Origin of the sequence: Chryseobacterium culicis, assembly GCF_900108365.1 — a bacterium.
Lineage (GTDB): Bacteria > Bacteroidota > Bacteroidia > Flavobacteriales > Weeksellaceae > Chryseobacterium > Chryseobacterium culicis.
In genome coordinates this window covers 519,043-634,385 of the sequence record NZ_FNWQ01000002.1, presented here as the reverse complement: position 1 = coordinate 634,385, position 115,343 = coordinate 519,043, and the positions used below count along the sequence as shown (strand labels likewise).

The following is a 115,343-nucleotide window of genomic DNA, read 5'->3' as shown; positions in this document are numbered from 1 at the left end:
ATTAACTGATCCGAGAAGAAATGTTTGTGAAGAAGGTTCGGAACTTTAGCATAAGCAATGGAAGAAGCATTTACACCTCCGTCTACATCAGCAACTGCCGATTGAAGGTTTGATTTTACGGCCCAATATCTTTGGTTCAGTGCATAATCCGTTAACGATGAAGGTTCAGTTTCATGAAGATTTTCAAACTCTCTGTACAGAATATGGATTAATCTTCTTTCTTTAACGAGCCCTGTTTTACCTATGGAAGAAATCAGTGCACTCAGGTTACTTACCAGAAGATGGTGAGAAATAATGTCCAGTAGACGCTCGTCCCTGATGAAAAGGTCTTCGATTTCAGGATAGTCTTTGATCAGAGACTCGTATTTTCCTCTGAAGCTTTCTTTGATCAGGTACCCTTGCCCGTCTCTTACATAAATAGACTCAGGAAGAAGCTGGTTATCCAATTGAACAAGAAGATTCTGCTGATGCACTTCAGGTGCCATCCCTAATTGACTGTACAATCTGTTTAAAGGAGAAAGCAAAAGATTTACATATTTTTCAAACCAGATGATAGCTGCTTTTTCAGCATCTACACCCAATTGATTCGCAACATTTTTAAAGAAATGCGTCGTAAAATTGAACCCATCTGTAGATTCATCCTGGCAAAGCCTTGCTAATAAAATAACTTTATCTTCATTGGTAAATGGGTTTTCACGCAGCAGTATATTCAGACTGTCCCTATTTTTCCCTTGATAACTGACACTTACTGTGGAAGGTTCCAGCAGTAATTTAAAATTCGGAAAATTCTGTTCAAATGAAGCTTTTTGATGCTGCCACCAAATAGCCGAAGCGTATCCTCTGTTGAGATCTTTTAAGCTGTTTGTTCTTACAGAGCCTGTCATTAAAACATGCAGAGAAAATTTCAACATCCAGCTGAAGTGAGGATTGTAGACCGTCCTTATAGAAGATGTAGCATAAAAATCCTCTCCTAAAGGTCCGATGTGAATGATCTTACCGGATCCCAGCATTTCAGGATATTCTGCTGTTGATAAAAGATATTGTGCCTCCCATGGATGGCATGGAACGATGTAAAAATCATTTGTGTTTTCAAAATCGTAGCTTTCCGGTAAAGAAGTCCATTTTTCGAAGATCTCTTTTGCAGAAATTCCCGGAAGAGACTTTTCTGTGATGCAGTCTTTATGAATCAGGAAATAATCCAGCTGAAATCCCTTTCCGGATTCGGGACTGTATAAAAACTGTTCTTCCTCAGAGAATCCCATTCTTGATTTGGTGAAAGGATGCAAATTGTGTCCTGCCGGAAGCATTTGTTCAGATTCAAGGAAAGAATACGTCAACAGCTGATCATCCTTAAGGCAGGCTTCTGTTGTGAATTCAAGATTCTTTAAGCTGCTCTCAATTCTTTCCACAAATTGCCGGAAGCCCTTTTCGTTGGTCGTCTCAGAAAACTCTTTGTACACTAATTCAGTCAGTTTTTGAGCATTCACTTCAAAAAACTCCTGATTTTGATGATCAACCGCCCATAAAACCGGACCGTATTCATGAAAAAGGGTTTCGGAACGATAAGAAACGGGGGCAAATAAAAACAATCCGCTTTTTATCATTTCAAACCTCATAAACAATGAATAATCACTGTTTTGAAGCGCTTTTGCCGTGAGAAGATCATATTTTGGAACGCCCTGATAGAATTTTCCGTTTCCCAGTTCTCTCAGCATTCCGTTCAACAGAATTCTGAAAGTAATTTCCCGGGCTTTCTCTCCCGTTTTATTTTTCTGAATTAAAGTTTTTTCCATGATTTTTGATTGTGGTGAGAATTTGATGAATGTCTTCTGTAGTCGTAATCGGGTTCAGGAAGGTGAACTTCAGATAGAAGTTACCCTCCACTTTGGTACTCGCTACAAGGATCTCTCCGCTGTAGAATAATTTCATCTTGATGTATTGATTCAGCGCATTCAGATCACTGGTTTCCGGATTTACATATCTGAAAACAAGAACACTCAGATCTGAATCTGAAAGAAGCTCAAATTCCCCATCTTCCCTAATCATGGTTGCAGCATCTTTGGTAAGATCAATCACCGTATCTGTGTATTCTGCCAATTGTTCTTTCCCCATCATTCTTAGGGTAAACCAAAGTTTTAATGCATCAAATCTTCGGGTACTTTGTGTAATGGATTTGTTGATCTGTGCCGGAATCTCTTCTTCGTCCATTTCTTTCGGATTCAGATAATCGGCGTGGTGCTTAAGAATTAACAGCTCTTTTTTGTTTTTAACAATGAAAGCACTGCTGCTGATCGGCTGAAAAAATGATTTGTGATAATCAATCGTTACAGAATCTGCTCTTTCAATACCATTAATCAGGTCTCGGTACTTTTCACTTAATAATAAAGCACAACCGTAAGCGGCATCTACGTGCATCCAGATATTATATTGTTCTGCAATATTGGCGATATCATCCAGCGGATCAATATTTCCGAAGTCTGTAGTTCCCGCTGTTGCTACAATACCAATAGGAATGTTTCCCAGCTGCTCTTCTCTCTTGATGTATTTTTTCAAAAGAGAAATATCCATACGGAAACGGTCATCGGTAGGCACTTTAACAATGCTTTTCTCACCCAGTCCCATAATGGAAGCGTTTTTCAGGTTGCTGAAGTGAGATTTATCGGAAACAAATATTCTAAAGCGGCTTGCCTCCTGTGGCAGTCCATTCATTTTAATATTGTGGTTGTATCTTTTCTGAGAAAAACAGTCGCGCATCATAACCAATCCCATTAAATTGCTCTGGGAGCCCCCGGCTGTGAAAACGCCATCGCTTTCATTCGTATTGTATCCAATCTGACCCGCAGTCCAGTCGATCAGCTTTCTTTCCATAAAAGTTCCTCCTGCGCTCTGATCATAAGTATCCTGTGAAGAATTGATGGCACTTACAAGGATTTCTCCTGCCAATGCCGGAATGACTACCGGGCAGTTAAGATGGGCTACATATTGCGGAAGGTGAAAAGCAGTGGCATGCTGTACATAAATTTCATCTACTTCTGCCAGAAGCTCATTATAATTGGAAAGTTTTTGATTAAGGTCTATCTGTTGTACCATTCCTTTCATTGTTTTGGCTTCTATGCCACTGAAAGGCCTGTTGTTTCTGTAAAGAAATTCCTGAACCAGGTCTAAAGTACTGCTGACAGCATTACGATAATGATCATAATTGTCAGGATGAAAAATATTCCCAAAATTCCCCGAAATGCGAGGTGAAGCAGTAGTTGAAGACTCTTCAAGGGATATTAAATTGTTGTTCATAAATGTTTTGTAATGTGATTTTTTAAATCTTTAAGTTGTTGTGGTTTTTTCGATATACGATTACATATATCTGATAGTCAGGTTTTTAAATTTTGCATTTTTTATTATATTTTATTTGGTGGTTGCGTAATTATCACTAAATTTGACTCGGCTATTGTTATTTAGAATAATTAAAAACAAAGATAAAAATTATTACTTAACACCAAATTTTTTTTAATGAATTCTACAGAAATTTTAGATAAAGACTGTTCAACAGCGGTAAAACTGCTTCCTACGGTCATAGAAGTCACCTCTCAGGAAAGAAGAATGATCAAAGATGCTGCACTGCATCTTCAGAAAAAGTATGACACTTATGAAAACCGCGATTTTATAAAGCATGTTCATCAGCTGGCATCGTATTTTTTACCAGAGAGAATTTTAAATATAGCGGCTGATTTTGCGAGTGACTTTTCAAAAAATCAGTATGGAGCACTGATTTTTACCGGATTAATGGATATCGATCAGGAGAATATAGGCTCTACCCCTCCCAACTGGCAGGCAGCTGATTATTCAAAATTTAATGTATATGGTTTTGCATGTGCGCTTATCCACGGAGCACTTCCATCAAAGCCGGTACAGTATTATTCGCAGCGTAAAGGAGGCGGACTGATTCATGCGATTATTCCTGACGAAAAAATGAAGGAAACACAGACAGGATCAGGGTCTTCAACAGATTTGTATGTACATACCGAAGATGCTTTTCTGAAACATCAGGCCGATTTTTTAAGCTTTATGTATGTAAGAAATGAGGAGCAGGTTCCTTCTACGCTTTATTCAATACGTTCTCACGATTCTATCGGGGAAAATTACCGTGCTCTTTTTGAACCCATTTATAAGATTCCTAAAGATGCCAACCTGGAAACAGGAAATAGTGAAGAAGAAACTTTAGATTCCGTGCTGTACGGGAATTACAGCCTTCCGTTTATGCGTTTTGATGCTGCAGAACAGCTTTTTAATTCCAGCATCAGACAGTCGGATAAGGCGCAGAATACGCTGCATGAGTTCTGGGAAGAAGCGAGGCATTTGATCTATTCAGGATTTACCCCTCAGGCAGGAGATGTTATTCTCGTCAACAATCACTTATGCGCTCACGGAAGATCTGCTTTCCGTGCGGGGGTAAGAAATATTAACGGAACAGAACACCCATGCGAGAGAAGAATCATGCTTCGTATGATGAGTAAAGTGAGCCTTATTGATATGAGAGCCCACACTCTTACAGAGGATCCTTTCTTTGTGATAGAGGAACATTTGGGGAAAAACTTTCAACATTTTTAGTATGCTGACTTGTTAGCATTTCTGAATATTCAATCAATCAAAACCTTTTTGGGCATGCTCAAAAAGGTTTTTTTTATTTGATTTTAAGTTTTGGCTAAAGCCATCGGAATTTATATTTATTTATTAAAACGGGCTAAAGCCCGTTCCTATTGAATATTTAAAACATTCAGTGTTTTATGATCCTATTATTTCAAAAATTTCAGACTGGTTTTATATCAATAGAAGCGGGCTTTAGCCCGCTTGTTTTATTGTATTTGATTATTAGGCTTTAGCCAAAACCTAAAAATTACCTTTAGCTATTTTACTGTTTAAAAAACCTGTCAAACAAAGAAAGTTGTTCGGACAGCGATCTACTCCAATATTCAGGAGTATGTCCTCCCAACGATTCTGTGTAGAGATGCTGAATCTTTGATTCTGTCAGTTTTTTATGAAAATTTCTGTTCATATTGATCATTTGGGTATCTTCTGTACCGCAATCGAAAATATACTGCTGTCCTGCGCCTGCCATCAGTTTTATTTTACTGTCTGTAAGGAAATTGGGATTGATCGAATCCAGCGGCCCAAGTACTTTATTCACCATATATTTTTGATAACCTTCTCCGAAAGAGTTGAAATCTAATGCTCCACAGGAACTCCCTACGATGCCAAATGTTGTATTATAAGTAACTCCGATATTGGTAGCGCCGTAACCTCCCATACTCCAACCCAAAATTCCACGGAATTTTTTCTCTGCCTTCACAGGATAATTTTTACCGATGAATTCTACCAGTTCTTTTCCAATAAAGGTTTGATATTGTGAATCTTTCACCATAGGGCTGTCAACGTACCAGGAACTGTAATTTCCGTCCGGAAGCACATAAATTGTTTTAAATTGCTGTGCTTTTTTTACCAGATCCGGTATATCCTGCTTAATGATTCTGTCCGGATTGCCGCTAAAACCGTGAAGAATATAGACGGAAGGATAAGTTGTATTACGCTGGAGATTAGGGGTAATGATTACTGTTTTGATCTTTTTATTCATTTTCGGACTGAAAATTTCCTGATGAATAATTTTTTGTGCTGATAACTGAACACATGCAGTTAGGACAAATACAATGTTGATAAGCTTCTTCATGCTGAAAAATGTTAATAATGATAATCAAAGGTTTCTTAAGGCAAAACATATAATGTACCAATGATCTTTTGCAGAACAAAATTGCAGCAGAAAAAGAGAAAAAGCCTCAACAAATGTTGAAGCTTTATAATTTATTTATTCCTAAAGTTCAGAAATGTCAGTGGATTTCCTTTTTTATCCGGCTTAGCTGTGTAGGTGTTATTCCAAGATAGGAAGCGATGTGATGCTGCTTTAGTCTATGATAGAGGGATCCATTTTCAAGCAATTGCAGATATCTCTTTTTTGCTGTTTCGTATTTGAGGGAAACTTCCAGCGGCTCTTTTTTTACCACCCAGTTTTTCTCCAGGTAATGCAGATGAAAAAGAGCCAGGTCATGATGTTTTCTTAGTAATTCACGGTAGGCTTTTGCGGAATATTGTATTACGGAGCAGTCTTCCAGTGCCATGATATTGAAATCGCTGGGTTCATTTTTAATAATGGCTGCTGTAGACGCTACAAAACTGTTTTCTTCGAAAAATATTTTATAAATATTGTTTCCCAGCTCATCCACAGTGTAATACCCTATCAGTCCGGATTTTATAAAATAATAATACCTTGCCATAGAACCGGATTCAAGCAAAAGGTCATTTTTGATGTAATATTCTTCTGTACAGATATCCAGTAAATCTTTAACCGTTTCGTCGGATAAAGGATAATACTGATTAATATGCGTTACAAATTCTGAATGGTTCATTTTAGTATGTAGAAATTATAAAGAATTGCGTTATATAAAATCTGTGAAAATCTGCGTCATTTGTGGTTAAGAAAGTTTAATCCAGCATTTTCTTCATCATCAGATCTGTCTGCTCTTCTTCCCCAAGTCTGAAAATATGCTTATCAAACTCAAAAAATCCGTTTTTTCTGTAAAACTGTAAAGCCCTCAGATTTTCTTCCCACACCCCAAGCCACAAATATGATTTCCCGAGTTGCTTTGCCGTTTCCAACGCCTGATCATAAAGAAGCTGCCCAACTTTTTTTCCGTGATGGCTTTTCTTTACATAGATTCTTTCAATTTCCAGACTGGTTTCATCCTGAAGTTCTGTCTGTGCTTTTCCGGAATTAACTTTCAGGTAACCAACCGGATTGTCCTCTTCCCATGCAATATAGAAAATAGAATCGGGATTGGTGAGCTCAGATTTTATCTTTTCAGTATTAAAGCTTTCTTCGAGATATTGTTTCATAGCCTCTTCCGTATTATCTTCTGCAAAAGTTTCTGTAAAGGTCTGTATACCTATATTCTGAAGAATCTCAAGATCTTTTTCTCCGGATTTACTGATGATTATTGATGACATACTGTATATTTATTGTTCTAATTTATAAATAAGATTTTTTATTTCAGGTAGGGTTAGTTCTGTTTTTGTTTCTGATGCTATTATATTTTTTAAAATTTTGATGTGAGCAGTCTTTAAAGCATCTTCGCTTTTCACTTCCTGATCGGGGCTCACTCCTATATGTTCCCAGTTCTTTTGAGTGTTTAAAGCGGTTATTTTTCCTGCCGGAACAAGCAGTAAATATTGATTTTGAACCATAAAATGATTTACAGGATTGGCTGCACCCCCTGTTTTTTCACCTATTACTTCGGCAAGTTTATATTGCTGCAAAAAATAGGCTACAGCTTCTCCGGCCGAAAAAGTCTTTTTACTGGTAAGAATATAGATCTTTTTATGAAGATATTTCTGTCCGGAAACTTTGGGTTGAGTACTGTCTACAATCGTTTTCTGATTATGCCTGAAATATGTGGTATAAAGATCTTTTTTCTGATCAAAAAAATAGCTTAAAAATAAAAGAAGCATCCCGTTTTCCCCACCTCCGTTTTCTCTCAGATCAATAATCAGAGAATGGGTATTGGCCACAAAGTTCATGGCAGCCGCTAATGTTTTTTCACTGGCTTGAGGGGATGCAAAACCTTTGAAATTTATATATCCGATATTACCTGCTAACCTTTGAACACTATCAAATCCAAAATTTTCAAGACTGTTATGAAAATTATTTTCTTCCTCTCGTTTGTGTTCGTTAATGGACTTTTCGGGAGTGTAGTTTTCGAGATATTTAACAAAAAAATGTTGATCCTTTATCGTTATTCTCAGTTTTTGCGTCAGAAACTCCGCAAATTCTTTTGGATTGAGACCATCAAAGGATCCTTTTCCGGATTCGCTCTGAAATAAAGAATCTACTTTTTTATAAGCCTCTTTGTCAATATAATATGTTTTCACTTTTTCTGTAATATCAGAAAGTACAGCCGTTTTGTTATCCATTTGAGCGTAAGAAAGCAAAAAAGGAAAAAGAAAGGCTCCTGTCAATATTTTTTTCATTGAAATTAGGATTTACTATTTCAACAAATGTATCTCAAGGAAAATCATCTAAATTGTAAAAATGGAAACTCAGATAAATAGCCAGATATTATTTTTCTCAGTATCTACATGCTCAAAGAATTTTCCTGGACTTATTCGGGTCAGTTCTTTAAAATCTTTAATAAGATGAGACTGATCATAAAACAGATTTTCATAGGATAATTCCGTTAGATTTCTGGATTTTTTATTGGATATCAATACATTTCGAAACCGCTGGATTTTTCTGAATTCTGAGGCCGGTTTACCCAAATACCGCCGGCTGATTTTGTTTACATACTGTCGGGTGATGGTATTTTTTGCCGCAATTGCTTCAATGCTCAGTTCAGTTTCAAAATCTTCCAACAGGGTGTAAGCCAGCGCTAAATCCTTCTTTTGGAATTTTGACAGCCAGTAATTTTCAAGTATTTCAATCTGTATTGCCCTGTCTGACTCTTTTAAAACAGTATTCATAATATCTGTAAAGTCTGAAAGATGGATTTCCTGCTCCAGATCCTGACTTTTATCCGCACTAAAAAAATGATAAACTCCTAATGGTTTAAAGTACATTGTAATTTCACGGACCGATTGCCGATAAAAAATTTCAGTAGGAACAGAGCATCGGAACACAAAATCAACCGTAATATTTTCAGATTGGGATCGGGTAATTTCTACCCAGCCCTTATCCTGCTTAACACAGACATTTTCACATGCTGAAACAATAAAATAATTATCCGGAAATGTAAGGTATTTTATGGGTTTCTGACTGTCATCTTTTTCTATAAAATAATATCCTTCTATATATTCTTTCAGGACAGGATGTGCCGGTTGATAAAAAGTAACTTTCATATCGGTGTTGGTTGAGGGTAAAAATACGGATAGAAAACAAAATCCTGAAACTTTGTTCAGGATTATATCGTTGATGAAAATAATATTTTCTTAAATGCTTCAGAAGCCAGATGTACCTGCACACTCCAGTCGTCTGCAGCATCACTTCCTGCATCATCGGAGATGTATTTCAGGCATAGAAAAGGGATATTTTCCTTTTGGGCAATCAGTGCCAGCGGATAGGCTTCCATATCGACAATATTGTAATCGGTTTCAGAGTGATTCATTTCAAAACTGTCGCCGCTTCCGCAAATGCCTTCTTTCAGGGTTTCCATTTTAAGGCCGTATTCCAGCACTGGCGGTACTCCTGATAACGGAGTTTCATACAATTGAAATCCTAATCCTCTTACATCCATATCTCTCTGGATGAATTTTGTACAGCATACCACTTCGCCTTTGTGAAATCCTTTACTTCCTGCAGATCCTAAGTTCACAATCAGTTTAGGTTTTCTTGTATGGATTTCTTTGGTTAATTCGATGGCTGCATTTACTTTTCCGATACCGGTAATTAATTTGTTTTTATCATCAAAAACGGTCCCCGCTTCGGAATCCAATGCAAAAACAAAAAGAGTTTCATCAATTGAATAATGCGTTTCGGTGTTAATTTTTATCATGGAGAAATCAGATTTATACAGAAATTAAGACTGTACTACAAAGATAAGAGACTCTCTTCAATTAAAAACCCCAAAATACAACTATTTTGGGGTTGAATATCTTAAATGCTGCATCCGTCTGCATCACAGGAAGCTTCGTTTTCACCGGAAAGATCCTTAAACGGACTTGCTGTTTCTTTATACGTCTGCTGAAGGGCATTTTCAAAAACGGCTGCAGGCTGAGCGCCGGAAACGGCATATTTACCGTTCAGAACAAAGAAGGGAACTCCGGAAATACCATTATTTCTTGCCTCCTGAATGTCCTGGTTCACTTCACCATCCAATTGATCTGTTGTAATAGCCTGTCTTGCTTCTTCTTTATCAATTCCTAAGTTTTCGGCAAGAGCAACCAGCACTTCTGTATCTCCCACATTTTTACCGTCAATAAAATGAGCAATAAATAAAGCTTCCTCCATTGCGTTGGATTTGTTGTATCTTTTAGCCAAATGGAGCAGTTTATGGGCACTGAAGGTGTTGGTGATTAAGGTTTTTCCGAAATTAAAATCAATTCCTGCGCCTTTTCCCATTTCAGTCACCTGTCCAAGCATTTGGGTCGCCTGAGCTTCAGCAACTCCTTTTTTTTCTCTGAAATATTGAAGAGTATCCTGAGTTTTGTTTGGGTCTAAAGTTGGATCCAGCTGAAAACTCTTCCACTCTATCTCTACTTCATCTTTGAAAGGAAGCTGATTCAAAGCCTGTTCAAAATTATTTTTTCCGATATAGCAAAACGGACACATCACGTCCGACCAGATTTCTATTTTCATTCTCTTTAATTTTAATCAAATTAACAGTACAAAGATAGTGTATTTATTTAATGTAACAAAAATTATTACAGTTTAATTCTCGCAGGTAGAAACCACCCGGCTCCGTTTCTCTGACATTTCTTTTAAGGCCATCATCAGAAATGCAAGAAGCCCAAAAACAAAGCCTATCCACGGCGTATATTCTACTCCTTTTGTAACAATTACCCATCCTCCGATAGTTGTACCCAGTGTTACTCCCAGATTTCCGAACGAAGTGGCAAGACTATTGGCGAATTCCAGTGAGTCCGGAGCAGAAGAAATCATATAAGTGGATGCATTCAAAAAACTTGGGGAGTAAAGGGACCCCCAGATTCCTATAACAGTAATTGTTGCCCAGATATTTCCATCAGAAACATAGAGAAGAAGGGGTATTATAAGGGTCCCGGAAAGAAAAACCGCGGTTGTGCCTGCCACGTTCCTGTTGAGCATTTTTCCGGCAGCGCCGTTGGCAAATACTCCAATAATTCCGAAAAGGAGGAGCATGTAGCTTACCATTGAAGGATCCATTCCTTTGGCCTTGTTCAGATAATCTGCAAAATAGCTGTAGGTAGAAAACCATGCTGTAATCATGAAGAAATTAGTAAGGGTACTGAAAACAAATGGTGTCTGTTTCAAAATCCTGATCTGGTTTCCGTAGGATTTCTTCTCTTTTACAGGCATTGAAGGAAGAAGAAAGTAAATGACAATTAGAGCAGCCAAACTGACCAAAGTCTGTATCATAAATGAATATTCCCATGACCAAAGTCCTGCAGCCCATGTGGCAAAAGGAACTGTGGTAACCATAGCAATGGCAACTCCGTTAAAAACAATTCCCATCAGTTCATTTTTTTGCCCGTGGTCTGCCTCAGACACGGCTACTGATAGTGCTGTAGCGATATAGACGGGCTGGAGAAATGCAGGTAAAATTCTGACCAGCATCAACAGCCAGAAAGGAGGTGAAAATGAAGATACAAATCCCGTAATCAGAAACATGAAAATAGCCGTAAGCATTATTTTTTTACGGTCAAAACCTGATGTGAGTAAGGTCATAAATGGTCCGGTAAGCGCAATGATTAATGCGAAAGCGCTCAAAAGATATCCTGCCTTGTCTATACTGATATTATAATGCTCAGCAACCTGCGGAAGAATTCCGATGACCCCGAATTCTGTTGTAATAACCGCTATGAATCCCAGGCAGCCAATATATGCGTATCTCTTCATGATGCTTTTATTGGTAAGATTTTAAGTTTTGACGGGCAAAGTCAGCCATTTCATTCACTGCCAATGATACTTCTTCCAACAGTTCCCCCATATGCATAAAACCGTGAACCATATCCTTGTAAAGACTTGTAGTAATTTCAACTCCTGCATTTTTCATATTTTCAGCTAGCTGTTTTCCGTCATCCAGCAAGGGATCATGTTCTGCCAGGATGATTAAGGTAGAAGGAGTTTCCTCAAAATTTTTGATCAAAACAGGAATGGCAAGAGGATTATCTTTCTCTTCTTCCGGAAGATACCATGCCCAGGCTTCTATCCCACCCTGCTTATTAAGAACCGGGCCATTTTCGTACGTTTTCCAGGATTTTGAGTTCAGCTGATTATCTGCCGCAGGATAAATCAATACCTGAAATTTCAGCTTTTTACCTAATTGAGTAGAAACTGCGGCAGATAATGCACCTCCGGCACTGTCTCCAATAATTCCTACTTTATCAGGATCAATTCCCAGAGATTGCGCATTTTCGAAAACCCATTGTACAGCATCCATACAATCATTCAGACCTGCCGGAAAAGGGTGTTCCGGAGCCAGACGGTAATCTACAAAAATGACAGCAGATCCTGTTTTATTAGCCAGTTTACGGACTACAGCATCATGAGTCTCGTAACCGCCGGCGATAAACCATCCTCCATGAATATAAACAATAGCAGATGACTGCTCAGTTTCTTTTCCGGCAGGCCGATAAACCCGAATGGGAATCCGGTGGTTTTCCTGCTGAATATACAGCTCTTCAATCATTGTAACGGATTCTTTCCTACCACTAAGCTGAAGCGTCATTGTTTCAAGAAATTTACGTGCACCGTCTAAGGAATTCTGAGGATTAAAAGGTTGTATGGTTTCTAAATGATTTACAATCTGTGTTATCTTAGGTGTTAATTGCATTGTATTTTGATTTAAATTTCAATTGTTTCTGCGGAGAACTTTAGCGCTATTGTCCTTCTATTGCAGTTTATTTCTTGTTTCGGTCAGTAAAATTAAATCTCAAACCTTACATTTGCATTGTATACAGCTAAATGTATGGTACAAACAAATTTGTAAGTAATGGGTAAGATAAAGGAAAATTCAACGAATAATATCAACAGGCAATATATACAGGAATGCGATTTAAGCTATGCAGTATGTAAAATCGGTGGACGATGGAAGCTGATCATCCTAAACAAATTAAAGGACGGAAAATTACGTTTCAGTGAAATTAGAAACTCTATTTCAGGAATAACAGAAAGAATGCTTACTCTTCAGCTGAGAGAGCTGGAAAAAGAAAGTCTGGTAAAGAGAACGGTTCATGCAGAAGTTCCGCCAAGGGTAGATTATGAACTGACAGCTATCGCAAGAGAACTGATCCCGATCTGGAAGCAGCTTGATGAATGGGGCGGCAAACACAGAGAACTGATGCAGGCACAGGAAGACACAAACGGATTGTCATAAAAAGTCTGAGGGGATTTTATCTGCGATAAAATCCCCTCAGACCCTCATTAAGTGAGCCTAAAATAAATATGTTTACACCTTATTTACTTTTTTACAAAACAGAATGTGCGCTATTAGTGCCAATGCTCCGAATACTGCGCCTATAAAGCACACTCCGGTCCATTGAGCTTTCTGCCAGGCCACAGAAGCCAGCCAAGTACCCAGCGATCCGCCAATGAAATAAGATACCATATAAACGGTATTCAGCCTGTTGACCGCGTTTGATTTAATCAAAAAATAATTGGTCTGGTTCATAATATGGCTGGACTGTACTCCCAGATCAACTAGAATAACCCCTACAATCAGTCCCCAATACGTTTCTCCCGCAAAATAGGTAAATCCCCAGCTCCCTATAACAATTAATAGAGCATACAGGATAATCCGGTTAATATCCAGATACTTCTGAAGCTTACCAACCTTAGCCGCCGCCAATGCTCCTACAGCTCCTGCTAATCCAAAGCTGCCCACTACAGAAGATCCTGCATTAAAAGGTGGTTTCTCCATATGAAAAACCAACGTGGTAAACAAGGCACACATAGATCCGAATGCCATAGCACCCCGAAATGATGCCAACTGAAGAACCGGCTGTGTTTTTGCCAGCTGCGCCACAGAACGCATCAGTTCTTTGTAGGTCCCTTTAAAATTAGGAGACATTTCAGGAAGCATTTTATAAACCGCTAACCAAACCAGAATCATCAGCCCTGCAGCAATACCAAACATCGCTCTCCAGCCCCATACTTCGCCAACAATTCCACCTACAAAACGAGAAAGGAGAATTCCGAGCAATAACCCTGACATTACCAGTCCGATATTGGAAGACTTTTCTTTATCTGATGAGAGCTCAGCAGCAATCGGAACAAATAACTGTGGAATAACCGACGTAGCTCCAATCAGTAAACTGGCTGCATACAGCATCCACAGCTGAGTAGCAAACGTCATCCATAATAGTGATCCGAAAACCAGAAACAGATCAATTAAAATTAACTTCTTGCGGAAGAATTTATCTCCCAACGGAACAATAAGCAGCAGGCCCAGTGCGTAGCCTATCTGGGTAAGGACAGATATTTTACTTGCGGCACTTTCAGAAACCTGAAGCTCTTCAGAAATAAGGGCAAGTAAAGGCTGATTATAATAATTGTTAGCGACTACAAGTCCGGAAATAATGGCCATTAGCCAGATAACAGTCCGGGAAATACCATGGGAAGAATTCTCCTGCATTGTTTATAAGTTTTTATTTGAATTGAAAACTGTCTGAAGGCTGATAACCATGCATACCCTCAGATTTTTGCGAGATCAAAGATAATCATTAAAAAAGGAAAAGGTCCGCTTTCTTCTTTTACATCTTCGTGACTGGCTCATCATTCTTAGGTAAGTGAAATGATTTCAGCATTCTGGCTCTATGATTGTTTTTATTGATGATCTATATTGACGAAAAACTTTTTGAATATCAGAAATATTGAGGAAATTTGCGTCATGAAAATCATTCCACTTAAAGAAGGCAATTTTTCGGCGGGCAAAACCAAAGACTTTACTCTTTTAACAGAAGAAAATGCTGATCATATCGGAGGAATCAAAATGTCTGTTCAGCCGTTTCTCATTATTACTGAAAATGATTATATCCTTTTGGATGCCGGAATTGGCTGGAAAAGTGAGTCCGGAAAAACTGTTATTTCAGAAATTCTGGAGAAAGAAAACATCCGCCCAGACCAAATTACAAAATTATTATTGTCTCATCTTCATAAAGATCATATTGAAGGAGCTGTGAAGATCACTGAAAATGGTTTTGAGGCTGCTTTTCCCAATGCACTGATCTATATACAGAAACGTGAGCTGGATTTTGCTATGGAAAAGAGAGGAAACCCTTCTTTTGATTTTGATATGCTGGAAAAACTGATCCAGCTTCCCAATATTATCTGGATGAACGATGACAACGGAGAGATCACAGAGGAAATTTCCTATCAGGTGGCAGGCGGCCACACTCCTTTCATGCAGGTTTTCTGGATCAGGGAAAATGGAGAAACAGTTTTTTACGGCGCTGACGATTTGCCGCAGGCTTCTTATTTACAATATCATTTAGCCTATAAAAGTGACTTCGATGGCAGAAAAGCAATGGAACTGAGACTTAAGTGGGAAAAAGAAGCAAGAGAAAACAACTGGAAAATCCTTTTGTATCATGATCTTGATAAAGCGGTAATAACCATTTAAAAGCAAAAAAAATGGTTTAAAATTCATTAAACCATTTATAGATATCAAATTCAGAAGGAATATTCAGTTTTTTTCTGATTCTGTTCTTCCTGTTTTGTATTGCCTTTGGGGTTACATAGATGCACGTGGCGATCTCTTTAGTTGTCATATTGAGCTTAAGATAAATACAAAAGATCAGTTCAGAATTTTTAAGGGAAGGCTGTATATCAGATAACTTTTTAAAAAAATCAGGATAAACAAGCCTGAATTTATTAAGCAGACGAGGAGAATTAGACTTGGCTAATGCCATTATTTCGTCCTGCACAAGAATTTTTTGAGTCAAATCCTCTAAGTTAGTTTCAGATTTTCTATTTTTCATAATACTTTTTCATCTCTTATTTCAGGATAACACATCTTTTGTGCACCTGTTACAAAGTCTTTTTTTTTACGGCTCAATTTGTGTTTTGCTGATTCAATACCGGGAACAATTAATTTTTTATGTATTCAAAATTTTATTGGTTTTAATTAATATTATGTAACAATTCATGGTATATAACTTGTATTTATTGAATGATTCCGTTAAAAAATCACGCATATGAATTTCTCTCTGTTTTTGTACTGGCAAAGAAAGAAAAAATGATTAAAATTTTGTTAAATATGTATACCACATAGATACCACGTTATATTTTGGGCTCAAATATCCCAACTGCTAGTATCAGACGGTTTCACATTATTTCCGCTTCTGTTTTAATAGGAGGTAAATGTAGCAGGTTATTGTGCTTACTTTTTATGATTTCAATCAATGTTTTGTATCTGTGCGTGGAAAAAAAATGAATATATGTGGTATACAAATGGTACCACATCCCAAGGAAAATAAATAAAATCCCTGTTCCTTTATTCTATAAAATTGATACAATAAAAAAAGTAAAAAAATTAAAGAATGAAAAAGTTTACTGCAGGATTATAAGGTGCAGATAAACGTACACTATTCAATTGTAAACCTATCATACCCATGATTACCGAAAGTTTATTAATTTCATCCGGAGCAGAGAAAAGAACTTATCAGGAGGGTGATATTATCTTCCGTGAAGAAGAAACTCCTGCTTATTATTATCAGATTGAAAAAGGGAGAGTTAAACTTAATAATTACACTGAGAATGGAAAAGAATTTATTCAGAACATTTTTTCGGACGGCGAAAGCTTTGGCGAATCTCTTTTATTTGTAGACAGACCTTATCCTATGAATGCCATAGCCATAGAAGATTCTGTAATTATAAGGATATCCAGACAGCGTTTTTTGGATCTCATCCGGAATAGTCCCGAGATTTCACTGGCCGTTTACAAATGTATGTCGGAAAGAATGTATTATAAATATATCATGTTATACAACCTTTCATACCAGAACCCTGTTTCCAAACTGAAAATACTGATGGATTATCTGAAAAGCTATCATGACCATACAAAGCCGTATTCCTTTCAGATTCCGCTGACCAGGCAGCAACTCGCCTCACTTACCGGATTACGTGTAGAAACAGTTATCCGGACTATAAAGCAAATGGAAAAAGATAGGATGGTAAAGATAGAACACCGGAAAATTTATTATTAAACAGTAAAAGCCGGATTTATTCCGGCTTTTGACAGATAATTATTTTAATCCAGGTCAAGCTGTCTCTGAAATTCCTTCAGATATTGGGCAATATGAATTCCATCCGCCAGCCCGTGATGCGCTTCAATGGAAACCGGAAGATATTTTCTCCCATCTTTAAGGTTGAATCGTCCAAAAGCAATCTTAGGGACTGATTCTGCTGTATTAAAATCTGTAGGGTGCACAATAGCACTGAACGAATTCCACGGAATAGTGGTATGTCTTACATGGTCCTTCCCCAGCCTTTCATTGCTTAATCTCAGTCCTGTAGTAGCGTGAACTCCTTTGATCTCTTCCTGCAGTCCGGCATTGAACGTCTCAAAATCTTCGGAAAAGTGTGTGAATGAAAAGCCGAAAGTACCATCCGGTCTTCCGATCGTGCTGCCGGCATGAACGGTGTCAAACTGTATTACCTGTCCGTCAATGATTCTGAGTTTTAATTCTTCCACGGTATTGATGGCCACCATAGACTTGTGATAGTAATAAGCAAAAAAAGAATAGCCTTTCTTTTTTGCCATGTCATATGCTTGGGTGCAGTCTACCTCCGTTGTCAATCCAAAATAAGGGCTGGCCATTTGAGAAAAAAATTCAAAATGTTCTTTTCTGTTCCAGCGATCTATATCTACAATCTTCATTTCTTCTTATTTGCCGCAAATTTCTGAAAGATTCTCCGGTTTTAAAAACTTATGGACAAAAATATAATTAAAACTTAATGTTGTAAACTTGCCATTTGGTCGATATTTTGCAGCATAAGAGCTGTATTCTCTACAGTCATTTATTCAACTTTATACAACTCCCTTTCATTGAGGAGATTGACTGTACAATGTAATTATTAACAAAAAGATAAAATGATAATGGAAAAAATCGGATTCATCGGATTAGGAAATATGGGGCACCCTATGGCAAAGAATATTGAAAAAGCAGGATTCCCACTGTCAGTTTACAACAGATCACCGGAAAAAACCAGAGATTTTGAAGAAAAATCCACCGTCTGTACCCAAATCAAGGAACTTGTTCAAAACAGTGACATCATATTCACCATGCTTACCAATGATAACGCGGTAAAAGCGGTATATGAAGAAATTATTCCTTTAAATGTTCAGGGCAAGCTTTTTGTGGATATGAGTACAATTTCGCAGGAAACTTCTACAAAAACAGCAGTAGCGCTGAAAATAAAAGAAGCCTCCTTTATTGATGCTCCCGTAGCAGGCAGTACAATGCCCGCACAGGAAGGAACTCTGCTCATTATGGCAGGAGGGGAAGAAAAAGATCTCGAACGCGCAATGCCCTATCTTTTAACAATGGGGAAATCTGTAAAACACTTGGGTGAAAACGGAAAAGGAATTGCCGGAAAGCTGTCTGTCAATTACTTTTTGTCTGCTATTTACCAGGGACTTGCGGAAACGGTACTGTTTTCCGGGAAATTAGGAATCGAAAGATCTGATATGCTGGAAATAATCAATGAAAGTGCCAGCGGAAGCGGTGCGACAAAAGTAAAAACACCCCTATTGGTTGCCGACCAGTATGCACCGGCATTTGCACTTGATCTGATGCTGAAAGATATTCTTCTCGCTAAAAACGCTGGCGCAGACTATCCGCTTTCAGAAGCGCTGATCACAACCTATCAAAATGCGCATGATAAAGGTTTTGGTGACAGTGACGTTATAGGAATTATCAACTACTTACAAACACTAAAATAATATGGAACCCACAAATTATAAAGGAAATCACTGGTCTGCAAGAAAAGTGGATCATATTTATATCGTAAGTCTGGATAATCATTCTAATATTGTGGAAGGTTTAACAGACTTTATTCAAAACCAAAATATCCGGGCAGGAGAAGTAACCGGAATAGGAGCTGTGAGTGAAGCAGCGCTTCGTTTCTTCAATCCGTCAACCAAAAAGTATGCAGATAAAACTTTTAAAGAACAGATGGAGGTGACCAACATTTCAGGAAACGTTTCTGAAATAGAAGGAAAGCCTGCTCTTCACCTTCATATTACGCTGGGAAGGGAAAATTATACTGCTTTGGCAGGACATCTTTTAGAAGCGAAAATTCAGGGAGCCGCAGAATTTATTTTTTACCCTTTGAATACCAGAGTGGTAAAAATTAAAAATGAAGAAACAGGAATCAACCTGTATGATTTTGAAAAATAAGCTTTCAGCTCGTGTGGAAAGTAGTATTTTTGACAAAATATATATTTAATGTTTGAAGTGCTGCTTTCCCATATTGAAAATAAGGTAGATATCACAGACGAACAGAAGAAGCAGGTTCAGTCTTTCTTTACCCTTAAAAAACTTCGTAAAAAACAATATCTGCTTCAGGAAGGAGATCTCTGCAAATCCCTGTCTTTTGTAAGCAAAGGTCTGCTTAAATCGTATTTTCTGGATGAAAAAGGAAATGAGCATATCAATATGTTTGCCTTTGAAGGCTGGTGGATATCAGACTTTAACAGTTTTATCAATCAGGACCAATCTGTGCTGAATATTGATGCTCTTGAAGACACCGAAGTGCTGATGATCACTTTAGAAAACTACGAAAAAATGATGCTGGAAATTCCTGTCATGGATCGCTATTTCAGAATTTTATACCAGAACAGCCTCGTCACCAAAGATTATAGGCTGATTGTTTCCAATAGCTATACCGCAGAAGAAAAATATCTTCAGCTGGCACGAAAGAATCCCGAAATGATCAAAAGGGTACCTCACAATCTTATCGCCTCTTATCTGGGGCTCGCACCTGAAACCGTAAGCAGAATCCGTAAAAAGAATCTGCTGAATAATACTTGATCCAGATCAATTCAGATGCATGATCCAAATCAAGGGTGAAAGCTTGATCATGCCATAATTTTGTATAAGAATTTTACAATACTTATGGAAAATATTGCATTGGTAGTTGGTGCTACCGGAATTACAGGAAGCAATCTTGCAGAAGAACTGATTGCACAGGGCTTTACAACGTACGGCTTATCCAGAAACCCGAATACCACTATAGCTGGACTGATCCCTATTAAGGCAGATCTTATGAACCCGGATAACCTGGAAGAAGCTCTGAAAGTGATCTCTCCTACTCACGTTTACTTTACCACATGGATGCGGAATGAGACTGAAGAAGAAAATATCCGTGTCAACAGCATGCTGGTGAGAAACCTGTTAAATGTGTTATCATCTAAAAAATCCGTTCAGCATGTTGCTTTGGTAACGGGATTGAAACATTATCTGGGGCCTTTTGAAGCTTATGCTAAAGAAGGGGTTCTGCCTGAAACTCCCGTCAGGGAAGAACATCCAAGACTTCCCCTTCCCAATTTCTATTATGCACAGGAAGATGAAGTGTACAAAGCTTCTGAAAAAGACGGTTTTACCTGGAGCGTTCACAGACCGCATACGGTGGTAGGTTATGCGGTAGGAAATCTTATGAATATAGCAGCAACATTGGCTGTATACGCCAGCATCTGTAAGGAAACAGGAAGAAAATTTATATGGCCGGGCTCCGAAGCGCAGTGGAATGGCATTTCTGATGTAACAGATGCTAAAATACTGGCTAAACAATTGGTTTGGGCATCCACTACGGAATCGGCAAAAAATCAGGCCTATAATATTGCTAACGGAGATGTATTCAGATGGAAATGGCTCTGGAAAAGAATTGCAGACTGGTTTGGTATAGAAGCTGAAGGTTTTAACGGTACGGTAAGGCCTCTTGAAAAAGAACTGGAAAATGATCATGAAATATGGAAGTCCATCGCCGGGAAATATCATCTTAAGGAAAGTAGTCTTGACCGCCTAGCATCAGCGTGGCATACAGATCTTGACCTGGGAAGACCTCTGGAAGTGATGTGTGATATGTCTAAAAGCAGAAAACTAGGATTCACAGCATATACAAATACTGAAGATTCTTTTACAGAGGTATTTCAAAGACTGAGATCAGAACATATAATCCCTTAATTTTCAGCTAATGGGAAAATGCAGAAACAAAGGAAATAGCCAAATTCTAAACCTTCCTTATGTTTTGCATTTTTCCAATAGTTAAGTTATTGTATAATTTGTGTTTTACATGGTCAGGAGCTATACTTCTGTGGTTGTTACTCCAAATTTCTTTTTGAAAGAAGAATAGAAATGGGATAAATTCTCGAAGCCCAGATCAAGATAAATGTCTGAAGGCTTTCTATCTTTATTTTTAATCAGATAATATGCTTCCTGTAATCTTTTTTCTTTCAGCCATTGTTTGGGAGTCATTTCAAATGTTTTGTAGAAATCCCTCTTAAATCCGGAAAGACTGCGGCCCGTGAGCCTGGCAAAGGCATCTACTGAGACATTAAACATAAAGTTTTTATTCATAAATTCTCTAAGATCAATCTTATGAGGTTCGGAAAAATCAAACAGAACATTTCCGAGGTCAGGATTGCTTAATAAAAGTAATTCTATAGCTTCCTGCACCTTTACTGCAGCCAGCCTGGGAGGGATCTCCTTTGTCTTGTTAATATAAGGCATGAGAGATGCGAAATAGCTTTTAAAAAAATCATCAGGTTCAAAAAACAATTTTTGATCTGCCGGGAGATGAGCATTTACCAATATCCTGTTTTCTGCAGCATACTGTCTCAGAGTTTCATCATCCAGTGTAATGGATACAAACTGGTAATTTTCATGGTCTGAAGGATATTTGATCGTTCTGATCAGCTGATTTTTTCTGACCAGAACGACTGTATTTTCCTTAATTACCGTTTTACCGTGTTCATGAAAAGCATGGGTTTCGCCTGAGATCTGAAACCCCAGAAAATGATCGGGAATAAACTCCTCATGCCCTCTGTAAGATTCAAAAGCGCATGAATAGACCAGTTGATCAAATATGATTTCAGAAGTGTTCTCCATGATACAAAGAACTGAAATTTATGCAATAGCATAAGCGCCCGCTTCAGCAATTTCTTTATCCTGCTCAGGCGTTCCTCCCGAAGAGCCTATGGCACCTACAATTTGGCCTTCCTTGTCTTTCAGGATAACACCTCCTGCAATGGTCAGAGTTCCGTTATTTGCATTGATCATTCCATATCCATGCATTCCGGTTTCTGAAATAATGCTTCCCATTACATCACTGTTTACACCAAACATTACGGCTGTTTTTGCCTTTTTTAGAGCAAAATCAATGACCCCGTATACACTGTCAAGTCTTGCCAATGCTACAAGATGCCCTCCCGCGTCTACAACTGCAATAGTCACGGGAATATTCAGAGACAATGCTTTTTCCTTTGCAGCATGCAGCACCTTGTCCGCTATTTTATAACTCATTTCCATACTCTAGCTTTTTGTGGTCCAGGCATCTGTCTGGAGCTGTTTTACAAACTCCTCAGTTTCTTTTGGATGGACGTTTCTGAAATAGCTGTTATCATCAAGCGCTACATTCACAATTACTTCAGCCATAGATTGAGGATCCAATTGATGCGCCAGAGATTCTGCAGTACCATCAAAAGCCGATTCCGGAGTGAAATTGATTTTCGGATCATACCAATGGAAAATAGAATCTACTCCCCTGTCATTGAATCCCGTTCCAAATACCCCCGGATTACAGGTTGCAATCTTGATATTGAATGGAGCCAGCTCAGTTCTCAATCCTTCCGCTATAGATTCAAGTGCATGTTTTGATGCGCAGTATGCCGCAACGTAAGGAACTGTCCACAGACCTCCCATTGAAGAAGTGAAAACAATTTTACCCTTCTTCTTTTCTACAAACTTTTTAATGTAACCCTGTGCAAGATTTAATGCGCCAAATACATTTACTTCAAACATTGAACGGATAATATCAACAGGCTGCTCTGCAATAGGGCCGCCTTCCATAATTCCGGCATTGCTGATGAGAATATCTATATCATTATACTTTTTTAGGGTATATTCTACATCCCTTTGGCTTGTCACATCCAGTTTATCTACCGTAATATCAATTCCCTGTTCCTTTGCATCGCGGATTAAATCACTCATCTGAGGATAGACCTGTGTAGTCGCAATGACTTTATGCCCTTTTTTAGCAAGATCAAAAGCGGCAATCTTTCCAAATCCGCTTGCTGCACCTGTAATTAAAATTGTTTTACTCATTGTATTCTTTTTTAATGATGGTACAAAGTTCAAAGATTTTAAAACGGTCAATATTGGCGTGGAGTTCATTTTTATAGTGCTGAAAAGTTCAAAAAAATCATTAAAATCAATATCCGTATGAATAAATATTTTGTTTCAATCATAAAAAGTTAGATTTATCGTTAGTTTTGTATTCCTTAAAAACTAAAAACCAACATATGCTCAAGATTAAAACACTTCTTTTAATTTCTACTCTGTCTTCTTATTTTGGCTTTGCGCAAAACTGCAATTGTGAAAGTAATTATCAGTGGGTGAAAAAGACTTTCGAGGAAAATGATGCCGGATATCAGTATGTCATTGATAAAAAAGGAGTTTCAGCTTACCAGGCCCATAACAGTGACTTTTTGAAAAGGATCAACAATGCGAAATCCGATACAGAATGTTATCAGACAATTTATGAATGGCTCAAATTTTTCAGATCCGGTCATTTTTCAATCTCAAAAATAGAAAATAAAACTCCGGAAGCCCTGCCGGCAGTTAATGAAAATATCAAAACAGAATTAGTAAAAATAGATATTGAAAAATTCAAAAAAGAAGCAGCGTCTAAAAAAGACTCAGATATTGAAGGAATATGGGCCGTTGAACCTTATACCATAGGAATTAAAAAGATTGGAGAGGTTTACAAAGGTTTCATTATCGAGTCCGGAGCAGAAAACTGGAAACCTAATGAATTGAAATTGACTTTCAATGCTGATCAAACCAAAGGAACATATTATCTGAGAAATAAGACCGGTCAGGAAATTCATGATATGAGACTGGTAGGAAAAAACCATCTAGAAATCAATGATTTCACGCTGAAAAGAGTTTCTCCGAAATTTGAAAGAGAAGAAGGAATTGAAACGTACTATGAAGCTATTATGGCTCAAAAACCTTTCCTGAAAGAACTTAATAAAACTACACTTCTTTTGAGAATACCATCGTTCAATGGTGCCTTGAAAAAAGATATAGACAGTGTTATCACAGCCAACAAATCCAAAATTGAAAGCACCGAAAACCTTATTATTGATATCAGATATAATGGCGGCGGCAGTGATGGCAGTTTTGCTAAAATTATTCCGTACCTCTATACAAACCCGATCAGAAGCGTCAGAACACAGCTTTATTCTACAAAGCTGAATAACCAGAGAATGCTCGATTTTTATGACAACTACCAGAAATATGGAATGCAGGCAGACGAAAGAGAATATCTGAAGAAAGCTTATGATAAGCTCAGCAAAAACCTGGGTAAGTTTGTAAGCCTGCAGGATGATGGAAAAACTGTAGGCATTACCAAAATGGATAAAATCTTACCCTATCCAAAAAATGTTGGAATTATCATTAACAACGGAAACGGAAGTACTGCAGAAGAATTCTTACTGGCCGCTAAACAAAGTAAAAAAGTTAAGCTTTTCGGAACTACCACTGCAGGAGTTCTCGATATTTCCAATATGTACTTCGTAAATTCCCCTTGTAACGAGTTTAAGATGGGATATGCTCTTTCTAAAAGCTTCCGTATCCCGGATATGGCTATTGACGAGAAAGGCATTCAGCCGGATTATTTCATTGATAAAACCATCCCGGATTATCAATGGATTGACTTCGTAAACGACGTACTCAATGAAAAATAAACGATACAGGCTGTTTCAATTTGGAACAGCTTTTTTGTTATGAGTAGAAATGGATAAAAATCCTGAGCGTAGACTAAGAAAACCCATTTATTCCTACCATAAAAAATGAAAAAATAAAGAGTTTGTTGTAAATTGGTTAAGTTTTTGAAGCTTATTTTCTAAACCAGTCACACCATTGAAATTAATCACATTTACAAAAAAAGGAATTTACTGTCCACAGGGGAAATTTTATATTGATCCCTGGAGGCCTGTTGATATGGCAATTATTACCCACGGCCATGCTGATCATGCCCGCTGGGGAATGAAAAAATACCTTTGTCATCATTTTACAAAACCTATCCTGCACCAAAGAATCGGAACAGATATCGAATGCCAGAGCGTGGAATATGGAGAAACTGTAACCATTAACGGAGTAAAGCTTTCCCTTCATCCCGCTGGCCATATCATTGGTTCTGCGCAGATCCGCCTTGAGTACAAAGGATATGTAGCTGTAATTTCAGGTGATTATAAAGTGCAGGAAGACGGGCTGAGCACTCCTTTTGAATTGGTAAAATGCAATGAATTTGTCACAGAAAGTACCTTTGGACTCCCTATTTACAACTGGCTTGAAGTTCCTGATTTAAATAAAAAGCTCCAAAACTGGGTACTGAAAAATAAAGAAAATAACAAAACCTCTGTTTTTATAGGCTACTCTCTGGGAAAAGCCCAACGCATTATGAAAGCAGTGGAAGAATTGGGGAAAATATACGTCCACTATTCTATCGGAAAACTGAATGAAGCCTTTGAGACAGTAGGCATTGAACTTCCGGACTACACTATTGCAGATTTCAGGGAACGTCCGAAAGAAGTTGAACATGAAATTGTTATTGTGCCGCCTGCATTGCTGGACAGCAATATTATCAAAAAAATTCCAGATCCCGCCACAGCCATATGTTCCGGCTGGATGCAGGTGCGCGGGGCCAGAAGATGGCGGAGCGCAGATGCAGGATTTGCCATGAGTGATCATGCAGACTGGAAAGGATTATTACAGACTGTAAAAGCAACGGAAGCAGAACTTGTGCATGTTACTCACGGACAGACCGAAGTGTTTTCCAAATATCTGAATGAAATAGGAATAAAAGCAGATGTTGTAGAAACATTATTTGGTGATGATGAAGAAGAATCTGAAAAAGAAAACCCTGAAAATACCGGATCATGAGACATTTTGCAGAACTGATCAATGCATTGGAAACCACCAATAAAACCAATGCTAAAATTGATGCCATTATTGATTATCTGGAACGTGCTCCTGATGAAGATAAAGTATGGTTTATTGCTTTATTTACCGGAAAAAGGCCCAAAAGAAACGTTAATACCAACTACATGAAAGAATGGGCGCTGGAAATCACACAGCTTCCGTACTGGCTGTTTCAGGAATCCTATTCTTCCGTGGGAGATCTTGGGGAAACACTTTCTTTAATACTTCCCCCTCCACAGGAAAAGATAGAACGTACTTTATCTGAATGGATGCATGATATTGCCGGTTTAAAAGGTAAATCAGATGCAGAAAAGAAAGATTTTGTACTTCGTACGTGGAATGGGCTTGACTACACGGAACGCTTGATTTTTAATAAATTAATTGGCGGGAGCTTCAGAATTGGTGTATCAGATAAAACACTGATCAATGCCCTTACTAAATTTTCCGGACAGGAATCCAGCGCTTTGATGCACAGTCTGATGGGAAAATGGCTGCCGGAAGAAGTATCATTCAAAGAGCTTATTGATGCGGAAAACGTCAATCCGGATAATTCGAAACCCTATCCGTTCTGCCTTGCCTATCCTTTGGAAAAAGAGACTGAAGAATTGGGAAACCCTGATGAATGGCTGGTAGAATACAAATGGGACGGAATACGCGGCCAGATCATCCGGAGAAACGATGAAGTCTTCATATGGTCAAGAGGTGAAGAGCTCGTAACAGAGCAATTTCCGGAAATTGCAGAAGCTGTGCAGGCAATGAAAGGCAGCTTTGTCATAGACGGAGAAATACTTGCCGTAAAAGATGGTAAGGTTTTAAATTTCAATGAACTGCAGAAAAGACTGAACAGAAAAACTTTAACTAAAAAAATGCTGTCAGAAATTCCCATAGAAGTCTTCGTTTATGACTTGCTGGAACTTGAAGATCATGACCTGCGGGAAAAACCAATCTCCGCCAGAAGAGCGTTGCTTGAAGAATTACTGCTGAATCAAAATCCTGAACGAATGAGTATTTCAAAAAGTCTGGATTTTGAAAAATGGGAAGAACTGAATGTACTCCGCGAAAATTCAAGAGACATCAACAGTGAAGGCCTCATGCTAAAGCAAAAAAACTCTCCTTACCATTCCGGAAGAAAAAAAGGCGACTGGTGGAAATGGAAAATCAATCCTCTTACCATTGATGCAGTCCTCATCTACGCCCAGAAAGGAAGCGGCAGACGAAGCGCCTATTATACCGATTATACATTCGCTGTCAAAAACGGAGAAAGTCTAGTAACCATTGCCAAAGCGTATTCGGGATTGACAGATAAAGAAATCATGGAAGTGAGCCGGTTTGTCACTAAAAACGCTATTGAGAAATTTGGACCTGTACGAACCGTAAAAGCCGAATTGGTCTTTGAAATTGCATTTGAAGGCATTGGTTTCAGCAACCGTCATAAAAGTGGTGTAGCCCTGCGCTTTCCAAGAATTGTACGATGGCGGAAAGACAAAACCGTAGACGAAATTGATGATTTGGAAGAGATTAAAAAATTAATACAATGACAGTAACACAATGACGCAAGGATTTTGACTGACCGGTCCTATTTTTTCGTCCGCAAAAACACTCCGTTCAGCGATAATATGACAGTAAATTTGATGCGTTAAACGTCTTCACGACCGGAAAGTAAACAATATCATATAAAATCTTAGCCCCTTTTGCGTTAAAAATTTAAATCAAATATAAATTGGCAGCTTTTGAACATACAGACGGATTAAAGATCATTCAGCAATGGATGGCAGATAAAGGTATTGCGCCCTTTAAGTTTCAGCTGGAAACCTGGAAGAAATTTGGAAACGGATACAGCGGAATGGTGGTTGCTCCCACCGGGTTCGGAAAAACCTTTTCCGTTTTTCTCGCAGTTATTTCGGATTTCCTGAATCGTCCTGAACATTACAAAAAAGGCTTAAAGATGATCTGGATTACCCCCTTACGGTCCCTTTCCAAAGATATTGCAAAAGCGATGCAGGAAGCCATTGACGAGATCGGTCTCGATTGGGCCGTGGGCGTAAGAAATGGAGATACAGATCCCAAAATAAGACAGCAGCAGGTAAAGAAGATGCCAGAAATACTTGTCGTAACACCGGAAAGTCTCCATCTGTTGCTGGCTCAGAAAAATAACGAAAGGTTTTTCAGTGAGATGAAATGTGTAGCTGTTGACGAATGGCATGAATTGCTGGGCTCAAAGCGCGGTGTTATGGTAGAGCTCGGAATTTCTCAGCTCAAAAAATATGTTCCGAAGCTCAAAATATGGGGAATCACCGCTACCATCGGAAATCTGGATGAAGCAATGGAAGTCCTTATTCCTTACGACATTAAAAAGACAAAAATTACAGCCAAAGAACACAAGAAGATAGATATTCTGCCGGTTTTTCCGAATGAAATTGAAATATTGCCCTGGGCCGGACACCTTGGAAACAAGCTTGCAGACAAAGTGGTCCCCATTATTCTGGAGTCAAAATCCACCATAGTATTTACCAACACCAGAAGCCAGAGTGAGATGTGGTACCAGCTTTTACTGGATGCTTATCCTGATTTTGCAGGGCAGATTGCGATCCATCACAGCTCCATTGATGCCCATTTAAGAATCTGGATTGAAGAAAATTTGAGCTCCGGAAAACTAAAAGCTGTTGTTTCCACATCGTCGCTTGATCTTGGAATAGATTTTAAGCCAGTGGACACTGTTATCCAGGTAGGATCGGCTAAAGGAGTCGCACGTTTTCTTCAGAGAGCCGGGCGCAGCGGGCACTCCCCTTTCGAAACATCAAAAATTTACTGTGTTCCTACCCACTCGCTGGAACTGATTGAAGTATCAGCCTTAAAAGAAGCTGTAAAACAAAAAGTTGTTGAACCCAGAGAACCGCAGGTTTTATGCTTTGATGTGCTGGTTCAGTTTATGATGACATTGGCGGTAGGAGATGGATTTTATCCTGATGAACTGTACGAGAGAATCAAAAAGGTATACGCCTTCCAGGAAATGCTGGATGAAGAATGGAAAAGCATTCTGGAATTTCTTACCATTGGCGGAAGCGTGCTGAAAAGCTATGAAGAATTTCATAAAATCGCCGTCATGGAGGACGGGCTGTATAAAGTAACATCAAGGAAGATTGCCATGCTTCACAGGATGAATATGGGGGTGATTGTGAGTGATGCCATGCTGAAAGTGAAATTTATTTCTGGAGGCTACATCGGAATGATTGAAGAATATTTTATTTCAAAACTCAAAAAAGAGGAAAAATTTATTCTGGCGGGCCGTACTCTTGAAGTGGTGATCATTAAAGATATGACGGTCTACGTAAGAGCCGCTAAGGGAAAAGCATTGGTTCCGAGTTATCTTGGAGGAAGACTTCCTTTGAGTTCCAATCTGGGACATTTTCTGAGAGAAAAGCTTTCGCACGCATTAAATCCGAAAGCTTCAGAAAAAGAACTTAAATTTCTCCATCCGCTCCTGACTAACCAGGAGAAAAATTCACACATTCCAAAAGAAGATGAATTTCTGGTGGAACTGATCAAAAACCGCGAAGGATATCATTTGTTCATGTATCCTTTTGAAGGACGTCTCGTACACGAAGTGATGGCAGCCCTTATTGCTTACCGTATTTCAAAACTGGCTCCTATTTCCTTTTCAATGGCGATGAATGATTATGGTTTTGAGCTGTTCAGTGACAAAGAAATCCCATTGAATGAAGACAATCTGCAGCAGATTCTAACCAGAGACAATTTGATGAACGATGTCATTGCCAGTATCAATTCAGCGGAAATGGCCAGAAGAAAATTCAGAGATATTGCAGTAATTTCAGGAATGGTTATTCAGAATTACGCGGGCCAGCAGCGTTCCAACAAATCATTGCAAAGCTCTGCGGGACTCATTTTTAAGGTGCTGGAAGATCATGACGCCAATCACTTTTTAATCAAACAGGCTTACACGGAAGTATTCAATATGCAGCTACAGGAACAAAGACTGGTAGAAGCATTTAAAAGGATTGAAAAATCTGAAATTATTTTAAAGCATTCCCGTTCCTTTACGCCGCTCAGTTTCCCGATCAAAGTAGACAGCTTGAGACAGACGCTTTCCAGTGAAGGGCTGGATGCAAGGATTAAAAGAATGCTGAAACTGTCTGATATCAGTGACCTTATCTGATCGAATTCAGTTTTTGAAAATACATTGTATTCTATTTAAATCTTATTCTCAGCCTAATATTATGAATGCTTTTTCTTGATCAGCTTAAATAATCATCGTAAATTAGAGTATATCTTCTCTGAAGTATAATAAAATTTAAATAATGGAAAAATTATTCTTGGTCCGTCACGGACAGTCACTCTGGAATCTGGAAAACAGATTTACAGGGTGGAAAGATATTGATATCACTGAAGCCGGCATTGAAGAAGCAAAAAAAGCAGGCCTTGCGTTAAAAGGAGAAAGAATAGACATCGCCTTTACATCTGCATTAATCAGAGCACAGCATACCTTATCCGTCATCCTCAATGAAATAGGAAATCCCAATATCCCAATTGTAAAAGACAAAGCATTAAATGAACGTTCTTACGGTACTCTTGAAGGATTGAATAAAGCAGAAACGGCTCTGAAATACGGAGATGAGCAGGTTCATACCTGGCGCAGATCTTTTGATGTGGTTCCTCCCGGCGGAGAAAGCCTTAAAGATACCTACAACAGAGTCATTCCTTATTTTGAAAACCAGATAAGACCACTGTTAAAACAGGGCGAAAATGTATTGGTTGTGGCCCATGGAAACAGCCTTCGTGCACTCATTATGTATCTGGAACATCTTTCTCCCGAAGAAATTCTGGAAAGAGAAATTGCTACCGGTTATCCTCTGACATATATTTTTGATGAAAAATTTCATGTAAGCCGCAAGGTTAGCTAATCCGGACAAAATAGCTTAACTTTAAAGATTTAATTTCAATTTATCAGGTGTGTTGATAGCAACTAAAAATATTTCCCTACAAAACGAAACTTTCATTCTTACCAATCAGCGTGCAGCATTCTGGCCAAAAGAAAAAGCATTGATCCTTTCTGATCTTCATATCGGCAAAACGGCGCATTTCCGTAAAAACGGTATCGCACTGTCCAATCATATTATGAAAAGTGATCTTGAAAGGTTATCAGCTCTGATTGAATATTTCCAGCCTGAAAAATTCATTGTAGTTGGAGATCTGCTTCATGCCGGAGACAATTCTGACGTAGATGAATTCTGCGCCTGGAAAAACCAGTATTCCGATATTGAGTTTTATCTTATTGAAGGTAATCATGACCGGATTTCGAAAACCCTGGAGAAAAAACTGTGCTTTAACCACAGGATTGAATCGCTTGAAGCGTCAGGGATTACCTTTATTCACGACTTTGATTCCGAAAGATCGGGTTTTCAGATTACAGGACATATCCACCCCGGAATTGTACTCAGTTCTGCAGTAAAGAATATCAGGCTCCCCTGCTTTGCACTCAGCAGCAATCAATTACTGCTGCCGGCCTTTAGTGAATTTACAGGACTTGATACTAAAAATCTGCCTAAGAAAAGTACATTCTTTGTGTTTACAGATGCTGAGATTTATGAAATCTGACAGCCTCATGGATTCTACCGAGAATTTATATACAAAAAATAAGGTCGTTCCATAAAAAAAATATTTTTTAAATAAGAATCCCTGTCAAACATCTTGGCAGGGATTTATCATAGAAAAACGATCCGTAAATGTTATCTTTGCTTGCTTAAACGGATACTGTAAGCCGTTATTATAACGGTAACCAACAGGAATAAAGCGCCTATCCAAGGTGTACTTCCTAATCCTAAAGAAGAGGTGACAATCATTCCTCCTGCATAAGAACCAATGGCAATACCCACATTAAACGCGGCAATATTGATCCCTGATGCAACATCTTCAGTTCCTGGAAGCTCTTTTTCAGCAATCTGTACAACCAGTAACTGCAGTCCGGGTACAGAAGCAAATGATAAAGCTCCCAAAAAGAAAAGCGTAATGATGCTTGCAGCCGGGCTGCTCACCGTAAAATAAAATGCAAGCAGCACCAGTCCCTGCGCTGCAAACATCCATAAAAGCGCTTTCAGAGGATTTTTGTTTGCTGCTTTCCCTCCAATCAAGTTGCCTAAGGCGATGGCAATTCCATAAATTAAAAGAATAAAAGTGACGGTAGATTCCTGAAATCCTGTAATTTTCTGTAAAATGGGTGACAGATACGTAAATACCACAAATGTACCTCCATACCCCATGGCAGTCATTAAAAAGGCAAAAATAAGACGCTTGTTCCCGAGTACTTTAAACTGGCTTTTTACAGAAGCTGTTTTCCCGTTTTTCAGATGGTTCGGAACCAATAATAAACTGGCAGCCAATCCGATAATTCCAAGGATTGAAACTCCTATAAAAGTTGCTCTCCAACCGAAATGCTGTCCGATAAATGTTCCCAGCGGAACCCCTGTTACAATCGCAAGGGTAAGTCCTGAAAACATGATGGAAATTGCGGTCGCTCTTTTCTCTTCAGCAACCAGTGAAGCTGCTATGGTAGAACCTATGGAGAAATAAACACCATGGGCAAATCCCGTAAGTATTCTGGCAAGTATCAAAGTTATAAATCCGGGGGCTATAGAAGCCAAAACGTTTCCGATAACAAATAAAAGCATAATGGATACCAGTAAAGTTTTTCGCGGAATTTTTCCTGTTAAAGCTGTTAATATTGGCGCTCCTATCGCCACTCCAATTGCATAGAGACTTACCAGAAGCCCGGCTGAAGGAATTGTGATTCCGAGATCAGAAGCAACTGTAGGAAGAAGTCCTACGATGACAAATTCAGTAGTTCCTATTCCGAAGGCGCTTATCGTTAATGCCCATAAAGCTGCGGGCAGGCCTTTTTTAGCGGTCTGTGATGCAGCATTGACCTGTATTTCTTTTTGAAAATTCATTGTCTTATAATGTATTGAGATTGACAACACAAATTTCCGGCGAATAATTGTATTATAAAAATTATTTAAATTGTAGCAAACCATCAGAATACTGATAGTTTTATTTTCAGTTTAAAATTTGTTCCTTTGTATTATAATCAGCATTTTTAAATGAAAAAATCAGAAGCAACCCGTCTTACGATTCTCCAGAAAGCGTTCGAACTGATCTATGTGAAAGGTTTTCAGACTACCAGCATTGATGATATTATCGCAACTACCCAGGTGACGAAAGGTGCTTTTTATTACCATTTTAAAACCAAGGATGAAATGGGACTGGCCATCATCACCGATCTGATGAAGCCTAATTTCAGGAAAATGTTCATTGATTCTCTTCAAAGCAGCCAGAATCCATTAGACAGTATTTATGATATTATGTATCATCTTCTGATGGAAAATGACTTTTTAAAAGTTGAATATGGCTGTCCTACTTCTAATTTTGTGCAACAAATGGCACCTTGGCATCACGATTTTACACAAGCTTTGCATGAGCTTTCAAAAGAATGGGAGGTGGCTCTTGCTGAAAGTATTGAAAAAGGAAAAGAAATTGGGTTAATAAAAAATGAAGTAAGCGCAAAAGAAGTGAGTGTTTTTGTGATCTCGGGTTATTGGGGAGTAAGAAATATGGGTAAACTGGAAAACTCCAAAGAAGTCTATCTTGTTTATTTAAAAGGACTTAAGTCTTATTTTAGAACGCTGCAGTAATTTTTTTTCTAAAAAACATACTAAATAGTATGTTTTTAGTTTGCCTTTGCTGTAACAAAGTAATAAACAATGTATCAAACTCTTACTTTCTTACATTCTCTCACCCGGTGGCTGGTCTTAATAAGTCTGATGTACACTGTTTACCGCTCTTTCAAAGGATATTTTTCAAACAGAAAATTTACAGGAACTGATAATGCAGTACGACACTGGACCGCAACTATTGCCCATATTCAGCTGATTATAGGAATGATATTCTATCTTAAGAGCCCGGTGATTCAATACTTCTGGAAGAACTTCAATGCAGCAAAGGAATCCTTTGAACATATATTTTTCGGACTTATCCATATTATACTCATGGTTACTGCTATTAGTATGATTACGATCGGTTCCGCTTTAGCCAAAAGAAAATTTCCGGACAGGGAAAAATTTAAAACAATGGGCATCTGGTTTTGCATTGCGCTTATTATCATATTGATTGCCATTCCATGGCCTTTTTCTCCTTTTGCCAACAGACCTTATTTCAGATAATTATGATAGATTTATTTAAAACCAAGATCGGCCGGCTGAGAATTCTGGCTATTTTAGAGGGAATTTCATTGTTGACCCTGATAGGCATTGCAGTTCCCGTAAAATACTGGATAGGGAATCCTCTTCTGGTAAGACTTATTGGTCCTGTTCACGGGACTTTATTCCTGCTTTTTCTGTTCAATACATTGAGTGTGGGCGTAGAACAGAACTGGAAGTTTAAAGAAATTACGTGGAAGGTTATTCTGGCATGCTTTATTCCGTTTGGCACTTTTTATATTGACAAAAAAATACTGAGCAAGCTATGAAATATGTACTGACATTCTGTGCCATAATTCTTATTATTTATGCCGCATACAGAGTATACCGTTTCCAGACTATAGATAACGGACTGCCGGAACTGCTCAAAAAAGGGGCTGTCATTCTTGATGTAAGAACTGAAAAAGAATATGAAACGGGACATATAGAAGGTTCTGTGAATATTTCATTAGGAACAATAAGAGAACGTTATGCAGAATTAGATCCTGCGAAGACGTACATCACGGTATGCTCCCACGGACTCCGAAGTGTAAAAGCTGAAAATATTCTTAAAGAAAAAGGGTTCAGGGATGTTCATAATGGCGGCGCCTGGACGGATCTTCAGAAAACGATGACTCCATAAGAAATCAATCTCTCCCATAAATGATATGCAGGAGAGATTTTTATTTTAAACAGTTTTACCGTTGAGCCAGACTACTTTTTGTTCTGACACATGTTCTTTTCCAATAATTTCGCTGTATAATTCGGGTCTGCGGGCTTTCATATACCGATATCCTCCGGCTTGGGTAAGCTTTTCGGAGGTAACAACGGCAGTTTCAAAACTGTCTTCCCAAGAACGGCATTCTGCAATCACATCCCCGAAAGGGTCTACAATCATGGAACATCCGTTTTTCAGCTGGTCATCATCCATACCCACAGGATTTGAAAAAACGATATAAGCCCCGTTGTCATAAGCCCTGGCCGGAAGCCACTTCATCAGCCAGTCCCTGCCTTTCATTCCTTCAAACTCCAGCCGTAACGATGTTGGATCCTCTCTCCTGTTTTCCCAAAGCTTTGGGTCTACAAAACCTGCGCCCGGTCTTGTGGACGGTGTACACATCGTAACATGAGGCATAAAAATAATATCTGCGCCCAGAAGCTTGGTAGCTCTTACATTTTCAATGATGTTGTTATCATAGCAGATAAGAATCCCGCATTTCCAGCCCATTATATCAAATACACAGTATTCATTACCCGGTGTAAGATTCGGATTAATAAAGGGATGCAGTTTTCTGTACTTAGCCTTAAGTCCGGTTTTATCAACACAAACATATGCTTTGAAAAGGTGGTCATAAGCATCTTTTTCAAAAAGTCCAGCCAATATGGTGATATGATGCTTAGCCGCAATCTCCTGTAATTTTTTTATGCTGTCACCATCCGGAATACGCTCTGCAATATCGAGAAGCTGTTCTCTGGAAAGTTTTCGAGCAAATGTATACCCTGTAACGGAACATTCATGGAAAGCAATCACATGGGATCCTTTAGATGCAGCCTCACCAGCTAACTTTTCTATAACGGATAAGTTATACGCTTTATCCCCGCTTTTATTTTCAAACTGTGCAGTCGAGATTTTAATATTCATTGTTTTTTTGAGCAAAACTAGCCAGTATACCTTGAGAATAATTGTATAAAACCGACACTGCTGGTTAAAGCTCAATGAAATTAACAGCCATTTTGTTTTCCTTATTCAGATATTGCTTGGGAGTAAGACCGGTAGTATTTTTAAAGTCTCTGATAAGATGTGACTGGTCAGAATATCCTGCCTGATACGAGAGCATGGTCATATTTTTGTCATCAACCCTATTATTTATAAGGCTTAGGAAGTAATGCATGCGTATAATATTTGCGTATTTTTTAGGTGACATTCCCATATGATATTCAAATTTTCTTTCCAGCTGACGTTCTGAATATCCTGTAAAATGCTGTAAATCTTTAGAAGATACAGAACCTTTATTGAGGAGAAGATATTGTTGTGCAGCGGATATAAGATGATGATCTGTGCCCACTCCTCCCGATAAAAATTGGGTGAAAAAGGTATTCAGACCATTAATAATACTTAAAGGGTCTGTTTTATTAAATAGCTTTTCCTGAAATATTTCCAGTTTATTTGTCAAAATATCCTCTACCGGAATTGTTTTATTACTAAGCGCTTTGGCGGATATTCCCGAAAGGATATGCAGAAAATAAGGCTGAAAAACTACGGCAATCAGAGAAAATTTTTCTTTTGAAAAGAAATCTTTATAACTGCTTACCATACCATAAAAAAAGGAAAGCGGCATACGTTCCTTTGCTGTGCCTGAATACAGTTTCATATCTCCTGAGAGAATAAGCCCGCAGCTTCCGTCCGTAAAAAGCCTTAAACTCATGATATTCTTCCCGGAATTTTCCAAAAAGATATAATGTCTTATAAAAGGAGCAAGATGGTTAGGAGGCGAAATCTGCATTCATCAAATTTACGTAAAACTTTATTGAGCAAAGAAATATTTCAATGTAATACAGGGCAATAACATTATAAAATTCAATCCAATAGGTGCTGTCTTCAACAGATGCAGATCTGTTTTTGAAGGGAAAATCAAATCAGGTACCACATTTCTCTTCATTTTGGTCAGGTATTTGAATGAATGAGACCATATTATTCATCATAAAAGTTGAATACATATCCTAACCAATACAATCACTAAAATATTATATTATGTCAACAGAAAATCTTACCCATCTTGAAGCGATCAAAAAAATCAAAGAACTTTCAGAAAAAGCCAGAATATGCATGTTCTGTACTGAGTTGGAAACAACTCCCATCAATTCAAGACCTATGACGCTGCAGGAAACGGATGACAGCGGAAACCTGTGGTTTATCAGCAGCGGAACCAGCAACAAAAATTTTGAAATAAAAGATGACCGCAGAGTACAGCTTTTTTTCATGAATAACAGTGACTCCCAATATCTTTCTGTATATGGGGAAGCTTCTGTTTATAAGGATAAAGCTACGATAGAAGAAAAATGGTCTCCCCTTGCCAACGCATGGTTTGACGGAAAAGATGATCCCAATGTTACCATCATCCGGGTAGAACCTAAAGAAACCTATTACTGGGACACCAAAGCAGGCAAGCTGGTGAGTCTTTTCAGTTTTGTAGCCTCTGCGATTACAGGAAACAAAACCGATAACTCTGACGGTGTAGAAGGAAATGCAGTCATTTAAAGATCATTATAAGCTGAACCTAATCAGAACTATAATTTTGCGGTTTAGCATTTCCAACAATAAAAAACGGCTCAAATTTTTGAGCCGTTTATACAAAATTAATGATGCTAACCCTTCACTTCTTCCAGAGACGCTCCAAAATTAATGTGAAGAACATTTCCGTTAGGAGTTACTAAAGCAGGCACAGATTGTACACCCGCCTTTTCAGCTTCTTCTATTCTGCCTTTATCATTACCCAAATGGATAATTTCAACATTTTCCAAACCGATTAGGTTAATGATATCATGTTCTGCGCTGATACATACAGGACAGCCTGCATGATAAAAAATGGACTTTTTCATAGGACTGTATTAATTAGTAAGGGTTTTAATAATCGTGTTTAATTCCTCGGTTTCTTTTTCATGCAAAGGTTTCAAAGGGCTTCTCAAATTTCCTCCGTTTTCCCCCAGAATATTGAGTCCGGACTTTACCGCTCTTGGCAATCCTTTGCTCACAATAAATTTCAGCAGATCAAACTGCCGGTAGAAAATGGTTTTTGCTTTTTCAAGATCACCTTCCTCAATGGCATTATACAGACCTAAATTTAATTCAGGGATTAAATTAGGTGCTGCTGTACACCATCCTCTTGCTCCTGCGGAAAATGCAGCCAGCGCCAAAGGGTTTGACCCATTATAGAATGCTACTTCTTCCCCCAGTTCTCTTCTCAGATAATGCATCCTCTGGATGTCTCCCGTACTTTCTTTAATCATCGTTACATTGGGAATTTCAAGCAGTCTTTTTAACAGAGCCGGAGACATGTCTACCCCGCTTGTTGCAGGATTATTGTAGGCCATAATCGGGATGGAAATCTTACGTGCCACAGCGTCGTAATGTGCTGCAATTTCGTCATCGGTAAGCTTCCAGTAGCTCATGGGAATAATCATAACGGCGTCAGCGCCTGCTTTTTCCGCAAACCGGGCATGATGAATGGTTTTCTCTGTCGTAAGATTCGAAACCCCTACGAGCGTTGGAATTCTGCCTTTTACCTGCTGTAAAGTAGCTTCTGTAATTTCTTCTTTTTCTTCATCAGACAGATAAGGCATTACTCCTGTACTTCCCAATGGAGCAATACCATGACTTCCGGAAGTAATCAGCCTTTCTACCAAGTGTTTGAAAAGAGGAATATCTATTTTTTCATTTTCATCAAAAGGGGTTATGGGATAAGCTATAATCCCTTTAAATGGTACATTTTTCATATGTTGCTGTTTTAAAGTTTAAGATTATTTTTAAAACTATTAAGGAGAGTACATTCTTAAGAATATTTTGGTAAAAAATCATATCCGGTATCAATATCATGAGAACAACCCGCCTTAATGGTTTAAACGGCTCATATTAAAGGTCTCTGCCTTCTTCCTCTCTCAAGGCAACTCCTAAATTCTGGAGCTGTGGAGCATTTTCGCAGGCAATATATTTGGCAGGCTCCGTATCGCTCAGATTCTGGTGTTTATGCCATGCCCATGAAGGAATGTATACTGCATCTCCGGCTTCCCAGTATACTTTTTCATCCTCCACTTCTGTCCAGCCTTTTCCCTCAATGACAAATAATACGGTTTCATACGTATGACGGTGTCTGTTGGTTTGCTGCCCGGGAGTAAGCCCTCCAATCGTCATGCTGACATTTTTACTGGGAAGATCTACAAAGAAAACGGGATGCTTTCTTTCTGTGGAAAACTGATTGTGCTCTCCTGCATTTTCTACATTTTTATGAATAAGATGACTTGGCTTTACGTACTTTGGTCTTGCAAAAGTTTCGTGAAAATCTTTAGAACTGAATTGTTTCTTGTCCATGATTGTTAAAATTATAATGGTTTTGTGCTTTATTGCATGACAAAATTATTCTATATTTGGACTGTTTAAATGATTCAGTTTTTACATAAATAAGTAGTCCAGATGTTGCGTCCTTGGAAATTAGAATTAGAAATTGATAAAAAGCTCAGTAAAGCCGTGTATCTGCAGATAGCAGACACTATTATCACGGATATCCGCTCAGGAAGGTTAAAAGCCGGTGATGCACTTCCCGGAAGCCGTAATCTTGCACAGAGTTTGAAAATTAACAGAAATACCGTTGTAGAAGCCTATCAGGTGCTGATCAATGAAGAATGGGTAATTTCGAAAGAACGAAAAGGTATTTTTGTTTCTGAGCATCTTCCATCGCTGCATGAAAAAAGGAGGCATGCACTTCATGATTCAAGCCATCCATTGACCGTGCCCGGTAGCATTGTAATTAATTTTGATGATGGTCATCCGGATAGTAAAATTGCACCTGTAACAGAGCTGGCAAGGGCCTACCGGCAGATTTTCGGCATCAAAGCAAAATGGCAGATGATGGGTTATGGAGACGAGCACGGAGATCTGGAATTCAGAAAAATGATTTCTCAGATGCTTAATCATCAGCGTGGAATGCACATTCATGAAAATGAAATTTCCATTACCCGGGGAAGCCAGATGGGAATGTTTCTGACGGCTCAAAGTCTTCTTACAGCAGGAGATCATGTGATTGTTGAAAATCCGGGATATCAGCCTGCGTGGAAAGCTTTTCAATATGCAGGAGCAAAGCTTTTGCATGTGCCTGTAGATCAGGAAGGAATCAGTATTGAAGCGGTTGAAAAGCTTCTTAAAGAACATCAGACTGTCAAAGCTCTGTATATTACTCCCCACAGGCAATATCCTACTACCGTTACTTTAAGCCTTTCAAGAAGATTAAGGCTCATCGAGCTGTCCAATCAGTACAATATAACCATCATTGAGGATGATTATGATAATGAATTTCATTTCGGGTATCGCCCCATCCTGCCTGTTTCCAGTTTTCCTGAGCTTCACCATTATGTATATATCGGAACATTAAGCAAGGTGGTAGCTCCTGCTTTGAGGATCGGCTATCTCGCTACTAAAAATCAGGAACTGCTGAAAAAAATCGGCGAGCTGAGAAAGATAATTGATGTGCATGGTGATGTGATTATGGAGCAGGCTGTCCTTCAGCTGATCAGAGAAGGTGCTGTAAAAAAGCATATCAGAAAAGCAACGGTTCATTATAAGAACAAAAGAGATTTTGTTTTTGGGTTGCTGAACAGGCATATGAAGGATATTGCAGACTTTACGCTGCCAGAAGGCGGCCTCGCCTTCTGGATTGTCCCTAAAGTACAACTGGACTGGGATATCGTAACCGCTTTGTTATTGGAAAAAAATATTAAAATTATTCATCCTGAACAATACAGCCCCAATCCTATAAATGGGTTCAGATTAAGTTATGGAGCGCTTTCCGAAGAGCTTCTGGAACAGAGTATTCCTTTGATTGCTGAGGTTCTTTCTACATTTTTCTAATTTTTATCCAAAGGTCTCAGATCTGCACAGGTATTGGGTTAAAGCCGATATCTGTCTTTCTGTCTGAGTACATCTGAGACCTGTATTTTAAATAAAAAATCTGAAGCTTACTCCACTTCAAAAACGGCCTGAATTTCTACTGAAGAACCTACAGGAACAGAGGCCGCTCCAAAAGTAGCTCTGGCATGTTTTCCTTTTTCCCCGAAAACTTCTACAGTAAGATCAGAAGCCACGTTCATCAGATCTGCATGTTGGGTATAATCATCTTTGGTGTTGAAAATTCCCGTCAGCTGAACACATTGTTTTACTTTGCTTAAATCTCCTCCTACAGCCTCATTAAGTACAGAAAGAACATTCAGCATGGTTACTTTTACAGCTTCTTTTACCTGCTTCTCATTCACTTCCACCCCTAATTTTCCGGGATTGAAAATTTTACCGTCCTTAAGGGCTACCTGATTGATGAATACCAGATTTCCGGCGCGGACAAACGGCTGATAATTGCCTGCAGGCTTGGGAACCTGTGGTAGGATAATGTTTTTCTGCTTTACTATTTCATTGAAATTCTGGTGAATTTCATCGGCAGCTATCGTCTTTTTCGGGTGTGTATCTTTTAATGCCAGTGCTATTTTCGCGAAGTTTTTCCCCTGAAGTTCTGCAATATTTCTTTCTCCTTTGGTAGGTCTCTCCACATCTTTCAGAGAAGCCATGGTCGTAACTCCCAAAACTGTATTTCCCTGTGGAATTGCTTTGTTCAGTTCTTCAGTTCCCCGAATTCCATTGGGAACCAATACCATCCCGTGTACAGCAAGGCTGTTCCAGAATGCCTGAAGGGCCAGCTCTTTTCCTGCACCGCTGCCGGCAGACATGAAAACCGTAGCTGGGATTCCTTCCAAAGCATGATGGGTCCACAGCTGAACGGTTTTAGATAAAAACTCGCTCATTCCGGTACTTATATTCCCGAAATAAACGGGTGAACCCCATGCAATCCCGTCATAATTTACCAGCTCATCCACCGTTGCTACCGGAAGATTTTTCAGGTGGGGATTTTGGGATGGTCTGACTAATTTTATGGTGGAAACTGCATTGCTCTCACTTTCAATTCCTTTCGCGATTTCCTTAGCCAACTCGTAGGTTCCTCCATCGTCTGAATGGATAAGGACCAATATTTTCGCTTTATTCTGTGCCATAATGTTTGTGCTATTAGATAATAAAATTAAAACAAAAAAAAGAACTAGTTTTTTCATTCTGAATAAGATATTTAGTATTATTTGTAGTGATTACATTAATTACACAAAATTACTAATGGCGTTTTTATTAAATTTGCCAAAATATACATACAAAACGACAGCATGAAATGTGGACTTACTGAAAAAACCGAAAGCCACTTTGTAGATTCTATTAAAAAAGAGGCTTATGTGTGGTGCGAAAAAAACTGGAAACATGATGAGTATGAGCACAGACACAGCCGTGCCCAGCTTACTTTTGTAGAAGAAGGTTATCAGTATTTCCATATTGACAGAAAAATTTATCTTGTCCCTCAGCATCATGTGATCTGGATTCCGTCTGGAAGAGCGCACAAAATAACTTCTGAAGCGCAAACCGTGAATCTGATGGTCTTTCTCTTCAAAACTGTTTTTGAAGAGGAGTTTTATCAGAATGTACAGGTATTTGCTGTTCCGCCTGTATTAAAGGAAATGCTTTTGTATGCCTCAAAATGGAACCAGTCTCTGGACGAGAATGAAGAACAGGACATTTTTTTCAAGGCAATCTTAAAAAGTCTTCCCAACTTCTGCAGGGAAAGCAGCGGTCTGGAAATTCCTGTACCTGCAGATCCCAGACTCATCCCTGTTTGCCGTGAGATTAATGCTCATTTTAAATACAGCCTGGATATTGATTCTTTGGCAGAAAAAGCACAAATGTCAGTAAGAAGCCTCCAGAGGATTTTTAAAAATGAAACCGGAATTACCCTGCAAAAGTACCTGCAGCTGACCAGGATTTTAAAAAGTATTGAGCTGATAGATACTAAACAATACACTTTGAGTGAAGTGGCTTATAAAGTAGGCTACCAAAGTCTTTCAGCATTTACGTCTTCGTACTTTGCCATCATGCAGACAAAGCCCAGAGTGAATAAACATCAGGGAGTTTCATCGTGAGGCATATCAACCGGTTTTGATTCCGGAGAGCCTTTTTCGCGAAGCCATATGGACAACAGAACAAGGGAGGCTACAGCCAGGAATTCACTCTGCCAGTTCTGAAAGGACTCAAACCAGAATCTTGATTCAGAAATATACTGCACAGCGCTTACAGCGGATTTATTTTTCAATAGCTGCTCATCATTAAAGTCCGTAAGACTGCCATAGAAATGCAATATAAAACTTGCCAGAAACAGTATTGCAAAAGCCAGGGATAAAGAATGCTTATAAATTTTCAGCCATATTCCTCCTTTTCTGACGGGCCACGGTGCGTTGGGATGTACTTCTGGCTCTCTGTCTACCTCTTCCTCACCTGTCATAGACTTGGATTCGCTGGAACCTTTTTGTCTGAGAGAAATTGTTAATACAACGTAGAGCATCATCTGGAGAAATTCGCTCTCCCAGTTTTCAAAAGTAGCCTGGATAAAATGTCCGCTGTGAATATATTCACTGATTTTTAAGGCAGCATGTCCGTTTTCAACCAATTCTTTGTTTTCAGTTTTCCAACCGGTAAAAAACTGTCCTGTAAGAAAGATGATCATCAGAGTAATCAGAACAATACTTAAGCTGTTGCGATAAAAGAAACTTGAACGTGACATATTCTTGATTTATTTTTTTATGTTGGGTATTGATGTTAAAGGGTTTATCAATCTCTTTTTTGATAAGGAAATACTTTTTGCAGATTTTTCGTCGTTGGGCCGGTCAGGATTTTTCCGTTTACATTGAATCTGGAACCGTGACATGGGCAGTCCCAGCTGAGCTCTGCACTATTCCACCTTACTTCACAGCCTGCATGGGGACAGGTGCTTCTTAGCAAATGCAGTGTTCCGTCAATCTCTTTGTACAGTGCATATGATTCAGATTCATAGCGGATCACTTTTGCTTCTCCTTCTCCAACTTCCGAGAAAGATGCAATTTTATCTCTGAAAATTTTATCTTTCACAAAATCAAATGCTGCCGTTGCGGCTTCCTTCACAAAATCTGAAAACCCGGCAACAGGTTTGATTCTTGACGGATTAAATAAGTCTCCATATTTACTTTTTCCGGTCAGAATAAGGTCATGTAATATTTGTGATGACAGTGTCCCGAATATCATTCCGTTTCCTCTGAAGCCAGTAGCCACGAAAATTCTTTCCTGAGTTCCCGGCAATTTTCCAATGTACGGAAGTCCGTCCACAGGTTCATAGTACTGGCTGGACCAGCTATAAAAAACGGTTTCCACGTCAAAGTATTTTCTCACATAGTTTTCAAGCTTTGAAAAACATACTCCGGTATCGTCGGCATGTCCTGTTTTGTGGTCTTCACCGCCTGCAATCAACAGGTTTTCACCATCAATATTCTGAATACGGTAATAATGATATGGTTCACAAAGATCATACCCCAACTCCCATGGATATTGGTCATTTTTTAAAGTAAAAGCCATCGCATAGCTTCTGTATGGTGCATTTGTAAAATGAAGCAGATTAACCCCGGGTGGAATATGAGTGGCATAAACCACATTGCCTGTCTTTATTTCTCCTTTTGACGTTTTTAAAATCACATGGTCTTCATATTCATCATGACTTTCGCAAAGACAGTTTTCCTGAATAGATCCCCCCAGCCTGATAAAGGCTTCACAGAGTCCTTTGATATACTTAATGGGATGGAATTGCCCCTGCGCGGGAATAAGTACCGCTTCTTTAAAGGGAATGGGAAAAGGAATTTCATTCACATAGCTCATCTCATGGCCGACATTCGCAGCGCCTTCTACAATGCTTTTCAGCTGTTCTTCCTGCTTTTCGTCCAGAGCAAACAGGTATGCAGACTTTCTTGTAAAATCACAGCTGATTCTGTAGCGCTCAATATGATCTTCAATGATTCTGATGGCATCACCCCCGGATTCCGCATAGCGTTTAGCATTATCCAGGCCGAAATCCCGGATAGCCTGGGTAAAGGTTGTATCAAAAAAATCATTTAAATGCGCTGTTGTACCTCCTGTAGTTCCAAACCCTACATTGGCTGCTTCCAGAATGATACATTTCTTTCCGGATTCCTGCAGTTTCAGTGCTGTTGAAACTCCGGTAATTCCGCCGCCTACGATGACAACATCAAAAAATGAATTGAGATCAGCATCGTCAGAAAATTTCCTGATCTCTTCCTGCCATATACTTTTTCTTGCACCGTCTCTGTACATAACCAGAATATTTTGTTGTTACACTTATTGGATACTCAATGTATCACTTTCGGGTACACCGGTCCTGTTCACGCCTGCCGGGCTGTTCTTTTGATCTCTTTTTCTGTTTTCATCCTCATCAATATTGCATCGGCATGCAGAAAATGCAAATACGCTCAGGACTCCTAAAATAATTGCTGTTGTTTTCATAATCTAATTTTGATAGTTCTTTATTTTTATCCGTTTATAATCAGTCCTCCATTGGGATGCAGTACCTGTCCTGTGATCTGCGAGGCATCTGTACCGGCCAGAAACAGAAAGCTGAAGGCAATTTCCTCCGGCGTAGCGTTTCTCTCGAGAGGAGGCTTATTGGGGTTTTCTTCTTTTTCATCAAATGTTTCTTTGGTAAGAGGGGTAGCAACAGGACCCGGAGCAACGGCATTCACACGGATTCCTTTTGGTTTGGCCTGCAGTGCGAGTGAACGGGTAAAAGAAACAATTGCTCCTTTGGTTGCCGAATAATCAAGCAGTTCAGCGTGTCCCTGGTAAGCAGAAACTGATGTGGTATTGGTAATGCTTCCTCCTTCTTTGAGATGGGGAAATACGGCTTTCGTCAATAAGATCATTCCCACAATGTTAGAATCAAAGGTTTGTCTGATATTTTTTTCTTCAAGCTGCTCAATACTTTCTGCAGGAAACTGAACACCGGCATTATTGATGAGTATATCAATCTTTCCGAATGTTGAAATGACGTTTTTCACAGTCTCTTCACAAAATTCATAGTCATTGATATCCCCCTGAAAGATGACACATTTCCTGTTCAGGTTTTCAATCTCTTTTTTTGTTTTTTCAGCATCTTCATTGCTTGAATGATAAATAATGGAAATATCTGCCCCTTCCAGGGCAAAAAGAAGCGCGACAGCCTTTCCGATTCCGCTGTCGGCTCCAGTAATCAGTACCGATTTATTATCTAATTTTCCCATTTTCACTTCTTTATTCTTTCTCTGAGGGTTTCTGCATTTCTGCCATTCTATGTGCAGCCATACTATCACTTGAAATATTGGCCATGGCTACCGATAGCTTATTTTTGAGGGCTGAAATTATTTTGTCTTCATTATTCATAAGAGCATTGTAGCCGTCAATGGCTACTTCTTCAGGAGATGCCAGACTTTCTTTATCCTCAAGGATTTTACTGCGGTTCATATCGGCTTTATTAAAGAAATCCGTGTCTGTAGGTCCTGGCAGCAGTGCCGTGACTGTAATTCCTGAATCTTTCAGTTCTTCACGAATGGCTTCAGACCATGACAAAACAAATGCTTTGCTCGCATGGTATACCGAATGCCACGGTCCGGGAGCTTTGCTGGCTACGGAAGCCAGATTCAGGATTTTTCCGGATCCTTTTGGAAGCCTGTCTTTAATAAACAGCTTTGTAAGGATAAGCACGGAAATAATATTTAAGTGAACAATGTCTATTTCCCTGTGAATGTCCGTTTCCTGAAATTTTCCGTACACGCCCTGCCCCGCATCATTTACTAATATTTCGGGGCTTATGGCATTCATTTTCAACTCAGAATAAAGAGAATAGGCTTCTTCCTGTAAGAATAAATTTTTGGATATGCTGATGACATTCACGCCATAATTTTTAAATTCATCGGCTCTTCTTACCAGTTCTTCATGATCTCTTGCAACAATAATAAGATCGTAGCCGTTTTTGGCGAACTGCTTTGCAAGCTCGTAGCCTATTCCATTGGTAGCTCCTGTAATCAGGGCATATTTATTTTTGCGTTCCATATCTTTATTTTAAGATTAAAAGTCTGTTAAGCTCGCTTTTAAAGCAGCCCAGAATGAACTCTGTATAATACATCTGTGCATTCAGGGCTTGTGTTTTGGGATGGAGCTCCAGTTTTTTGGTCAGCACAATCTCTCCTTTATAAGAAAATGAGAAATAAGCAAAAATTTTATATCCTGAATTCCGGGTGGGTGTACAGTACCCTGTAGTGGCGATAGACCAGTCGGATTCATATAATTTTGCCACATTCAATGCCATTGTTTCTGCGATATTTTCTGAAACGCAGTCGCATTCTTCCGCTTCCTGTCTGCTGACCTTTAACAGCCTGACTTTTTCAGATAAAGAATAGGCTGTCATTCCGCCTTTGTAAAACATTGAAGCATTCGGCATCTGTGAGAAAGCCAGCTGCAGGCATCCTGAGGTAACACTTTCTGCAACAGAAATAGTTTCATCAATGGTCATGAGTGACTGGCTTATATATTCAAGAAGACTTTTCTGAAAATCCATAATACTATATTTTGAATGGTTGGTTGGTGATTTATTTTACAAGCCGGGCAGCTTCCACGGGTCAAGAACGACCTTTACACATCCATCTTCTTTTTTATCGAAGATTTCATATCCTTTACTTACTTCTTCAAGGGATAAACGATGGGTAATAATATCATCAAGGGTTACTTTTCCGGTTACGACATAATCCATGAGCCTATCTATAATCGGGTGGACATTACACTGTCCTGCTTTGATGGTTATTCCTTTATCAAAGATCTGTCCAAGTCTGAAATTATCGTAATTGACAGGATAGACGCCTAAAACGGATACAATTCCGCCCCGTCTTACAGCACTCATACATGCTTCAAGAACCTTTACAGATCCTTTTTCGAAGTTGATCACTGCTTTTGCACGGTCTATAAAACTTCTTTCAGGCTCAAAACCTACGGCTTCGATACAAAGGTCAGCACCTCTTCCGTCTGTCATGTCCCTGATCTGCGCTATAGCGCTTTCCGCATCTTCCCACAAAACGGTTTCGCATCCTGTGAGCATTTTAACACGATCCAGCCTGTACTGAAGGGTATCAATAACAATAACCTTTCCGGCGTTATGCAGGATAGCACTTTTGGCCGCCATTGTTCCTACAGGACCTGCTCCGAAAACGGCAACCGTTTCCCCTCCTTTCAGCTCGCCCCACATTACTCCGGTATAACCTGTGGGAAAAATATCGGTAAGAAATAAAACCTGTTCATCAGTAAGGTTTTCCGGAACTTTTCTCGGACCGAATTGTGCATATGGAACCCTTACGTATTGTGCCTGTCCGCCATTATAACCTCCATAAAGGTCTGTGTATCCGAATAAAGCACCTCCTTTTTCTGTAAGAATTCCGCCTTCAGGACCGTAATGATCCGGATTGCTGTGCTCACAGGCTGTAGGAAGCTCATGCTGGCAGAAAAAACAGCTGCCACAAGCTATAGGAAAAGGAACTACTACTCTGTCACCTACTTTTAAATGACTGATGTTTTTTCCTTTTTCTTCTACAATACCCATGAATTCATGCCCCATAACCATGGGTCTGGCCTGGGGAATACCTCCGGAGTACATGTGCAGGTCGCTGCCACAAATAGCTGTGGAGGTTACTTTCAGAATAATATCGCGTTCATCAAGAATTCTGGGATCTTCTATGGTATCACAGGTAATATTACCCGGTGAATGAAAAACTGCTGCTTTCATAATTTAAATATTTAAAGTGATTGGTGTGGTGTGAAGGATGTTTATGATTTAAGCGTTTCTCTCCATTTCAAGATCCCAGACTCTGTGCTTGGCTATAGCGTTGATAAATTTATCTGTCTGTTTACCGTCTTCCCACGTAATAATTCCCGGATCATCATGCTGTTTTGCTGAGACATTGGAATGATGGTAAAGAGCCTGCGTGTCTGCCCCGAAATAAATGGCTTTGCAGTGTTTGTAAGCTTCGTTGATAAAATGCAGAACCAGATTTTTATTTTCAGCAATCATCAGCTCTTTTACGGAATCTGCACCGGAACAGATATAAAGCGCGTCAAAACATACACTGGCTGTATTGCTCAAGGAATGTTTCGGGGTAAGTTCTGCTCCGTCATTGGTTCTTACCTGAGCAAGGCTTGGAGCGATCAGTTCCACTTTAGCTCCTTCTGCTTCCAGCTTTGTTTTGAGATCATTGAGAGCGCCTCCATCAGCTCCATTGGCGAGAATAAAACCTATTTTACGGGTTTTAATGGTGTCTTTTACGGTATGTCTCATGCTTAAAGCATCGGATATTTTTGTTTTAGGTTCTCTTTCCTCACTTTGAAGTTCCACCATATTACTGTCTGCCGGTAAGCTCTGATTAGGCCAGTCCAGCTTCTTAACCTCAACGCCAACTTTTTCTGCAACCCTCCATGCGAGGAACGTGTCCACATATGCCAACTGCCCAACCATTCTTTCTCTGATTTCAGGACGGGTCACTTTAGACAATTCAAATATCAGCGCATTCTGAAGGTGTAATTTTTCGGGTGTGGACTGGCTGTTATAGAATAATTTAGCCTGTGAATAATGGTCTACAAAGCTTTTACTTCGTTCTCTAACTTTTTCTCCGGAAACTCTTTCCTGCTGGGAAGCAAATCCTCCATCAGCCATCATGGCCTGGAAAGGACATCCGCCTCCTATAGAATTGGGTTCGTAACTTGTTTTACCTTTAACAATCTGCTGTCTCATATGGCCGTCCCTTTGATTATTGTGAACGGTATTAATGGATCTGTTAATCGGGATTTCATGAAAATTGGGAGATCCCAGTCTTGAAAGCTGAGTATCTGTATATGAAAATAATCTTCCCTGCAGCAGCGGATCATTGGTGAAATCAATCCCCGGAATGATATGTCCCGGATGAAAAGCAACCTGTTCGGTTTCTGCAAAGAAATTATCAGGATTTCTGTTGAGTGTCAATGTACCTACAATTTCCACGGGAACTTCTTCTTCCGGAACGATCTTGGTAGGATCAAGCAGGTCAAAATCAAATTTATGTTCATCTTCTTCAGGGATGAGCTGTACCCCGAAATCCCATTCCGGGTAATCCCCGTTTTCAATAGCTTCCCACAGGTCTCTTTTGTGAAAATCAGAATCTACTCCTGAAATAATCTGGGCTTCATTCCATGCTACGGAATGTATTCCCAATTTGGGTTTGAAATGGAATTTTACAAAATGAACTTTTCCTTCCTCATTGATGAATTTGAAAGAGTGTACTCCAAAACCTTCCATCATTCTGAGGCTTCTTGGTATGGCTCTGTCACTCATGAGCCACATAATCATGTGGGTGCTTTCTGGCATCAGTGAAATGAAGTCCCAAAAGGTATCGTGCGCAGATGCGGCCTGTGGAATTTCATTATCCGGTTCAGGTTTTACGGCATGTATGAGGTCCGGAAACTTGATGGCATCCTGAATAAAAAATACAGGCATATTGTTGGCTACCAGGTCATAATTTCCTTCGTCTGTATAAAATTTGACAGCAAAACCTCTAACATCTCTCGCCAGATCTGTACTTCCTTTACTTCCGGCAACAGTGGAAAATCTTACAAAGACCGGAGTTTCTTTTCCCAGCTCTGTTAAAAATCTGGCTTTGGTATACCCGGCAAGACTTTTGTTAAGTTTAAAAACTCCATGAGCACCGGAGCCTCGTGCATGAACTACTCTTTCAGGAATTCTTTCATGATCAAAATGGGTAATCTTTTCTCTCAGAATAAAATCTTCCAGCAGAGACGGCCCGCGCTCTCCTGCTTTCAAAGAATCCTGATTGTTATTGATTTTCAGCCCCTGATTAGTAGTAAGCTTTTCATTTTCATTAGAAGTACTGTGTACATCCAGCTGTTCTGTTTTTTTGTTAGGTTCGTTAGTTTTCATATTCATAATCTTTTTGTGGTTGGTGTCTTTTCAAAAACAGTTCAATAGGTGGCAGTGCGGAATTAATCTGTTTTATTCTCAAGGATTTCCAGAAGCCGGCTGATGTATTCTTCTTCCTTCAGAACTTTATAATAAGCCGTTTTAGCATACAGGCTGAAAGCAGGAGATTCAAATCTCACTTCGTCATCCCTGTCGTTTATTTCCGTGGTATTCTGGGTATGAAACTCGCGGATATTAAGGATGTATTCATCCATATAAGTATCGATTACTCCTTTAAGAACTTCACAGGTAGCATTGTTTTTAATCTTTTCCAGTGACTTGATCAGAAAAGCTGTTACTCCGTAAGAATTGATAATGGGTGGAAACAGGGACTCATTTTCCAGTGCGTTATTCTTATCATTCAGCCCGGAATTTTGCAGGGTGTCGTTCTCAAATATCATATCAAAAAATGGTATTAGTTATTGGAAGTTGTTAAATACTGTTCAAAATAATGGAGGTCATTCTTATCTTTTATTGAGAGATAAAACATGATCTGTTCCGGTTCTTTTAGCCCGATACTTCCGAAGCTGTCGAAATGGGCAATTAAAGCCTGTACATTTTCAATATCAATATCTTTAAGAATGATAAATAGGAGAAAGATGTTTTCTTTAATCTCCTTGGCATAGACCGCTGCTGCATTTTCAAAACATTTTCCTGTATGGGATACTTTTACAAAATCTTTGTTTTTAAGTGTTTTTATGATTTTCTGACAGTCCATATATTTTGATTTCATAATTTAAAATAAGCCCTGCAGAACAATCATCTATAGGGCTTATGATGTACTTTAGTCTTCCTGTTCTGCATCAAAGTTGATGGATGTTTCGGCAATATCTGTAAGATGAGAATCGGTATCTTCTTCCTCCTGAAGTGTTCTTTCCAGAAGGTCTGCTGCCTTATCATGCCCCATGGTAATAGCAAGCTGGGTAAGGCCTCCATAGGTGGCCATCTCGTAGTGCTCTACTTTTTGGGCAGCAATAATAAGTGCGGCATCTCTGGTTGCGGAACCGTCTTCGGTGGATTTGATAACTTCCTCACCCTCTTCTATGATTCCTTTTATAGCCTTGCATTCTTTTTGTTCCGGCTTTTCGTCAATAAGCTGGAATACTTTCTCCAGACGCTTAACATGTTTCTGAGTCTGAAGATGATGATCTTCAAAAGCATCTTTCAGTTCTTCAGCTGTAGCGGCTTCCTGCATTTTCTCCAATGCTTCCAGAATGGCATTTTCTGCATAGTAAATATCCTTAAGGGCACTTACAAAGAACTTGTGAAGCGGCGAGTTTTTCATTTCATCTTTATCAATGGTTGACTTGTCTGCCGCACCTTTTTTGGTGGCAGAAACTGCACGGTCTGTTTCTAAAATTTTATTTGGCATGATGTGAATGGTGTTTTGGTTTAAAAAGGATTACCTCTTTATATGTGACTAAAGAGGCAATCCGGGAAAAAGAATTATGAATTACGTCTGCCCCCGAATCCGGAACGACCTGAAGATCTTCCGCCTCCGTGGGATGCCTGTCCCCCCATTCTGGCAATTCTTGTACGGTCTGCCTTGCTCATTGCTGCAAAACCTCTGCTTGAAGTGCCTGAACCTGAATTGGAACTACGGCCCGAACTACTACTGTTACTGTTATTTCCTGATCCTGAATAAGAACCTCCTCTTCCTGAGTTAGAACCTGAATCCGAAGATTCTCCACCGCTATGAGAAACCTGACCTCCCATTCTGGCGATTCGTGTTCTTTCGGCCTTACTCATAGATGCAAAGCCTCTTCCTGAGGTACCGTCTGCGGACGAAGATCTGGAATTTGAACGCCCGCGAGAACTACCGCCGGAATTTCCTCCACGTGAGCCTCCTCTCCCTGAAGTAAATCTTCCCTGCCCGTCTCTCTGACTGTTTCCGTTACTCCCTCTGGAATCTCTGCTGTTACGCCCTCTCTGGCTGTAACCTTCATCATCATTGTTTTCTTTATCAAAATAATTTTCATATTCTGAAAAATCATCGTCATAGACTTCGTCTTCCGCGGCATCACTGAAACCATGATCATATCCTAATTGATAAATCGCTTCAAGGTTTTCCGGAGAATATGACTGTCCATCTGAGCTGCGCCTTCGTGAGTTTCTATTGTTCATAACTCGTTTTTTATATTAATATTTAGTGATAGGTATCGCTGTCCGTGACTAGTATTAGACGGCAGCAATTGTGTGTCGGTAATTTTAAAATGATTAATAAATAAAAGCAAAATGCTTTTTGCGTGCCTTTTACTAAGGTCTTAAGAGGTGTACAGAAGAATTATCTCAAATTTACATCATAATAAATCACTTTTTTATGACCTCAATCATGTTAATGCATATTAGTATAAAATTTTACGATCTTTTAAAGTAAGCATACCTTCTTTCTCCATTTTCTTTAATGCCCGGATAACCGTTTCTACACGCAGGCCTGTAAGATTGGCGATCTGCTGCCTTGTAAATGCAATATGAAAACACTGATGGCAGTCTTCGTCATGATAGCTTTTAAGATAATCTAATAAACCCTGCAGCCTCTGCATCGGATTTTGAGAAGCCAGACTCTGCATCATTTTTAATTTATAAAAAATTTCCTGTGAGAGACAGGCATTCATTTCCAGAGAAAGATGCGGATACTGAGTGATCATTTCAAAGAAATTATTCTTGGGAAGTCTTATAATTTTAGACTTTTCAAGACATACAGCGTTGATCGGATAACGCTGATTGAGGAAAAGCATTGCTTCACCGAAGCTCTGCTTTTTACCCAGAATATTATGAATGAATTCTTTTCCGTTTTCATTATAATTATTAAGTTTTACTTTTCCTTCTGTAATCTGAAAATAATAGAGTGCGTGATCTTCTTCTTTGAAAACTGATTCGCGTTTTTTGTATTCTCTTTCTTCTGCGCCAAAAGAATACAGAAGACTTTCGTCAATATTCATGCAGCTTATTGTTTTCATAACTTTCAATAGATTTTAAACAAAAATCGCAAATAATATACCTAAAATGAAATTTAATATAAAATTTTACGATTTTCAATTCTTACTATTTTATTTCTTTCCATATGTTTGATGGTCCTTATCGCAGTCTCTACACAGAGACCGGTAAGGCTGGCCATCTGCTGCCTCGTCAATGGAATCAGAAAAGAGTAAGGACTCAGGTCCTTTTGAAAACTTTTTAGATAATCCATTAAACCTTTAAGCCGTATGGAAGGATTTTGAGATGAAAGGTTCTGCATCATAATGAACTTATAGTAAAGGCGTTCCGAAAGAAAGCTGTTGACCTCGACATATAATTCCGGAGATTGGTTCAGCATATTGAAAAAAATGGATTTATGAAGTCTTAGAATGCTGCACGCTGTAATCGCTTCAGCATTCATAGGATAGGGCTTATCTATGAAAAGAATAGATTCTCCGCAGCTTTCACCATCGGATAAAATGTTTTGAATGAATTCTTTTCCTTCCTCATTATAATTATTGAGTTTCACCTGTCCTGTAATAATCTGGTAATAATAATTCGGAATGTCTCCCTCAGAAAATATTGTTTCTGATGGGGTATAATGTCTCGTTTCTGCTCCCGCTGAAATCAAAATGTTTTCGTCGATAACCATAATACTTTGTTTTTGGTGTTGTTTTCTTCTTCTTTTCTTCTTAGTCTTAGTAAAAATATTATTGGGAACTGACTTGTTATATGCATGCAAAAACCACACCTTACTCATTATATTAAAAGTTAAAATAAGTTAAAATGATTGATATATTTAAGTATATACTTATTTATTAATGATATTTTAGCAGTATAATCATCAATAAATTGATTTTTTAATACCACATTTGTAAGGTCACAGTCATAATAATTTGCATGCAAATAAGAAAATAAAACCCGTTTTACTTGTCGAAAACGGGTTTTCCATAAAAATAACAGAAAAGACTGCTATTTTTGTATTGTTTTATTTTTAGGGCTATTTACAGTATCCATATTGTTTTTCGAGGAAACTGTATCTGTACGTAATGTATCGGAAGGAAGCGGCGTAACAGAGGAAACGGTATCTGCTGCCATAGTATCAGCTGTAATGCTGTCCGTAGCTAAAGGCTCTTCTGTTTTGGGTTCTTTTTTGCAACTCAGAACAATAATTCCTATTAGCAAAGTTGGGATGATGAATTTCATAATCATAAATTTTTGTGGTGATGTTTCAAAAGTAGACTATTATGCGACCCTTTTCTTATGACTTAAATCATAACGATTTATTTTTAATTATTTCGCAAATCTCTTCGTTCCTGCCACGCACAAAATGACCCCTACCGTTACCCCCACCATTCCAACGCTTACCTGCTCATGAAGAAGCCAGGCCGCCAATGCGAGACCAAAAAATGGCTGAAGCAGCTGCAGCTGTCCTACGGTAGCAATACCTCCCTGCGCTAGTCCCTTATACCAAAATATAAAGCCAATAAACATGCTGAAAAGAGAAATATATGCCAGCCCAAACCATCCCTGAAAGCTAACATTTTCAATATTTTCAGGAAAGTAGATAAAAAATAAAGGAATCATAATCGGTAATGCCAGCACCAGAGCCCACGAAATCACCTGCCAGCCTCCTAATGTTTTTGACAGCTTTGCCCCTTCTGCATACCCCATCCCACACAAAATAACAGCAAGAAGCATCAGGATATCGCCAATAGGAGATGCTGATATTCCCTGTGAAACAGCATAACCGATTACAAGCAGACTTCCCACTATAGAAAAAATCCAAAATACAGGATGGGGTCTCTCTCCTCCACGGAAAACACCAAAAATAGCTGTAGCCAAAGGAAGCATTCCCAGAAATACAATAGAATGAGCCGAAGTAAGATATTGCAGCGCTAATGCAGAAAGAAGCGGAAAACCAACCACACAGCCGAGAGAAACCAATAGTAATGGTATCAGATCTTTTTTTACAGGACGTTTTTCTTTACCCAGCCACAATACGATCAGGGCCAATAGTCCTGCAACCGCTGCACGAACTATTGTTACAAAAGTGGGGCTCATTTCCATTACGGCTAATTTTGTTGCCGGCAATCCGCCACTGAACAGAACTACGCCAATAAAACCATTGATCCATCCGCTTATATTTTCATCTTTTGTTATTTCTTTTGTCATCATTTATTCAAGCTTTTTAATTAATGGTTCAAAATTAGAAAGGATATTTAGATAAACACAGTATCAGTTTTGTATATTTGCATGAGCACAGTTTAAAGATATGAGCAAAGAATTTTTATATACAGAAATTGCAGACGGAATCGCAGGACAGATCAGAAATGGCATTCTGAAGGCTGGAGACAGGCTTCCTTCAGTTCGAATGCTCTGCCATGAACATCAGGTGAGCATGAATACAGCCAAACGGGTTTTTCTTGAACTGGAATCCCAGTCTTTAATAGAGTCTAAACCGCAGTCCGGTTATTTTGTGAGCCAGCTGCTGTCTGCAAAGCTTCCCCTGCCTGAAGTAAGCCGTCCGTCACTTATTGCCAATAATGATGAACCGGATGAGCTTATCAGTAAAGTATATGAAAATATGGGTAAAAAGGATCTCACCTTTTTCTCAATAGGTATTCCGTCGGGAGATCTCTTACCGCAGGCTAAACTGAAAAAAGAAATTGTAAATGCTATAAGGGAATTAAAAGAAGGAGGGACAGAATATGAGGAACTTCAGGGGAATCTCAAGCTCAGAAGAATGATTGCCATACGTTCTCTGCAATGGGGAGGCAACCTGAGTGAAAATGATCTGATAACTACCAACGGCGGCATGAATGCACTTTCTTTCTGTTTAATGGCCTTAGGAAAGCCGGGAGATACCATAGCGATTGAAAGTCCCTGCTACCCGGGCATTCTGCAGCTTGCGAACGGATTAGGCTTAAAAGTACTGGAACTTCCTACCCACCCTACGACAGGAATTGAAATTGAAGCGCTAAAAAAAGTTATTCCGAAAATCAATATCTGTCTGCTCATTCCCAACTTCAATTCGCCTTTAGGAAGCTGTATGCCTGATGAAAATAAAAAAGAAATTGTAAAAATACTTTCTGAGAATAATATTCCGCTTATCGAAGATGACGTCTACGGAGATCTTTATTTTGGCTCTAGCCGTCCAAAATGCTGTAAATCTTTCGATAAAGACGGAAGCGTTCTCTATTGCAGCTCTATTTCAAAAACACTGGCTCCCGGGTATCGTGTAGGCTGGATTGCACCTGGAAAATATAAAGAAAAAATCCTCAAGCTAAAACTTCTGCATTCCACTTCCTCCATTTCGATTGTTAACGAAGCTGTTGCCAACTTTCTGAAGTCAGGGAAATACGAAAAACATCTTCAGCAGCTCCGCAGAACTTTACAGTTCAATTATCAGAATTATGTTCAGACCATCGCAGAATCTTTTCCTGAAGGAACAAAAACCAGCAGGCCGCAGGGAGGTCTTTCCTTATGGGTAGAATTTGACAGAAAAATAAGAACTACAGAATTATATGATCTTGCCATCAAACAAAATATAAGCATTGCTCCCGGAAGAATGTTTACTTTTCAGGAGCAGTTTGAAAACTGCATGAGACTTTGTATAGGACTTCCGTGGAACGAAAATACTCAGGCAAAGCTGAGACAGATTGGGCAGCTTGCCAAAAAGATTTATTTAATGTAAAGAAGAAGGAGGCTGGAAGATGGAAGTTATTATAGTCTTCAGACTAATCTTTGTCAATCTGTTCATAAGACCTCACACTTCCCTCTTCCAGCCTTTTATTTATTGTCCGGAACGAAATTTTTTCTCGCCAGCTCTTTTCTTACGCGGCTTAAGCTTTCAGGCGTAATTCCCAGATAGGAAGCGATCATCCACTGGGGAACCCTTAGAAGCAGATCCGGATACATTTTAATGAATTTCATGTACCTCTCTTCTGCGGTTTCTCCCAGTAAAGAATTGATTCTGTTCTGAAGGCTTCTGATATGTTTCTGAAGGAGAAAATCACTTCTTTCAATACTGTTCGGGAACTGCTCTACCAGCTTATTAAAGAAATCCGGATGCAGAAACAGAACTTCTGAATCTTCCACTGCTTCTATATAATAAATGGATTTTTCATTAAAATAAAGACTGCTTCGGTCGGAAATCAGCCAGCTTTCAGGCGCGAACTGTATAATATGCTCTTTCCCGTTTTTATCAATAGAATACATCTTTATCAGTCCTTTCTCTACGAAGAAAATATGCCGGCATATTTCCCCATATTGAAGGAGAAACTGGTTTTTAGGAATTTTCTTTACTTCATAATGGAGACTGCAGGTGTTCACATTTTGAAGCGGAACATTCAAGACCTTGGCTAAATAATTATTTATATTCTTCATGATACAATCTGGCTTAAAGAAATATCCTGATGCGAAGCATTGTTGACAGGCTTTCCGTTTTCTATTACAATAAGCTGCGGACTTTCGTGCCTGATCTCAAAATCTGCCGCTATTTTATTAGAAACAGGCCTGTGGGCTAATAGATCAAGATAGTACACATGCACTTCCTGATCAGAATTTTCAACTTCTTTTTCAAAGTTCTTCAGGACTGTTCTGCTGATAAAACAGCTTGTTGAATGCTTGAATATTGCTATTTTATTCTGAAAAGAATCCTCTATTGCCTGGGCAAGATCTTCTTCAGATTCTATCTTTTTCCAGAACGTTTTCTGTTCCGGGGTTTCGTTTTTTCCACCGAATATTTTATCAAAAAAACTCATACATTAAATTGTTTTAGATGATGATCAAGATGTTTATATTCTAAAAATGTCCAGTCTTTTTCAGTCATTTTACCGAATAACCTGTGACGGTCCGGAAATTTATTGTTTTCACAAGCTTCCCGGAATTCCTCCAGCGTTTTCAGCAGATTGGTTTTTGAAACATCAAAATCACACTCAAAATTAATGATTAGTTTTTGAAAAGTAGGCATATTTCTGGGAATTCCATTATTGAAAATATACATTTCTATTTTAGTTAAAATTCCAATAGCCTCAAACATGACATTAATAGCGGGAAGCTCAAGCTTTCCCAAAGCCACCTGAAGAACTAGGTCACAATGCTTTAGCATTTGACATACGTTCATTTTCCCCCATTTTGCCACTGAATTTTCAGATAAAAGGGAAATCCTTTCAATAATTTCCTGGTAATATATAGGATTATGAAGACTTTTCCTTACCAACCTTTTACAATCTTCAGATTTTCAATATGAGCAAAATGATGATTACAATGCCAAACGTATAAGGCAAGACTTTCTCTTAAATTATAGTTCTTATTGTGTTCAGGATGATGGAACGTTCTTTCAAACTGCTTATTGGTAAGGCTTTTAAGAAGTACTACCCATCTTTGGTGTGTACCTTTCAGAATTCTCATTGCGGGTTTTACCGGCATATGAAAACTGTCCTGAAGCTCAGCCCACCTGGCTTCATCGTAAGGCTTTATAGTAGGATTATCTTCTGTAAGAGCAAGCTTGAATTGGATAAAACTGTTCATGTGACTGTCAGAAAGGTGGTTTACAAGCTGTCTCACCGTCCATCCCCCTTCTCTGTAAGGCGTATCCAGCTGATCGTCCGTAAAATGTTCAATGAGATTTTTTAGTCTGCCGGGAAAATCTCTGATTACTTTGATATAGCTATCCAACGTGGTATCACAAATGTTTTCCGGAGTTTCAAACGGGCCTATCGGAAACTTTTTTTTATCTAATTCACTCATTATTCAAAGGTTTTAATTTTTAATTGCTGCCGATTTGTCCGGTCCTGATCTATCAGAATAATTGACGATATCAGCGTGTGCGAATTTACCAAAAATTCAAGAATCTTAGGTGAATAAAGCATTAATTATACCGATAATAATTTCTGTGGTACCGTTTATTCATTAAAAAAGGTTTCAATGCTATAAAACTGAAACCTTTTATTATTGATAATCAGATACTAATAACCATGTAAATCAATACCCTCTGTTCTTTGCAAAGTCACTTTTCTGCCCATTTTCTTTTGAATTACGCGGAAATGCTGCAATTCGTCATCTGTCAGAATACTGATTGCTGTCCCTTTTTCATGAGCACGTCCTGTTCTCCCGATACGGTGGATATAGTCCAGCGGGGAACGCGGTAATTCATAATTGATTACACATGGCAGGGACTCTATATGAATTCCCCGGCCGATTAAGTCGGTAGCCACCAGAATCTGGGCACCGTTCACTTTAAATTCTTCGAGATTATTCCTTCTCGCTCCCTGCGACTTTTGACTGTGAATAGCTACAGCCTTTATTTTATTCTTTTTAAGCTTCTCGACCAGGTTATCCGCAGATCTTGTAGAGGAAACAAAAACCAGTGCTTTCTCAACCTTCTTTTCTTTAATCAGATATCTTAAAAAAGGTCCTTTATTTTCCGGGGAAACGTGGTAGGCCAGCTGTTCAATATGATCAATTTCAACTTCTTCTTTCTTAATTTCAATCACTGTAGGATTAATGGAAAGCCGTTCTTTCATTTCATCAACTTTTTCATTAAGAGTCGCTGAAAACAAGATCGTCTGTTTGGCAGCAGGCATCATAGCAAAAAGCTTATTCATTTCTTCACCAAATCCGAGCTGGAACATTTTATCGGCTTCATCAATCACCAGATGTTTAATTCCTGAAATGCTTAATGCGTTGTGGTCAATTAAGTCCAGCAAACGTCCAGGTGTTGCAATCAAAACTTCAACGCCAAACATGCCTTTCATCTGTGGATTGATAGAAACTCCACCATATACGGCCATTGTACGCACTTCTCTTTTCAGATTTCCTGTGAAAGCCCTGCAAACTTCATCAATCTGAATCGCAAGCTCACGCGTAGGAACCAATATTAAAACCTGAACATTACGGTCTTTCTTAACTTCTGCATTCTGCAGTTTTTCTAAAATCGGCATCACAAAACAAGCCGTTTTCCCGGAACCTGTCTGTGCAATTCCCATCAGATCTTTCCCCTGTAAAATAACGGGAACAGCCTGCTCCTGGATGGGAAAAGGCTTTAAATAACCCAACTTATTAACAGAACGAATAATATTGTGTGATAATCCTAAAGACTCAAATGACATAAAATACTTATTTGCTGCAAAGATACGTTATTGATATTTGGTTTATACTTCACAACACCATATGATTCGGGCAAAATCCAATAATTTTAAATTGTAGTCTACTTATTTTTACAAGGATCAGAAAATTACATTGCCTATTTGTCCGATAATTCGGTTTTGGACAAATTTTTGCCAATTAGTTTTGTAAATTTATCAAAAATTCGAGAATTCAAAATATGAAAAAAGCGTTAATAATAGTCGATGTACAGAATGATTTTTGTGAAGGCGGAGCACTTGCAGTCCCTGGAGCCAGCGAAATTATTCCCTACATCAACCTTTTGATGGAAGAAAATGAATATGATCAGATTGTTCTTACACAAGACTGGCACCCGGCGGGCCATAAGAGCTTTGCAAGCAGTAATGGCAGAAAGGTAGGAGAAAGTATTATTTTAAATGGTGTTCCTCAGTTTATGTGGCCGGACCACTGTATTCAGGGAACTTTCGGGGCCGAATTTCACAAGGATCTGAACAGAGACAAAGTAACCCATATTGTACAAAAAGGTAAAAATATCGAAATAGACAGCTATAGCGGCTTTCAGGATAACAATCACTTTATGAAAACAGGGCTGGACGATTTCCTGAAGTACCATGATATTCAATTGGTTGAAATTGTAGGTTTAGCATTAGACTATTGTGTGAAATTTACGGCGCAGGACGCTGTGGCAAGCGGATATGTAACGTGTCTTCATTTCAATGGAACACGCGCTGTTAATGTAAAACCCGACAACGCCAGAGATGCAATCTACGACATGATTGAAAAAGGAGTAACCGTGTTGGGCTAGTTCTTTTTATGATGGGCTATGAAGCTTAAGTTCATTCCTTACGACAATAGAAAAGCGCAGAATATATTTCTGCGCTTTTTGTTCTTTATCCTGAATAATACTTTTTGAAAGAATAATGTAAGCTCTAATTCTGAATATGTCATTCACAATTTTTGCCCATCACTGTTCTAAAGCATTTTAAGGTTGTTTACTTCCAGTTCGGTAAGGATTCTCCAATGCCCTCTCTTGATATTCTTCTTCGTTAACCCGGCAAACATTACCCTGTCTAAAGCTTCTACTTCATATCCTAATCTTTGGAAAATTCTTCTGATAACACGGTTCCATCCGATGTGGATTTCAATTCCGATTTCGTTTTTAGGCTTTCCTTCAATGTAAGAAATCTGATCTACAACGGCTAAACCTTCATCAAGACGAATTCCCTCAGCAATAAGACGCAGATCTTCACCAGTAAGCTTTTTATCAAGTGTTACATGATAAATCTTCTTGGCATCAAAAGATGGATGTGTCAGTTTTTTTGTCATGTGACCGTCATTGGTCAATAAAATAACTCCTGTTGTAGAACGATCCAGTCTTCCAACCGGGAAAAGTCTGTAAGGAGAAGCATTCGCTACAAGGTCCATTACAGTTTTTCTTGCTTTATCGTCTTTTGTCGTAGAAATATAACCTTTGGGCTTATTCAAAAGTACATATACAGGTTTTTCCGGAGTAATGCTTTGTCCGTCAAAGACTACCCTGTCCGTTTTCTGTACCTGATATCCCATTTCGTTAACTACTTTTCCGTTCACTTCTACCAGTCCCTGCGTGATAAGGTCATCTGCTTCTCTCCTGCTGCAGATTCCTGAATTGGCAATATACTTATTAAGACGGATCGTGTCTTTATGGACATCTTTGTCAATTTTATTTAACCTTCTTTTCTGTACAAAAGATTTTGCTCTGTCGTCTCTTTCATCTCCGCCAGAAGGTCTTCTTCCGTATTTAAGGCTGCCTCTTTCATACTTATCTCTTGTATCGAAATTTTTTCCGCCTCTCTTAGGTTTTCCGAAAGATTTTTTCTCATAGCTCTCACTCTTGTTCGTGATGTATGGCTTTTTTTCAGATTTTGACCCGAAATCGTCACTGGAATTTTCGAAGCTGTCTGTATTTCTTTTGAAAGGTTTCTTTTCAAATCTTGAGTTGGATCCCTGATGTTCTGCCCCTTTTCTTCCTCCGTCTTTAGCAAACGGTTTCTTAAAAGGCTTTGATCCTGAAGAATTTCCAGATCTGGAAGCACGAGAATCATCAGAACTTTTCTTGGTTGAAATTCTTGGTCTCTTTGGTCTGTCTGAATTATTATTATCTCTGCTCATTCTAAAAATTTCTGCAAAGATAGTAATTTAGTTACGAGTTAAAAATTAAGAATCATAACTTTGCAATATAGTTTACATTTTAACTTTACATACAATAGAAGATGATAACAATATTAAACGATAATTTTTCTCAACTCAATACGTTTCTTCACGGAAAAAATTTCAGCAAAATCTTCATCCTTGTAGATGAAAATACACATGAATACTGTCTGCCTGTTCTTTTAGGCAACATGGAAACAGATCTTGGCTTTGAAATTTTAGAGATTGAAGCCGGGGAAGAAATGAAAAATATCCAGACAGCCAATCAGCTTTGGGAAATTCTTACGGAAATGCAGGCAGACAGAAAAGCACTGGTTATCAATCTTGGCGGCGGTGTAATTACTGATATGGGAGGATTTGTAGCATCTACCTACAAAAGAGGAATACAGTTTATCAACATTCCTACTACCCTTTTGTCCATGTGTGATGCATCTATAGGAGGAAAAACAGGTATTGACCTTATGCATTATAAAAATATGGTGGGAACTTTTGCCTTTCCGGAACAGATTTTTATTTTCCCGAAATTCTTAGAAACACTCCCTTTTAAAGAATTAAGAAGCGGCTTTGCAGAAATGCTGAAACATGGTTTAATTGCGGATAAAAATCATTGGGATCAGCTGATCCAGATCCGTAAGCTGGAGGTGGAAACCGTTATTCCGCATATACAGACTTCGATGAATATTAAGCAGCTTGTTGTAGATCAGGATTTTCATGAGCAGAACATCAGAAAAACACTGAATTTCGGGCATACCATTGGCCACGCCGTAGAAAGCTTATGCCTGCAGCAGGAAAATCCTATTCTTCACGGGGAAGCTGTTGCCATGGGAATGATTACAGAAGCTCATCTGGCTTATCTTGAAAATCTTATTTCTGAAGAAGATGCAAAAACTATCGTTGAAAATATTCAGAGATACTATCCTTATCTTGATATCAGTGATTTTAAAGATGAAGATATCACAGCATTATTATTAAATGATAAAAAGAATACAGACAGCAAAATCAACTTCTCTCTGCTTTCCGGAATCGGTTCCTGTACTTATGACCATCAGTGCAGTCAGGAAAATATCCTTGAATCATTAGCTTTTTACAGAAAATTGAATGATGCTAAATAATTTTCAGAAAGATAAATCTGCTTTACATAGAGTTTTTAACAAAATTGTCAATTTAGACCCTATCTAAACAAATGTTTATTTAAAACCACAACAATTTAATAATCAGTATATTATTTAAAAAATCACTTAAACACTAAGTGATTTTTTATTGATTTTACTCATAAAAAATATTTTTGGCAAGCAATTTGAAAGATACTCTGCGTTCAACTGAAAATGCTGAACAGTAGTAAAATTTAAAATTAGAAAGAGTAAAATTAAAAAATTAAAGTTATGAAAAAGTTAATTTTAGGATTAGCGTTAACTGCAGGAACATTCGCATTCGCTCAACAAACAGGAAGCACACCTACTAATCCGGTAACGTTCGGGGTAAAAGGTGGAATGAACGTATCTTCATTATCTAATGGTGCCGATTTAAGTGATTCTAAGTCAAAAATCGGTTTTAACGCAGGAGTTTTTGCTAATATTCCTTTGGCAAGTTCTTTCAGTGTACAGCCTGAGGTTATTTATAACGACTTAGGTTCAAAAGTAACCAGAGAATATACCGTTCTTGGAAACAATTATAAAAGTGAATATTCAAGAAATCTAGGTTACGTTGCAGTACCTGTAATGTTCCAGTATAATGCAACTCCAGAGTTTTTCCTTGAAGCAGGTCCGGAGTTTGGATTCCTTGTAAGCGCTAATGATAAACTGAAAAGCTCAACTAACAACAGCAACAGCACACAGATTTCAAGTCTTAATAAGGACGATTTCCAGACGTTTAACTTTGGTATCGGTATTGGTGCAGGATATTATTTTACGCCTAGCTTAGGACTTACTGCAAGATATACTGCAGGTCTTACTGATATTTACAAAAACAATTCTGGTGACGCTGTAAGAAACAATGTATTCCAGGTAGGTTTAGCTTTTAAATTCAGATAAGCTGACACATTCACTAACAAATTTTATATTCAATAGAAAAGATCAGGCAATTTTTTGTCTGATCTTTTTTTTATGTTAAAAAAATTAACATCCAAAAAGAGGTGAAATATAAAGGGTTAGCAAAGGTTTTAAATTTTGGCATACATTTTGTTACGTAATGAAATGTTAAATAAAACTTAAAAACTATTAAAATAAAAACTTATGAAAAAGTTAATTTTAGGTCTTGCTTTAGTAGCAGGTACTTTCACTTTCGCTCAGAAGACTTCTACTGCTTCATCTTCTCCAGTTAGATTTGGATTGAAAGCAGGTCTTAATATCTCAAATATTTCTAACAGTGACTTGAATTCAAAAGCTGGATTTTATGGTGGTGTTTTTGCCAACATTCCAGTAGCACAGGATTTCTCTGTACAACCGGAAGTATTATACAGCGGAATGGGTGCAAAATTTAAGGCTAATAGTGATACGAAGGTCAATCTGGATTATATTTCAATCCCTTTTATGCTTCAATATAATGCTTTGCCAAACCTATACTTGGAAGCAGGACCACAGTTTAGTTTTCTCGTAAATTCAAAATTCAAGAACAACTCAAATTCGGCAGATGCTAAAGACATTTTCAAAACTTTTGACTTTGGAATTGGTCTAGGTGCAGGATACTACTTCACTCAGAATATTGGAATTACGGCAAGATACGTTGCAGGTTTAACAGATGTTGCCAAAAATAGACCCGATTTATCTGAAGATAAAGCTAAAAACGGAGTATTCCAGTTAGGTTTAGCTTACAAATTCTAAGAACAAAGGAGCTTTTGAAGAGCCCTTTTCTAAGCAATACGAAGCCGGATTAAATATAATCCGGCTTTTTTTATTGTATAAATCTTTTTGGCAAGAAATTTGCGTACAGTGTAATGATTGTACTTTACTACGGAAATTTCCAGTTTATGGTTTCTGTTTTTACAATGAAATTGGTATCAATTCAGATGAAAGCTCATCTAAATTTCAATACTGAACATCTAACTATTACCATTTTAAACTTTTAACGGGAACTGCATTAAGTTGTGTGACATTGTAAAGTGCAAAGCAAATACGTAAAGTTTTGCTCCATAATTAGATACATTTTGATTTCAATAGAAGAAGTCAGGTTTATTAGTTTAAGCCTGACTTTTTCGCTTTCAGTATGATTGTTATCACTTCTTACCTTTGTGGCAGATGTTTTGCTGCAAAAAAGAAAATTTTAAACTTTAACCATGAAAAACATTGTTCTAGGATTGGCATTAGCCGGATCACTTTTTATGAATGCTCAGAAAAAAGAGCAGAATACCGCTTCAAAATCTCCTGTTACATTTGGGGTAAAAGCAGGATTCAATGCATCAACTTTCAGCAATAGCAACAGCGATTACGGTGACAATAATGAAAAAATAAAACTGGGTTCTCATGTTGGGGTATTTGTTACTATTCCCGTTGCAGAAAAATTCAGTATACAGCCTGAGCTTCTTTTTAGCCAGATGGGATCCAAAACAGAACAACAATATACCTACGCTTCTCTGTCAGACGGTTATCTGGTAAAGCGGGAATTCAGTTATAAAACCAATCTGAATTATCTTGTTCTTCCTGTAATGGTTCAGTATAATATTCTTCCTAAGCTTTATGTGGAAGCGGGTCCTGAATTTGGATATTTACTGGGCGGAAAATCGGAAGGAGATCTAAAAACCGAAGATACATTCGGCGGTTCTGTAACCATTCGTAACGAAAGCTTTTCGAATAAAATTCCCATGGAGCTTTACAACAGGTTTAATGTAGGGATTGGTATTGGAGCAGGATATTATTTTACTCAGAATTTTGGAGTGACCGCAAGATTCAGCGCAGGGATCACGGATCTTTTTAAGGACAATCTTTACGAAAATAAAATAAGAAATAATGCCCTTCAAATTGGAGTGGCTTATCAATTTAAATAGAGATATTTATTATTTTCACAGGGATGCCGGGCTTTAAAAAGTCCGGCATTTTTTATTGAGTTGCCTATAAAAGCTCAGAACAGTCTCTTTTTTGGTTAAAATTGGTTTATTTTTTTCTTTTTTTAGCATTTCAATGATTCGTAATGATATTTTTTTAGTATTGAATTTTTTGTATAAAATATAGAGTATGGCACTTTATTTATTCATCAAAACGGGAAAAACATCAAAAATAACCATCAGGAAAACCATCTGCAAAGCCTTTTAAATAAGCGTTTTTCGACTTTGGCAAGCAATTTGCAAAATAATTGGAGTCTGACAGAGAAATTATCCGACACACAAATAGTAAAATTAAAAAATAAAATTATGAAGAAGTTATTTTTAGGATTAGCATTAACTGCTGGTACGTTAGCTTTCGCTCAGGAAACAGAAACAAAGACAGAGACAAAAACAGTAAATGCATCACCTCTAAAAAAAGATGTTCAACCCGTTAGATTCGGGATTAAGGCAGGGGGAAACTCAGCTTATTTCAGTGAGCAGAAGTTTGGTATCAACAGCCAGCAATTAGGTTTCCATGCAGGTGCATTTGTTAATATTCCACTTTCAAAACAGTTCAGCTTACAACCTGAGGTATTATACAACCAGATGGGTGCTAAAGATGTAATCTCTTCTACAGAGACTGATAATGGAGTAACAAATGTAAAGACCAAAGTAGAAGGCAGAGTGAAAATGAATTACATTTCAGTTCCGTTAATGGTTCAGATGAGACCTGTTGATAATTTTTATATCGAAGCAGGACCTGAATTCAGTTATTTCATCAATGGAAAAACTAAAGGAGAAACGAGTGTAGCCACTACTACGGGAGGAGTTACTACAACTACTACCAGTTCAAATACTGAAGATATCGACAAAGATCAGATCAACAGATTCAACTTTGGATTAGGTCTTGGTTTAGGATATGATATTACTTCGAACATTGGGATCAGCGCAAGATATGTAAACAGTTTGACAAAAATTGACAAAAGCAGACCTGCGGCTGAAAACAACAACCGAGTATTTCAGTTAGGACTGAATTATAAATTCTAATCAGAAGAACCAATTTTTTAACCGAAGTGCATTAACCTTGCACGCATAAAATAGCCGGAAGAATTTCTTCCGGTTATTTATTTAAGTCCTATCATACGGTTATTCAAATATTCTCGGATCATCGCTGATCACACCATCTATTCCCATCTGTTTTAGTTCTTGAAGCCTTTCTTTGGTATTTACAGTCCAGGGGATTACTTTCATGCCTAACGCGTGGCATTCTTTTACTAACCCAGGTGTCACGAGATTATGTTCAGGACTGTAAATGGTTGGGATAAAACTTAGAAATTTCATGTCTCCTGCCACACCATTCAGATGATTGGGATACATTCTGAATTTTTCTGCAGGAATGTTTTTAAAATAAGCCTGCTGCTGAGCCATTTTTTTATCATCTACTTTTTCTACCAGTAAGGCTGTCATGATTTTAGGGTACTCTCTGTGAAGGATTTCCAGAGTTCTCGGATCAAAGGACTGGATAATCACTCTGTCCTGAATCTTTTTTTCCACAATAATTGTCATCATCAGGTCTACAAACTCTTTAGGTTCCGGATGGAATATGTTGTCAGAGAAAGGGCGGGTTTTGGTTTCTATGTTGTAAAAAGGCAAAGGTCTTTTCAATTCGCGGGCGTAAGCTTCACATGCATCTATCACATCTGAAAAGAGGGGTTTCTGGACCTTTATTTTCTTTTGATCAGGATAGTTATTTAATTTTTTTATCCCTACATCAAAGGTTTTAATCTTTGTGTAAGGCATCTCGTAGATTTTATAATAAAAACCTGAGTCTTTGGGAATATAGGTTCCGTCCGGCTTTGTAACGAGTTCCGGTGAAAGAAAGGCATTATGGGAAAGAATAACTTTTTTGTCTTTCGTTACAGCAAGATCCATTTCCAGGGTGGTAACGTTCATTTTCAGCGCATTTTTCATGGCCGGGATGGTATTTTCAGGATAAAGAGATTTTCCTCCCCTGTGCGCCTCGTTATCGAAAGCCTGTGAAGAATAAAGCTGGGCGAAAACCATCAATATACCTGTAAAAAATACGTGTCTCATATCCTGAAGTTTTAATTCAGCGAAATTACCACTCAATTATATATTATATAATACAGGAATATTAAGCTTTTGCTACATTTAAAAACAAAAGAGCCGGATTATAAACCCGGCTCATTATTCCATTATTTCAATAAGAGATTAGTTGAATAAATCCACCTCCTCTCCTTTTCCAACTGGATATTCTTCGGTAAAGCAACCAAAACAGTGGTTAGCTGATCCTAAGATGTCTTTCAGATTGTCTATGCTTAAAAACTCTAAGGAATCTACCCCAAGATAGTTTTTAAGTTCTTCTGTAGTCATATTGGCAGAGATCAGATCATCTTTGGACGGAGTATCAATTCCCAGATAACATGGTGCAATAATAGGTGGAGAAACACTTCTGAAGTGGATTTCTTTCACTCCTGCATCTTTCAGAATTTTAACCAGTCTTTTAGAAGTGGTTCCACGAACGATAGAATCGTCAATAATGACTACTCTCTTATCTTTCATTTCAGAGATGATCGGGTTCAGCTTAAGGTTCACTACCCTTTCTCTCATTTCCTGAGTAGGAACGATGAAGCTTCTTCCGATATATCTGTTTTTGATCAAAACAGGACGGAAAGGTATTCCTGAAGCTTTTGAGAAACCAATAGCAGCGGGAACTCCGGAATCCGGAACACCGATCACCAGATCAGCTTCTACAGGCGCCTGTTCCCAGATTTTCTCACCAGACTTTTCTCTGATTTCATATACGTTGATATTTTCCAGCGTAGAGTCTGGTCTTGCAAAATAAATATATTCAAAAGAACAGATTCTCTGTTTCCCCTTCGCTTCATCCATCATATAAGAATGAAGTTTTCCAGGTTCGTTTTCGTTGGTATAAATGATCTCACCAGGAAGGATATCTCGTACATACTGAGCTCCTACAGCATCCAGTGCTACAGACTCAGAAGCTACCACATACGATCTTTCGTCGATAGCTCCCAATACCAGCGGACGGATTCCGTTGAAATCTCTGAATGCAAAGAATTTATTTCTGGTCATCCCTACAACAGAATAAGCACCTTCAATTTTTTCCATGGTGGCTTTGATAGCACCACGAAGACCCAAATCAAGGTTTTTCTGGATCAGTCTCAGGATTACTTCAGAATCGGAAGTGGCTCTGAAAACCACGCCTTCAGCCTCTAATTCTGCTTTTAATTCTTTTGCATTGGTAAGGTTACCGTTGTGTGCTATAGAAAGTATAATCTGGTCATATTCGTTTTTGGCGAAAAATGGCTGGAAATTATATTTCTTTTTATCTCCTGCAGTGGTATAACGGGTATGCCCGATTGCAGAATTTCCCATAAAAGTTTCAGGTTCCTGAATTTCTTTATAAACATCCAAAACCAGTCCTTCATCTTTCATGTTGGTGATTCTTCCCTCTTTTAAAACGGAAATACCACAAGCCTCCTGACCTCTGTGCTGTAAAGCAAAAAGACCGAACTGTGAAAGCGAGAAAGTATCCAGATCACTGTCCGAATACAATCCGAAGATCCCACACTCTTCATTGGGAGCATCCAGTCTTTCCTCTTCCTGAGTTCTGAACAGATTCCTTCCGTAAGTCTGGGTTTTAAACTGTTTTAAATATTCACTTTTATGAATGTCTAAACTTTTCATTTCTATTTTTTCTAATTGTAGATCTTGGAAGTCAGATTTCAGATCTCAGATTAAAGCCAACTTCAAATTTTAATTTTGTTTGAATCAAGACAATATTTTCAGTGCCAACATCTGAAATCTGTTACCTGAAATCTTATTTCTGTAAAAGATTCTTAAGACGGTTATAGATTTCCACATAAGCCTCAGTAACTTCTCCTAAGTCTCTTCTGAATCTGTCTTTATCTAATTTCTTCATGGTATCTTTATCCCAAAGTCTGCAGGTATCAGGCGAGATTTCATCTGCTAAGATGATTTCACCGTCTGAAGTTTTACCTAATTCAATTTTGAAATCTACCAGAATGATGTTGATTTTGTCAAACAGGTCGATCAGGATTTCGTTGATATCTGAAGTAAGCTCATACATTTCGTCAAGTTCTTCATACGTAGCTGCGCCTAAGAAAACAGCATGGTGATCGTTGATAAGCGGATCTCCCAATTCGTCTTTTTTGTAGCAGATATCGAAGATGGTTACCGGAGATTTGATTCCTTCTTCCACTCCTAATCTTTGCGCCATGCTTCCTGCGGAGTAGTTTCTCACTACCATTTCCAAAGGAATGATAGACACTTTTCTTACCAGCTGCTCTCTTTCGTCCAGCTGCTTGATGAAATGAGTTTTGATTCCTTTTTCATTTAAGTATTCAAAAATAAGGGTTGTGATGGCATTGTTCATTTCCCCTTTAAGGTCTACCTGGCCTTTCTTTTGAGCGTTAAATGCTGTAGCATCGTCTTTGAAACGTACTACTACTTCATCAGGATTATCGGTAGCAAATACTTGTTTCGCTTTCCCCTCGTACAACATTTCTTTCTTTTGACTCATAATTTTACTTTCTAAATTGTAGTTAGATTTATTGATTTATTTTATTATAATTCCTGTTAAGACAGCCAGTCCAAAACTCAGCAGAGTACCAATTAATACATATTCTGTAAGTTTTCTCTGTTTTGCCTGTGCAAGGTCACTGAATCTGAAAACAGATTTGGCAGCTACCATGAAACCTACGCCTTCCCAGTGATTCACCATGATAAAAGTGAATACCATCAGACGTTCTAAAATTCCGATATATTTTCCGGCACTTGATAAAGATTCGGTTTGGATTGTGTTGGGGCCATCAGGAGCGGGTGTCCATGATGACAGTAAGATTTTGATAAAGATAGAAGCTGGTGTTGTCAGGAACAACGCTGCCATAATGATCTTTAAAAATTCCTGATTCTGTAAAAACCCAAAGCTGAATTCCTGAAAATAAAAAGAAACTCCTCCGATTACCAGAACATGCAGCACCTGATCTATGAAAAACCATCTTTTCTTTGTCTTTACATTCTGAAAGATAAGCTTGGCAGCATCAATCATAAAGTGAGTAATTCCCACCAAAACGGCAACCCACCAAAGTTGAAGATCCCAAAGGAAAATAAAACTTAAAATGGTGTGAATCAGAACATGAATGTATAAAAACTTACTTTTCAGTTTATAGTTTTCCTTGTCTGCAACCCATGAATTTGGCTGAAGTATAAAATCTCCGAGTAAATGTGCCAATATGAGTTTGATGAAGATCATGCCTATAGTTCTGAGATTTTCTTTCTGAAATACTGATTGGTTTCCACGATGAGCTCATAGTTGGCTCGCTTCAGCCTCTGGCTTACAGAAGACTGTGAAATAGCAAATCTTTTAGCAAGATCCTCCTGCGTGATATCCTGATTCATGATCATCTCATGAATAATCTCTGATGTAGCCATGGTCCAGTTATCAAAATCCTTAGACGACCATTTCAACAGGATATTTAAATCCCTGTCTACCGCATCACTTGAAGTTTTGATGGCAACGGTATGTCCGTCATTTTTAAGATCATTCAGGAGTCTTCCGGAGTGTACGTATGCCGTACCGTTCGATTCAGTGATTTTCTCTGAAGAGAAACTTTCCTCACCAATACCTATAGCCATCCTGACATCTAAATTTTCCTGACTTTTAATAAGAGATTTTATGGCTAGAAACCGCCAGAAAACGTCATCAATTTTGCATTTGAACTGGAACTCGTCACCTCTGTAGATTTCCCATGTGCCGGGAGCGCTTCCCCATTTTTCGAGAAGATGTTTCAGCCTGGTAATCCAGACTTCCGTGTCCGCATGCTGTGAATTTATAATATCACCGGTAATGACCGCTATCATACTGCAAATATAAGCATAATTACTTATATATAAAAGATATAAGCAGAAACACTTATAGATATTGATTATTAGGGATTCTGCTTATATCAATGATGCAGTAAACATAAGGTTTTTAAGGCTTTATATTACATTCTACAATCAGAAAAAATCAACATTCAGTTTAAAATTTTATTATAAGACGGAGTTTAACTCCAAATTTTTACATTATTTTTAAGGAAGAAGCTATTCCTGCTATCCGCACACAAACCCCGGCTCCCTCCTTTTCCGGCGGCCTGCTGTGGGGCAACTGCTGCTATCAGGGTTATAACATTCATTGCGGGCAAAGCAATCTTATCAAACTTTAAGAAATAAACCTCACAGGTTGTTAAAAACTGTGAGGTTTGGTTGGTCATTGAAATGACAGTACGTCTTAGGATGATCTATTTTTTAATAAACTGATGCGCTTTTTCATCAAGTTTTAAGAAATAAACTCCTGCCGGAATTCCTTGTACGGAAATGCTCTTTTTATTTTTGAAAGGATTTTTCTCGGTATAGATTACTTTTCCGGAAAGATCTATGATCTGTGCTGTTTTTACCAGCGCTGTTTCTCCGTTTACGTAAATATTGTCATATACCGGATTCGGATATATTGCAAACTCGTTATTGTCAGCAATCAGCTCTGCTGAAGATAACGTTCCACCCAGATTCTGACAGTAGTTAGACGGATAAGAATCCCACTCGCTGATAGTAAATGTATCTGTAGGTTTATTGATGCTGCTTTTCCTGTACAAAGATACATTACCGTTAGTATTGGTTGTGTATTTTACTCCGATTGCATCTACGGTAACCGTTTTATTATAGGCAAGCTCCACATAATTTCCTCCTGTAAAAGTGAGCGGATCAGAAGCTGTCACAAATTTTGCCTGGGCATTGGTATAACAGGACAATGTAGATTTTGGATTCAAAATAACAAACGTTTCGTTATCTGCCACTTTGCCTTCCAGTTCGTAAGTATCTCCACTGTAAATAGCTCCTGAGGCGTTATTCTTGAACTGAATATTAATTCTGTAATTATTTAAATTCACCTCATGCCCCGTTTTATTAACAATTTCCAGCGCATTATTTTTAATAGTATTAGCTGTATTATTCGTTCCCGATATGTATTTTGTGATCATAAGATCCGGGGCGTAAGAGTCCATGGCAATGGTGGAGGCCGTGACTGTATTGCTGAACCCAGACTCCAGGTATCCCTTATCAAAAGCTTTTACTGTAAAAGTATAAGTGGTGGAAGGTGTTAAATGATCGATGCTTACAGAAGTGCCCCTGGTGACAGCAACAGGCGTTGTAGAACCGTTCATATAGACTCTATATCCCAAAATATCAGCATCAGGAGAAGCGGTCCAGTTAAGGTTAACAAAATAAGCATTCTGCTGTGTGGAAACCAGTGATCCGGGAGCTGTAGGAGCTGTATTATCCGGCGTTTCAGACCAGATCATATCAATCCATTCAGGATGATCAATAAAAGGATTTCTGTTTTTTTGAATAGCATAGACAGCGTTGTTTCTGTCAATTTCCCGTTGTGAAACAGGGTCTGCGGTACTCCACTGCTTCAGCATGGCAATATAAGGAAGATCAATGGCTCTCTCTTCCGTTCCGTCAAGCGGACACTGATCGGTAGCGGGTGTAATGTTCGCAGAGGTGCTGTAAGCGGTATTAAACGATCCCAGTTTTCCTTCATATCTTACTGCAAAATACAGCAAAGTTCTTGCAACATCTCCTTTAAACTCATTAATAGGCTCATATACTCTTCCGGTATAAGGATAGTTTGGAATCGCAGCGTTAGCCATTCTGGAGCCGTTGGTAAAATTATAGAAATTCGTATTTCCGCCTACTCCATAAGGGTAATTATTTCTCCTCTGATTAATATATGCATCTACAGGAATAATAAAGTTCAGATCCGAGTACATAGGATAATCACTGATGGAAGAACTAGTACTGAATGTACTCTGAGGCATCATATGCTCCCTGTTATACCCAAGACCCTCTGCTCCTGCAGTACTGATTAAATTATCCACTTTATATTCATATGAGTCAGGTGCAGCAGGTATTTCAGAATAGATATCCAGCAAATATTCAGTATTTGAAGCACCGTGGTCATAATATTTATCAAGATCAGTCTGACTGTAAAGCGCAGGAAGATCATCATAATGCCAGTTAATCATTTTATCCGAAATAATATCGTGAATTTTTGATTTCAGGGCATACCCTGTCAGTCCGGCTGTTCCGTTATAATAACCGGCAGGAGCCTGCGCAGAAATATAAGAAGATATTAGAACGATAGGAAGTAGAATTTTTTTCATGCATTAAAAATTGGGGGACTAAAATAGTGAAATAAAAAATGTAAAAGGCTTAATGTTTTATTAAGAAAGTATTAATTTCCAAAATATAAAAAATTGAATATTAAACGTATTGACCCTTAAATCCTGCGAATGAAATAATTTGTTTTAGCATTCCATCAATTTGGTTATCTTTGGGAACTAACTATTATTATATGAATACAGAGACTATTGACAACATCAAAATGATAGCGGAGACGGCTAGAGAATTTGCAGAAAAGAACATCAGACCAAACATCATGGAATGGGATGAAAGCCAGACTTTTCCAAAAGACTTATTCCACCAGTTAGGTGAGATGGGTTTTATGGGGATTGTTGTTCCTGAACAGTATGGAGGTTCCGGCTTAGGTTATCATGAGTATGTTACGATCCTGGATGAAATTTCTCAGGTTGACCCATCTATTGGTCTTTCTGTAGCAGCACACAACTCTCTTTGTACGAACCATATCTATGAATTCGGAAATGAAGAACAGAGACACAAATGGCTTCCTCAGCTGGCCTCCGGAAAAGTGATCGGAGCCTGGGGGCTTACAGAGCACAATACAGGTTCAGATTCAGGAGGAATGTCTACTACTGCTGTAAAAGATGGTGACGAATGGATCATCAACGGAGCTAAAAACTTTATTACTCATGCCATTTCCGGAGATATTGCCGTAGTAATGACAAGAACAGGAGAAGTGGGTGCTAAAAACAATTCTACAGCATTTGTTTTAGAAAAAGGAATGCCTGGATTCAGTTCAGGAAAAAAAGAAAATAAACTGGGAATGCGTGCTTCCGAGACCGCAGAACTAATCTTTGATAATGTGCGTGTACCGGATTCACACCGTTTAGGAGAAGTGGGTGAAGGTTTCAAGCAGGCTATGAAAGTATTGGATGGAGGTAGAATTTCTATTGCTGCCTTAAGTTTAGGTACTGCAAGAGGAGCTTACAAAGCTGCCTTGAAATATGCAAAAGAAAGACATCAGTTCGGAAAACCGATTGCTGATTTCCAGGCGATCAACTTCATGTTAGCAGATATGGCAACAGAAATTGATGCCGCTGAACTTCTTATTCAAAGAGCTTCTACCCTGAAAAATGCAAAACAGAAAATGACAAAAGAAGGAGCTATGGCTAAATTGTATGCTTCTGAAGCTTGTGTGAGAATTTCAAACAATGCCGTTCAGATCTTCGGAGGATACGGATATACAAAAGACTTCCCGGCTGAGAAATTCTACAGAGACTCTAAGCTTTGTACTATTGGTGAAGGTACCTCTGAGATCCAAAGACTGGTAATCGGAAGAGATATTACAAAATAATAGAAATGTAAAAACACATACAAATGATTAAACAAGCCCTATTAGGTGAATTTCTGCATGAAGCAGAAAACACCAGAAAACTTTTAAAAGCTATTCCCGACAGCGCTCTCAATTGGAAACCGTCTGAGAAAAACTGGACGACAGGCCAGCTGGCTTCTCATATTGCAGAAGTTTATAACTGGTATGAATCCACATTCAATCAGGATGTTTTTGATATGGGCACCTATCAGTATGATAAAGGAGATATTTCCAAGGCAGAAAATATTGTTGCCAAGTTTGAAGAAAATGTAGCAAAAGCTCAGAAAGTCATTGAGAATTCAGATGAGAACGCTTATTTTAACGAATGGAAAATGGAGATGAACGGCAATGTACTTTTCCCTCCTATGCCAAAAGTTCAGGTTGTAAGAGCTTTTCTTTATAATCACCTGTACCATCATAGAGGTGAACTGGTTGTTTATTTACGGTCAACCGGCAATAAAGTTCCCGGGCTCTACGGACCGACTGCTGATGACAACAGGTCATAAATACTTATTATATCAAACCAAAAAAAATGACATATACTTCGGTATGTGTCATTTTTCTTTAGTACAAGGCGTTTTCAATTATAATTAATGCATTGCATAATATATTGAATAAACAATCTAAATTTTTCATAAAAAATTTTGTTTTCCGTAACATAATTTTTATTAGATTTGATATTCCACAATCAAATTTAATATTTAATATGAAAAAACAATTAACGCTGATTGGAATGCTCCTTATTTCGGGTATTTCTTTCGCACAGACTGACCGTCTTTGGTCCGAAGGTTCCAGAAAAACTTCATCAGAGATCTTTGAAAACAAAACCGGCATCAGCAATCCAAAGGTATACCACCTTGACATCAACGGATTGAAAAACGTTCTGGCAAAAGCTCCCAAAAGACTGGCCGCAGGCGAAAAATCTGAAATCATTATTTCTTTTCCGAATTCTGAAGGCAGAATGGAAAACTTTAAAGTGAGAGAAAATTCCAATTTTGCTCCCGAGCTGGCAGCAAAATATCCGGACATCAAATCCTATGTAGGACAAGGCCTGGATGATCCTAATTCCACAGTCTATTTCAGTGTCTCTCCACTAGGACTGTCATCCATGGAAATTTACGGTGATAAATCTGCAGTTTTCATAGAACCCTACACTAAAGATCTTTCTTCTTATGTAGTATACAGAAAATCTGACAAAAAAGATGATCTTAACAAGTTTGAATGTACAGTAGTAGATGCTGCACAGAAAGGAGTTTCCAATTCTGCTCTTGCTGCAAGACCTAACGCTGATGATGCCAAACTAAGAACATTCAGACTGGCATTGTCATGTACCGGAGAATATACCGCTTATTTCGGAGGGACAAAAGCTCAGGCTTTAGCCGCAATGAATACTACGATGACCCGTGTAAATGGCGTTTTTGAAAAAGATTTCGCCGCCAGAATGGTGCTGATTGCCAACAATGACGCCGTTATCTACACCAATGCATCCACAGATCCTTACTCCGCAGCTTCAGGAATGAGCAGCTGGAATTCACAGTTACAAAGCACTTTAACTTCGGTAATCGGTGAGGCTAATTATGACATCGGACATTTGTTCGGAGCTTCAGGAGGTGGTGGAAACGCAGGATGTATCGGCTGTATCTGTACAAACGGGTCAAAAGGAAGCGGATACACCTCTCCCGCAGACGCTATCCCGTCCGGAGATAATTTCGACATTGACTATGTAGCTCACGAGATGGGCCATCAATTCGGAGGAAACCACACCTTCTCCATGAATAATGAAGGAACCGGCGTTAATATGGAGCCAGGATCAGGATCCACAATCATGGGTTATGCAGGAATTACCAGCCAGGATATCCAGCCGCACTCTGACGCTTTCTTCCACGCGATAAGCATTCAGCAGATCACTAATAATATTAAAGCTAAAACCTGCTCCGTAAACACCAATACAGGAAATTCAATTCCTACCGCGAATGCAGGCTTAGACTATACGATCCCAAAAGGAACTCCATTTGTACTTACAGGTACAGGAACAGATGCTGACGGAGATTCTCTAACCTACATCTGGGAACAAATGGACAATGCTTCTTCATCTCAGACAGGAGCAAGCTCCGCAGCAAGTGCTACAAAAGCTTCAGGACCTAACTTCAGATCATGGACACCCACCACTGCTCCTGTAAGATATTTCCCAAGGATGGCTTCTGTTTTAGCAGGCGCAACCACTACAGCAGGTTCTGAAATCACAGTAGAAGCACTTTCTTCCGTGGCAAGAACATTAAACTTCAGATTTACCGTTCGTGACAATAAAGCAGGGGGCTCAGGAAATAATTCTGACGATGCGGTAATTACTGTTAACGGTACTGCCGGACCCTTTACTATAACTTCACAGAATTCAGCAACTACCTATGCAGGAGGAAGTTCTCAAACCGTTACATGGAATGTGGCCGGAACTACCGCCAACGGTGTAAACGCTGCCAACGTAGACATTCTATGGTCAACAGACAACGGAAATACATGGACCACTCTACTGGCAGGAACTCCAAACGACGGCTCGCAGGCTGTAACAATTCCGAATTCTACAACAACTACAGGAAGACTCATGGTAAAAGGATCGAATCATATTTTCTTTGATGTGAACAATGCCAACATCTCTGTAAATGCAGGTTCAGGCACTCCGGACACCGTAGCTCCTACAGCACCTACCCTTGCTGCTTCGGGAACTACTGCTACCACAACCAATCTTTCATGGTCAGGCGCTACAGACAATGTTGGAGTTACGGGATATGACGTTTATCAAGGAGCTGCATTAATCGGATCCACAGCTTCCACTACCTACACTGTAACAGGACTTTCTCCGGCAACTGCATATTCTTTCTCTGTTAAAGCGAAAGATGCAGCAGGAAATGCTTCTGCTTCCAGCAATACCGTAAGCGTTACTACGCTTTCAGGAGGAACTGTTTCCTACTGTTCTTCTTCAGCATCCAACACTGCTGATGAAAGAATAGGAAATGTAACATTCGGATCTATTAATAACACATCTACAGGAACTGCAGGATACGAAAACTTCACTTCTATTTCCACCAATGTTACAAGAGGAAATACTTATACGATTTCTATCACTCCAACCTGGACTTCTACAAAATACAGCGAAGCATACGCTGTGTATATCGACTATAACGGAGATGGAGACTTTACTGACAGCGGGGAATTAGCATGGACAAAAGCAGGTTCTACAACAAGCCCGGTTACAGGCTCTATTACCATTCCATCTACAGCAACTGTTGGTTCTACAAGAATGAGAGTGATGATGAAGTACAGCTCAATTCCTACTTCTTCATGTGAAGCATTCACTTACGGACAGGTTGAAGATTATACCCTTACTATTGTTTCTTCAGGAAAAGGAGATCTTCAGAACACAAAAGACTTGATCACGGATGTTAAAGTTTATCCAAACCCTGTGAGAGATCAGCTTTATATATCAAATACAGCTTCAGAAGATTATAAAATCTTCGATATGGGTGGAAAACTAATCGATTCAGGAAAACTTCAGAGAGGCTCCGTGAATGTAAGCAGTCTCGTAAAAGGCGCTTATATGATTCAGATCGGAGAATCTACCAAGAGGTTTATTAAAAATTAATGAATAATAGACTTTTTAAAATTAAACGATGTGAAAACCTGTTCTGTTTAGAACAGGTTTTCTTTTTTATTAGATTTTATATAATATTTTTCACAATCTCCCCTTGTTCCAATAGCGGTACTGACAAAAAACATGAAATTAAAAATGCTTTCAGGGTATTTTTTTCATTATTTTTGCCAAAATACATTGACGTGAAAAAACAATTATTGATAACGGGAATGCTCGCATTATCGGGTATTTCTTTTGCACAGACTGATCACTTATGGACCTCCAGCGCCTCACGGGGATCTTCCCAGATTCTGGAAAACATGTCACGCGTTGAAAATCCCAGGCTTTATCATTTGAATTTAAACGGATTAAAAAATGTATTAGCAAAAGCCCCAAAAAGATCAACACAAAAATCTGAAATCGTGGTCTCTTTTCCCAATTCGCAAGGTAAAATGGAAAACTTCAGGGTAAAAGAAAATTCTAACTTTGAACCTGAGCTGGCTGTCAGATATCCGGACATCAAATCTTATGTAGGTGAAGGTATAAGAGACCCTGCTTCAAAGGTTTATTTCAGCATCTCTTCTTTAGGCCTGTCATCTATGGAAATCCACCATGATAAATCTGCTGTTTTTATCCAGCCTTATACCAAAGACCTTTCCACCTATATCATTTATAAAAAGAGTGACAGCAAAGACAATTTAAATAAGCTTGAATGCAGAGTTTTAGATGTCGCTCAAAAAGGAAGCCCCAATATCATAAGCCATAAAAATGCAGATGATGGGATGCTGAGAACATTCAGGCTCGCCCTTTCATGCACAGGAGAATATGCCTCTTATTTTGGCGGAACGAAAGCCCAGGCTTTAGCAGCGATGAACAATACAATGACCCGCGTTAATGGTATTTTTGAAAATGATTTTGCAGCAAGAATGTTGCTGATCGCTAATAATGATACACTTATCTACACGGATGCTGCCACAGACCCCTATTCTCCTTCGTCAGAGATGAATAAATGGAATCTGGAACTTATGAATAATCTGAGTTCTTCCATTGGCAATGATAATTTTGACATAGGACACCTTTTCGGAAGAGACGGCGGCGGCGGTAATGCAGGATGCATCGGATGTATTTGTGATAATGACATGTCAACCTATGAAGATCAGGGCACCACCTATCCCAGCAGTTATAAAGGAAGCGGATATACATCACCTGCCAACGGTAATCCTTCGGGGGATACTTTTGATATTGATTTTGTAGCCCATGAAATGGGACATCAGTTCGGTGGCAACCACACCTGGTCCTATGAGCCTCAACCCGGATTGCAGCCTGTAGAACCAGGTTCAGGATCAACCATTATGGGATATGCAGGTATTACGAACTATGATGTTCAGAACAATTCTGATCCCTTTTTTCATGCTTTGAGCATTGAACAAATTACCAATAATCTCAAAACAAAAACCTGTTCCGTAAATACACCTACCGGAAATGCCTTGCCTACAGCAGACGCAGGATCTGATTACACGATTCCTAAAAGCACTCCTTTTATGCTAACCGGGTCCGGAAGTGATGCAGATGGCGATCCGCTTACTTACATATGGGAACAAATGGATAAAGGAACTTCCTCTGAAACGGGCGCTGACTCAGCAGCAAAAGATACAAAAATGGCAGGCCCGATATTCAGATCATGGAAACCCTCAGATTCTCCGGTACGATATTTCCCCATAATGTCTTCTGTTTTAGCAGGTTCTCTCAAAACAGCAGGCGCAGAAATAGACGTTGAAGCTCTTCCATCTGTAGCCAGAACTTTAAATTTCAGATTCACTGTTCGTGATAACAAGACCGGAGGAAGTGGAAATAACTCTGATGATACTAAAATAACGGTTAACCCTGCTGCCGGACCGTTTACGATCACCTCACAAAACATTGCCGTCTCGTATGTTCAGGGAAGCTCACAAACCATCACATGGGATGTGGCAGGAACCACAGCAAATGGTATCAATACAGCTCATGTAGACATTCTGTGGTCAGCAGATAACGGCAATACCTGGACAGCATTAGTGGCCGGAGTTCCTAATAATGGCTCACATACTGTCACAATCCCTGATACATTAACAGATTCCGGAAGAATTATGGTAAAAGGAAGCAATCATATTTTCTTTGACATCAATAATGCCAATATTTCTGTAAAAACTTCTGATGATACTCTTACAGACGGAAATTCATCATCTACAGAAATCAAGCTGTATCCTAATCCCGTAAAAAGCATTCTAACTCTCACCCATACCAGCAATGAGGAATATAAAATCTACGACATGTCCGGAAGACTGGTAAGCACAGGAAATCTGCAAACAGGAACCGTGAATGTCAACAAACTGACCAATGGAACCTACGTTATCCAAATTGGAGGATTTACAAAACAATTTATTAAAAAATAAATACAACATAATAAATAAGAAAGCTGTTCATTTGGACAGCTTTTTTTATTAGAAAACGAAAAATGTAAACAAAAAAAAAGGCCTCAATAAATACAAATAATCACATCATAATGTTTTATTGAAATAAAATATTTAATAATTGAGTTTTTTAATTTAAATTTATCGCATAACAATATTGTATTGTACCGTTTATTCAGATTGTATGAAAGGGAGCTTCAGACCATTTTTTTAACGTCTGATGCAGCTGCTTCTTTTGAATCTATTTCGTATAAATAGTTATTTCAATCATATACTGTAAGAAAAGTGTACTAATACACCCTGCCCTGCCTTGGGCATTTCTGATTTTGATTGAAAACGTCAATACTGCTCCAATCAGTATTTCACCCAGGATTTTATAATAATGTTTCAAAAAGGTAATCCCTTTGATCTCACAATAATTTTAAAATAATTTAAAATTTTTTATATGAAACATTTATTTAAGTACATTTTCTTTTTAACCGTTACCTCCTTTTCGGTGGCCTGTAGCTCGGACAATGATGATGTGATGGATGTCAACCCTGAAGTTACCACTGTATTTTATAAAAACGCAGATGAGCTGGCAGCCACGTATGACAACAATAATTCAGTAAGCCAGGCTGTAAGAAACCAGGCGTTCGATTTGTACAAAAGAGGAAAATGGAGTGAATTGGAATCACTTTTTAAGGCTAATGGATTAAACGGCGGATGGCCGCCGGCCAACGGAGGCTACAATATCGTTGATGATGTTTCCTTACAGGTTGGGCAGAAGTTTGACAGGTACAGCGGTGCTGTCGGTACTTACAACGGCACAGGAGTTCCTACTTTAGGCGGAAGCTTTACCAGTCCGATCATCAATGGATACGTATACACTTTTACCCAAAGAGCTCTAAATCAGGCTGAAGACAAATACGATTTCTATTACGAAATTGATGTACTGAATAACTCCATGCAGTTTAAAACCCAGACAGCAGACATTATTCCATGGTTTAATCAGGCAGGAAAAGGAAAACAGACGATGTGGAAAATCCCTGTGGACATCAATACAGGATATCAGAAAACATGGAATAAACTGGCAGAGGAAGGTTACGTGAAAATTACCATTAAGAGAAGTCCAAGCGGAAAATATCCTAACTTAGCAGGCACGGTCATTCAGCCATAAATCCATTCAAATGTATTCACTATCAGAAAAAATAAACATTAAAGAAAAAGCTCCTGTTGAGAAAAGCACTTTCATCAATGATGAAGCTCTTCCCTCAGCGAAAACAACTTTTAGCTGCTGTAATTGCGGGCACCAAAACATACTTCAGATAGCTCCTTACGAATCAGGCTTTCCCATCGTTCAGCTATACCATGAAAATAAGGTATTATCTAAAGATGAATTATTGCAACACGGAATCGCCAACGGAACTTCTCAGAGCATGTTTCATTTCGGTGAGCTGACCGTTAATAACATGCCCACTTTGTATTTTGGTACAGACTGCTCTTCCTGTCATTCAAAATACCTATGTGTATTCAGCTACGGTGAAAAACAACCGGGATTAATGATATTAAATATCTCCGGCGTCTGGAAATATGAAAAATTAAAATAATTCAGTAGAAAATACCTTCAAATTACAACCACAATTTTCACAGTTGTGGTTTTTTGATTAAACTTTGCCACTGGTCTGACAGATATTTTTTGCTAAAGATATGCTGTATTCAATTTTATTCAAACCTTTTTATCCGGCGTTTATCCATAGATTTTCTGGTGTACATTTCACATTTTAGAAATCCTTTTCTATCTTTGTGGGAAATAAAAAAATTCATGGATAAAATTGATAGTCTGAACCAAGTAGCAGAATTCCATACTACTTTCAAAGCCCCTATTTTAGATACCCCACAAATTCCTTCTCCGGAAAGATGCAATCTGAGAGTAGAACTTTTACAGGAAGAATTAAACGAACTGAAGCAGGCCATTGCAGATAACAATATTGTGGAAATTGCTGATGCTTTGTGTGATCTTCAGTATGTTTTAAGTGGTGCTGTGCTTGAATTCGGACTTGGCAGCAAATTTGTAGAGCTATTCAACGAAGTTCAGCGCTCCAATATGTCGAAAGCATGCGATAATGAAGAACAGGCAAAAGAAACTGTTGAATTTTATAAAGAAAAGGAAGTAGACTCTTTCTATGAAAAGTCTGGAGAAAAATTCAATGTGTACAGACAGGCAGATCATAAAGTATTGAAAAACAAATACTACTCACCTGCTGATTTAAAAACAATTATTGAAAAATAGAATATGAAAAAATTTATTACCAATATCGTTGTCTTTTCAAGCTTATTTTTAGCGGCACAACAGCTTAGTGCGCAAAAAGTAGTGGTTAACCGTGAGGTTGATACCCAGAAAGATGGCAAAATGCTTTTAGGAAACCAATTAAAAGAACAGTTTCTGAAAGCTCCTTATGCAGATTGGTATGTAAAAGAGCATGACGAGTATGTTCTTGACAAACAAGCAGTAAGTGAGCTGAAAAAAGGAAAAATCGGGAGTTATGATATCATTGTTTTTATGGGAACTTGGTGTGAAGACAGCCACAGAGATTTTCCCAGATTAATGAAAATACTGGAAGACGTTAATTATCCTGAAAGCAAACTCACCATCATTGCTGTAAACCGCAAGAAAGAATCTCCTGCAGGTGATGAAAGTCTTTACAATATTCAAAAAGTTCCTACCATTATCCTGAAAAGATATGGAAAAGAAGTTGGGAGAATTATAGAAATGCCTACCACCGGATATATTGAAAGAGATTTAGTTCAGATTTTGAAAAAGAACGATACATCTGTCATTAAAGAAATTTTTAAATAGATTTTGAGAAATTACAAAACCATATTATCCTTTATTGCTGGTGCCGGCGCAATGGTACTGGTATTTTTTGGTCTTAAATCCTGTCTGAATTCCGGAAATAAAACTGAAAAGTCGGATTATTATATCCTCACCAATCAGATTTCCAAGATGAACAAGATGGTGGTTATGGAACAGAATACTTCCAGTATGCAAAAGACCAAAATGGGTTATGAAGTTTTTGGGAAAGAAATTTCCAGCAACAGCATTATTACTTATACCAAGACCAATGCTCAGGTTTCTTATGATCTTAACAAAATGAAGATCGAAGTAGATTCCATCAACAAAAAACTCATTATTACCGAACTTCCCGATGCTGAAATAAGAATTACTCCGAGCGTTGAAATTCAATCTCTGGATGATTCTTTCATTAACAGAATTTCGGAAAAAGACATCAAAAGTGTCACTCAGAAAGCTAAGGAAACAGCAGAAAAATCAATTGATCAGAATCAGTTGAGAACGGAAGGCCGTAAGCAGCTGATGGAAAACCTGAATAATGTTTTCGTTTTAGCCAAAGCTTTAAATTACGAAATAGAGGATAAAACCGGGAAAATTGGTATTTTGGGTCTTTAAGAAGAATAAAACTTTATCAGTTCGCGATTTTGGCAAACACTTTGAATGATATTATCATATTAACACATAATATTGAAAATTCAAAGTCATGGATAAAAAAGGAAACACTACCAAGAAAGAATCTGCCAATGCTGCAGAAACCCAAAAGCAAAATCAGGATTTCCAGGATATTCCTGCCTCTTCGAAAAAGACCAATCCGCCCGATATTGATAAAGAAGATGTGCAGAAATCTTCTAAAAATAAATCAGGAAAAACGGATAATACAAAATAGTGAAAGCTGTGAGGGCTCAATATAATTTTAAAAGAAAACGAAAAATTCCGTCTCATATGAGGCGGAACTTTTCTTTCTAACTATCTAAATGAACTTTTTTTATACAATGGTTGATTTTCCGATCTTGATATTTTCAAAATTATAATAAGACTTCTCGGAATATCTGATATGGTCTGCAATAAAGCTTCCCACTTCACTTGTTGAGTAATATTGTTTGGTGTTAAGATCAACCGTTACATACTTGTTTTCAATAGCGTGTTCTACAGATTGTCTCAATTTATCTGCTGCAGCTTTGAGATTAAGATGATCCAGCATCATAGCGACACTTAAAATAGACGCTACAGGATTTGCAATTCCTTTTCCCTTTGCCTGCGGATAGGATCCATGAATAGGCTCAAACAAAGCATTTTTCTCTCCTACTGAAGCAGATGGGAGCAACCCGATAGAACCCCCTATTACGCTGGCTTCATCTGAAATAATGTCACCAAACATATTTTCAGTCAAAATAACGTCAAAATGCTTCGGATTAAGAATCAGCTGCATGGCAGCATTATCTACAAACATGTAATCCAGCTGTACGTCAGGATATTCCGGTGCAATTTCCTGGCATATCTTTCTCCACAATCTTGAAGTATCCAAAACATTGGCTTTATCAATAAGCGTAAGCTTTTTCTTTCTTTTCTGAGCTTCCTGAAATGCCATATGCGCAATCGGAATAATATCTTCACGGCTGTATTTGCAGATATCATAGGCATAAGCACCTTCAGGATCTGTAAATTTTTCACCAAAATAGATTCCACTCACCAGCTCTCTGAAAATCTGAATATCAGCCCCTTCAATAATTTCTCTTTTCAAAGGACTTTTATCAATCAGAGATGCGTACGTTTTTAATGGACGGATATTAGCAAACAAACCTAATTCCTTGCGAAGTTTCAGTAATCCCTGTTCAGGTCTCACTTTCGCTTCGGGATTGTTATCAAAAGACGGATCACCAATAGCGCCGAAAAGCACCGCATCAGATTCTTTACAAATTTTCAATGTCTCATCAGGCAGTGGATTTCCTGTTTTAAAAATAGCATCTGCACCTATTAACCCATACTCAAAGTGAAATTTGCATTGAAAAGCTTCTGCAATAACATCTAATATTTTAATGCTTTCACTGATGATTTCCGGGCCTATCCCATCTCCGGGAAGAACCGCGATTTTAAAATAATTGTCGCTCATTTGCTTTTTGTGTTTTTAATTCAAATTCTTTGATCGTCTGCTTTCTGCTGATTAAAAAATCAATATCGTCATAACCGTTTAGCAGGCATATTTTTTTATAAGAATCAATTTCAAAGGTTTCAGTGGTGTCTTTAAAGCTGATGGACTGCAGCTCTACATCAATGGAGATTTCATTATCCGGATTTTCATTAATCCCTTCCAAGATTTCTTTTAAAAATTCTTCGGAGACTTTTACGGGAAGAAGTCCGTTATTCAGGGCATTTCCTTTGAAGATATCTGCGAAATAGCTGGAAACAATTACTTTAAACCCATAATCTGTCAAAGACCAGGCTGCGTGTTCACGGCTGCTTCCACAGCCGAAGTTATTTCCTGCAACCAGAATCTCACCGCCGAACTTTGGATTGTTTAAAACAAAATCAGGATTGGGCTCTCCTGTATGGATATTGAACCTCCAGTCTCTGAACAGGTTTTCTCCAAAACCTTTTCTGTCTATACTTTTCAGGAATCTCGCCGGAATAATCTGGTCTGTATCTATATTTTCTGCCGGCAGTGGAACTGCGCGGGATTTTAAAACAACTAATTTTTGCATGTACTTTTAATCTGTTAGTTTACACTTTCAAAAGCTGAGATTTTACCTTCTATGGCTGCTTTTGCTGCAGTAAGCGGACTGGCAAGAATTGTTCTTGAACCCTGTCCCTGTCTGCCTTCAAAGTTTCTGTTGGAGGTGGAAACACAATATTCTCCTTCCGGAATTTTATCATCATTCATTGCGAGACATGCTGAACATCCCGGCTGACGGATCTGAAATCCTGCCTCACTGAATATTTTGTCCAAACCTTCCTCGTAAATTTGTTTTACAACCTGTTGGGATCCCGGAACGATGAGCGCTTTTACAGCTTCTGATTTGCTTTTTCCTTTAATATACTGAGCTGCAGAACGGAAGTCTTCTATTCTTGCATTAGTACAGCTTCCGATGAAAACATAGTTAACTTTGATGCTGTTAACTGCCTGACCGGCTTCCAGACCCATATACTGTAATGCTTTCTCTTCAGATTCGTTCTGAGGAGCAGGAATAACTTCACGGATGGAAATCCCCATTCCAGGATTAGTTCCGTAGGTAATCATGGGATAGATGTCTGATGCATCAAAGCTCAGCTCCTTATCAAAAACAGCTCCTTCGTCTGTTTTCAATGTTTTCCAATAGGCTAATTTTTCATTCCAGTCTTCTCCCTGTGGTGCAAATTTTCTTCCCTGTACGTATTCAAAAGTGGTTTCATCCGGAGCAATCATTCCTCCTCTGGCTCCCATTTCAATACTCATATTACATACCGTCATTCTTCCTTCCATCGACATTTCTTCAAACACATTCCCTGCATATTCACAGAAATATCCTGTTCCCCCGTCTGTCCCTATTTTTGAAATGATATAAAGAATAACATCTTTAGGCTGAACGTTTTCATTGAGTTTTCCGGTAACAGTAATTCTCATTGATTTTGGCTTGTTCAGTAACAAACACTGGCTCGCAAAAACCTGGGCTACCTGGCTGGTCCCGATTCCGAACGCAATAGATCCAAATGCTCCATGTGTAGAAGTATGGCTGTCACCGCAGACAATGCTCATTCCCGGCTGGGTGATTCCCAGTTCCGGAGCAATGATATGAACAATTCCCTGGTACTGATGTCCCAGTCCGAAAAGTTCAATATTATTTTTCTTACAGTTTTCTGTAAGCTGTTCTACCTGATTTCTTGAAAGCTCATCTCTGATGGGCTGCTCCTGATGCAATGTAGGAACATTATGATCTGCAGTGGCTACAATCTGTTCCGGTCTGAAGAGTTCCAGATTTCTGGATTCAAGCTCTGCAAAGGCCTGAGGGCTGGTTACCTCATGAATCAGATGTTTGTCTATGTAGATGATCTGAGGGCCGTCAGGAATGGTTTCTACCACGTGAGCGTCCCAAACTTTATCAAAAAGTGTCTTTTTATTGCTGTTCATTGTTTACTTTATCTTGATTTTATATCAAACCTATCCTATTTTTCTGCTGAAAGAATCCATCATCATACTCAGATCATCATTGCCAATTTCTTTTTTAAGGTCAGCAATTTTCAGGAATTCCTGATACAGATAATCAAGTTCATTTTTAGTAACTTCATATCCGATATGCTTAAAACGGTAGGCTAAGGCTGAGCGTCCGCTTCTGGCTGTAAGAACAATTGAAGAGGCATTTACTCCTACTTCTGCAGGATCAATGATTTCGTAAGTTTCTCTGTTTTTAATCACTCCATCCTGGTGAATCCCTGAACTGTGCGCGAAGGCATTTGCTCCTACAATAGCTTTGTTAGGCTGTACAGACATTCCCATGAGATCAGATACCATTGCACTCATTTCATTCAGCATCCTTGAATTGACATTGGTATGCAGATTCAGGTCTTTATGCTGCTTCAAAATCATAACCACTTCTTCTAAGGCTGTATTACCTGCCCTTTCTCCTAATCCGTTGATGGTACATTCAATCTGACGCGCTCCGTTGATCGCTCCAGCGATAGAATTAGCAGTAGCCAGCCCGAGATCATTGTGGCAGTGGCATGAAAGCACTGCTTTTTCAATCCCTTTTACATTTTCTTTCAGGTATTTTATTTTCTGACCATACTCTTCCGGAAGGCAATATCCTGTGGTATCGGGAATGTTCAGAACCGTTGCGCCTGCTTTAATAACCGCCTCACAAACTCTTGCAAGATATTCGTTATCCGTTCTTCCTGCATCTTCAGCATAAAATTCTACGTCTTCCACATAGGTTTTTGCGTATCTTACGGCATCTGCCGCTCTTTCGATAATATCTTCTCTGGTTGAGTTGAATTTGTATTTGATATGAGAATCCGAAGTCCCGATTCCCGTGTGGATTCTTGGTTTTCTTGCCAACTTCAGGGCTTCTGCTGCAACATCAATATCTTTTTTGTTCGCCCTTGTGAGTCCGCACACCTTTGCATTTTTCACCAGTTTTGAAATTTCCGAAACCGATTCAAAATCTCCAGGACTGGAAATTGGAAATCCGGCTTCGATAACATCAATTCCCAGAGCATCCAGCCTTTCCGCAATAATGAGCTTCTGTTCCGTATTCAGTTTACAACCCGGAACCTGCTCCCCATCTCTCAGTGTGGTATCAAAAATTTCAATTTTCTCAGAACTCATAAATGAAGTTTTTTATTTAATTTTGGTTCAAAACTACAGCTTGCAATATTTTTCCATTTTCGCTTTTTTTGAAAATTACAATATTCAACAGTTGAAAAAATGACCATATTAATCTATTAATCAATGTTTTAATTTTTAAAAATTTACAATGGCAGAATTGCAGAAAGATTTTTTGTTTGTATTGGTAAAGTCATTGACCACCTCTGAAAAACGACAATTTAAGTTGTATGTAAACCGTCTCGGGATTAACGTAGATGCTAAATTTCTATTGCTGTTTTCCGAAATGGACAAGATGAAGGAATATGATGAAAGCATTATTATTGAGAAAAAAATTTCTACCAAACAGCAGCTTTCTAACCTTAAGGCTCATCTTTATAAGCAGATTCTGGTAAGTCTGCGCATGAACCCGAGTCATCAAAATTACAGGATCCAGCTTCGTGAACAGTTGGATTTCGCGAATATTCTTTATCAGAAAGGGCTTTATAAGCAAGCTTTAAAAATACTGGACAAGACCAAGCAAACTGCACTGGAACTGGATGAAAAAAGTATTGCTTCTGAAATTATAGATCTCGAGAAAGTAATTGAATCACAATTCATTACCCGAAGTATTGAAGGCCGTGCGGAAGAACTTATCAAACAGTCTCAGGAGATCAGCAAACAGAACCGTTACACCACGAAATTATCCAATCTTTCGCTGAAATTATACAGTGAAATGCTTACCCACGGTTATGTAAAGAATGATGCAGACCGACAGGAGGTTCTCGATTTTTTTAATGCCCAGATTAAAAACATCAACCCTGAAAAGCTGAACTTCACAGAAAAGCTTTGGTACTATAAAGCTCATGTATGGAAAAACCAGCTTTTACAGGACTACAAATACACCTTGAAATATGCTTATCAGTGGGTAGATCTTTTTCATAAAAAACCGGAAATGATCTACAGCCATCCGGTTTGGTACATTAAAGGGAATACCTATCTGTTAAAAATTCTTTTTCTGTACGGGAATATTGATATTCTGGAAGAGCATTTTGAGAATTTCAATAAAATGGTACATGCCGAGAATTTTGTACAGAACGAGAACCTTCAATCTTTAATTTTCCTTACCCAGTATAATACATTGATGAATATTCACTTTGTAAAAGGAGAATTCTTTACAGGAACCAAGCTTATTCCGGAAGTAGAGCTAAAAATGGAAAGACTCCGGGAACGAATTGATGAGCACCACTTTATGATTCTCTATCTTAAAATGGCCGCTATGTTTTTCGGCAGTAAGATGTTTGAAAAATCTATCGAGTATTCTATGAGAGTCATTGAGTCCAAAGGAAATGTTCAGGAAGACCTGCTTTTTCATACCAGAATTCTGATCTTAATGGCAAAATACGAGTCTGGAAATGATGAAGATTATGATGAATTTGTTACTTCAACTTTGAAATTTGCGAAGAAAATGAAAAAACCGGAAGAGTTCCACTTTGAGAGCATTCAGTTTTTTAAGGAACTTAATAATCAGGTATTGGATCAAAGACAGAAAGCATTTGAAAGCTTTGACAAAAAACTTGAAGAGTTTTCTCAAAACGAATATTACAGAAGGTCACTATTCTATATTGATATCCATGGCTGGATTAAATCTCAAGTCCAGAATGTGGATGTGATTGAGATTATCAAGCAGAAAGTGAAGTATAAAAGAAAGCATTAAATAAAATCACATAAACATTTATTTTATAGCATTTTATCATATTTTATTTCATGTAAAATAAAACATACAAATCTATTTTCTTTTAAATATAGTTTTACAGATTTAGTATTAACAGGTCGCTCCTCCGGAGCTCTAATTTTTTAAAAAATATGTCCCATTAACAATTAGGTCCTATTGGAGCTGGATTTGATCTCATCGGGATCTGCTGTTAGTAGAAAAATGAAGTGTCTTTAAAAGAAAGCTCCGGAGGAGCGACCTGTTAATTATGCTTTGATTTAATAAAACAAAAACAATTTATTTATATAGATTTTCTATAAAATTCAGTACATTTTTATGACTGATTTTCTCCATTAAATCTGATGAAAAACGCTTTTCAATTTCCTTATTGAGCGGCGGATATACAGATGCATTGGCATGTTCAGGAAAGAAAAAAGGATGACGCGAGGTGTCGGGATGATCTTTCCAGTAAAAATAATCTGCTCCATAGGCTAAACTATCTTCTCCGCCAAGATCCAATCCGTACTGAATGTGTTCATAGATTCTTTCGGGATTACTGTCATCAACATAATCCTTGATGAAATTAAGACCAATCAAACCTTTTCTGTTGATCACTTCCTTTGCCAGTTCATCAGGGAGATTTCTATTGTTTTTATAAACAGATCTGTAGTTAGAATGGCTTGCCAGAACAGGAATTGTGTAGTTTCTCTGGTCAATGTAATTGAAAATATCATAGGCCAGCTGATCACTTGTGTGTGCTAAATCAATGGCAATTTTCCGGCCTGCAATATAATCTATCAGTACTTTTCCGTCATCTTTTAAACCTGCTGTTGCATTATTTCCGCCTCCAAAACGGTTTTCAAGATGATGCGTAATACCGATATAGAAGACTTTTTCTACATTCTCAATAATTGTTTCCAGATTTTTGAATCCGGAATCCAGACTTTGACTTTCGTTACAGAATGCAGATGCATTCTCTATAGAAGCAAGAACTCCTATGCGGTTTTTATTGTCGGCAGCTTCATAATTGTCCTGATTAAAAAGAAAAAAGTTTTCATTTTTAATCAGATTTGAGAATAATTCACTTTGCTTTACACCATATACAGTGCTATCGGCTCCTGTTCCCGCATACATAGCCATAATCTGAAGCTTTACATTTCCGTCTTGCAGATAGGGCAGCGAGCAGCCAATTTCCCTGTCATCAAGTGTTGCATCAGATCTCAGCAAATAATATAACAAATCGCAGTGCAGATCAATATTTATAACATTCATTGTATTGTAATATTGGAATTTTTATTTTTTTATTTTATCAAGTTCATTATCAATAAATGACACTGAACTGTTTTCAAAGACCTGAAGCAGTTTGGGGATGAACTCTCCAAATGTTTTATATTTTTTTCTGTCAGAGTTATATTCTTTTATTTTTTCCTCCAAGAGTGGAAGAAAAATAAAATTATTTTTCAAATGATAGTCCTTAAGCCTTTCCAGCCTTTGATCATCTTTTTGAATTCTGGCAGTTTCAATCTCGCCCAGTCGTACCAAATGCTCAGCAACACAGGTCAGATAATCTCCGTATCCTCCGGTTTTGATCATCGTTTCCTTTAATTTTGACTTTTCAAATAAATCTTTAAACTTTGTAAGCTTATCTTTATGACGATTGACTTCTTTATTAACAAATGAATGTCCAAATTCATGAACACTCAGAAACCGTGCCTGAAACTGATGATCATAGCCGAATTCTCCAGGTTTCTGTACCCTTACAAAAGGACTTGCAATCTCATAAATATTCTGTTGTCCGGAGGGTAATATAACATGGGTGCCAATTCCTCTTCCTTCATTATCTTCAATGGGCCACATCATCATTGGGGAAATAATGATCGTATAGGAATTAAAACGTTCACCATAAAACTGTTCCATGGCTTTCGTAAATCCTTCAGGGATCTGTCTGCTGTATTCCGCTATTCCTCCTTTGTAGAAATTTTCATTATCTTTAAAAAACCGCCCGAGATCCTCCTTAATGTAGAATTTTGCAAGTTCTGAAAGATAATTTTTAATTAAATCTGTTGCTTCTCTATTTTGTTCTTTTGTAAGATGAGTGTTTTCAAAATGATAATCATTCATCCATTTCAGATCCGGAAATTCTTTATGATACATCAGAGGTTTCATGAGCACATCATTTCCGGATCCGTATTTTTCCATCAAAAGATCATTGAGTTTTGCTGTTTCAACAGCAATTTCAGAATTTTTCAAGTAGCTGTATTTCTCCAGTGCGTTCTTTACAACAGGCTGATATGCCGAACATTCTTTGATCTTATAAAGCTCAAAATCTTTATTATTTTTTCTGTGCTCTGCAGATAGGATTTCCGCCAGAAAATAAGTCTCGATATTTTTATTGTAAGTAACAGAAAATGTGGAAGAACCTGTTTGCGAAAAACCAAATGCTGTATTCAGTAAGGCAAAAACCACGACTAACTTTTTCATTTTAATATTAATTCTCATTCTAAATATAGGCTAATATAGTATTTTATCTAAAAATTCCGTATTTTTGCATCTTAAAATTTCTTAGTAAACAATGATAAAAATTACACTTCCAGACAATAGTGTCAAAGAATTCGAAGGAGCAGTGACTCCGCTAGATGTGGCAAAATCTATAAGCGAGGGATTGGCTAGAAACACCATTTCCGCAATTGTTAATGACAAACAAGTAGAAACAACCACACCTATAACCACGGATTCAACGGTACAGCTTTTGACCTGGAATGATGATCTCGGAAAGAAGGCTTTCTGGCACTCTTCTGCCCACCTTTTGGCGCAGGCAATCCTTGAGTTTTATCCTAATGCTAAGTTGACGATTGGTCCTGCCATTGAAAGCGGGTTCTACTATGATGTAGATTTCGGGGATGAAAGCTTATCTGAAAAAGATTTCGAAAAGATTGAAAAAAAGATCTTAGAAAACGCAAAGAAAGGTTCCACCTTCTCTCTTTACCCGGTTTCTAAAGAAGATGCTTTAAAAACATATGCAGACAACCCTTACAAAGTGGAACTGATCTCTAATCTTAATGATGGGGAAATCACTTTTGTAACACATGATAACTTTACAGATTTATGCCGCGGCGGTCACATTCCGAATACCGGAATCGTAAAGGCGGTTAAAATATTAAATGCAGCAGGAGCTTACTGGAGAGGAAATGAAAAAAATCCTCAGTTAACAAGAGTATACGGTATTTCTTTCCCTAAACAGAAAGACCTAACTGAATATCTTGAAAGGTTAGAAGAAGCTAAAAGAAGAGACCACAGAAAATTAGGTAAAGAGCTTGGAATTTTTGCATTCTCTGAAAAAGTAGGAGCCGGATTACCACTTTGGCTGCCAAAAGGAACTGCTTTAAGAAGAAAACTGGAGAATTTCCTTTCTGATGCTCAGAAAAAAGGAGGCTATGAGTTTGTAATGTCTCCGCACATCGGGGCAAAAGAATTATATGTAACTTCAGGACACTGGGATAAATATGGGGAAGACAGCTTCCAGCCGATCAAAACGCCGAATGAAGGAGAAGAATTCCTGCTGAAGCCGATGAACTGCCCTCACCACTGTGAAATTTACAAAACTTCACAATGGAGCTACAGGGATCTGCCTAAAAGATATGCAGAATTCGGAACAGTGTACAGATATGAGCAGAGTGGAGAGCTTCACGGATTAACAAGAGTTCGTGGATTTACTCAGGATGATGCCCACCTTTTCTGTACTCCGGATCAGCTTTCTGAAGAATTTGAAAAGGTAATTGACCTTACGCTTTATGTATTCAAATCTTTAGGTTTTGAAGACTTTGTGACTCAGGTATCATTAAGAGATCCAGAAAACAAACAAAAGTATATCGGTTCTGATGAAAACTGGGAAAAAGCAGAAAGTGCAATTATCAATGCAGCTCAGAAGAAAGGTTTAAAAACAGTAGTAGAATACGGAGAAGCAGCATTCTATGGTCCTAAGCTTGATTTCATGGTGAAGGATGCTTTAGGAAGAAAATGGCAGCTTGGAACCATTCAGGTAGATTATAACCTTCCGGAAAGATTTGATCTTCATTACATCGGAAACGACAATGAAAAGCACAGACCGGTGATGATCCACAGAGCACCATTTGGTTCTATGGAGCGCTTCATTGCTATCCTCCTGGAAAATACGGCTGGTGATTTCCCATTGTGGCTAAGCCCTGATCAGTTTATTATTCTACCGATCAGTGAAAAATATGTAGATTATTCAAAAAAAGTTTCACAATTTTTGGAAAATCACGATATTAGCGGTCAGATTGATGACAGAAACGAGAAGACAGGTAAAAAGATCCGTGATGCGGAATTGAATAAAATTCCTTTCATGCTTGTTGTAGGAGAAAATGAAGAAAAAGAAGGCACGATTTCTGTAAGAAGACGTGGTGAAGGAGATCTTGGAGTCATGAAGATGGAGGATTTTGTTGCTTACTTCAAAAAAGAAGCGGCAATCTAAATTTTAAATAAAAAGATTCAAAGAGTAAAGAATTAGTAAAATCTTCAATTTTAATATTTGAATCAATTAAATTAAGTAATTAACCAATAAAATTATAATACAATAGCACAAAGATTTAACAACAGGGGCCCACAAAGACGTCCGGTACAAGAGGACTTACACTTGATCAACGATAAAATTCGTGTGAGAGAGCTTCGTTTGGTGGGCGATAACGTAGAGCCAGGAATTTATCCAATTGACAAGGCAAGACAGATTGCTGCAGAACAGGAATTGGATTTAGTAGTAATTTCTGATAAAGCAGAACCTTTTATTGCGAGAGTATTAGAATACAAGAAATTCTTATACGAGCAAAAGAAAAAACAAAAGGAACTTAAAGCTAAGCAGGTAAAAGTGGTGGTAAAAGAGATCCGTTTCGGACCTCAGACAGACGACCATGATTACGAATTCAAGAAGAAGCATGCTGAAAAATTCCTTGAAGAAGGTTCGAAATTAAAGACCTACGTATTTTTTAAGGGACGTTCGATTATCTTTAAGGATCAGGGAGAAATTTTGCTTTTAAAACTTGCTCAGGAACTTGAGCACGTAGGTAAAGTAGACCAGCTTCCTAAACTTGAAGGAAAAAGGATGATTATGATGATGAGTCCTAAAAAACCAGCAAAATAATTAAGTCATTATTTTAATATAAAAAAGCCTCAAAGTAATTTGAGGCTTTTTTATATTAAATTCAGTAAAATATTATTAAGGACTACGCTACCGCTATCCCTCAAAATCTCCGCAATCATGTTCTGTAAAAAAAGGCAGCGCTTTCTCGGTGGTAAAATACCTGGAAATCCTTTTATTTTTTAAATCAAGCTTTTTACCTTCTATGACAAGCTCATAGACAGGTGCTTTGTCTATTTGGGTTATGATGTAAGTTCTTTCCTGTGTTTTAAAGATCGTTTTCTTTCCTTCATTAGAATAGGAAAATTCATCTATTTCAAAAGTATCTTTTTCATCACATACATTCGTCCATCTGATCTGCTTTTTTGTTATAGAAAGGCTTGCCAGATCACAAGAATAACAGTTTCCGGAGAATTCTATGCCATACTTATCATATACATTGGTGCTTTTAGTATTCAGCAGATCAATGGGAACCAGCTTTGAAAAATCTGCCGGTATTTCTACTGTTGCCGGATCATTCTTCTCTGGCTCGGCAGCAGATGCTGCAGCTTCTTTTTTAGTATCTGCAGAAGTATTTTTTTCCACTTTTTTGTCTGTGGCAGGAGAACAGGATGCCACTAAGACGGCCACCACAGACAGGCTGATTATTAAGTTTTTCATTTTTTATAAATAAATTACAGTAAGAGGTTTATCGTTTTTGTAAAATTGTTCAAATTCTGCCACTTCATATATCCCTGTTTTCAGCCATTTATTCCGCATATTCAGGTGTTTTGTTGGCTGCCGGGCTGAATACTTATACATTTGGCAAAAATATAAAAATGAAAATCATCCATCAATTCTTTCTATCCTCAATGGTGGTTCTGGCGGGATGCAATGAGCAGAATAAAACCTCAGAGAAGAACAAAGCAGAAACTGAAGTTATGCAAAAGTCTGTAACATTATCCGATTTCAAAAAAGTAAAAGGTGTGGATAATGTACTGGAAGTACCATTTCAGTTATTGACCAATAAAGATTCCGTACAGTTTTTTGTGGCCCCGCATAAAGAAGCAGCCCATCTGAAAATGGCTTATCATAAACTCGATAATTATTACGGATTCGAAGAGTTTGAAGACTTCTACTCCATTCACTACAGCATTAATAACAACATTTCGAACAGTATTGAAGCATTTGTCCTGAAATCGGAATTTACTCCTGCATATGAGCTTACGCTAAAAGGAGCAGATCTTTATGAGATCCGAAGCAGCACATTTAAACAATCTGATGATTTGAAGAATAAATCCTTTAAGAAATTTGGAACGATTACGGAGATTTCAGAACAGGAATTTAAAGCTAATTCTAAAAAACAAATCGGTGAAAGACTGGTAAAAAATCCGAGTATACAATTGCAGGATAATCATTGGGTATACAAAGAAAATGGCCGGGAAGAGATGATTACACAACACGAAAGCGTTTCTACAGAAACCGGGCCGCTTGCCAATGAATATATAGGAAGATCATCCTATTTAAATCTTGAAGTATTCAAAGAAAATTCTGATGAAGTTATGGATTCCTATTATTCTTTTTTCAGTTTAAAAAACGCAGTGATGTTTGAGCTGAGTACAGAAGGCTATCCACAGATACTTCCTTCTAAAGGCTGGGTTACCTTTGTTTCGTCCAATAACGATGTGGGAAGCGATTTCGTTATTTACAAATATTTTCCACAAACAAAGAAACAGGATAATCTGTTGTATGTGAATTTCACCAACTTCAAAATAGCCGATGATACAAAAGCATTCTGGACAGATAATGACACCTTCTATGCGGAAGTCTATCCTGTTAATTCTTCTCCGGTCTCCGGTAAAAGCCGGAAAACAGCTTATATCAAAATCCAGTTGAAGGCTAATCTGTTTTAAAAAATCCATATTGAAATCCATTTAAAAACCCCTGAAACCAGCCAGTGTTTATGGGGATAAAGTCCAATATCTTTGCGGCAATTATTTAAAGAGATACAATGAAAAAATTAAGTTTGACCCTTCTTTTCTGTTTACTGAGTTTTATGGCTTTTGCACAATCTTTAAAAGTGGTTGTAAAACAGGACGGAAAAGTAATTGAGCCGGTGAATGATGTTTATGAACTGAAGAAATCAACTTTTCAGTTCGAAATTACTGCTGTCAATCTGGAAGGGTTTTTAGTGGGTGCCACTACAAATAAGGATATCTATGCAGGAGCGCTGGGACTTTTAGGCACAGAAGAGGTTCAGTGGTTCCAGAATACAGGGATGGCAGAGGAGCTTTACAATAAGGATAAAGAAATGTTTCTGATGGATTCTGCGCCATCCTATTGGTATTATACAGATGCGAAAGATCACCGATTTGATAAAACCCCAAAAGGAAATGCAAAGCAATGGACTGCTACCCGTACGATTACAAGATTTTATGATATCATGGTAGATCAGCCCATTCCGTTAAAGGAGTTTAACGGCAGCGTTTTCATTCTGATGTATCAGCCCGAATATAATGACGAATATGATTTAACAGGAAAGAAAAACCTGTTTCAGGCTGCGCTGAAATTCAAAGATTAAAACACACCAATTATTTGATTATATAAGAAAAAGGCTGTTTACATCATGTAAGCAGCCTTTTTGTGGTATATAGTTTTACTCAATAATTAAACCGTATTCTATCGCCAGTTTTATGGCTGAGCTAAGATTGGAGGTCTGAAACTTTTCAATCAGATTCTTCCGGTGGCTTTCCACGGTATGCGGGCTGATGAAAAGCTTTTCCGCCATTTGATTGGTTGTAAGACCTTTTGCCGCTTCTCCCAGAATTTCCTTCTCCCTTCTCGTCAGCTTTGGAACATGATTGAGCCCATCCACTGATTTTTTCTCAAGAACAGACCTCGTTTGTGAGCAAAGAAACCGCTTTCCTTCATAGACGGCAGTAATTCCTTCCAGAATCTCAGAAACAGACGCATTCTTTTGTATATATCCCAAAGCCCCCTCTGCCAGTGAGCTGTTGATTACAGGCAGTTCATTATGAACACTCAGGATAATAATCTGAAGATTGCCGTATTTTTTCTTGACAGGCCTGATGATTTCGATACTGTTGGTATCTGCCAGATTGATATCCAGCAGTAAAATATCAACCGCCTGTTTTGCAAGGCCTGCATTCATTTCGGAAACATTTCTGAAACAATCTACAACATCTATGGTACTGCTGTTTCCTAAAATATTTTTAAGCCCTTCTAGTAGAAGTGGATGATCGTCTGTGATGGCTACTTTTATCATATTAAAGAATAGGAATTTGAAGTTCTACACTGGTACCGACATTAGGTTCGGAGGTGATATTCATCGTTCCTTTTAAAAATTGAACTCTGATTTCTATATTATGAAAACCTGCTGTTTTTCTCATACTTAAGCTTTTAGGATCAAAACCATTACCGTTGTCCTCCACTATAAGGTTTAACAGATTTTCTTCTTCACTAATCTGTACAATAATCTCGGAAGTATGAGCGTGCTTTATGGCATTATTAACCAGTTCCTGAATAATTCTGTAAACAATAAGCTGCTTTTCCTGTGATATAGAATTACTGTAATTGATAAATTCTGTATGAATTTCTAATGCGCTATTGGATACACGGGAGGCAAAGTCCTGAATAGCGGCTTCCAAGCCATATTTCAGTAATAAATCCGGCATTAAATTGTGGGCTACACGCCTTAGCTCCTCGACCGCTTCATCAATCTGGCCTATAGATTTTGAAATTCCTTCTTCTATATTTTCTGACTGATGAGGAGTAAGATAAGACAACTGGTGTTTCGTTCCTGAAAGCAACCCTCCCAATCCGTCATGGAGATCGCGGGCAAGACGGCCACGCTCCTGCTCCTGCCCTTCCAGCAATGCGGTAAGCGTAGATATTTTCGAGTTTTGTTTCTCTTTTTCTAAAGCTAAAGCATGCAGTTCGTCTCTTTGTTTCATAGATTTTGCGCGCTGTTTATAGGCATACAGCAATAAGAGAATCAAAACAATAAAAAAGACAATAAAAAAGATATAGTACGTATTGATCTTTTCCTTGAATGCCAAAAGCTTTTTAAAAGTATTGATATCGTTGTTCTTTTGCTGGGTTTCTAATTTTGCCAGGTGAAGCTGCTGCTCCTTTTTCTCGGATTCAAGCTCTGAGAATTTCAGTCTTTCACGCTGATTTTCTTCTACCAGTTTTAAGTTATTGTATACCTGTTCACGCTGTGCCCGAAGGATGTTGATCAACTTAATTTCCTGTGCTTTTTTATCACTTTCCAGCTGTAACTTAATGTACTTCTGCTCCTGTCTTTCTTTATCAAACTGAGATTCCAGTCTTTTGGTAACATCCAGTTTTTCCTGGTCATAAACACTTTTGTATTTGTCTACATAACTTTTATAATATGCCAGCGCTTCTTTATAATTGCCCTGCTCTTCGCTGATTCTGGAGAGAGATTCAAGAATAGATAATTCTATCAAATGATTTCTTACCGGGCTTTTTCCAATTTCCATAGAAGCTTTCAGGAAATAAGACTTGGCTAAATCATAATTTTTATTCTGTAATGCCAATTCTGCTAAAATTCCAAATGAAGAAGCAATATGAATAGCATCACCTATTTCCAAACTTACTTTATTAGCAAGCTGTGCATATTGCATTGCCTTATTGCTGTCAAACCCCGTATATAAATTTGCTAAATTGATGGCAGCATAGGAAAGGCTGTTTCTGCTAAGCATAGCATCTTTATTTTTATTGAAAGTAGCAATGGCCTGTAAATAATACTGCTCCGTTTTATTCCTAAATGCAGTATTGGATGGCTCCTGTGCATATTTTTGTTCATATACATAGCCCATCCGCATGTAGGCATCGAAGATAAGATTGGGATCATTTTGTTTGGAAGCCAGCAGTAGAAACTGTTTGCTGTATTTTTCTTCCAGCTGATATTCATTCAGATCAGAATAAATGGCAGATAGCTCCTTTGCCGTATTGCCAAATCGTCCGTACAAAGTGGAAGTCGTTGGTGAGTTTTCAAAATAGTCGATTGCTTTGAGATAAGCAGCAACAGCATCTGTTATTTTATTATTACGGGTCAGAATCCAGCCCTTTGCGTAATTAAAATAGCCTTTAGCTTCATTACTATTTGTCTTTAAGCTGTAAACCCTTGACAGATCCAGACTTTTCGAACATTCGGCTGTTTTGTTATCCAGCCGGTAATTCATGGCCTGTACTGCATATAAAATAGCAGCATACTTTCCATCTGCCTGTTTTGCAGCAAGGGATATATTGGTCTCTAAAATCTGATAAGACTTCGGCTTAAGATCATGAAAAAATAAGGCTGTCGCATATTTGGGGGCCAGATTCAGCTGTTCTGAAATATTTAATGCATGGCTGTATTCCTTCTCTAATTTGCTTAAAACATCCTGTGCCTGTAAAAAAAGCGGACAAATAAGTAAAATAAATAATATCCTGCGCATCAACCCCTTGTCTTTATTAAGTTATAGTATAGTAAAGCACGCAAATATAGGGAATTACTTTTACAGCTTCTTCTTCACTCCATTTTATTTGGCTACTGTTTTTACCCATACTTTTTATCGTGGTGTTTTTCGAAATAAGAATTTATCATTGAATTGGATGTGAAAAAGAAAGCTATAAAAGTTATCAAAATCAAAAGGGAAAATCATAAGATTTTTCACCGTAAATCTGCGGGTAAAGGTAACCAAACCCGTTTGATAAAAAAATCCCTGATTATAGTGGTTTTTTGATGTATTTCTGTGCAGGTGTTACATTAAGATGAATTCCGGATACAGAAATGCAGTACTACTTAATGTAACAAAAAGATTTTCAACTGATTTCTACTTTTTATATTATTTATTTGTTATTATTTTCTTTAAATTATTCATCAATTATTATCTTAGATCAAGATATAGTGATTATTTTCTATCTAAATTTGTGAATATAAAAATCAGATACACTATTTATTAATCAATAAAAAAAGAAACAATGAGCACACTTACATTAAAAGACGGAACAGAAATTTATTACAAAGACTGGGGAAAAGGACAACCAATTTTCTTCCACCACGGCTGGCCATTATCAAGTGATGACTGGGATGCACAAATGTTCTTTTTCCTGGAACAGGGGTATAGAGTAATTGCTCATGACAGAAGAGGACACGGAAGATCCGAGCAGACTCCTTACGGACACGATATGGATACTTATGCATCTGATGTCGCAGAAATTGTTGAAGCTCTGGATTTAAAAGATGTAATTCATGTAGGACACTCTACCGGAGGTGGTGAAGTGATCAGATATGTAGCAAAACATGGGAACGGAAGAGTTGCAAAAGCTGTTTTGGTAAGTGCTGTTACTCCTATTATGGTTCAAAATGAGAATAACCCGAACGGAGTTCCAATCTCTGTTTTTGATGATATCAGAAATAATACGGCAAAGCACAGACAACAATTCTTTATTGATATCACTTTCCCTTTCTATGGATATAACAGAGAAGGTGCCAACGTTTCTGAAGGAATTCAGAGAAACTGGTGGAGACAGGGAATGAGCGGTTCTATCAAAGCTCATTACGATTGTGTAAAAGCATTCTCTGAGACAGATTTCACAGAAGATCTTAAAAGTGTAGACGTACCTGTATTGGTAATGCACGGAGAAGATGACCAGATTGTTCCTTTTGAAACAACAGGTAAAGTGGCTGCTACCCTTCTTAAAAACGGGAAATTAATTTCTTATCCTGGTTTTCCTCATGGAATGCCTACAACAGAAGCAGAAACGATTAACAGAGATCTTCTTGAGTTTATAAAATCATAATAATTCTGATATAAAGTAAAAGCTGCAGATAAAATTTGTCTGCAGCTTTTTTATTTTCGTTATTTTGCACTGGCTATTCCTAAAAAGTTTGGGAAGCTCCGCTATAAACAGAATCATCTATGAAGCTAGGATATCTATCCTTTTTTTTTCTTGCCGTCCTGTTATTTTGTTTTGGATGCTATTATTACGATCCTTTTTTTTCAGATGACAGTTTAATATCCCTACGCTATGCACAGCGTTTTATAGAAGGGAAAGGCCTCACCTGGAATGACGGCCACCCTGTAGAAGGCTATTCTAACTTACTTTGGGTATTGGGCGTTTCTGCATTGGGCAAACTGGGCATAGATCTGATTCTTGCTGCAAGAATTTTAGGTATTCTATGTTCATTGGGAACTTTGGGAGCCATTCTATATTATTGCAAGAATCAGCAGAATAGTAAAAAGGAATATGTTTTCCCTGCCCTGCTGTTATTGGTGACAACGCCATGTTTCACGGTCTGGGCTATCGGAGGGCTTGAACAGCCTTTATATGCTTTCCTGTTGACTTTAACTTTGATTGAAGTATCCAAAATCATCAATGGCAATAGCTTCAAGACAATTTATCTTTTATCTCTTTGGCTTGGACTTTTAGCACTTACCAGACCTGACGGTTTCCTGTTTACGATCTTAACATCCGGATTTTTATTGATTACTTTGGGACGAAATAAAAGTCAATTTATCAGAATAGGGCTGGCAACAGCTATAATTCCTACAATATTCCTCCTGGGGCAGCTCGCCTTTCGATATAATTTTTACGGTGAACTGGTTCCAAATACCGCACTGGTAAAGGTGAAAGTGACTATTCATCATATTCTTCGCGGTGGTTTTTATAACTTCAAAGCATTTTGGGGAACCCTTCTTTTGTCCGGACTGGGAGTAGCTTCCCTTTATTATCTTGTACAACAAAAAAAACTTTTTGGCTATTATTTGTTATTGGTTATTACAGCCTGGATTGGTTATGTAACATCAGTTGGCGGTGATATTTTTCCAGCGTTCAGGCATTATTATGTAGTCCTTATTTTATTTGTTTTCGCTATTATTTTTGGATTTCAATATGTCAAAAAGATTAATCTGCAATCAAAGAAAGTAAGCTTTATCATCATTATTCTTCTCATTGCCAATATTTTCATTCAAACTAAAATAACAGACAATAAAAATGCGGTTGACGAAAGATGGGAGTTCAAAGGAATAAAACTGGGAGAAATTTTAAAAGAAACTTTTCCTCATCAAACTCTTATTGCTGTAACGTCTGCCGGATCTATTCCCTATTCTTCAGAACTGCCAGCCATAGACATGCTTGGCCTGAATGATTATTATATTCCAAGGCACCCGCCCAAAAACTTTGGAAGCGGAGCTTTAGCCCATGAACTGGGAGATGCCAATTACGTTATAAAAAGAAATCCTGACATTATGATTTTCCATGTAGGTGATGAGCCCAACTTTAATATTGGTGAACAGATGAAAGCCAATAAGTTCTTTAACAAAGACTATGTTAAAGTAAAAACAAAAGCTGGAGGGCTGGAATACACTCTATTTTTCAATAAATATGGAAAAAATACAGGTATTAAAAAAAATGGAAATACCTTAACGATTCCCGGATATTTTTTCAATGCTGCTTCAGAAGATATATGCACATTTTCCGAACATCAACTGATAAAAACAATGGATAAAGGAAAAACATATACTTTATATGTTGATTCTATTTTACAAGGGAACTGGACTGTACAAAGATTAACAGGTAAAAATATAGATATTAAGACTCGTATTTCTTATCAAGACGGGCATCTGAGCATTTCTATTACCCCAAACAACAAAATGTCTTTAGAAAGTATTGTTCTAGAAAGAGAATAATGAATATTTTTCATGATTTTAATCAACTATAGAAACAAAATAAACCAACATCACCATTTCCTGTATTTTCAATCATAACTAATTTGTGTTAAAATATCCCGAAATCATCATTTGCAAAAGTGATGATTCTTCAACTCAATACACTGAACAGTGTTTTAAATATAATTAAGAAACACCTTAAATAAAGGGTTTATTAATATAAGTTTAATCCCGAATTTGTGATTTAATGGTTTTTATTATTAAATTCGTGCTGTTAAATTAAACGTATGAAAACCAAATTACTGACTTTATTAAGTCTTCCGATGCTTCTGGCATCTTGTGCTCAGGATAACGATCTTGACCCTGTGAACATGAATACAACCATTGAGAAAAGCTCTAACGCAGATGCAAAGAACGCATCCCGTGGTATCATAGATCTTACACGCTACAAACTTTTAAAGGAATCTACCAATCATCCTCAGACATTGAGTGCGGGACAATCTATCAGCATGGAATACAACGGAAGCACTTACCGATTCATTATGCAAACCGATAACAACCTGGTTCTCTACAGAGAAAGACCAGGACTGAATACTGTATTATGGCATTCCAATACGTACAGAAGTACGGGTACTCCGTCTCTTATTGTGCAGAACGATGGAAATATGGTCATCTACAGAGATGGAAGCCCGCTGTGGAGCTCTAATACTGCTGTTAATTATTACGTAGCCAATCCGCATGTGAAACTTCAGCTATATTCAAGAGCGGGAGCAGCTATTCCTACAGGTTTCAGAATTAAAGTTGTTTTAGGTGGAAATAATGAAGAAAGAAATGACATTATAGTGGAAGACTTCCTGTAAAAAAAACAATTTCCAGACCTATAGCCGCTTCTTTACAGAGGCGGTTTTTTATATAAATAGGATAAAACCAAAGATTATGAAAGCTCGAATTGATTTTTTTCGTATCTTTGCACACTATTATTCCTAATGTCTTTAGGAGTAACCAAAACAGATATTGATAACAAAAACAATAAAAAAGCAAAACAATGCCAAAATTAAAAACGAAATCAGGTGCTAAAAAGCGTTTTGCTCTTACTGGTTCTGGTAAGATCAAAAGAAAAAATGCTTACAAAAGCCACATCTTAACTAAGAAAGAAACTAAGCAGAAGAGAAATCTTACTACTACTTCTTACGTAGCTAAAGTGGACGAGAAAAGTGTTCAACGTCAATTAGCCATTAAGTAGTTTTTATAAATCTATATTCGGTTTATAAGAATTCAAAAAAAATTCAACAATTTAACCCTGAAACGGTGCAAATAAGAGTAACATCAGTTGCCGCCCTTTTCAAAAAAACAATTTAAATTATGCCAAGATCAGTAAATGCCGTAGCTTCAAGAGCTCGCAGAAAGAAAATTTTTAAGCAAGCTAAAGGTTTCTTCGGAAGAAGAAAGAACGTTTGGACTGTAGCTAAAAACGCGGTAGAAAAAGCAATGCAATATGCTTACCGTGGTAGAAAAGAGAAGAAAAGAAATTTCAGAGCACTTTGGATCACTCGTATCAACGCGGGAACCAGAGAGCACGGAATGTCTTACTCTCAATTTATGGGAGCTCTTAAAAAGAACAACATCGAACTTAACAGAAAAGTTTTAGCAGATTTAGCAATGAATCACCCTGAAGCTTTCAAAGCTGTTGTAGATCAAGTAAAATAATGTAGAATAGATTTTGTTATCAATATAGGTCCCGGATTTATCCGGGATTTTTTTTGCTCTATACTCCCCGATTTTACCTTTTTATTAATGTAAAATTCCTTTTTAGTGGATCGTAATTTTCAGCAAATTTTATCATCTCAACATTGAAACATTTAAAATTTAAGAATGAATTAATAAAAAATAAACATAAAAAATTTAAAATAAAAGTAAAATATAAACAAATACAAGATATTAAGCGAACATAAAAGCAGCATAATACAAAATACAAGAAAAAGATCTATAATTATTAAAACAACAAATAATATCATCAGTACAGTCTTAATAATTAATAATAAATGACGATTTATTATTATATTAGCAATCTCTAAAGAAAGTATCTACAATGAAAAAAATTGCAGTTTTTTTGCTGGCTTCTTCTGCATTACAAACTATTGGCGCACAGAGTTTTATCCAGGCTTATAAAGACAGGGCAGATATGGTAACCCAAACCAATATCAACACCAACCTTCAGGAGTTTGCAGGACTGGGTGTAAAAAAAACCGGTACTGCAGCTAATAATAATGCTTTTGACTGGCTAAAAAACAAATACCTTTCTTATGGATATACAGCAAGTGACTTTTCTGAAGATGCCTTCACGTATGCAGGTAATACCTCAAAGAATCTCATTATTACCAAAACCGGAACGCTTTACCCTAACAAGTACGTGATCATTTGCGGTCATTATGACACCATTGTTGGAGCTGGGGTAAGTGATAATGGCAGCGGAACTTCTATTCTTCTTGAGGCAGCGAGGATTCTGAAAGATGTTCCTACAGAATATTCTATTAAGTTCATCCATTTTTCCGGAGAAGAGCAAGGTCTCGTAGGGAGCAGCCATTATGTAAGCAATGTGGCTTATCAGGGAAACACCCGCGTTCTGGACATCAAACTTGTTTTAAATATTGATCAGGTAGGAGGTCTTATAGGAAATAACAACAATACAATCAACTGTGAAAGAGATGAGGGCGGATTGTCTTCCAACAATGCAATATCAAATACGATGACTCAGGAGCTGATGACCTGCACTACCCTTTACTCTCCTCTTCAGACCAATCTTTCTCATGCCTACAACTCAGATTATATGCCTTTTGAAGCTAAAGGATATACCATTACCGGATTTTATGAAACCATCGAAAGCAATAACCAACATACGGTAAGTGATACTTATGCCAACCTTGATCCGGTGTATGTTTTCAATGTAGGGAAAGCTGCCGTGGGGGCATTGCAGCATTTCGCAGTCGCTACTCCAGCGAGCAGTCTTTTGAGCGTCAGAGAAACCACACAGAACTCAGCAGAAACAGTAAAAGTTTATCCCAATCCGGCAAAGGATCTTATAACGATAGAATTTCAGCAAAAGGTAAAACAATTTACGGTTGAAATTAATGATATGGTGGGAAATTCCGTTTTACATGTCGAAAACAAAGAAAAAATAAATACTTCAGGCCTTAAAAACGGAGTTTATATGGTTACCGTTAAGACAGAAAATGGAAATACCACAAAAAAAATAATCATCAATAAATAATAAAATAATAGGAGCCTGAATACTGATTTGAGCTTAATTTTTATCAGTATTAATGGATCGGAATCATGCAATGAAGAAAATTTCTACTTTTTTACTCGCTTCTGTTGCTGTATGCAATATGAATGCCCAAAGTTTCATTCAGGCTTATCAGGACAGAGCGAATATGGTCAGCCAAACCAATATTACCACCGCTCTTCAGGATTTTGCTCTGTTGGGCGTAAAAAAAACAGGTACTACAGCTAACAATAACGCTCTGGAATGGCTCAAAACCAAATATCTTTCTTACGGATATACAGCCAATCAGATCGTAGAAGATCCTTTTACTCTGGGAGGTTATACTTCTAAAAATCTTATAATTACTAAAACAGGAACCGTTTACCCTAATAAATATGTGATCATCTGCGGACATTTCGACAGCATTACCGGAACGGGCGTTAATGATAATGGAAGCGGAACCTCTATCCTGCTTGAAGCCGCAAGGATTCTGAAAGATGTACCAACAGAATATTCTATAAAATTCATCCATTTTTCCGGTGAAGAACAGGGACTGTTGGGGAGCACGCATTATGCTAATACCGTGGCTTATCAGGGAGGGACCCGAGTTTTAGATATAAAACTGGTCTTTAATCTGGATCAGGTAGGCGGTGTAATGGGAAATAATAACAATACCGTTTACTGTGATGAAGATCAGGGAGGACTTTCTTCAAATAATGCGGCCTCTGCTGCCGTGACTCAGCAGCTGAGAAACTGTACAGCACTTTACTCTCCTCTTCAGACGGCGGTAGATCCTGCGGAAGCCACCGATTATATTCCTTTTGAGCAGAAAGGTGAAGTGATTACCGGTTTCTTTGAGAGAATCAGAAGTACCTATCCCCATACCGTGAATGACACTTTTGCCAATACAGATCCTGTTTACATTTATAATATAGGAAAAGCATCTGTGGGAGCTTTGCAGCATTTTGCGGTTGCTACAGGAACATTGGGAACCCATGAAACGGTTGTAAAAAACAGCCTTGAAGACATAAAAATTTACCCAAATCCTGCAAAGGATTTCATTAACATTGAATTTCCTAATTCCGGGATTAAGAATTTCACTTTTGAAGTTACCGATTTCCAGGGAAGATCTATTTTCAAGAGAACCAATGAAACAAAAATCAATGTTTCGGGATTGGAAAACGGTGCTTACCTCGGGGTTTTAAAAGCCGGAGAACAAACTGTGGTAAGAAAAGTGATGATCGAAAGATAATTTACTGTAAGACTTTGTTAATAAGGACCTCTGAATAGCTTCAGGGGTTTTCTTTTTACCTCTGATTGAAGTATTCCCAATACATACCGATGAACTGATATGATATTCATAATTAATTTTCATTTAATTTACAATATTAAACACTTTATTGTGATTTATTTACTACATTCGTGTCACCAAAATAATATTATTTATATGAAAAAATTCACAACACTTTTGTGCACTGCATTTGTGATGCAGTACATCGGGGCTCAAAGTTTTATCCAGGCTTACAAAGACAGAGCGGATATGGTTACCCAGGCCAATATTACTGCCAATCTTCAGGAGTTTAGTAATTTAGGCGTAAAAACTACTGGTTCTGTAGCCAATACCAACACGCTGAACTGGATCAAAAACAAGTACACTTCTTATGGCTATACCGCCAGCCAGATTGTAGAAAGTCCTTTTACTTTCGGAAGTACGAGCTCCAAAAATTTAATTATTACCAAAACCGGAACGCTTTATCCTAACAAGTATGTCATTATCTGCGGGCATTTCGACACCATTTACGGACCGGGAGTGAATGACAATGGCAGCGGAACCTCTATTATTCTTGAAGCGGCAAGAATTTTAAGAAATGTTCCAACTGAATATTCTATTAAGTTTATCCATTTTTCCGGTGAAGAACAAGGGTTAAAAGGAAGCAGCCATTATGTAAATAATGTGGTATATCAGGGAGGTGTCCGCAAATTGGATATCAAGCTGGTCTTCAATCTGGACCAGGTAGGCGGTGTAAAAGGAAATAATAACAACACCGTGTACTGTGATGAAGATCAGGGGGGCGTTTCCAGCAATAATGCAGCTTCCGCGGCAGTGACTCAGCAGTTGAGAAACTGTACAGCGCTCTACTCTCCTCTTCAGACAGCGGTAGATCCTGCAGCTGATACGGATTATATTCCTTTTGAACAGAAAGGTGAAGTAATTACAGGATATTTTGAAAGGATCAGAAGTACCTATCCCCACTCTTCAAAAGATACCTTTACCAATATGGATCCTGTTTATGTTTATAATATCGGGAAGGCTACTGTGGGGGCATTACAGCATTTTGCAACGGCAACTACCACAATGAGCAAAACTGCAGCTAAAAACTCATTAGAAGCGGTAAAAATCTATCCAAATCCTGCCAATAATGTCTTAAATATTGATCTACCTGATTCTAAGGAAACCAACTTCAGTTTTGAGATCAGTAATTCTTTGGGAAGATCTCTTCTGAAAGTCAATAATGAAAGAAAGATTGATGTTTCCCGGTTACAAAACGGAGTGTATATTGGAGTTTTGAAAGTAGGCGAAGAAACACTTGTTAAGAATATTATGATTGAAAGATAAAAGATCAATTAGTTTATAATTAAAAAACAGCAGGAATATTCCTGCTGTTTTTATTAACTGAGGAATGTGTTTAAATATTTTTCATTTCAAACAGTTATTTTTTAGCGCCAGTTCTTTGATTTTAGAAACAATAGCCTGTTCATTAATAAAGCCATTTTTGATATCTGTTAATAATTCCTCCAAAGTTACTTTATAAATATCCGCTTCATTAAATGATAAAAAACGTACTATTTCTTCTAAAGCGTTATCAAAATCTTTGAGCTCACAGCAGGACAAATATTTCATCTGAGAAGCCAGCTCATTATGCTCATCTTTTTGTAATAAATTATCAGAAATATCAGTAGCCCATTGATATTCTCCCAACTTATACCAACAATTTGCCATAAACAATAATCTATAGTTTTCAGCTTTTGGAGATAATCCATTTATATTTTGCAAAATAGTAACGGCAGGCATATATTGCCCATCATTCATTAGATCCTGAGCTTTCTGTAACTCGTTAATCATATGCAGGAGTTTATTTTTAAATTCCTAAAATAAACATTATTTCAAATAGTATGATTAAAAGATACCCTATAATTTAATCTAAAAAAACAGCCCCTTTCAAAATAGAAAAGGGCTCGTTTTATAAAAAGTTAATAATTAAAACTAAGAGAAACCGTATAATATCTTCCGTTTCCGCGGACATATTCTGCGTCACGGGCGGTATACATTGAAGTAGGCGTGAAATAAGAAGTATTGAAAACATTCTCTATTCCAAGTCCAACTGTCAGGAGTTTATTCAGTTTATAGCTTCCCTGAAAATTGAAAAGGTTAAAGCTTTTCACAGGACCTTCTCCTTCATCATACTTTCCAGAGGCAGCAGGCTCAAATTGATCTCTTTTAAATGAGTACATGTGATACACTCCCAACTGTAATTTTTGAGCTCGATCATTCCATTTAACGAAAGAATTCAATCTTGCAGGTGCAATTCTTAAACCGCTCAGGTATTTTTCGTAGCTGTTGTCATTTTTCACATCTACTTTTCCTTCCTGGTAGGTATAATTGGTTCCGATTGTTAAACCCTGTGCAGGATAGACATTCACGGCCAATTCCACTCCGTTAATGTACTGAGGGGCACGAAGCGGAGTCCAGAATCCGTTTAGGGAAACAAGATCCGCTCCCAGCTTGGAATAATTATAAAAATAACTGGCTGAAAAATCTACATACTGCCCGATTTTACTGTTGAAACCTATTTCATAATTATCAATAACTACAGGATCGGTATTGATTTCGCTTAAGACATTGCTCTTTGCATCTCTAAGGACACGCCCTAAATCATAAATATTAAACCCTCTGGAATATGAGGTGAAAGGCTGGAAGAAATCAAATGCCACATAGCTCACACCTACATTATAAGACAGGTTTGAATAATGTAATTTTCCTCCTTCCACATGGAATGGAACATCTTTGTTAGAAGGCAGCGTAGTATAATCCGGAACTTTTACGGACATTTTATCCCATCGTACTCCTGCCTTTACCGTAAGATGATCGGTAAGGAATAATTTTCCCTGTACAAATGGGGCTGCAGCCAGCATATCCATTTCAGGAACCCACATTCTTCCGTCAACCAGCGGCTGGCTTGTTTTTTCATTTAAAAGATCCAGACCATAGGTCAGTGAACCTTTCAGCCCTTTCTCTTTTCCAAATTCAGTATTAAAATCAGCTCTGAAACCGTATTTTTTCTCTAAAATAGCGGATTGTCCCCCTGTTTTCCATCTTGGAGCATTTCTGTAATCGTAAATCGTATAAAAGTCCTGAAAATACAAGGTCGTGTTAAGCGTGGTATTACGGAAAATATTCTTATTGATATATTTAAGATATCCGTTGTGGTTATATCTTGTCCCTTCTTTCACTCCTTCTCTGTCTCCTAATTTACCGGTAGAAGGCCGTTCGCCATATTTTCCAAGATCTAAAATATATTTGGAATCCTGCAGACTGGAATAATAATTATACATCGCTTCCAATCTGTTATTCTCATTAAGATCATATCCAATTTTCGCGAAAATATTATTGACAGCCGTTTCCCCCAATCCATATCTTGGATTCTGAACCAAACCCTCACCGTCTATTTTTACTCCGTTTTGTGTAAGAGTTCCATTCACCAGATAATCGAACTTACCTGCTTTACCGAAGAAACTTTGTGAAATTCTGTACCCTGCACCCCCATCTGATTTGAACATCTTGTTATTAAACAAATCATGGCTGGTAAAACCTAATACGGTTCTTCCTGAAAATATTGTATTGGACGTACTTTTTTGAGTTATATAATTAATGATTCCACCTTCCGCACCGTTTCCATAAATGGAGGTTGCTCCTTTCACCACTTCGATCCTTTCTACAACGGACGGATCAATACTTCGGATTTCTCTGTCATTATTACGTAAAGGACTGGATTGTGGAATTCCATCAATCATAATCAGAACATTTCTTCCTCTTAAGGTCTGCCCTCTGTTGCTTACCAGGTTGTTTCCAAATGCCAATCCGGGCACTTTATAGGCAAGAATATTACTGAGATCGGCAGAAATCATTGATTGCTGCTCGATTTCTTTTTTATTGATGATATTAACCGTAGAAGCCGTTTTCTTCACAACTTCCGGAGCTCTTGAAGCGGTAACGATCACTTCATCCAGCCTGCTTTGTTCTAATGAATCTTTTTTCTGGGCAGCCACCTGTAAAAACGTGACAAGGCTTCCGATTAAGAAAATAGATTTATTCATACTTAGTGTTATTTAGAATAATTAAAAACAAAAGTACGGTTTTTAGCTTCTTCCTTAATTTGATCGTTTTAACAGGCTACTTTCCGATATAGTTTTAAATGAATTCAATCAAAGTATTTAAATAAAATAATCAACAATTATGATCATTATAATTTATTTTATTAACATGAACTGATAATCGTCATAT

114 protein-coding genes (1 of these 114 running past the window's edge) are annotated in these 115,343 nt (G+C 38.1%); 51 read left to right on the top strand and 63 right to left on the bottom strand.

Annotation, left to right across the window (positions count from 1 at the left end; all coding sequences use genetic code 11):
- Positions 1–1,793, bottom strand: the 5' portion of a protein-coding gene (locus tag BLW74_RS09195) for a GNAT family N-acetyltransferase (protein ID WP_089692056.1). Its footprint begins 616 nt before the window's first position; only the first 1,793 of its 2,409 coding nucleotides appear in the window; its start codon is at positions 1,791–1,793; its stop codon lies off the left edge, out of view.
- Entirely contained in the window at positions 1,765–3,291 is a 1,527-nt protein-coding gene (locus tag BLW74_RS09190; protein WP_089692054.1) for a pyridoxal phosphate-dependent decarboxylase family protein, read from the bottom strand. The genes BLW74_RS09195 and BLW74_RS09190 overlap by 29 nt, the downstream gene beginning before the upstream one ends.
- 216 nt (positions 3,292–3,507) lie before the next feature.
- On the opposite strand from BLW74_RS09190, the gene BLW74_RS09185 reads away from it, so the two are divergent.
- Positions 3,508–4,605, top strand: coding sequence for a TauD/TfdA family dioxygenase (locus tag BLW74_RS09185; protein WP_089692051.1), 1,098 nt, complete (start codon positions 3,508–3,510; stop codon positions 4,603–4,605).
- Between the two features lie 301 nt (positions 4,606–4,906).
- Here the strand turns inward: BLW74_RS09185 and BLW74_RS09180 are convergent, their stop codons facing one another.
- From BLW74_RS09180 to BLW74_RS09140, 9 genes are all read right to left on the bottom strand, one after another.
- A complete protein-coding gene (locus tag BLW74_RS09180) occupies positions 4,907–5,719 on the bottom strand; it encodes an alpha/beta hydrolase (RefSeq protein WP_089692047.1) in 813 nt (270 codons plus the stop codon).
- Positions 5,720–5,876: 157 nt separating this feature from the next.
- On the bottom strand, positions 5,877–6,452 hold the full coding sequence (locus BLW74_RS09175; RefSeq protein WP_089692044.1) for a Crp/Fnr family transcriptional regulator: 576 nt from the start codon (positions 6,450–6,452) through the stop codon (positions 5,877–5,879).
- Positions 6,453–6,528: 76 nt separating this feature from the next.
- Positions 6,529–7,050 carry a GNAT family N-acetyltransferase gene (locus BLW74_RS09170; RefSeq protein ID WP_089692041.1) on the bottom strand — a complete coding sequence of 174 codons (522 nt, stop codon included), beginning with the start codon at positions 7,048–7,050 and terminating at the stop codon, positions 6,529–6,531.
- 9 nt (positions 7,051–7,059) lie between these two features.
- Positions 7,060–8,070 carry a S41 family peptidase gene (locus BLW74_RS09165; RefSeq protein ID WP_089692038.1) on the bottom strand — a complete coding sequence of 337 codons (1,011 nt, stop codon included), beginning with the start codon at positions 8,068–8,070 and terminating at the stop codon, positions 7,060–7,062.
- A 69-nt stretch (positions 8,071–8,139) separates the two neighbouring features.
- Positions 8,140–8,934 (bottom strand): helix-turn-helix domain-containing protein, encoded by a 795-nt coding sequence (locus BLW74_RS09160; RefSeq protein ID WP_089692035.1) that lies wholly within the window; start codon positions 8,932–8,934, stop codon positions 8,140–8,142.
- A gap of 62 nt (positions 8,935–8,996) precedes the next feature.
- On the bottom strand, positions 8,997–9,587 hold the full coding sequence (locus BLW74_RS09155) for a 5'-methylthioadenosine/S-adenosylhomocysteine nucleosidase family protein (RefSeq protein WP_089692031.1): 591 nt from the start codon (positions 9,585–9,587) through the stop codon (positions 8,997–8,999).
- Positions 9,588–9,688: 101 nt separating this feature from the next.
- The gene (locus tag BLW74_RS09150; protein WP_089692027.1) at positions 9,689–10,390 is read right to left on the bottom strand and encodes a DsbA family oxidoreductase; all 702 of its coding nucleotides are present in this window, start codon (positions 10,388–10,390) and stop codon (positions 9,689–9,691) included.
- 72 nt (positions 10,391–10,462) lie between these two features.
- Positions 10,463–11,629, bottom strand: a complete 1,167-nt coding sequence (locus BLW74_RS09145) for an MFS transporter (RefSeq protein WP_089692025.1) — start codon at positions 11,627–11,629, stop codon at positions 10,463–10,465.
- 7 nt (positions 11,630–11,636) lie between these two features.
- Positions 11,637–12,566 carry an alpha/beta hydrolase gene (locus tag BLW74_RS09140; RefSeq protein ID WP_089692022.1) on the bottom strand — a complete coding sequence of 310 codons (930 nt, stop codon included), beginning with the start codon at positions 12,564–12,566 and terminating at the stop codon, positions 11,637–11,639.
- Positions 12,567–12,725: 159 nt separating this feature from the next.
- Here BLW74_RS09140 and BLW74_RS09135 point away from each other — a divergent pair, with 159 nt between their 5' ends.
- Complete coding sequence (locus tag BLW74_RS09135) at positions 12,726–13,109, top strand: winged helix-turn-helix transcriptional regulator (RefSeq protein WP_089692019.1); 384 nt, start codon at positions 12,726–12,728, stop codon at positions 13,107–13,109.
- Between the two features lie 72 nt (positions 13,110–13,181).
- Here the strand turns inward: BLW74_RS09135 and BLW74_RS09130 are convergent, their stop codons facing one another.
- Positions 13,182–14,366 carry an MFS transporter gene (locus BLW74_RS09130; RefSeq protein WP_089692017.1) on the bottom strand — a complete coding sequence of 395 codons (1,185 nt, stop codon included), beginning with the start codon at positions 14,364–14,366 and terminating at the stop codon, positions 13,182–13,184.
- A gap of 255 nt (positions 14,367–14,621) precedes the next feature.
- Here BLW74_RS09130 and BLW74_RS09125 point away from each other — a divergent pair, with 255 nt between their 5' ends.
- On the top strand, positions 14,622–15,353 hold the full coding sequence (locus BLW74_RS09125; protein WP_089692013.1) for an MBL fold metallo-hydrolase: 732 nt from the start codon (positions 14,622–14,624) through the stop codon (positions 15,351–15,353).
- A 16-nt stretch (positions 15,354–15,369) separates the two neighbouring features.
- Here the strand turns inward: BLW74_RS09125 and BLW74_RS09120 are convergent, their stop codons facing one another.
- Positions 15,370–15,711: a helix-turn-helix transcriptional regulator gene (locus BLW74_RS09120; protein ID WP_089692010.1), complete on the bottom strand. Its 342-nt coding sequence runs from the start codon at positions 15,709–15,711 to the stop codon at positions 15,370–15,372.
- A 633-nt stretch (positions 15,712–16,344) separates the two neighbouring features.
- On the opposite strand from BLW74_RS09120, the gene BLW74_RS09115 reads away from it, so the two are divergent.
- Positions 16,345–16,938 (top strand): Crp/Fnr family transcriptional regulator, encoded by a 594-nt coding sequence (locus BLW74_RS09115; RefSeq protein WP_089692006.1) that lies wholly within the window; start codon positions 16,345–16,347, stop codon positions 16,936–16,938.
- 44 nt (positions 16,939–16,982) lie between these two features.
- Here BLW74_RS09115 and BLW74_RS09110 read toward each other — a convergent pair whose 3' ends face one another.
- Positions 16,983–17,612: a chloramphenicol acetyltransferase gene (locus BLW74_RS09110; RefSeq protein ID WP_089692003.1), complete on the bottom strand. Its 630-nt coding sequence runs from the start codon at positions 17,610–17,612 to the stop codon at positions 16,983–16,985.
- Between the two features lie 219 nt (positions 17,613–17,831).
- Between BLW74_RS09110 and BLW74_RS09105 the strand changes: the two genes are divergently transcribed.
- The 4 genes from BLW74_RS09105 to BLW74_RS09090 all read left to right on the top strand — a co-directional run bounded on the left by BLW74_RS09105 (position 17,832) and on the right by BLW74_RS09090 (position 20,919).
- A complete protein-coding gene (locus BLW74_RS09105) occupies positions 17,832–18,677 on the top strand; it encodes an NAD(P)-dependent oxidoreductase (protein ID WP_228424842.1) in 846 nt (281 codons plus the stop codon).
- Position 18,678: 1 nt separating this feature from the next.
- Positions 18,679–19,134, top strand: coding sequence for a PPC domain-containing DNA-binding protein (locus BLW74_RS09100; RefSeq protein ID WP_089691997.1), 456 nt, complete (start codon positions 18,679–18,681; stop codon positions 19,132–19,134).
- Between the two features lie 48 nt (positions 19,135–19,182).
- The gene (locus tag BLW74_RS09095) at positions 19,183–19,767 is read left to right on the top strand and encodes a Crp/Fnr family transcriptional regulator (RefSeq protein ID WP_089691994.1); all 585 of its coding nucleotides are present in this window, start codon (positions 19,183–19,185) and stop codon (positions 19,765–19,767) included.
- A gap of 84 nt (positions 19,768–19,851) precedes the next feature.
- A complete protein-coding gene (locus BLW74_RS09090) occupies positions 19,852–20,919 on the top strand; it encodes an SDR family oxidoreductase (RefSeq protein WP_089691991.1) in 1,068 nt (355 codons plus the stop codon).
- A gap of 120 nt (positions 20,920–21,039) precedes the next feature.
- Here BLW74_RS09090 and BLW74_RS09085 read toward each other — a convergent pair whose 3' ends face one another.
- From BLW74_RS09085 to BLW74_RS09075, 3 genes are read right to left on the bottom strand one after another with little or no spacing between them, the layout of a single operon-like run.
- Complete coding sequence (locus BLW74_RS09085; RefSeq protein WP_089691988.1) at positions 21,040–21,843, bottom strand: helix-turn-helix domain-containing protein; 804 nt, start codon at positions 21,841–21,843, stop codon at positions 21,040–21,042.
- Positions 21,844–21,861: 18 nt separating this feature from the next.
- Positions 21,862–22,257, bottom strand: coding sequence for a GlcG/HbpS family heme-binding protein (locus BLW74_RS09080; RefSeq protein WP_089692594.1), 396 nt, complete (start codon positions 22,255–22,257; stop codon positions 21,862–21,864).
- A 9-nt stretch (positions 22,258–22,266) separates the two neighbouring features.
- Positions 22,267–23,058 carry an SDR family oxidoreductase gene (locus BLW74_RS09075; protein WP_089691985.1) on the bottom strand — a complete coding sequence of 264 codons (792 nt, stop codon included), beginning with the start codon at positions 23,056–23,058 and terminating at the stop codon, positions 22,267–22,269.
- A gap of 197 nt (positions 23,059–23,255) precedes the next feature.
- On the opposite strand from BLW74_RS09075, the gene BLW74_RS09070 reads away from it, so the two are divergent.
- The 6 genes from BLW74_RS09070 to pdeM all read left to right on the top strand — a co-directional run bounded on the left by BLW74_RS09070 (position 23,256) and on the right by pdeM (position 31,554).
- A complete protein-coding gene (locus BLW74_RS09070) occupies positions 23,256–24,704 on the top strand; it encodes a S41 family peptidase (protein WP_089691982.1) in 1,449 nt (482 codons plus the stop codon).
- Between the two features lie 175 nt (positions 24,705–24,879).
- Complete coding sequence (locus tag BLW74_RS09065) at positions 24,880–25,902, top strand: ligase-associated DNA damage response exonuclease (protein ID WP_089691980.1); 1,023 nt, start codon at positions 24,880–24,882, stop codon at positions 25,900–25,902.
- Positions 25,899–27,479: an ATP-dependent DNA ligase gene (locus tag BLW74_RS09060; protein ID WP_089691977.1), complete on the top strand. Its 1,581-nt coding sequence runs from the start codon at positions 25,899–25,901 to the stop codon at positions 27,477–27,479. Before BLW74_RS09065 ends, BLW74_RS09060 begins: the two co-directional genes overlap by 4 nt.
- Before the next feature lie 182 nt (positions 27,480–27,661).
- Entirely contained in the window at positions 27,662–30,115 is a 2,454-nt protein-coding gene (locus BLW74_RS09055) for a ligase-associated DNA damage response DEXH box helicase (RefSeq protein ID WP_089691974.1), read from the top strand.
- Between the two features lie 142 nt (positions 30,116–30,257).
- A complete protein-coding gene (locus tag BLW74_RS09050; RefSeq protein WP_185116346.1) occupies positions 30,258–30,860 on the top strand; it encodes a 2,3-bisphosphoglycerate-dependent phosphoglycerate mutase in 603 nt (200 codons plus the stop codon).
- A gap of 49 nt (positions 30,861–30,909) precedes the next feature.
- The gene (pdeM, locus tag BLW74_RS09045) at positions 30,910–31,554 is read left to right on the top strand and encodes a ligase-associated DNA damage response endonuclease PdeM (protein WP_089691969.1); all 645 of its coding nucleotides are present in this window, start codon (positions 30,910–30,912) and stop codon (positions 31,552–31,554) included.
- Positions 31,555–31,685: 131 nt separating this feature from the next.
- On the opposite strand, the gene BLW74_RS09040 is transcribed toward pdeM, so the two are convergent.
- Entirely contained in the window at positions 31,686–32,903 is a 1,218-nt protein-coding gene (locus BLW74_RS09040) for an MFS transporter (protein WP_089691966.1), read from the bottom strand.
- A gap of 150 nt (positions 32,904–33,053) precedes the next feature.
- Between BLW74_RS09040 and BLW74_RS09035 the strand changes: the two genes are divergently transcribed.
- The 4 genes from BLW74_RS09035 (at position 33,054) to BLW74_RS09020 (ending at position 34,830) form a co-directional block, all read left to right on the top strand.
- Complete coding sequence (locus tag BLW74_RS09035; protein WP_089691963.1) at positions 33,054–33,644, top strand: TetR/AcrR family transcriptional regulator; 591 nt, start codon at positions 33,054–33,056, stop codon at positions 33,642–33,644.
- Between the two features lie 69 nt (positions 33,645–33,713).
- Entirely contained in the window at positions 33,714–34,172 is a 459-nt protein-coding gene (locus tag BLW74_RS09030; RefSeq protein WP_089691960.1) for a hypothetical protein, read from the top strand.
- Positions 34,173–34,174: 2 nt separating this feature from the next.
- On the top strand, positions 34,175–34,477 hold the full coding sequence (locus BLW74_RS09025; RefSeq protein ID WP_089691957.1) for a DUF3817 domain-containing protein: 303 nt from the start codon (positions 34,175–34,177) through the stop codon (positions 34,475–34,477).
- Complete coding sequence (locus BLW74_RS09020) at positions 34,474–34,830, top strand: rhodanese-like domain-containing protein (RefSeq protein ID WP_089691955.1); 357 nt, start codon at positions 34,474–34,476, stop codon at positions 34,828–34,830. Before BLW74_RS09025 ends, BLW74_RS09020 begins: the two co-directional genes overlap by 4 nt.
- A 45-nt stretch (positions 34,831–34,875) precedes the next feature.
- Here the strand turns inward: BLW74_RS09020 and BLW74_RS09015 are convergent, their stop codons facing one another.
- Together BLW74_RS09015 and BLW74_RS09010 are read right to left on the bottom strand one after the other, a co-directional pair.
- Positions 34,876–35,829, bottom strand: a complete 954-nt coding sequence (locus BLW74_RS09015) for a nitrilase family protein (RefSeq protein ID WP_089691952.1) — start codon at positions 35,827–35,829, stop codon at positions 34,876–34,878.
- Positions 35,830–35,893: 64 nt separating this feature from the next.
- A complete protein-coding gene (locus tag BLW74_RS09010) occupies positions 35,894–36,691 on the bottom strand; it encodes a helix-turn-helix domain-containing protein (RefSeq protein WP_089691948.1) in 798 nt (265 codons plus the stop codon).
- Between the two features lie 248 nt (positions 36,692–36,939).
- On the opposite strand from BLW74_RS09010, the gene BLW74_RS09005 reads away from it, so the two are divergent.
- A complete protein-coding gene (locus tag BLW74_RS09005; RefSeq protein ID WP_089691944.1) occupies positions 36,940–37,446 on the top strand; it encodes a pyridoxamine 5'-phosphate oxidase family protein in 507 nt (168 codons plus the stop codon).
- 107 nt (positions 37,447–37,553) lie between these two features.
- On the opposite strand, the gene BLW74_RS09000 is transcribed toward BLW74_RS09005, so the two are convergent.
- The 3 genes from BLW74_RS09000 to BLW74_RS08990 all read right to left on the bottom strand — a co-directional run bounded on the left by BLW74_RS09000 (position 37,554) and on the right by BLW74_RS08990 (position 39,273).
- Positions 37,554–37,787, bottom strand: coding sequence for a thioredoxin family protein (locus BLW74_RS09000; protein WP_089691941.1), 234 nt, complete (start codon positions 37,785–37,787; stop codon positions 37,554–37,556).
- 9 nt (positions 37,788–37,796) lie between these two features.
- A complete protein-coding gene (locus BLW74_RS08995) occupies positions 37,797–38,681 on the bottom strand; it encodes a dihydrodipicolinate synthase family protein (protein WP_089691938.1) in 885 nt (294 codons plus the stop codon).
- A 136-nt stretch (positions 38,682–38,817) separates the two neighbouring features.
- The gene (locus tag BLW74_RS08990) at positions 38,818–39,273 is read right to left on the bottom strand and encodes a cupin domain-containing protein (RefSeq protein ID WP_089691934.1); all 456 of its coding nucleotides are present in this window, start codon (positions 39,271–39,273) and stop codon (positions 38,818–38,820) included.
- A 102-nt stretch (positions 39,274–39,375) separates the two neighbouring features.
- On the opposite strand from BLW74_RS08990, the gene pdxR reads away from it, so the two are divergent.
- Complete coding sequence (gene pdxR, locus BLW74_RS08985) at positions 39,376–40,806, top strand: MocR-like pyridoxine biosynthesis transcription factor PdxR (RefSeq protein WP_089691931.1); 1,431 nt, start codon at positions 39,376–39,378, stop codon at positions 40,804–40,806.
- 107 nt (positions 40,807–40,913) lie between these two features.
- Here the strand turns inward: pdxR and BLW74_RS08980 are convergent, their stop codons facing one another.
- Positions 40,914–42,050 (bottom strand): Atu1372/SO_1960 family protein, encoded by a 1,137-nt coding sequence (locus BLW74_RS08980; RefSeq protein WP_089691928.1) that lies wholly within the window; start codon positions 42,048–42,050, stop codon positions 40,914–40,916.
- Between the two features lie 105 nt (positions 42,051–42,155).
- Here BLW74_RS08980 and BLW74_RS08975 point away from each other — a divergent pair, with 105 nt between their 5' ends.
- On the top strand, positions 42,156–42,959 hold the full coding sequence (locus BLW74_RS08975; protein WP_185116345.1) for a helix-turn-helix domain-containing protein: 804 nt from the start codon (positions 42,156–42,158) through the stop codon (positions 42,957–42,959).
- On the opposite strand, the gene BLW74_RS08970 is transcribed toward BLW74_RS08975, so the two are convergent.
- From BLW74_RS08970 to BLW74_RS08900, 16 genes are all read right to left on the bottom strand, one after another.
- Positions 42,941–43,597, bottom strand: a complete 657-nt coding sequence (locus BLW74_RS08970; protein WP_089691922.1) for a DUF6766 family protein — start codon at positions 43,595–43,597, stop codon at positions 42,941–42,943. The genes BLW74_RS08975 and BLW74_RS08970 overlap by 19 nt on opposite strands.
- A 47-nt stretch (positions 43,598–43,644) precedes the next feature.
- Positions 43,645–45,171, bottom strand: a complete 1,527-nt coding sequence (locus tag BLW74_RS08965; RefSeq protein WP_089691919.1) for an FAD-dependent oxidoreductase — start codon at positions 45,169–45,171, stop codon at positions 43,645–43,647.
- Between the two features lie 24 nt (positions 45,172–45,195).
- On the bottom strand, positions 45,196–45,360 hold the full coding sequence (locus tag BLW74_RS22405; protein WP_167358403.1) for a hypothetical protein: 165 nt from the start codon (positions 45,358–45,360) through the stop codon (positions 45,196–45,198).
- A gap of 26 nt (positions 45,361–45,386) precedes the next feature.
- Positions 45,387–46,133 (bottom strand): SDR family oxidoreductase, encoded by a 747-nt coding sequence (locus tag BLW74_RS08960; RefSeq protein ID WP_089692593.1) that lies wholly within the window; start codon positions 46,131–46,133, stop codon positions 45,387–45,389.
- Between the two features lie 10 nt (positions 46,134–46,143).
- Positions 46,144–46,941: an SDR family NAD(P)-dependent oxidoreductase gene (locus tag BLW74_RS08955; protein ID WP_089691916.1), complete on the bottom strand. Its 798-nt coding sequence runs from the start codon at positions 46,939–46,941 to the stop codon at positions 46,144–46,146.
- A gap of 4 nt (positions 46,942–46,945) precedes the next feature.
- A complete protein-coding gene (locus BLW74_RS08950; RefSeq protein ID WP_089691913.1) occupies positions 46,946–47,446 on the bottom strand; it encodes a CinA family protein in 501 nt (166 codons plus the stop codon).
- A 36-nt stretch (positions 47,447–47,482) separates the two neighbouring features.
- A complete protein-coding gene (locus BLW74_RS08945) occupies positions 47,483–48,661 on the bottom strand; it encodes a zinc-dependent alcohol dehydrogenase (protein WP_089691910.1) in 1,179 nt (392 codons plus the stop codon).
- 48 nt (positions 48,662–48,709) lie between these two features.
- A complete protein-coding gene (locus tag BLW74_RS08940; protein ID WP_089691908.1) occupies positions 48,710–50,848 on the bottom strand; it encodes a catalase in 2,139 nt (712 codons plus the stop codon).
- Positions 50,849–50,904: 56 nt separating this feature from the next.
- Positions 50,905–51,282 carry a hypothetical protein gene (locus BLW74_RS08935; RefSeq protein WP_089691905.1) on the bottom strand — a complete coding sequence of 126 codons (378 nt, stop codon included), beginning with the start codon at positions 51,280–51,282 and terminating at the stop codon, positions 50,905–50,907.
- Positions 51,283–51,296: 14 nt separating this feature from the next.
- Positions 51,297–51,599: a hypothetical protein gene (locus tag BLW74_RS08930; protein ID WP_167358402.1), complete on the bottom strand. Its 303-nt coding sequence runs from the start codon at positions 51,597–51,599 to the stop codon at positions 51,297–51,299.
- Positions 51,600–51,665: 66 nt separating this feature from the next.
- Positions 51,666–52,253: a YciE/YciF ferroxidase family protein gene (locus BLW74_RS08925; protein WP_089691899.1), complete on the bottom strand. Its 588-nt coding sequence runs from the start codon at positions 52,251–52,253 to the stop codon at positions 51,666–51,668.
- A gap of 74 nt (positions 52,254–52,327) precedes the next feature.
- Complete coding sequence (locus tag BLW74_RS08920; protein ID WP_089691896.1) at positions 52,328–53,005, bottom strand: KGG domain-containing protein; 678 nt, start codon at positions 53,003–53,005, stop codon at positions 52,328–52,330.
- 221 nt (positions 53,006–53,226) lie between these two features.
- Positions 53,227–53,841, bottom strand: a complete 615-nt coding sequence (locus tag BLW74_RS08915) for a Crp/Fnr family transcriptional regulator (protein ID WP_228424840.1) — start codon at positions 53,839–53,841, stop codon at positions 53,227–53,229.
- A gap of 53 nt (positions 53,842–53,894) precedes the next feature.
- On the bottom strand, positions 53,895–54,491 hold the full coding sequence (locus tag BLW74_RS08910; protein ID WP_089692591.1) for a Crp/Fnr family transcriptional regulator: 597 nt from the start codon (positions 54,489–54,491) through the stop codon (positions 53,895–53,897).
- Between the two features lie 320 nt (positions 54,492–54,811).
- Positions 54,812–55,045, bottom strand: coding sequence for a hypothetical protein (locus BLW74_RS08905; protein ID WP_139265717.1), 234 nt, complete (start codon positions 55,043–55,045; stop codon positions 54,812–54,814).
- Between the two features lie 87 nt (positions 55,046–55,132).
- Positions 55,133–56,017, bottom strand: a complete 885-nt coding sequence (locus BLW74_RS08900) for a DMT family transporter (RefSeq protein WP_089691891.1) — start codon at positions 56,015–56,017, stop codon at positions 55,133–55,135.
- A 97-nt stretch (positions 56,018–56,114) separates the two neighbouring features.
- Here BLW74_RS08900 and BLW74_RS08895 point away from each other — a divergent pair, with 97 nt between their 5' ends.
- A complete protein-coding gene (locus BLW74_RS08895; protein WP_089691889.1) occupies positions 56,115–57,536 on the top strand; it encodes an aminotransferase-like domain-containing protein in 1,422 nt (473 codons plus the stop codon).
- 95 nt (positions 57,537–57,631) lie between these two features.
- On the opposite strand, the gene BLW74_RS08890 is transcribed toward BLW74_RS08895, so the two are convergent.
- The 5 genes from BLW74_RS08890 to BLW74_RS08870 form a co-directional block, all read right to left on the bottom strand.
- Positions 57,632–58,228 carry a Crp/Fnr family transcriptional regulator gene (locus tag BLW74_RS08890; protein WP_089691886.1) on the bottom strand — a complete coding sequence of 199 codons (597 nt, stop codon included), beginning with the start codon at positions 58,226–58,228 and terminating at the stop codon, positions 57,632–57,634.
- Positions 58,225–58,605 (bottom strand): bacillithiol system redox-active protein YtxJ, encoded by a 381-nt coding sequence (gene ytxJ / locus BLW74_RS08885; RefSeq protein WP_089691882.1) that lies wholly within the window; start codon positions 58,603–58,605, stop codon positions 58,225–58,227. Before ytxJ ends, BLW74_RS08890 begins: the two co-directional genes overlap by 4 nt.
- On the bottom strand, positions 58,602–59,063 hold the full coding sequence (locus tag BLW74_RS08880; RefSeq protein WP_228424838.1) for a DUF1569 domain-containing protein: 462 nt from the start codon (positions 59,061–59,063) through the stop codon (positions 58,602–58,604). The genes ytxJ and BLW74_RS08880 overlap by 4 nt, the downstream gene beginning before the upstream one ends.
- Positions 59,057–59,593, bottom strand: coding sequence for a YfiT family bacillithiol transferase (locus tag BLW74_RS08875; protein WP_089691879.1), 537 nt, complete (start codon positions 59,591–59,593; stop codon positions 59,057–59,059). The genes BLW74_RS08880 and BLW74_RS08875 overlap by 7 nt, the downstream gene beginning before the upstream one ends.
- A 218-nt stretch (positions 59,594–59,811) precedes the next feature.
- Entirely contained in the window at positions 59,812–60,954 is a 1,143-nt protein-coding gene (locus BLW74_RS08870; protein WP_089691875.1) for a DEAD/DEAH box helicase, read from the bottom strand.
- Positions 60,955–61,169: 215 nt separating this feature from the next.
- On the opposite strand from BLW74_RS08870, the gene pncA reads away from it, so the two are divergent.
- Complete coding sequence (gene pncA / locus BLW74_RS08865; RefSeq protein ID WP_089691872.1) at positions 61,170–61,775, top strand: bifunctional nicotinamidase/pyrazinamidase; 606 nt, start codon at positions 61,170–61,172, stop codon at positions 61,773–61,775.
- 167 nt (positions 61,776–61,942) lie between these two features.
- On the opposite strand, the gene BLW74_RS08860 is transcribed toward pncA, so the two are convergent.
- Positions 61,943–63,121, bottom strand: a complete 1,179-nt coding sequence (locus tag BLW74_RS08860) for a pseudouridine synthase (RefSeq protein WP_089691869.1) — start codon at positions 63,119–63,121, stop codon at positions 61,943–61,945.
- Positions 63,122–63,222: 101 nt separating this feature from the next.
- Between BLW74_RS08860 and aroB the strand changes: the two genes are divergently transcribed.
- The 5 genes from aroB (at position 63,223) to BLW74_RS08835 (ending at position 68,222) form a co-directional block, all read left to right on the top strand.
- Complete coding sequence (gene aroB / locus BLW74_RS08855; RefSeq protein ID WP_089691866.1) at positions 63,223–64,272, top strand: 3-dehydroquinate synthase; 1,050 nt, start codon at positions 63,223–63,225, stop codon at positions 64,270–64,272.
- 270 nt (positions 64,273–64,542) lie between these two features.
- On the top strand, positions 64,543–65,190 hold the full coding sequence (locus tag BLW74_RS08850) for a porin family protein (RefSeq protein WP_089691863.1): 648 nt from the start codon (positions 64,543–64,545) through the stop codon (positions 65,188–65,190).
- Positions 65,191–65,391: 201 nt separating this feature from the next.
- Positions 65,392–65,979 (top strand): porin family protein, encoded by a 588-nt coding sequence (locus BLW74_RS08845; protein WP_089691860.1) that lies wholly within the window; start codon positions 65,392–65,394, stop codon positions 65,977–65,979.
- Between the two features lie 452 nt (positions 65,980–66,431).
- A complete protein-coding gene (locus BLW74_RS08840; RefSeq protein WP_089691857.1) occupies positions 66,432–67,139 on the top strand; it encodes a porin family protein in 708 nt (235 codons plus the stop codon).
- A 363-nt stretch (positions 67,140–67,502) separates the two neighbouring features.
- On the top strand, positions 67,503–68,222 hold the full coding sequence (locus BLW74_RS08835; protein WP_167358401.1) for a porin family protein: 720 nt from the start codon (positions 67,503–67,505) through the stop codon (positions 68,220–68,222).
- 99 nt (positions 68,223–68,321) lie between these two features.
- Here the strand turns inward: BLW74_RS08835 and BLW74_RS08830 are convergent, their stop codons facing one another.
- From BLW74_RS08830 to BLW74_RS08800, 6 genes are all read right to left on the bottom strand, one after another.
- Entirely contained in the window at positions 68,322–69,269 is a 948-nt protein-coding gene (locus BLW74_RS08830; protein ID WP_089691851.1) for a glycerophosphodiester phosphodiesterase family protein, read from the bottom strand.
- Positions 69,270–69,407: 138 nt separating this feature from the next.
- Positions 69,408–70,907 carry an amidophosphoribosyltransferase gene (gene purF, locus BLW74_RS08825; RefSeq protein ID WP_089691846.1) on the bottom strand — a complete coding sequence of 500 codons (1,500 nt, stop codon included), beginning with the start codon at positions 70,905–70,907 and terminating at the stop codon, positions 69,408–69,410.
- Between the two features lie 133 nt (positions 70,908–71,040).
- Entirely contained in the window at positions 71,041–71,763 is a 723-nt protein-coding gene (purC, locus tag BLW74_RS08820) for a phosphoribosylaminoimidazolesuccinocarboxamide synthase (RefSeq protein ID WP_027372243.1), read from the bottom strand.
- 36 nt (positions 71,764–71,799) lie between these two features.
- Complete coding sequence (locus BLW74_RS08815) at positions 71,800–72,495, bottom strand: DUF3307 domain-containing protein (RefSeq protein WP_089691842.1); 696 nt, start codon at positions 72,493–72,495, stop codon at positions 71,800–71,802.
- 2 nt (positions 72,496–72,497) lie between these two features.
- Entirely contained in the window at positions 72,498–73,103 is a 606-nt protein-coding gene (locus BLW74_RS08810; RefSeq protein WP_089691840.1) for a SatD family protein, read from the bottom strand.
- Positions 73,104–73,522: 419 nt separating this feature from the next.
- Positions 73,523–75,442 (bottom strand): endonuclease, encoded by a 1,920-nt coding sequence (locus BLW74_RS08800; RefSeq protein ID WP_089691834.1) that lies wholly within the window; start codon positions 75,440–75,442, stop codon positions 73,523–73,525.
- Positions 75,443–75,633: 191 nt separating this feature from the next.
- Between BLW74_RS08800 and BLW74_RS08795 the strand changes: the two genes are divergently transcribed.
- The 10 genes from BLW74_RS08795 (at position 75,634) to BLW74_RS08750 (ending at position 86,585) form a co-directional block, all read left to right on the top strand.
- Positions 75,634–76,773, top strand: a complete 1,140-nt coding sequence (locus BLW74_RS08795; RefSeq protein WP_089691830.1) for an acyl-CoA dehydrogenase family protein — start codon at positions 75,634–75,636, stop codon at positions 76,771–76,773.
- Positions 76,774–76,796: 23 nt separating this feature from the next.
- Entirely contained in the window at positions 76,797–77,297 is a 501-nt protein-coding gene (locus BLW74_RS08790; RefSeq protein WP_089691827.1) for a DinB family protein, read from the top strand.
- 200 nt (positions 77,298–77,497) lie between these two features.
- Positions 77,498–80,428, top strand: a complete 2,931-nt coding sequence (locus tag BLW74_RS08785; protein WP_089691824.1) for a reprolysin-like metallopeptidase — start codon at positions 77,498–77,500, stop codon at positions 80,426–80,428.
- Positions 80,429–80,619: 191 nt separating this feature from the next.
- Positions 80,620–82,848: a zinc-dependent metalloprotease gene (locus BLW74_RS08780; RefSeq protein WP_228424836.1), complete on the top strand. Its 2,229-nt coding sequence runs from the start codon at positions 80,620–80,622 to the stop codon at positions 82,846–82,848.
- A gap of 463 nt (positions 82,849–83,311) precedes the next feature.
- Positions 83,312–84,025 (top strand): glycohydrolase toxin TNT-related protein, encoded by a 714-nt coding sequence (locus BLW74_RS08775; RefSeq protein ID WP_089691819.1) that lies wholly within the window; start codon positions 83,312–83,314, stop codon positions 84,023–84,025.
- Positions 84,026–84,035: 10 nt separating this feature from the next.
- A complete protein-coding gene (locus BLW74_RS08770; protein ID WP_089691817.1) occupies positions 84,036–84,455 on the top strand; it encodes a hypothetical protein in 420 nt (139 codons plus the stop codon).
- A gap of 215 nt (positions 84,456–84,670) precedes the next feature.
- Positions 84,671–85,138 (top strand): pyrophosphohydrolase domain-containing protein, encoded by a 468-nt coding sequence (locus tag BLW74_RS08765; RefSeq protein WP_089691813.1) that lies wholly within the window; start codon positions 84,671–84,673, stop codon positions 85,136–85,138.
- A 3-nt stretch (positions 85,139–85,141) separates the two neighbouring features.
- Entirely contained in the window at positions 85,142–85,705 is a 564-nt protein-coding gene (locus tag BLW74_RS08760; protein WP_089691811.1) for a TlpA family protein disulfide reductase, read from the top strand.
- Positions 85,706–85,708: 3 nt separating this feature from the next.
- Positions 85,709–86,314, top strand: a complete 606-nt coding sequence (locus BLW74_RS08755) for a DUF4230 domain-containing protein (RefSeq protein ID WP_089691808.1) — start codon at positions 85,709–85,711, stop codon at positions 86,312–86,314.
- 88 nt (positions 86,315–86,402) lie between these two features.
- Entirely contained in the window at positions 86,403–86,585 is a 183-nt protein-coding gene (locus BLW74_RS08750; RefSeq protein ID WP_089691805.1) for a hypothetical protein, read from the top strand.
- A 99-nt stretch (positions 86,586–86,684) separates the two neighbouring features.
- Here the strand turns inward: BLW74_RS08750 and leuB are convergent, their stop codons facing one another.
- Genes leuB through BLW74_RS08730 form a run of 4 tightly spaced genes read right to left on the bottom strand, consistent with a single transcriptional unit; the run spans position 86,685 to position 90,995 of the window.
- Positions 86,685–87,809 carry a 3-isopropylmalate dehydrogenase gene (leuB, locus tag BLW74_RS08745; protein WP_089691802.1) on the bottom strand — a complete coding sequence of 375 codons (1,125 nt, stop codon included), beginning with the start codon at positions 87,807–87,809 and terminating at the stop codon, positions 86,685–86,687.
- Positions 87,790–88,398: a 3-isopropylmalate dehydratase small subunit gene (gene leuD, locus BLW74_RS08740; protein WP_089691798.1), complete on the bottom strand. Its 609-nt coding sequence runs from the start codon at positions 88,396–88,398 to the stop codon at positions 87,790–87,792. The genes leuB and leuD overlap by 20 nt, the downstream gene beginning before the upstream one ends.
- Before the next feature lie 14 nt (positions 88,399–88,412).
- The gene (gene leuC / locus BLW74_RS08735) at positions 88,413–89,801 is read right to left on the bottom strand and encodes a 3-isopropylmalate dehydratase large subunit (RefSeq protein ID WP_089691795.1); all 1,389 of its coding nucleotides are present in this window, start codon (positions 89,799–89,801) and stop codon (positions 88,413–88,415) included.
- Positions 89,802–89,831: 30 nt separating this feature from the next.
- Complete coding sequence (locus tag BLW74_RS08730) at positions 89,832–90,995, bottom strand: 2-isopropylmalate synthase (RefSeq protein ID WP_089691793.1); 1,164 nt, start codon at positions 90,993–90,995, stop codon at positions 89,832–89,834.
- Between the two features lie 148 nt (positions 90,996–91,143).
- On the opposite strand from BLW74_RS08730, the gene BLW74_RS08725 reads away from it, so the two are divergent.
- Complete coding sequence (locus BLW74_RS08725) at positions 91,144–92,688, top strand: hypothetical protein (RefSeq protein ID WP_089691790.1); 1,545 nt, start codon at positions 91,144–91,146, stop codon at positions 92,686–92,688.
- Positions 92,689–92,982: 294 nt separating this feature from the next.
- Here BLW74_RS08725 and BLW74_RS08720 read toward each other — a convergent pair whose 3' ends face one another.
- Together BLW74_RS08720 and BLW74_RS08715 are read right to left on the bottom strand one after the other, a co-directional pair.
- The gene (locus BLW74_RS08720; RefSeq protein WP_089691787.1) at positions 92,983–93,957 is read right to left on the bottom strand and encodes a dipeptidase; all 975 of its coding nucleotides are present in this window, start codon (positions 93,955–93,957) and stop codon (positions 92,983–92,985) included.
- A 21-nt stretch (positions 93,958–93,978) separates the two neighbouring features.
- On the bottom strand, positions 93,979–95,166 hold the full coding sequence (locus BLW74_RS08715; RefSeq protein WP_167358400.1) for a DUF4932 domain-containing protein: 1,188 nt from the start codon (positions 95,164–95,166) through the stop codon (positions 93,979–93,981).
- 91 nt (positions 95,167–95,257) lie between these two features.
- On the opposite strand from BLW74_RS08715, the gene thrS reads away from it, so the two are divergent.
- Both thrS and infC read left to right on the top strand, forming a co-directional pair.
- Positions 95,258–97,177 (top strand): threonine--tRNA ligase, encoded by a 1,920-nt coding sequence (thrS, locus tag BLW74_RS08710; protein WP_089691781.1) that lies wholly within the window; start codon positions 95,258–95,260, stop codon positions 97,175–97,177.
- Between the two features lie 162 nt (positions 97,178–97,339).
- Positions 97,340–97,840, top strand: coding sequence for a translation initiation factor IF-3 (gene infC / locus BLW74_RS08705; protein ID WP_027372223.1), 501 nt, complete (start codon positions 97,340–97,342; stop codon positions 97,838–97,840).
- 93 nt (positions 97,841–97,933) lie between these two features.
- On the opposite strand, the gene BLW74_RS08700 is transcribed toward infC, so the two are convergent.
- A complete protein-coding gene (locus BLW74_RS08700) occupies positions 97,934–98,497 on the bottom strand; it encodes a hypothetical protein (RefSeq protein WP_089691777.1) in 564 nt (187 codons plus the stop codon).
- Between the two features lie 158 nt (positions 98,498–98,655).
- On the opposite strand from BLW74_RS08700, the gene BLW74_RS08695 reads away from it, so the two are divergent.
- On the top strand, positions 98,656–99,729 hold the full coding sequence (locus BLW74_RS08695; RefSeq protein ID WP_089692588.1) for a resolvase: 1,074 nt from the start codon (positions 98,656–98,658) through the stop codon (positions 99,727–99,729).
- A gap of 98 nt (positions 99,730–99,827) precedes the next feature.
- Positions 99,828–100,397: a hypothetical protein gene (locus BLW74_RS08690; protein WP_089691775.1), complete on the top strand. Its 570-nt coding sequence runs from the start codon at positions 99,828–99,830 to the stop codon at positions 100,395–100,397.
- A 75-nt stretch (positions 100,398–100,472) separates the two neighbouring features.
- Here BLW74_RS08690 and BLW74_RS08685 read toward each other — a convergent pair whose 3' ends face one another.
- A complete protein-coding gene (locus BLW74_RS08685) occupies positions 100,473–101,102 on the bottom strand; it encodes a response regulator (protein WP_089691773.1) in 630 nt (209 codons plus the stop codon).
- Between the two features lies 1 nt (position 101,103).
- Positions 101,104–103,302 (bottom strand): ATP-binding protein, encoded by a 2,199-nt coding sequence (locus BLW74_RS08680; protein ID WP_089691770.1) that lies wholly within the window; start codon positions 103,300–103,302, stop codon positions 101,104–101,106.
- Positions 103,303–103,828: 526 nt separating this feature from the next.
- On the opposite strand from BLW74_RS08680, the gene BLW74_RS08675 reads away from it, so the two are divergent.
- The 8 genes from BLW74_RS08675 (at position 103,829) to BLW74_RS08640 (ending at position 112,397) form a co-directional block, all read left to right on the top strand.
- On the top strand, positions 103,829–104,650 hold the full coding sequence (locus BLW74_RS08675; protein WP_089691767.1) for an alpha/beta fold hydrolase: 822 nt from the start codon (positions 103,829–103,831) through the stop codon (positions 104,648–104,650).
- A 119-nt stretch (positions 104,651–104,769) separates the two neighbouring features.
- Positions 104,770–106,539: a hypothetical protein gene (locus BLW74_RS08670; RefSeq protein WP_089691764.1), complete on the top strand. Its 1,770-nt coding sequence runs from the start codon at positions 104,770–104,772 to the stop codon at positions 106,537–106,539.
- Between the two features lie 266 nt (positions 106,540–106,805).
- Positions 106,806–107,378: a hypothetical protein gene (locus tag BLW74_RS08665; protein ID WP_089691761.1), complete on the top strand. Its 573-nt coding sequence runs from the start codon at positions 106,806–106,808 to the stop codon at positions 107,376–107,378.
- 185 nt (positions 107,379–107,563) lie between these two features.
- On the top strand, positions 107,564–107,761 hold the full coding sequence (gene rpmI, locus BLW74_RS08660) for a 50S ribosomal protein L35 (protein WP_002979658.1): 198 nt from the start codon (positions 107,564–107,566) through the stop codon (positions 107,759–107,761).
- A gap of 119 nt (positions 107,762–107,880) precedes the next feature.
- Positions 107,881–108,225 (top strand): 50S ribosomal protein L20, encoded by a 345-nt coding sequence (gene rplT, locus BLW74_RS08655; protein WP_034694451.1) that lies wholly within the window; start codon positions 107,881–107,883, stop codon positions 108,223–108,225.
- Positions 108,226–108,607: 382 nt separating this feature from the next.
- Entirely contained in the window at positions 108,608–109,786 is a 1,179-nt protein-coding gene (locus BLW74_RS08650; protein WP_089691759.1) for a M28 family peptidase, read from the top strand.
- A 52-nt stretch (positions 109,787–109,838) separates the two neighbouring features.
- Positions 109,839–111,032: a M28 family peptidase gene (locus BLW74_RS08645; RefSeq protein ID WP_228424834.1), complete on the top strand. Its 1,194-nt coding sequence runs from the start codon at positions 109,839–109,841 to the stop codon at positions 111,030–111,032.
- A gap of 195 nt (positions 111,033–111,227) precedes the next feature.
- Positions 111,228–112,397, top strand: coding sequence for a M28 family peptidase (locus BLW74_RS08640; RefSeq protein WP_089691751.1), 1,170 nt, complete (start codon positions 111,228–111,230; stop codon positions 112,395–112,397).
- A gap of 81 nt (positions 112,398–112,478) precedes the next feature.
- On the opposite strand, the gene BLW74_RS08635 is transcribed toward BLW74_RS08640, so the two are convergent.
- Positions 112,479–112,904 (bottom strand): hypothetical protein, encoded by a 426-nt coding sequence (locus tag BLW74_RS08635; RefSeq protein ID WP_089691748.1) that lies wholly within the window; start codon positions 112,902–112,904, stop codon positions 112,479–112,481.
- 128 nt (positions 112,905–113,032) lie between these two features.
- Positions 113,033–115,156 carry a TonB-dependent receptor gene (locus BLW74_RS08630; RefSeq protein WP_089691745.1) on the bottom strand — a complete coding sequence of 708 codons (2,124 nt, stop codon included), beginning with the start codon at positions 115,154–115,156 and terminating at the stop codon, positions 113,033–113,035.
- Between the last annotated feature and the right edge of the window lie 187 nt (positions 115,157–115,343).

Coding starts and splice junctions, on each gene's coding strand:
- BLW74_RS08980 (WP_089691928.1), bottom strand. CDS start 42,050: ATGAAAAAACTAGTTCTTTTTTTTGTTTTAATTTTATTATCTAATAGC.
- BLW74_RS09100 (WP_089691997.1), top strand. CDS start 18,679: ATGGAACCCACAAATTATAAAGGAAATCACTGGTCTGCAAGAAAAGTG.
- BLW74_RS08640 (WP_089691751.1), top strand. CDS start 111,228: ATGAAAAAATTCACAACACTTTTGTGCACTGCATTTGTGATGCAGTAC.
- BLW74_RS08960 (WP_089692593.1), bottom strand. CDS start 46,133: ATGGGAAAATTAGATAATAAATCGGTACTGATTACTGGAGCCGACAGC.
- pdxR (WP_089691931.1), top strand. CDS start 39,376: ATGTTGCGTCCTTGGAAATTAGAATTAGAAATTGATAAAAAGCTCAGT.
- BLW74_RS09040 (WP_089691966.1), bottom strand. CDS start 32,903: ATGAATTTTCAAAAAGAAATACAGGTCAATGCTGCATCACAGACCGCT.
- BLW74_RS08895 (WP_089691889.1), top strand. CDS start 56,115: ATGAGCAAAGAATTTTTATATACAGAAATTGCAGACGGAATCGCAGGA.
- BLW74_RS08835 (WP_167358401.1), top strand. CDS start 67,503: ATGAAGAAGTTATTTTTAGGATTAGCATTAACTGCTGGTACGTTAGCT.
- BLW74_RS08630 (WP_089691745.1), bottom strand. CDS start 115,156: ATGAATAAATCTATTTTCTTAATCGGAAGCCTTGTCACGTTTTTACAG.
- BLW74_RS09120 (WP_089692010.1), bottom strand. CDS start 15,711: ATGAAAAATAGAAAATCTGAAACTAACTTAGAGGATTTGACTCAAAAA.
- BLW74_RS08945 (WP_089691910.1), bottom strand. CDS start 48,661: ATGAAAGCAGCAGTTTTTCATTCACCGGGTAATATTACCTGTGATACC.
- BLW74_RS08725 (WP_089691790.1), top strand. CDS start 91,144: ATGGCAGAATTGCAGAAAGATTTTTTGTTTGTATTGGTAAAGTCATTG.
- BLW74_RS08790 (WP_089691827.1), top strand. CDS start 76,797: ATGATTAAACAAGCCCTATTAGGTGAATTTCTGCATGAAGCAGAAAAC.
- BLW74_RS09150 (WP_089692027.1), bottom strand. CDS start 10,390: ATGAAAATAGAAATCTGGTCGGACGTGATGTGTCCGTTTTGCTATATC.
- BLW74_RS08990 (WP_089691934.1), bottom strand. CDS start 39,273: ATGGACAAGAAACAATTCAGTTCTAAAGATTTTCACGAAACTTTTGCA.
- BLW74_RS08870 (WP_089691875.1), bottom strand. CDS start 60,954: ATGTCATTTGAGTCTTTAGGATTATCACACAATATTATTCGTTCTGTT.
- BLW74_RS09075 (WP_089691985.1), bottom strand. CDS start 23,058: ATGAGTAAAACAATTTTAATTACAGGTGCAGCAAGCGGATTTGGAAAG.
- BLW74_RS09080 (WP_089692594.1), bottom strand. CDS start 22,257: ATGAGTTATAAAATAGCGGACAAGGTGCTGCATGCTGCAAAGGAAAAA.
- BLW74_RS08900 (WP_089691891.1), bottom strand. CDS start 56,017: ATGATGACAAAAGAAATAACAAAAGATGAAAATATAAGCGGATGGATC.
- BLW74_RS08955 (WP_089691916.1), bottom strand. CDS start 46,941: ATGGAACGCAAAAATAAATATGCCCTGATTACAGGAGCTACCAATGGA.
- BLW74_RS09005 (WP_089691944.1), top strand. CDS start 36,940: ATGTCAACAGAAAATCTTACCCATCTTGAAGCGATCAAAAAAATCAAA.
- BLW74_RS08830 (WP_089691851.1), bottom strand. CDS start 69,269: ATGAGACACGTATTTTTTACAGGTATATTGATGGTTTTCGCCCAGCTT.
- purF (WP_089691846.1), bottom strand. CDS start 70,907: ATGAAAAGTTTAGACATTCATAAAAGTGAATATTTAAAACAGTTTAAA.
- BLW74_RS09145 (WP_089692025.1), bottom strand. CDS start 11,629: ATGAAGAGATACGCATATATTGGCTGCCTGGGATTCATAGCGGTTATT.
- BLW74_RS09035 (WP_089691963.1), top strand. CDS start 33,054: ATGAAAAAATCAGAAGCAACCCGTCTTACGATTCTCCAGAAAGCGTTC.
- BLW74_RS09020 (WP_089691955.1), top strand. CDS start 34,474: ATGAAATATGTACTGACATTCTGTGCCATAATTCTTATTATTTATGCC.
- thrS (WP_089691781.1), top strand. CDS start 95,258: ATGATAAAAATTACACTTCCAGACAATAGTGTCAAAGAATTCGAAGGA.
- BLW74_RS08920 (WP_089691896.1), bottom strand. CDS start 53,005: ATGAACAATAGAAACTCACGAAGGCGCAGCTCAGATGGACAGTCATAT.
- BLW74_RS09110 (WP_089692003.1), bottom strand. CDS start 17,612: ATGAAGATTGTAGATATAGATCGCTGGAACAGAAAAGAACATTTTGAA.
- BLW74_RS09165 (WP_089692038.1), bottom strand. CDS start 8,070: ATGAAAAAAATATTGACAGGAGCCTTTCTTTTTCCTTTTTTGCTTTCT.
- BLW74_RS08940 (WP_089691908.1), bottom strand. CDS start 50,848: ATGAATATGAAAACTAACGAACCTAACAAAAAAACAGAACAGCTGGAT.
- BLW74_RS08635 (WP_089691748.1), bottom strand. CDS start 112,904: ATGATTAACGAGTTACAGAAAGCTCAGGATCTAATGAATGATGGGCAA.
- BLW74_RS09175 (WP_089692044.1), bottom strand. CDS start 6,452: ATGAACCATTCAGAATTTGTAACGCATATTAATCAGTATTATCCTTTA.
- aroB (WP_089691866.1), top strand. CDS start 63,223: ATGATAACAATATTAAACGATAATTTTTCTCAACTCAATACGTTTCTT.
- BLW74_RS08810 (WP_089691840.1), bottom strand. CDS start 73,103: ATGATAGCGGTCATTACCGGTGATATTATAAATTCACAGCATGCGGAC.
- BLW74_RS08875 (WP_089691879.1), bottom strand. CDS start 59,593: ATGAGTGAATTAGATAAAAAAAAGTTTCCGATAGGCCCGTTTGAAACT.
- BLW74_RS08770 (WP_089691817.1), top strand. CDS start 84,036: ATGTATTCACTATCAGAAAAAATAAACATTAAAGAAAAAGCTCCTGTT.
- BLW74_RS08665 (WP_089691761.1), top strand. CDS start 106,806: ATGAAAACCAAATTACTGACTTTATTAAGTCTTCCGATGCTTCTGGCA.
- BLW74_RS09130 (WP_089692017.1), bottom strand. CDS start 14,366: ATGCAGGAGAATTCTTCCCATGGTATTTCCCGGACTGTTATCTGGCTA.
- BLW74_RS08680 (WP_089691770.1), bottom strand. CDS start 103,302: ATGCGCAGGATATTATTTATTTTACTTATTTGTCCGCTTTTTTTACAG.
- BLW74_RS09155 (WP_089692031.1), bottom strand. CDS start 9,587: ATGATAAAAATTAACACCGAAACGCATTATTCAATTGATGAAACTCTT.
- BLW74_RS08650 (WP_089691759.1), top strand. CDS start 108,608: ATGAAAAAAATTGCAGTTTTTTTGCTGGCTTCTTCTGCATTACAAACT.
- BLW74_RS09125 (WP_089692013.1), top strand. CDS start 14,622: ATGAAAATCATTCCACTTAAAGAAGGCAATTTTTCGGCGGGCAAAACC.
- leuD (WP_089691798.1), bottom strand. CDS start 88,398: ATGCAAAAATTAGTTGTTTTAAAATCCCGCGCAGTTCCACTGCCGGCA.
- BLW74_RS08950 (WP_089691913.1), bottom strand. CDS start 47,446: ATGGATTTTCAGAAAAGTCTTCTTGAATATATAAGCCAGTCACTCATG.
- BLW74_RS08750 (WP_089691805.1), top strand. CDS start 86,403: ATGGATAAAAAAGGAAACACTACCAAGAAAGAATCTGCCAATGCTGCA.
- leuB (WP_089691802.1), bottom strand. CDS start 87,809: ATGAGCGACAATTATTTTAAAATCGCGGTTCTTCCCGGAGATGGGATA.
- ytxJ (WP_089691882.1), bottom strand. CDS start 58,605: ATGAGTTTTTTTGATAAAATATTCGGTGGAAAAAACGAAACCCCGGAA.
- BLW74_RS08645 (WP_228424834.1), top strand. CDS start 109,839: ATGGATCGGAATCATGCAATGAAGAAAATTTCTACTTTTTTACTCGCT.
- BLW74_RS08700 (WP_089691777.1), bottom strand. CDS start 98,497: ATGAAAAACTTAATAATCAGCCTGTCTGTGGTGGCCGTCTTAGTGGCA.
- BLW74_RS09000 (WP_089691941.1), bottom strand. CDS start 37,787: ATGAAAAAGTCCATTTTTTATCATGCAGGCTGTCCTGTATGTATCAGC.
- BLW74_RS09070 (WP_089691982.1), top strand. CDS start 23,256: ATGCTCAAGATTAAAACACTTCTTTTAATTTCTACTCTGTCTTCTTAT.
- BLW74_RS08965 (WP_089691919.1), bottom strand. CDS start 45,171: ATGTACAGAGACGGTGCAAGAAAAAGTATATGGCAGGAAGAGATCAGG.
- BLW74_RS09160 (WP_089692035.1), bottom strand. CDS start 8,934: ATGAAAGTTACTTTTTATCAACCGGCACATCCTGTCCTGAAAGAATAT.
- BLW74_RS09090 (WP_089691991.1), top strand. CDS start 19,852: ATGGAAAATATTGCATTGGTAGTTGGTGCTACCGGAATTACAGGAAGC.
- BLW74_RS09190 (WP_089692054.1), bottom strand. CDS start 3,291: ATGAACAACAATTTAATATCCCTTGAAGAGTCTTCAACTACTGCTTCA.
- BLW74_RS08905 (WP_139265717.1), bottom strand. CDS start 55,045: ATGAAATTCATCATCCCAACTTTGCTAATAGGAATTATTGTTCTGAGT.
- leuC (WP_089691795.1), bottom strand. CDS start 89,801: ATGAACAGCAATAAAAAGACACTTTTTGATAAAGTTTGGGACGCTCAC.
- BLW74_RS09140 (WP_089692022.1), bottom strand. CDS start 12,566: ATGCAATTAACACCTAAGATAACACAGATTGTAAATCATTTAGAAACC.
- BLW74_RS08685 (WP_089691773.1), bottom strand. CDS start 101,102: ATGATAAAAGTAGCCATCACAGACGATCATCCACTTCTACTAGAAGGG.
- rplT (WP_034694451.1), top strand. CDS start 107,881: ATGCCAAGATCAGTAAATGCCGTAGCTTCAAGAGCTCGCAGAAAGAAA.
- BLW74_RS08860 (WP_089691869.1), bottom strand. CDS start 63,121: ATGAGCAGAGATAATAATAATTCAGACAGACCAAAGAGACCAAGAATT.
- BLW74_RS08845 (WP_089691860.1), top strand. CDS start 65,392: ATGAAAAAGTTAATTTTAGGTCTTGCTTTAGTAGCAGGTACTTTCACT.
- BLW74_RS08675 (WP_089691767.1), top strand. CDS start 103,829: ATGAGCACACTTACATTAAAAGACGGAACAGAAATTTATTACAAAGAC.
- BLW74_RS09015 (WP_089691952.1), bottom strand. CDS start 35,829: ATGAATATTAAAATCTCGACTGCACAGTTTGAAAATAAAAGCGGGGAT.
- BLW74_RS09025 (WP_089691957.1), top strand. CDS start 34,175: ATGATAGATTTATTTAAAACCAAGATCGGCCGGCTGAGAATTCTGGCT.
- BLW74_RS08695 (WP_089692588.1), top strand. CDS start 98,656: ATGAAAATCATCCATCAATTCTTTCTATCCTCAATGGTGGTTCTGGCG.
- purC (WP_027372243.1), bottom strand. CDS start 71,763: ATGAGTCAAAAGAAAGAAATGTTGTACGAGGGGAAAGCGAAACAAGTA.
- BLW74_RS08975 (WP_185116345.1), top strand. CDS start 42,156: ATGAAATGTGGACTTACTGAAAAAACCGAAAGCCACTTTGTAGATTCT.
- BLW74_RS22405 (WP_167358403.1), bottom strand. CDS start 45,360: ATGAAAACAACAGCAATTATTTTAGGAGTCCTGAGCGTATTTGCATTT.
- BLW74_RS08930 (WP_167358402.1), bottom strand. CDS start 51,599: ATGGACTGTCAGAAAATCATAAAAACACTTAAAAACAAAGATTTTGTA.
- BLW74_RS09105 (WP_228424842.1), top strand. CDS start 17,832: ATGGAAAAAATCGGATTCATCGGATTAGGAAATATGGGGCACCCTATG.
- BLW74_RS09050 (WP_185116346.1), top strand. CDS start 30,258: ATGGAAAAATTATTCTTGGTCCGTCACGGACAGTCACTCTGGAATCTG.
- BLW74_RS08970 (WP_089691922.1), bottom strand. CDS start 43,597: ATGTCACGTTCAAGTTTCTTTTATCGCAACAGCTTAAGTATTGTTCTG.
- BLW74_RS09170 (WP_089692041.1), bottom strand. CDS start 7,050: ATGTCATCAATAATCATCAGTAAATCCGGAGAAAAAGATCTTGAGATT.
- pncA (WP_089691872.1), top strand. CDS start 61,170: ATGAAAAAAGCGTTAATAATAGTCGATGTACAGAATGATTTTTGTGAA.
- BLW74_RS08890 (WP_089691886.1), bottom strand. CDS start 58,228: ATGAAGAATATAAATAATTATTTAGCCAAGGTCTTGAATGTTCCGCTT.
- BLW74_RS09010 (WP_089691948.1), bottom strand. CDS start 36,691: ATGCAGATTTCGCCTCCTAACCATCTTGCTCCTTTTATAAGACATTAT.
- BLW74_RS09030 (WP_089691960.1), top strand. CDS start 33,714: ATGTATCAAACTCTTACTTTCTTACATTCTCTCACCCGGTGGCTGGTC.
- BLW74_RS08765 (WP_089691813.1), top strand. CDS start 84,671: ATGGATAAAATTGATAGTCTGAACCAAGTAGCAGAATTCCATACTACT.
- BLW74_RS09180 (WP_089692047.1), bottom strand. CDS start 5,719: ATGAAGAAGCTTATCAACATTGTATTTGTCCTAACTGCATGTGTTCAG.
- BLW74_RS08795 (WP_089691830.1), top strand. CDS start 75,634: ATGAATACAGAGACTATTGACAACATCAAAATGATAGCGGAGACGGCT.
- BLW74_RS08840 (WP_089691857.1), top strand. CDS start 66,432: ATGAAAAACATTGTTCTAGGATTGGCATTAGCCGGATCACTTTTTATG.
- BLW74_RS09085 (WP_089691988.1), bottom strand. CDS start 21,843: ATGGAGAACACTTCTGAAATCATATTTGATCAACTGGTCTATTCATGC.
- BLW74_RS09185 (WP_089692051.1), top strand. CDS start 3,508: ATGAATTCTACAGAAATTTTAGATAAAGACTGTTCAACAGCGGTAAAA.
- BLW74_RS08720 (WP_089691787.1), bottom strand. CDS start 93,957: ATGAATGTTATAAATATTGATCTGCACTGCGATTTGTTATATTATTTG.
- BLW74_RS08815 (WP_089691842.1), bottom strand. CDS start 72,495: ATGATCTTCATCAAACTCATATTGGCACATTTACTCGGAGATTTTATA.
- BLW74_RS08800 (WP_089691834.1), bottom strand. CDS start 75,442: ATGAAAAAAATTCTACTTCCTATCGTTCTAATATCTTCTTATATTTCT.
- BLW74_RS08925 (WP_089691899.1), bottom strand. CDS start 52,253: ATGCCAAATAAAATTTTAGAAACAGACCGTGCAGTTTCTGCCACCAAA.
- BLW74_RS09095 (WP_089691994.1), top strand. CDS start 19,183: ATGTTTGAAGTGCTGCTTTCCCATATTGAAAATAAGGTAGATATCACA.
- BLW74_RS08690 (WP_089691775.1), top strand. CDS start 99,828: ATGAAAAAATTAAGTTTGACCCTTCTTTTCTGTTTACTGAGTTTTATG.
- BLW74_RS09060 (WP_089691977.1), top strand. CDS start 25,899: ATGAGACATTTTGCAGAACTGATCAATGCATTGGAAACCACCAATAAA.
- BLW74_RS08910 (WP_089692591.1), bottom strand. CDS start 54,491: ATGGTTATCGACGAAAACATTTTGATTTCAGCGGGAGCAGAAACGAGA.
- BLW74_RS08850 (WP_089691863.1), top strand. CDS start 64,543: ATGAAAAAGTTAATTTTAGGATTAGCGTTAACTGCAGGAACATTCGCA.
- BLW74_RS08935 (WP_089691905.1), bottom strand. CDS start 51,282: ATGATATTTGAGAACGACACCCTGCAAAATTCCGGGCTGAATGATAAG.
- BLW74_RS08915 (WP_228424840.1), bottom strand. CDS start 53,841: ATGAAAACAATAAGCTGCATGAATATTGACGAAAGTCTTCTGTATTCT.
- BLW74_RS09115 (WP_089692006.1), top strand. CDS start 16,345: ATGATTACCGAAAGTTTATTAATTTCATCCGGAGCAGAGAAAAGAACT.
- BLW74_RS08715 (WP_167358400.1), bottom strand. CDS start 95,166: ATGAAAAAGTTAGTCGTGGTTTTTGCCTTACTGAATACAGCATTTGGT.
- BLW74_RS08775 (WP_089691819.1), top strand. CDS start 83,312: ATGAAACATTTATTTAAGTACATTTTCTTTTTAACCGTTACCTCCTTT.
- BLW74_RS09135 (WP_089692019.1), top strand. CDS start 12,726: ATGGGTAAGATAAAGGAAAATTCAACGAATAATATCAACAGGCAATAT.
- BLW74_RS08730 (WP_089691793.1), bottom strand. CDS start 90,995: ATGAGTTCTGAGAAAATTGAAATTTTTGATACCACACTGAGAGATGGG.
- BLW74_RS08670 (WP_089691764.1), top strand. CDS start 104,770: ATGAAGCTAGGATATCTATCCTTTTTTTTTCTTGCCGTCCTGTTATTT.
- BLW74_RS08995 (WP_089691938.1), bottom strand. CDS start 38,681: ATGAAAAATGTACCATTTAAAGGGATTATAGCTTATCCCATAACCCCT.
- BLW74_RS08760 (WP_089691811.1), top strand. CDS start 85,142: ATGAAAAAATTTATTACCAATATCGTTGTCTTTTCAAGCTTATTTTTA.
- rpmI (WP_002979658.1), top strand. CDS start 107,564: ATGCCAAAATTAAAAACGAAATCAGGTGCTAAAAAGCGTTTTGCTCTT.
- BLW74_RS08785 (WP_089691824.1), top strand. CDS start 77,498: ATGAAAAAACAATTAACGCTGATTGGAATGCTCCTTATTTCGGGTATT.